Origin of the sequence: Paracoccus alkanivorans (assembly GCF_003697785.1) — a bacterium.
Classification (GTDB): domain Bacteria; phylum Pseudomonadota; class Alphaproteobacteria; order Rhodobacterales; family Rhodobacteraceae; genus Paracoccus; species Paracoccus alkanivorans.
In genome coordinates, this window is sequence record NZ_QOKZ01000009.1 from 57,672 (window position 1) to 153,635 (window position 95,964).

The following is a 95,964-nucleotide window of genomic DNA, read 5'->3' on the forward strand; positions in this document are numbered from 1 at the left end:
TGACGGTCTTGCCCTTGCGGGCATGGGGCAGGGCGGCGGAGCCCTGAATCCAGCCAACCAGATCGACGGGCTGCGGATCGTCGAGCCAGTGCTTAAGATCGATTCCGTGCCCGGGCGCGAAACGCCAATAGGGAATCAGGCGCTCGCCTTCCAGAATCTGTTCCGCATCTTCCAGAACCGCCAGCCAAGCCTGGCCCGCCCCCTTGGGAATGTCGAAGCCGAGCGCTGCCTGCTGCCGGTCATTGGGGATCCATTCGCGGTCATTATCGGTCTCCTCCCCGGCGAGCTTCCAGAATTTACGATTGGCATCGATCATTGCCCGGATATGCTGGGCGGCCTCGCTGATCCTGGCCTTGTCGGGGCGGTTGCGCAGGGTCTGGATCACGACCGCGATCCGATCGATCATGGGGCCGAAATACTCGGCTTCACGCTTCATGCCCGGATCGGACTGCGCATCGGGGGAGGATGTCGAGAATTGCTCGCGCAGCGCCTCTGCCAGTTCGATATTCCGCGCCAGTGCCGGCTCGGGATCGAAGGCAAGGATCAGCGTGGTCGCCGCCTCGATCAGATGCGTGTAGGCGCGCAACCACTCGGTATCGGCGGAATCGAAGCGGATCTCGCCATCCACCCCTTCGGGGAGCGGCATCAGCGCCAGATCCAGCAGCCCCTCTGACGGGCCGCGCCGGCCATCGGCATCGACATCCAGCCACAGATCCGGAAGCCGCAGGACCAGGGCGGCGTCGCCCTCTGGCAGGGTTTCACGGGCCGATTGCATGGAGGCTGACAGATCGGCGGCGAGTCCGTTAACGAAATCCGCGCGCATCGGCTCGGGCGAGGGATTGCCGGGGAGCGAACTGCCCAGGATCGGGGCGGGTATGAGTGGTTCGGTCGCGCCGATACGCCAGCGTGCCTGATAGGCCTGCTCCACGCCGGACAGGAACCTTACCGCCGCCAGCGCCATGTCGCGGTCGGGTGAGGGCGCGGAGGATTCGAGACCCTCCATGGCGGCGCCCAGCCCCTTTTCGGCGATCAGGGTCGAGGTGGTCGTATCATCCGCCAGTGCGGGTGCTGCGCTGATCAGCATGGCGGCGAGGAACTTGCGCATCAAAAAGTCCTGCAAATGAAAAACGGCGCGCCGATGGTGGCGCGCCGTCGCGAAAATCACAAGGCAGGATTTCAGGCCAGGGAGCTGTCGATCCCCTTGCAGGCCTCGACAAGACCTTTCACCGCATCGACGGACTTGTCGAACATCGCCTGCTCGTCCTTGTCCAGCTTGATGTCGATGACTTTCTCGATGCCATTCGCGCCGATCACGGTGGGCACGCCGACATAAAGCCCCTTCAGCCCATAGGCGCCATCCACATGTGCCGCGCAGGGCAGGACACGCTTCTGGTCCTTCAGATAGGCCTCGGCCATCTCGATGGCGCTGGTCGCGGGAGCGTAGAAGGCGCTGCCGGTCTTCAGCAGCCCGACGATCTCGGCGCCGCCGTCGCGGGTGCGCTGCACTATGGCGTCCAGCTTCTCCTGCGTGGTCCAGCCCATCTTGACCAGGTCGGGCAGGGGAATGCCGGCGACGGTCGAATAGCGGGTCAGCGGAACCATGGTGTCGCCGTGACCGCCCAGCACGAAGGCCGACACGTCTTTCATCGAAACGCCGAATTCCAGCGACAGGAAATGCCGGAAGCGGGCCGAGTCCAGCACGCCCGCCATGCCGCAGACCTTGTTGCGGGGCAGGCCGCTGAACTGGCGCAGTGCCCAGACCATCGCGTCCAGCGGGTTGGTGATGCAGATGACGAAGGCGTCCGGGGCATGGGTCTTGATGCCCTCGCCGACCGCTTTCATGACCTTGAGATTGATGCCCAGCAGGTCATCACGGCTCATCCCCGGCTTGCGGGGGACACCCGCCGTCACGATGCAGACATCGGCGCCCGCGATGTCGGCATAATCATTGGTGCCCTTCAGGCTCGCGTCAAAGCCCTCGGCCGGGCCGGATTCGGCGATATCCAGCGCCTTGCCCTGGGGAGTCCCCTCGGCGATATCGAACAGAACGACGTCGCCCAGTTCCTTCATCGCAGCCAGATGTGCCAGCGTGCCGCCGATCTGCCCCGCACCGATCAGTGCGATTTTGGGTCGGGCCATGAGTAACCTCCGATATGGTGGGTGTTTGCAGCCGGGTGGTTAGAACGTTACCGCGCGAATCGCAAGTCCAAGCCGCAACCGTGCTTGACGGAAGGTTAAGCCCGGACTACCGCCCGACACGGTGAAACATCGTGGGAGAAGCGGATGCTGGAGCTTTCCACCGAAGGGTGGCTGCTGGCCATCCTTGCCTCGATGGCGGTCGGGTTGGCCAAGGGAGGGCTGGCCATGGTCGCGATCCTGGCGGTGCCGATCCTGTCGCTGGTGATGTCCCCGGTGCAGGCGGCGGGGCTCATGCTGCCGGTCTATATAGTTTCGGATCTCGGCGGGCTGCTGGCGTTCCGGCGCGATTTCGACCGGCGCGTGCTGAAGACCTCGCTGCCCGGAGCGGCTGTCGGAATCGGAATGGGATGGGCGACGGCGCATATCGTGCCGGACCGGGGCGTGACGCTGATCGTGGGACTGATCGGCCTCGTATTCGCGCTGAATGCCCTGATCCGCCCGGACCTGTCTGCCCGCGCGCGGCAGCCTTCGCCCCTGCGCGGCAGTTTCTGGGGCGCGCTCGCCGGCTACACCAGCTTTGTCAGCCATTCCGGCGCGCCGCCCTATCAGGTCTATGTGCAGCCGCTTCGCCTGCCCTCGGTGATCTTTGCGGGCACCACGACATGGTATTTCGCGGTGGTGAACTGGATCAAGCTGATCCCCTATGCCGCCCTCGGCCAGCTGTCGCCGGCGAACCTGAAAGTGGCGGCGGTCCTGACGCCGGTTGCGCTGGTTTCTGTCTGGGTTGGGCTGCGGCTGGTGAGAATTATTCCGCAAGCGCTGTTCTACAAGCTGATCACATGGGGGCTGCTGGCCGTATCCTCGCGGCTGGTCTGGCAGGCCCTCTCGGGTTGATGCCGCAGCGCAGCAATTTTCCCCTTGCCATTTCTGGCGCTTCAAGGCAGTTTCGCGCAAGAAAATTGCCCGGAGGATTTCATGGCCCGCCCCTACCGTTCCGTTCTCTATATCCCCACGGCCAACACGCGCGCGATGGAAAAGGCGCAGAACCTGGCCGCGGATGCGATCATTTTCGACATGGAGGACGCGGTCGTGCCTGACGAAAAGGCCGCCGCGCGGGAACATCTGACGGCGGCCCTGGCCAATGATTACGGGCGGCGCGCGCTGATCGTTCGGATCAATGCGCTGGCGACGGAATGGGGCGAGGATGACGCGCGACTCTGTGCAGGAGCTTTGGCGGGCAAGATCGACGCGATGCTGATTCCCAAGGTAGAGTGCGCCGCCGATCTGGACCGGGCGGCGGCACTGGTCCCCGATACCCCGCTCTGGGCCATGCTAGAAACGCCCCTGGGCATGCTGAACGCCGCCGAGATTGCTGCGCATCCCCGATTGGAAGGGATGGTCATGGGCACCAATGACCTGGCCAAGGAGCTGAACAGCCGCTTTCGCCCGGATCGCCTGCCGATGCAGGCGGGGCTGGGGCTGTGCCTGCTGGCAGCGAAGGCGCATGGCAAGCTGATCGTCGATGGCGTCTATAATGCCTTCAAGGATGATGACGGGTTGCGCGCCGAATGCGAGCAGGGCCGCGATATGGGTTTTGACGGCAAGACATTGATCCACCCGGCACAACTGGCCGTCACCAACGAGGTCTTCGCCCCGACCGAAGCCGAGGTCGAACTTGCGCGCCGCCAGATCGAGGCATTCGAGGCGGTTTCCGCCACCGGCAAGGGCGTGGCCGTGGTCGATGGGAAGATCGTCGAGAACCTGCATGTCGATACCGCCCGCAAGACGCTGGATCACGCCGAAGCGATTGCGGCCATGGCGGGATGATGGCAAAGTGAATGGGATTCACATCCAGCGAAAGGAAGCGAGATGCTGATCCTGATTCTTGGCGTGGCCCTGTGGTGGGGCGCGCATCTTTTCAAACGCCTGGCCCCCGGGCGCCGCGAGGCGATGGGCGATCGCGGCAAGGGCCTGATGGCTGGGCTGCTGCTCTTGTCGGTCATCCTGATGATCTGGGGCTACAGAATTTCGGATGGGCCATATTGGTGGGGGCGCAGCGGGGCCCTGGTCGGTATCAACAACCTGCTGGTATTGATCGCGTTCTACCTTTTCGCCGCGGCTGGTATGAAAACCCGTGTGACCGCTTACCTGCGCCATCCGCAACTGGTCGGTTTCTCGCTTTGGGCGGTGGCGCATCTGCTGGTCAATGGCGACCTGCCCTCCTTCATCCTGTTCGGCGGATTGCTGATCTGGGCGCTGGCCGAGATCGTCGTCATCAACCGCGACAGCGCATGGACGCCGCCGGCCGGCCCGTTCCCGGCCCGGAAGGAAGTCATGGCGATTGTCGGGGCCATCGTGGTCATGGCTGTCGTCGCAACCTTGCACGGTTGGGTCGGACCCCAGCCATATGGAGGCTGACATGAGTACGATCTACCGTCTGCTGACCGAAGACGACACCTCGGCCTTCTGTCACAAGGTCAGCGATGCGCTGGCAAAGGGCTGGCAGTTGCATGGCAGCCCTTCGATCTCCTTCGATTCCGCGCGCGGTGTGATGCGCTGCGCGCAGGCCGTCACCAAGGAGGTCGAGGCCGATTACCACCCCGAGATGAAACTGGGACAGCAATGACAAAGACCAATCCGGGCCGTTTTTTCGAAGATTATCGCATGGGTCAGGTGATCCGGCACGCGGTTCCCCGCACCGTTTCGGGCGGCGAGCGGGCGCTGTATCACGCACTCTATCCGGCGCGTCACGCTCTGGCCTCGTCGGATGAGTTCGCGCGGGCGTGCGGGCTGAAGGCCGCGCCGCTGGATGACCTGATCGCCTTCCATGTCGTCTTCGGCAAGACGGTCCCGGATATCAGCCTGAACGCCGTCGCCAATCTCGGCTATGCCGAGGGGCGCTGGCTCAGGCCGGTCTGGCCGGGGGATACGATCCGCTCGGAATCCGAGGTGATCGGGCTCAAGCAGAATTCGAACGGCAAGACCGGCGTGGTCTGGGTGCGCACGCGCGGCCTGAACCAGTCGGGCGAGGCGGTCATGGAATATGTCCGTTGGGTGATGGTGCGCAAGCGCGACCCCGAAGCCCCGGCACCCGAGACGGTCGTGCCAAAGCTTGCAGAGGTGGTGGATGCCGCCGGTCTTGTCATTCCGGAAGGCTTGAATTTTTCCAAATACGACTTTGAACTTGCGGGTGAAAGCCACCGGTGGGGTGATTACGCGATCGGCGAGAGGATCGACCATGTCGATGGCGTCACCATCGAGGAGGCCGAGCATATGCTGGCCACGCGCCTGTGGCAGAACACCGCCAAGGTCCATTTCGATGCCACCAATCGCGAGGATGGCAAGCGGCTGATCTATGGCGGGCATGTCATCAGCATGGCGCGCGCGCTCAGTTTCAACGGCTTGGCGAATGCGCAGATGGTGGCGGCACTGAACGCGGGCGCCCACGCCAATCCCTGCTTTTCCGGCGATACGGTGCGGGCATGGTCAGAGGTGCTGGACAAGGCAGAAACCGCCGCGCCGGGCGTGGGAGCGATCCGCTTGCGGCTGGTCGCCACGAAAGGCGACAGCGGCGCTTTCGTGCTGAAGGGCGAGGACGGCAAATATGCGCCGGAGGTGCTGCTTGATCTGGATTGCTGGGCCTTGATGCCGGTCTGAAACCTGCGGTCGATCCAGCGCCTCCCTGTTCCGGGGGGCAGAACCCGACGAATTTTCTTGGTTTGCCGTTTCTTGTGATCACGCATGCGGTATGTGTGATCACAATTGGCGAAATCAGTTAAAATTGCGCCCAAGGACTGGCATAAGCTGGTGACAGATGGCAAGAATGCCGCCAGACACACCGCCAAACGCCAGCCCGAGCGGCCAGCCAAGCGCCTGCGACGGGATCAGTTCGAACCGATAGAGGAGGCCCGTATCATGGCCGATGTGAACCGGGGTAACCGGCCGCTATCTCCCCACCTTCAGGTTTACAAGCTGCCGGTCGCGGCAGTCACGTCGATCCTGACCCGGGTGACCGGCCATGCACTGATTGCCGGCATTCTTTTGCTGGTCTGGTGGCTGGTTGCCGCGGTCAGCGGGCCGGATGCCTTTGCCGCCGCCGATTGGGTGGTGCGGTCCTGGCTGGGCTTTCTGATCCTGACCGGTTCGGTCTGGGCGCTGTGGTATCACCTGCTGGCGGGCATTCGCCACCTGTTCTACGACGCCGGCCACATGCTCGAGATCGAAGAGGCGAGGAAAGCTTCCTGGGCGATCATTATCGGCTCGGTGGTGATGACCCTGCTGACCCTGATCCTGTTCTTCATTTTCTGAGGCGAGGGAAAAGATGCGTTACATAACCCCCCGCAAAGCCGCCACCGGCCTGGGCTCTGCCCGTTCCGGAACCTCCGATCACTGGGCCATGACCGTCAGCGCATGGGCGCTGCTGATCCTGACCCCTTTCTTCATGATCACCGTCGGCTGCGCCATCGGCCTGCCGCGGGAAGCGCTGATCGCCCATTTCGGGCGCCCGTGGCCGGGGATCGTCACCGCGCTGTTCGTGATCGTGGGCATGGTCCATTTCATGAAGGGCACCCGGATCATGATCGACGATTACTTCCAGCACAGTGCGCGCAAGGCCGCGATCATCGTCTCGGTGATCTTTGGCTGGGCCGTTATCGCGGCGGCGGTCTTCGCTTTGGCGAAGATGGCACTTTTCACCATTGCGATCTGAGGGCATCATGGCTGCATACGAAACCCAAACGCATGAATATGATGTGGTCGTGGTGGGTGCGGGCGGCGCCGGTCTGCGCGCTACCCTCGGCATGGCCGAACAGGGACTGCGCACGGCATGCGTGACCAAGGTCTTCCCGACCCGCTCGCATACGGTGGCCGCGCAGGGTGGTATCGCCGCCTCGCTGTCCAACATGGGCCCCGACAACTGGCAGTGGCACATGTATGACACGGTCAAGGGGTCGGACTGGCTGGGCGATACCGACGCGATGGAATACCTGGCGCGCGAGGCGCCCAAGGCCGTTTACGAACTGGATCATTACGGCGTGCCGTTTTCGCGCACCGAAGAGGGCAAGATCTACCAGCGCCCCTTCGGCGGCCACACCACGGAATTCGGCGAGGGTCCCCCTGTGCAGCGCACCTGCGCTGCCGCCGACCGGACCGGTCACGCGATTCTGCACACGCTCTACGGCCAATCGCTCAAGAACAACGCGGAATTCTTCATCGAATATTTCGCGCTGGATCTGATCATCACAGACGGGCGCTGCACCGGCGTGGTCTGCTGGCGGCTGGACGATGGCACGATCCATGTCTTCAACGCCAAGATGGTGGTGCTGGCCACCGGCGGTTATGGCCGGGCCTATTTCAGCGCCACCAGCGCCCATACATGCACCGGCGATGGCGGTGGCATGGTGGCACGCGCGGGGCTGCCGCTGCAGGACATGGAATTCGTCCAGTTCCACCCTACGGGCATCTATGGCTCGGGCTGCCTGATCACCGAGGGCGCGCGGGGAGAGGGTGGCTACCTGACCAATTCCGAGGGCGAGCGCTTCATGGAACGCTATGCTCCGACCTACAAGGATCTGGCCAGCCGCGACGTGGTCAGCCGCTGCATGACCATGGAGATCCGCGAGGGCCGTGGCGTGGGCGAGCACAAGGACCATATCTTTCTGAACCTGATGCATCTGCCGCCCGAAACACTGGCTGAACGTCTGCCGGGGATCAGCGAATCGGCCAAGATCTTTGCCGGGGTCGATGTGACCCGCGCGCCGATCCCGGTGCTGCCGACGGTGCATTACAACATGGGCGGCATCCCCACGAATTACTGGGGCGAGGTGCTGAACCCGACCGGGGATGATCCAGATGCCATATTCCCTGGCCTGATGGCGGTAGGAGAGGCGGGCTGCGCCAGTGTCCACGGTGCCAACCGCCTTGGCTCGAACAGCCTGATCGACCTGGTGGTCTTTGGCCGCGCTGCCGCGATCCGGGCGGGACAGGTGGTGGATCGTGAATCCGCCATCCCCTCGACCAACCCGGAACAGGTGGACAAGGCGCTTGACCGCTTTGACCGTATCCGCAACGCCAGCGGGGGCACGCCGACCGCCGCACTGCGCGACGAGATGCAGCGGACCATGCAGGCCGATGCCGCCGTGTTCCGCACCGACAAGACGCTCGCCGAGGGCGTCGAGAAGATGGAGGCCATCGCCGCCAAGCTGGACGATCTGCATGTCACCGACCGTGGCCTGATCTGGAATACCGACCTGATGGAAACGCTGGAACTGACGAATCTCATGCCCAACGCGCTGGCGACCATCACCGCCGCCGAGGCGCGCAAGGAAAGCCGCGGTGCCCATGCGCATGAGGATTACCCCGAGCGGGATGATGCCAACTGGCGCAAGCATTCGCTTGCAAGGGTCGAGGGAAACAAGGTTAAACTGGATTATCGCCCCGTGCATCTGGAGCCGCTGACAAAGGCCGAGGATGGTGGGATCGACCTGAAGAAGATTGCTCCTAAGAAGAGGGTTTACTGATGCGTTTCATATCTTTCGCCGGAATTGGTGTCGTCGCGCTCGCGCTCGCGGGATGCGCGGTGACCACGCCCCAAACCGGCACGGTGCCGACAGCGCCCACGACGACACCCGCGACCCCCACCACGCTCGACGCCGCCTCGCGCCAGGTTGCGCGTAATGTCATCAATTCCGAGATGGAAAAGCGGCTGCCGGGGGCGAATGTCGCGCCCTATACCGATTGCGTGATGAGCAATGCCACCACGGCCGAGCTGATCGACATCGCCCAGGCCTCCCGCGCTGGAGTGGCGGGAACGGCTGACAGCGTGGCAAGCATCGTGTCACGGCCGGCGACCACGCAATGCATCTCGGGCGCCGCAGGCACGGCCTGATGCGGAAAGGGCATTGCGCATTCGGTTTGCTGTTGCTGCCGCTTCTGGCGGCATGTGGTCCGGTCCCTGTCGACCGGGCCGAGCGAAGCTGTCTGCGCGATGCCGAACTGGCCAGCCGTCCGCGCGGCGAGGTGGCCATCGGCGCGATCGGTGGTGGTGGCGGGGGAACCCGTGCCGCCGGCCGTGTCGAGCTCGAGATTTCTTCTGATTATATTCTCGGGCGGGATCCGTCGGATGTGTTCAACCGCTGCGTCCTGCGCAAATCCGGGCAGTTGCCGACCCGGGTTCTGGCGGATCAGCCCGGCTGGCGTGGATAGGCAAGATGGTTATGGGCCAGCTAAGCAAGCGAGCCTTAAAGGGCAAACGCCGCCTGATCGTGCAAATCGGTGCTCGGAAGGCCGGAAACATGTCGATCCAACGATCTTCCGAGCATGCCGCCACGATGCTGCCGGATGGGGAGGCGATGCCATTACTGAATGATGGCGAAACGAAATTTTCATGGCATTTCGATATCATGGATGCAACTCCTCCTGCACATGCGCAGGAAAGGAACCTGATCTTTCGCACGCAATCCTTGTCCAATCCCGATCACCGGCCCCAAGGCACTCTCTGAAAGGAGCAACCCATGGTCCAGTTCACCCTGCCAAAAAACAGTCAGATCCGCGTCGGCAAGACCTGGCCCAAGCCCGAAGGGGCCAAGAATGTCCGGAAATTCCAGATCTATCGATGGGATCCCGATACCGGGGAAAATCCGCGCTTGGACACCTATTTCGTCGATCTCGACAAATGCGGACCAATGGTTCTGGATGCCCTGATCAAGATCAAGAACGAGATCGATCCGACGCTGTCCTTCCGTCGCTCTTGCCGCGAAGGGATCTGCGGCTCCTGTGCGATGAATATCGGCGGCGGCAACCACCTGGCCTGTATCTATGGTATCGACGAGATCGAGGGCGACATCGCCATCTATCCGCTGCCGCATATGCCGGTGGTCAAGGACCTGATCCCCGACCTGACGCATTTCTATGCCCAGCATGCCAGCGTGAATCCCTATCTGATCACCAAATCCCCCACGCCGGGAAAAGAGTGGAAACAGTCGATCGAGGATCGCAAGAAACTGGACGGGCTGTATGAATGCATCCTCTGCGCGTCATGCTCGACCGCCTGTCCGAGTTATTGGTGGAACGGCGATCGTTACCTCGGCCCTGCCGCTTTGCTGCATGCCTATCGCTGGATCATCGATTCACGCGATGAGGCGACGGGGGAGCGGCTGGACGAGTTGGAGGATCCCTTCAAGCTGTATCGCTGCCACACGATCATGAACTGCACGAATACTTGCCCCAAGGGTCTGAACCCGGCGAAGGCGATTGCCTCGATCAAGCATATGATGGTCGATCGCATGGTCTGATTCGGGGAAAGGGGGCAGCCTGTCCCCATCCCCGTTCCGGGGACTCTCCCGAAGGTATTCTCACAAGGAAGAAGAGGGCGGATCTGCCCATTCGATTGGCTGATGGCCTTGAGCGGTCAGCCAATCATTGATCCGGCTGAAAGGACGGCTGCCAAAGAAACCCCGTCTCGCCGACAGGGGCGAGGGGTGGGCGGTGGCAATCGTCAGGTCCTGCTTTCGGGGAAGCCCGGCGGCGGCCTTTTGCGCATGGCCTCCCCAAAGCAGGAATGCGAGCGGGCCATGGCGCTGCGCCTCGGCGATGGCCTGCTGTGCGAGCTTGTGCCAGCCCCATTTGGCATGGGCGCCGGCAGAGCCGGCGGGGACGGAGAGCGACGTGTTCAACAGTAATACGCCCTGCCGGGCCCAATGCGACAGGTCGCCATTCGCGGGACTGGCGCCGATATCCTCGCGCATCTCGGCATAGATGTTCCGCAGCGACCGGGGCAGCGGGATGTCGGGTGCAACCGAAAAGGCCAGCCCATTGGCGTGGCCCTGCGTCGGGTAGGGGTCCTGGCCCAGGATCACGACGCGCAGCCTGTCCGGCGAGACGGCCTCCAGCGCGGCGAAAATCCGATCGGGACCGGGCAGCCAGCCACGTGTATCGAGCAACCGGTCCCGGATCACAGGCCAGTCCTGATCGAAGAAGGGCAAATGGGCCCAGGCCTCGGGAGGGGTCATGCTTCCGGTGGGCCGGTGACCTCGGCCAGATGGGTCAGCCGGGCCTTGGCCTTGCCACTGTCGATGGACTCGGCGGCTTGTGCTGCGCCTTCCCGCAGATCGCCGGCCCTGCCCATGATCACTAATGCTGCCGCGGCATTCAGCAGGACCGCATCGCGATAGGCCCCGGCCTGCCCATCCAGAAGCGCGCGGAAGGCGCGGGCGTTGTCCGCGGGCTCTCCTCCGATGATCGCCTCGAAAGGATGGCGGGGCAGCCCGGCATCCTCGGGAGTGACTGTGAATTCGCTGACCTCGCCATCCTTGAGCGCGGCGACATGGGTCTCGCCCGCAATGCTGATCTCGTCGGTGCCGTCACTGCCATGAACCAGCCATGCCGCGTCGGAACCCAGATCACGCAGCACTTCGGCCATGGGGCGGAGCCACTGGCTGCTGAACGCGCCGGTCAACTGGCGCCGCACCGAGGCCGGATTGGTCAGCGGCCCCAGCAGGTTGAAGACGGTGCGGGTGCCCAGTTCGGCGCGGGGCGGGCCGACATGGCGCATGGCCGGGTGATGCATCGGCGCCATCATGAAGCAGATACCGGCCCGGTCCAGCGCCTGCTGCGCCATCGCCGGGCCGCCCATCACATTGATCCCCATATGGGTCAGTGCGTCCGCCGCGCCGGATTTCGAGGACAGGTTGCGGTTGCCATGCTTGGCGACCGGCACGCCCGCGCCTGCGACGACGAAGGCCGTTGCGGTCGAGATGTTCAACGTGCCCTTGCCATCACCGCCGGTGCCGACGATATCCATCGCGCCATCGGGGGCCTGCACCCGGTTCATCCGCGCACGCATGGCACGGGCGGCGGCGGCGATTTCGTCCACGGTTTCGCCGCGCACGCGCAGCGCCATCAGCAGCCCGCCGATCTGGGCGGGAGTGGCGGCGCCGTCGAACAGGGCCGAAAAGGCGGCCTCGGCCTCGGGGCCGGTGAGCGGGCGGGTGGCGGCGATGCCGATCAGGGGGCGGATATCGGTCATGCGGCCTGCTTTCCCGGCCGGCAGCGGGCAAGGAAATTGCGGATCATCTCGTGCCCATGCTCGGATGCGATGGATTCGGGATGGAACTGCACGCCTTCGACCGGCAGGTCCGCGTGGATCAATCCCATGATCGTGCCGTCATCTGATCTGGCGGTGATACGCAGGCAGTTGGGCAGGCTCTCTGGCTCGATGGTCAGCGAATGATAGCGCGTCGCCTTCAGCGGCGAGGGTAGACCGGTGAATACCCCGCTGCCGTCATGGCTGATCGCATCGACCTTGCCGTGCAGGATGCGGCTTGCGCGCACCACCTTGCCGCCGAAGGCCTCGCCGATGGCCTGATGGCCAAGGCAGACGCCGAACAGGGGCAGTTCGCGCTCCGCTGCTGCCCGGATCAACTCGACGCAAATCCCGGCCTGTGCGGGGTCGCAAGGGCCAGGAGAGATCACGATGCCGTCAGGTTGCAGCGCCAGCGCCTCTTCGACGGAGAGAGCATCATTGCGTTTCACGACCACCTCTGCCCCGGCTTCGCCCAGATAATGCACGAGGTTCCAGGTGAAGCTGTCGTAATTGTCGATCAGAAGGATCATTGTCTTGCCTTGGTTCCGGGGCGGTTTCCCCCCGCATGCGGGTTCGCTATAGATGGGCCAAAGCGCGCCGGGGGGTCAAGCCCGGCCAGAGGGTGAAGAGGCGGATGGCACGGGGATTCTGGACAGGTTTGCTGCATGGCGCTGTAATCAGCGCCATCGGGCTGGGGGCATTGTCGTTATTGGCGCCGCTGCCGAAGGAAATCGGGGTTGCCGGGTCAGAGGATCGCATGGCTGGTGATGCGCCCGAATCGGTGCCGGAGGCGGAAACCGCGCGGGACGATCCGGGGCCCGATACCGGAGCGGGGACGGCACCGCAGGAGGTGAAGACCGGAACGGATAATACCGCGGCAACGGGTGCCACGGCAGAGTCAGTCATCGAAGAGGGCACGGCAGAGCCCGCCACGGCGGAGGACGAGGACCAGCCGCAGGCGACGGCGATAGACTTGCCCGTCGGTTCCGATTTCGGGCGCGGCGGCGATGCGTCGCCGCAATTGCCGGCGCCCTTGGCCTCTTCGCCATCGGAACGATCCGAACCCTCGGCGGTCAGCGCTCCGGCTTCTGAGCCGGCTCCGGTTGCAGTGACGGGTGCGGAGCTGCCTCCCGAGGCGGTGGTGCCCGGCAGCGAATTGTCGCAATCCGAAACACCCGAAACCGAGGAGGGGCTCGGTTTCGACCTGCCGTCATCGCAATCCGCACCGGCTGCACCGGAGGCGCCCGGCAAGGTTCGGGCCAGCGGGCAGGACAGCCTGCCCGCATCTACCCCGGTCGAGGCGATAGCCGCACAGCCGCCCGAGGAAGAGGTGCGACCGGCCAATTCGTCCGGTCCATCCGTTGCGGAAAGCGAACAGGAAACCACGGTGCCGGATCTGCCTTCCCCGGCGCTCGATCTGTCCACCCCGCCGGATCTGTCCGATCTGCGCGCATTGCAACGGGATTCAGATGCAGCCGGTCAACCCTAATATTGTCGCGACCTTCGCGCCCCCGGTGATGGAGGCGCGGCGCTGGCTGCGAGGCGTGGACTTTCCGCCCGATCGCCCGCTGATCAATGTCAGCCAGGCTGCCCCGGTCGAACCTCCGCCAGAGGGGCTGCGCCGCGCGATTGCCGAGGCGGCCCTGGAGCGGTCTGATGCACATCTTTACGGGCCAGTGCTGGGCAACCCCGATCTGCGCGAGGCGGTCGCGGCAGAGTTCTCCACTGCCTATGGCGGACGCGTCGATCCGGAGCAGGTGGCGATCACGCAGGGCTGCAACCAGGCCTTTTGCGCGGCGATCAGCACGCTTGCGAAGGCGGGGGACGAGGTCATTTTGCCGGTGCCATGGTATTTCAATCACAAGATGTGGCTGGACATGCAGGGCATCAAGGCGCGGCCACTGGCTTGCGGACAGGACATGCTGCCCGATCCCGGAGAGGCCGGAAAGCTGATCGGGCCGCGCAGCCGCGCCATCGTGCTGGTGACGCCGAACAACCCGTCGGGTGCGGAATATCCGGCGGAACTGGTCGCGGGTTTCTTCGAACTCGCGCAACGCCACGGGCTTGCCCTCATTCTCGACGAAACCTACCGCGATTTCGACAGCCGGACGGGGGCTCCGCATGACCTGCTGACCCGGCAAGGCTGGGAAGAGACGGTGATCCAGCTTTACTCCTTTTCCAAGGCCTACCGGCTGACCGGGCATCGGGTTGGGGCGCTGATCGCGTCCCGTGATCGGATGTCCGAGATCGAGAAATTCCTCGACACGGTGGCGATCTCGACCTCGCAACTGGGGCAGATCGGGGCGCTGTGGGGAATGCGGAACCTGCGCGGCTGGCTGGCCGGTGAGCGCGAGGAGATCCTCGCGCGCCGCGCCGCGACTGTCCGGGCGATCTCGGGGCTGCCGGGGTGGCGGTTGAAAACTGCCGGGGCTTATTTCGCTTGGGTCGAACATCCTTTCGGTCTTTCCTCCGCGAAACTGGCGCCGCGCATGGTGGCCGAAATAGGTGTGCTGGCCCTGCCCGGAACGATGTTCCTGCCGCAGGACGACCCTTTGGGGACCGGGCATTTCCGTATCGCCTTCGCCAATGTGGACGCTGCCGGGATTGCCGAACTTGCCGAAAGGCTTGGCAGTTTCGTCGGCTGAAGGCTTGTCGCGGCTGCACACCCGTCCTAAAGACGATCCCGACACGATCGAGAGGAAGCCCGTGGCATGAAGAACCTGCGCACCAAGGGGAAATCGACCATCGTCTGGATCCTGATGGGTCTTCTGGTCCTGGGGCTGGGTGGGTTCGGCGTGACCAGCTTTTCGGGAGGTTCGAGCGAGATCGGATCGGTCGGCGCGACGAAGGTCACCGCCGATGATTATGCCCGCGCGCTGCGCTCGGAACTGAGCGCCTATTCGCAGCAGGCGGGACAGCTATTCACCATGGCACAGGCCAGGGCGATCGGGCTGCCGCAGATGATCCAGGCACAGCTTTTCACCGCCGCCGCGCTGGAAGAGGAGACCCGCCGCATTGGTATCTCGGTCGGCGATCAGCGGGTTGCGCAGACGATCTCGAAGGCGCCGGCCTTTCAGGGCCCGAATGGGCAGTTCGACCGGAGCGCCTATTCCCAGATCCTGCGCCGCGAGGGGCTGAGCGAGGCCGATTTCGAAGAGCAGATTCGGACCGACGAGGCCCGGATGCTGCTGCAGCGCGCCGTAAGCGAGGGGGTCGTCGCGCCGGAAGCCATGGTCGATCAAACTGCGGGCTGGCTGCTTGAAACGCGTGATTTCAGTTGGCACGAGGTGAAGGCGGACGATCTCGAAACTCCTGTCTCGGATCCGGACGAGGAAACGTTGAAGGCCTGGCACGAGGCGAATGCCGACCGTTTCACCGCGCCGGAAAAGCGCAAGCTGAGCTATGTCTGGCTGACCCCGGAGATGCTATCGGACGAGGTCGATCTGGACGAAAATGCCCTGCGGGCGGCCTATGAAGAGCGTATCGACCAGTATCGCCAGCCCGAGCGGCGGATCGTCGGCAGGCTGGTCTTTCCTTCGATGGAAGAAGCCCAGGCCGCCAGGGAACGGCTGGATTCCGGCGATATAACCTTTGACGAACTAGTGGCCGAACGGGGCCTGACAGTGGACGACATTGATCTGGGCGAAGTCACACGCGAGGATCTGGGGCAGGCCGCCGACGCGGTTTTTGCGCTGGAGGCTCCGGGAATCGCCGGTCCGGCTCAGACCGATCTCGGTCCGGCGCTGATTTCGATGAACGCGATTCTGGAGGCGGTGGATATTCCCTTCGAGCAGGCGCGCGAGGATTTGCGTGCCGAGGCCGCGCTGGATCGGGCGAGCCGGATGATCGACGATCGGATGGGGGAATACGAGGATCTTCTGGCCAGTGGCGCGACACTTGAAGAAATGTCGGAAGAGACCCCGATGGAGTTGGGAAAGCTGGACTGGTCGTCGGACATGGAGCCCGGGGAAGGCAGTATCGCCGGTTATCCGGCCTTCCGCGAGCGAGCGGGCGAAATCAGCGAGAATGATTTCCCGCAGATCGAGCGGCTGGATGATGGCGGCATATTCGCGATACGGCTGGACGAGGTGGTTCCGCCCACGCTCCGGCCGTTCGACGAAATTCGCGATGAGGTTGCCGCGGACTGGCGGGCCGCGGAAGTCCATCGGCTCCTGCTTGCCCATGCCGAGGAGGATCGGGTGAACCTGATCTCGGCCGAAACTCCCGATCCCAATGCCGTGGATACGGAAGAGGATGAGGATACCAATGCCACGACCTCCCCTGCTGCGCAGGAGGAACCCGCTGACGGGACGGAGGAGACCGTCGCTGCCGTTGATCCGCATTTGCAGTGGAACACCGAGACGGGGCTGACGCGCGATGGCTGGATCGAGGCCCTGCCGCCCGCGCTCATTACCGAGGTTTTCGATATCGATGCCATGGGCGATATCGAGATCGTGGATGCCGATGACCGGGTTTTCCTGGTGCGGCTGGATGCGGTCCACGCGGCGGATCTTGACAGCGAGGATGCTGTGCAGGTGCAGGACAGGGTCCGGCAACGTCTGGCGCAGTCGCTGCAGGCGGATATCTTCGAGTATTATGCTCGCGCCGCGCAGAGCAAGGCCAAGGTCGAGGTCAACCAATCGGCCATCGATGCCATCAACGCCCAGGTTCAGTGATGGAACTTTCTCCGGATTTTGCCGAGTTCGAGGCGGGTTGGGCCGAAGGGCACAACCAGTTGGTGACGATCCGGCTGGCCGCCGATCTTGATACGCCCGTCAGCCTGATGCTGAAACTGACGGATGCCGCGCCGATGAGCTTCATGCTGGAATCGGTGACAGGCGGGGAGATCCGCGGCCGCTATCAGATCGTCGGGATGAAGCCGGATCTGGTCTGGGAATGCCGTGACGGCAAGGCCCGGATCAATCGTCATGCGCGGTTCTCGGATGAGTTTCAGTCCGATGATCGCCCGGTGCTGGACAGTCTGCGCGCGCTGATCGCCGAAAGCCGGATCGAGCGGATGCCCGAAGGAGTGCCGCCGATGGCGGCGGGGCTGTTCGGCTATCTGGGCTATGACATGATCCGGCTGGTCGAGCATCTGCCGGACGTGAATCCCGATCCGCTTGATCTGCCCGATGCCATGCTGATGCGGCCTTCGGTGGTGGCCGTTCTGGATGGGGTGAAGGGGGAGGTGACGCTCTGCGCTCCGGCCTGGCATGTTGCGGGGGAAAATGCCCGCGCCGCCTATGCCCGCGCCGCCGAGCGGGTGATGGATGCGCTGCGCGCGCTGGACCGTCAGCCCTCCGAGCCCCGCGCATTGGGACATGACGCGGCCATCGGCGAGCCGGTCTCGAATTTTGCCAAGCCGGACTATCTGGCGGCGGTCGAGCGGGCCAAGGAATATATCAGGGCAGGGGACATCTTTCAGGTCGTGCCCTCGCAGCGCTGGCGGATGGATTTCCCGTTGCCGCCTTTCGCGCTTTACCGCAGCCTGCGCCGCACCAATCCCTCGCCATTCATGTTCTTCCTGAACATGGGCGGTTTCCAGATCATCGGCGCCAGTCCCGAGATCCTCGTGCGATTGCGCGATGGCGAAGTTACGATCAGACCGATCGCCGGAACCCGGCCGCGCGGCGGTGACGAGGCCGAGGACCGGGCGCTGGAGGCCGATCTGCTGGCCGACCAGAAAGAGCTGGCCGAGCATCTGATGCTGCTGGACCTGGGCCGCAACGATGTGGGGCGGGTGGCAAAGACCGGCACGGTGCGCCCGACCGAGCAATTCGTGATCGAGCGCTACAGCCACGTCATGCATATCGTTTCGAACGTGGTGGGCGAGTTGCGCGATGGCGAGGATGCGCTCTCTGCCCTTCTGGCCGGGTTGCCTGCCGGGACCGTTTCCGGGGCGCCCAAGGTTCGCGCGATGGAGATCATCGACGAGCTGGAACCCGAAAAACGCGGTGTCTATGGCGGCGCAGTGGGCTATTTCGCCGCCAATGGCGAGATGGACATGTGCATCGCCCTGCGCACCGGATTGGTCAAGGACGGAGCCCTGTATATCCAGGCCGGTGGCGGTATCGTCTATGACAGCGATCCCGAGGCGGAATTCCAGGAGACCGTCAACAAGAGCCGCGCCCTGCAACGGGCCGCCGAAGGGGCGGCGCGTTTCGTGCGCGGGAATGGTTGAGCTCAAGGTCGGGTGAAGCCATGAGTCATTCCGGGGAATGAAAAAGGCGGCCACCCGGGCCGCCTTTTTCATGCGATGGACCTGTTGCGGCCAGCCATCAGTTGCTGACCGGTTCGTTTCCATTCCCGCTTTCGTCCCGGGCCAGTTCGGCGTCACCCGACAAAGCTGCCGTGCCGTCATTGGGTTCGATGACCCCCTCGGTCGAGGCGTTCGGATCCGTGGCTCGGTCGCGGAACACATATGCCGGTGCGACCTCGGCCTCTTCCTTGGTCAGATCGCTCGTGATCTCCTGTGCGTCGGCATTTACCGTCAGTTGCTCCCAGGGCACGGCAATCTGCTTTTCTCCGATTCCAAGGAAGCCGCCGACACCGATGACCGCCGCGATCATCTCGCCGGTTTCTCCATCCAGGATCAGGTCGTTGATACTTCCGATCGCAGAGCCATCCGGCGCCGTCACCATCGCATCGGTGATCCAGTCCAGGCGCAGCTCATTCGTGGCCTGCTCCTGCGCGATCTTGCCGCTTTCCGTGACCTCGGCCTTCAGCGCCTCTTTCGCGCCCGCGGCTGGCTCGCCATGGGCTTCCGCAGCCGGAACCATGGCGGGCGTTCCGGTCGCCGCGTCCTGCGCGAAGGCGGGGACACAAGCGAGGGGCAGCACAAAAGCGGCCGTCATGAAAAGCCTGCGCATTAAAGTCTCCTTTTCAGTATAGGTATCGCACCGGGATATTTGCGTGGTGCAACACCATGAACCAATGCGCCGGTTGGGGTCCGGGTTCCCGCATCGGGGATATCTTGACATATTGTTTACATTGCCCGGAGACGCGGTGGCAAAAAGACAACCCTGCTACGTCCGGGAGGCCGGATCTCAATCCTCGCCGCGATAGGGCTGCACATATTGCAGTGCCATGTCCCAGGGAAAGAAGATCCAGGTATCCTGGCTGACCTCGGTCACATAGGTCTGCACCATCGGCTTGCCCTGGGGCTTGGCATAGACGGTCGCGAAATGCGCCTTGGGGAACATCTCGCGGATCAGTTCAAGCGTGCGGCCGGAATCGACCAGATCGTCCACGACAAGAATCCCGTCGCCATCGCCCATCAGTTCCGGGTCGGGACGTTTCAGCACTTCCAACCCGCCCCGTTCCTGCTTGTGATAGGATTTGATGCTGATCGTGTCGATGGTGCGAATGTCCAGTTCCCGCGCGACAATCATTGCCGGAACCAGTCCACCGCGAGTCACGGCAACGACGGCACGCCAATCGGTCCCGTCCAGCCGCCACGCGAGGGCGCGTGCGTCGCGGTGCAATTGGTCCCAGCTTACGTGGAAACCCTTTTCATGGGGCAGGCGGTCCATTGTCACTCTCCTTGAATGCCGCAAATCCTGATCGGCTCCCATACGCAGCCGGTTTCATGCCGTATAATAGCTTTGCGCCGCGAAAGGCAAAGCCATCCGGTCGCGCAGGCCGCCAAAAACCCGCCATCAATGGCGCGCACGGCTCATGATCTTGGCGACGATGGGGGCAAGCGTGATGACGATGATGATCCGCAGCAGGTGATGACTGACCACATAAGCAAGGTCGGCACCCGCGATGATGGCGATCACGACCATTTCGGCCTGACCTCCGGGCAGAAAGGCCAGCATGGCGTCCAGCGCCGGTGCCAGACCCAGTTGCACGATGATCTCGAAGAAGACCAGGCTGATGCAGGCCAGGATGACCGCATGCACCAACCCCGCCGTCACGTCGATGCGCAGCTCCCGTCCGGTAATGCCGACATATTTCACGCCCACGGTGATGCCGATGAAGAATTGCGCCGCCTGAAGGATCTCGGCCGGGGGGCGGTGCTGGATGACGCCGGAAAGCGACAGGATCGCGGTCAGGATCATCGGCCCGAGGATCGAGGCGCCGAACAGTCCCAGCCTTTCCGCTATCTTCCAGCCGAAGAAACCCGAGGCGACCATCAGCAGGATCTCATAGGGGGCGGTATCGCGGATCGGGGCTCCGGGCGGCTGCGAGAGATCCACGCCCCAATAGGCATGCATGATCATCGGTGCGACGGTGACAAGCACCAGAACCCTGGTCGCATGGATCAGCGACAGGGCGCGGACATCGCCGCCCGCCTCTTCGCCGAAGACCAGCATGTCCTGCAGCCCGCCGGGCATGGTCGCATACCATGCGGTCGGATGGTCGAAGCCGAAAAGCCGTCGGAACATCGGATAGCCGATCAGTGCGATGACCCCGATGAACAGGGGCACGAAGGCCAGCGAAGCGGCAATGCCCGGCAATTGTCCCAGCACCTGCGGCGTGATCGAGGCGCCCACGGCGACGCCCAGGAAGGTCCGCATGAAGACGGCGAATCCGCCCGCTCCCATCAGCGGCGCACCGGCCAGCGCCGCGATCAGGCAGGCAAGCATCGGACCCAGCAGCATCGGCAGGGGCAGACCAAAGAGCAGGAAGATTCCCGCGCCGACGGCGGCCAGCGCCAGGGTCAGGATACGGCGTTTAGTCGAGCTCATATTCTTCCAGCAAAGCGGCATATTGGGCGCCGTGCATGTCGCGGTCGGCGGCGGAACCCTGCACCACCGGGCGCGGGATGCTGAACTTGACGACCCGCAGATCCTCGATGTCGAACCGTTTCAGGAGTTGCTCGGGCACCCGGTACAATTCGGCGACCGCGCGAGTGTGCAGATTGTCCCGGACCTGCCGAAAGATCTCGGGCCGATCGCAGAAGATGTCGATGGTCACCCAGAACGGGCCGGCATTCTTGGAACGCACCTTCAGGACGAGATCGCCAAGCCTCATGCCGGAACCTCCGCGCCGATCTGGCTGAGCCCGATCCGGAACGCCTCCATCGGGTCGTTCAGCCGCATGACATGGTTCAGCGCGAATTCATACAATGGCCCCCGGTCGGTCGTCGCGGGGGAATAGGGAAAGGCGAAGGTCGGCAGTTCCTCGCTGTCGGTCAGCGGGTAGTGCAGGACGAAGGGGTTGATCAGCTTGCCGATCTCGGCAGCCACAGCCTGGGAGGCGGCGGTGATGATGCCCAGCACCCCGATCTCGACCGGATCGCCGGAACGACTTTCAAGATTGCCAAGCGCCCCGTTCACCCCGATCAGCCGGAATTCGAGGCTGTAAGCGCCTTGCCTCAATCCCATCCGGCTCTCGATCTCGCCGGTCAGATAGGCGGTGAGCCGCTCCACCCATAGAGATGCGTTCTTCACGTAATGGGCATTGCGCAGGATGGCGAGGATGGTGGTCTGATATCCGGCGATCCGCGCGCCCTCCAGCTTGACGGTATAGGGGCCGGGCACCCATTCCGAGCCCTCCACCCGCACGCGGCGCTGGTCCAGCGCGGTGTAGCGCGCGCCGGTCACGTCCAGAAAGCCGCCCGGTTCATACAGCCGGAACGGGTCGGAATTCTCGTAAAGCATATGGGCCGAGACTGAATGCGGCGTGCAGGCGGCGCTTTCGGCCATGGGCTCGACCGTGAAGCCGTCCGTGTCGAAATCGACCATGATCACTCCCGAGGTCGGGTTGGTCGAACACAGCGCCCCGCATTCGGCGATCTTGGCGCCGTGCCATGCGCCCCCGGGGGCATCCCCGCGCAAGAGCGGCAGGGCGGCGATGGTGGCGGTGTCGGTGGTGCGGCCGGCGATGACGATATCGGCACCGGTGGCAAGCGCGGCCTGTATCTGCTCGGCCCCCGCCAGGGCGACGATATTGGTCAGATCGTCCAGCCGGATCTCGGGGGCGGGGGGCAGTGGCGTGACATCTTCGGCCTCAAGCGCCCGGGCGATGCGCCCGACCGGCTGGCCGGAATAGAGCCGCGCGATTTTCAGGCTTTGGCCTAGTTCTTCGGCAAGTTCGGTAGTGATGTCATGCATCCAGTCCACCGTGCTGTCGGTGCCGCAAGTACCCGCGGTGCCGATGACCAACGGCACGCCAGCCTCGGCGCGGGCTTGCATCAGGATGCGCCATTCGGATTTGGTCGCGGCGCGGGAATATTTCGACTGCCCGGCGCCAAGGCTGAAGGGCCCACTATCCGTGGACCCTCCGTCAATGCAGATGATGTCGGGCTTCATGGCCACTCCGCGTGCCAGCGCCTTGCGGTCGAAGCCGAGGCCAAGAACGCCCGAAGGCACCAGAACGCGAGTCGGCATGTCAGTCTCCTACCTTGGGTTCGGTTTCCGGCAGCGGCGGCCTCTTCAGGAAGCTGCGCAGGAAGATCGGCGCGATGAAGCCGAGAACCGCCGCGATCCACAGCCCGATTGCGATAGGCGAGCTGAACAGGAAGGTCCAGTCCCCGTCCGACAGCACCATGGCGCGGCGAAGATTGTCCTCCATGGCGTTGCCCAGCAGGATGCCGAGGATCACCGGAACCGTCGGGATTTCAAGCTTGCGCATGATATAGCCCAGCACCCCGAAGCCCACCATCATCAGCATGTCGAAGCTGGAGCCGGTCAGCGAATAGATGCCCACGAAGGCGACCATGGTCACGCCCGGCAGCAGGATCCATGCCGGCACCGACAGGATATGAACAAAGACCTTGACCATCGGCACGTTCATCAGCAGCAGCACGATATTGGCGATCAGCAGCGCCGCGATCAGCGACCAGACCACTTCGGGCCGCTCGGCGAACAGCAGCGGTCCCGGCGTGATGTTGAGCGTCAGCAGCAGCGCCAGCAGCACCGCGGTCGTGCCCGATCCCGGCACGCCGAGTGTCAGCATCGGCACCAGCGCGCCACCGGCGGCGGCGTTGTTGCCGGCCTCGGGCGCTGCGACGCCGCGTGGATTGCCCTTGCCGAATTGCGACTTGTCGCGGGCTACCGATTTCTCGGCCGTGTAGGCCAGGAACGATCCCAGTGAGGCGCCCGCGCCCGGCAGCACCCCTGCGACAAAGCCGATCCCGGTGCCGCGCAGCATCGCCCCGGTGGTTTGCCTCAGCATTCGCCATGGCACGAGGATCTTGCCCAGTTTCACGCCGATGGCACTGTTCTTGCCATGAGTCTCGATGAAGAAAAACACCTCGGCGACCGCGAAAAGCCCGACGATGGCGACAAGAAAATCCACCCCGTCCTGCAGATGCAGCTCGCCAAAGGTAAAGCGTGGCATGCCGGTGGTCTTGTCCAGCCCGATCATGGCGATGCCAAGGCCGATCGCGGCGGCCATCGCCGCCTTGGCCTGGTTATTGGAGCCAATTCCGCCAAGCGTGCAGAAGGCCAGCATGTAAAGTGCGAAATATTCCGCCGGGCCGAACTTGAAGGCAACACGGGCCAGGTAGGGGGCAAAGATCATCAACCCGATGGTGGCGATGAAGGCGCCCACGAAAGAGGCCACGCCGGATACGACCAGCGCCTCGCCCGCCATGCCCTGCTTGGCCATCGGATAGCCGTCCAGCGTCGTCATCATCGCCGGCTCGTCGCCCGGGATGTTCAGCAGGATCGAACTGATCCGGCCGCCATACATCGCTCCGTAATAGACAGAGGTCAGCAGGACGAGAGCCGAGATCGCGTCAAGCCCCATCGAAAAGGAGATCGGGATCAGCAGCGCCACCCCATTGGCGGGACCAAGCCCGGGCAGGGCGCCGATTATGGTGCCGACAAAGCAGCCGATCACCGCCAGCAGCAACGTGTAGGGAGAGATGGCGATGGAAAAACCCATCGCGAGATTGCTTAGAATTTCCATGGTTCAGAACCCCCAGCCCGCAGGCAGGCCCTTCAGCCCCAGTCCAAGGACGACGCGGAACAGCACGAACAGCCCGATACCCAGGCCCGCACCGGCGATTGCCGCGCGTTTCGGATGGCCGCCGATCTGCCAGCTCAGGATGCCTGCGACGATCACCGTCGGCAGGATGAATCCCAATGGTTTGATTGCAAAAGCGTATCCGATCAATGCCGCAAAGGCGATGCCCAGTTGCAGCAGCATCGGTCCGGCGGGCCATTCGGCCTCGGGATCGGGGCGCAGGATCATGCTGACGGCACACAGGATGATTACCCCCGCGATCATGTATGGAAAGGCGCGGGGCCCCACCGGATCGGACATGAAGCTGGTTCCGATGCGACTGGCGGTGAGGATATACCCCAACGCCAGCACGATCATGACCGCTCCGAAGATACGGTCGCCGCGGATCATTGCAGCAACCCGATATCTTTCGAGATCTTCTGGACCTGGGCGATGTTGTCAGCCACGAAGGTTTCGAAGTCCTCGCCATAGATGCTGTAGGGCGCGAGGCCGTTCTCGGTCATGACCTTCTGCCATTCCTCGCTTTCACCGACCTGCTTCAGTGCATCGACCCATTTCTGGTAGTCCTCGTCGCTGATACCCTTGGGCACATAGATGCCGCGCCAGTTCATGGCGACGATGTCGATGCCCTGCTCCTTGGCGGTGGGCACGTCCTCGAAACCTTCCACGCGCTCTTCCGACAGCACCGCGATGGGGCGCACATCGCCGGACTTGATGAAGCCGGTGATTTCCGAAAGGTCGCCGGTCATCGCCTGCGCGAAACCGCCCACGGTTTGGGTAATCGCATCGGCGCCGCCATCGACACCGATATACTTGACCTTGCGGATATCGGTGAAACCGGCCTTGTCCAGCGTCATCAGCACTTTCAGGTGATCGAAGCCACCCACGGCCGAACCGCCCGCAAATGCCACCGAGGAGGGATCGGCCTTGATCGCCTCGACCAGGTCGGTCAGGGTCTTGTATTCACTGTCGGCTGCCACGACGATCACGCCGGGATCGCCGCCGATCGTGCCCACCCAACGCACCTGATCGGGCGTTGCGCCGCCAAAAGCGTTCTGGGCAAGGCGCGTGGTGGTCGCGGATGATGCCGCGATGAAGACATTCGGATCGTCATTGCGCTCGTTCACGACCTGCGAATAGGCCACGCCACCGCCGGCCCCGGCGAGGTTCGTGACCTGCACCAGATCGGGCACCACGCCCAGTTCGGTCATGATTCGGCCAATCTGGCGGCAGGTGAAATCCCAACCGCCGCCCGGATTGGCCGGGGCAATGCATTCCTCGGCGGCCGCGGGAACAGCGATACTCGTGAAAATTGCGGCAACGGCCGCTTTGGTCCAGTTCTTCATGATATCCTCCCATAGGATCATTCGACTCCCGCGCAGGATCACGGGATTGCGATAACTACAATTTGATGAAAAGCTGACATGAACCTGTCACGTGCTGCCCAAAAGTTGAACAAATGCGATTTCTGTTGGTCGAAGACAGTGATGAATTGGCGGCTGCGGTGGCTTCGCGGTTGGCGATGGACGGGCATGGCGTTGATCGGGCCGCGAGTTTGTCCGAGGCTGGAGAGTTTCTTGAATCCGCGCCTTACGATCTGATTTTGCTGGATATTTCATTGCCTGATGGTGATGGAAGGGATTTTCTCCGCCAGGAGAGAAAGGCCGGACGTGATACGCCCGTCATCATGATGACCGCGAGCGCCTCGGTCAGTGACCGTGTCAATACGCTGGATCAGGGCGCGGATGACTATATCACCAAGCCCTTCGATTTCGCCGAACTGCAGGCCCGCTGCCGCGCGGTTCTGCGCCGCCGCCATGCCGGGGTGGCCGATAGCCGGCAGCATTACGCGGGCTTTGTCTTCGATGCCCTTGCCGCGACCCTGACCATCGGTGAGGAGGAGCGCGAATTGCGGGCGCGGGAGTTGCGGTTGCTGGAGATCCTGCTGTCGCGACCCGGCCAGGCCTTTTCCAAGGCCCATCTCATCGACCGGCTGTTTTCATTCGACGAAGAGGTGAGCGACAACGCCATCGAGGTTTACGTGGCTCGGCTGCGGCGCAAGCTGGAGGGTTCCGGGGCGCGGCTCGAAACGCTGCGCGGAGTCGGATACCGGCTGATCCCGGAATGAGACCCCGCACGGCACGTCAGGCCCGCTTTTCGCTGCGCAGGCGGTTGGTCTGGCAGTTCGTGGCGCTGTCCGGGCTGTTGGTCCTGGCGCTGTTCTTCGCCGTCCGTTTCGCGGCCGAGCGCGCTTCCCGCGCCAGTCAGGACGCGATTCTGGAGGCTGCGGTCATATCGATCGGCGACGGGTTACGGGCTGTGGACGAGGGGCTGGAACTCGATCTGCCCTATGCGACATTCTCGATGCTGGGCGCGATGGGGGATGAGCGGGTATTCTACAGCCTGACCACGAAAGAACGGCTGATCACCGGTTATGATAACCTCCCACTGCCGCCCGAGATTCCCGGCGATCTTTCCCCGGTGTTCTGGGATGCGGATTACCGGGGCAACCGGTTGCGCATGGCCGCGATTTCGCGCCGGGTGCTGGTGGATGCGCAGGTCGAGGAAATTACCGTAACTCTCGGACAGACCCGCTATGGACAGGCGGCAATCGCCCGGGAAACGGCCCGCAGTTCAGTATGGATCGGGCTGGGCTTTTTCATGCTGGCCTTGCCGCTGGCGCTCTGGGCGGCGCGCGCGGTGATTCGCCCGGTGGATCGTCTGGCCGAGGCGGTCGCCCGGCGCGGCCCGCATGACCTGCGGCCGGTTCGTCATCCGGCGCCGCGGGAATTGCTGCCGCTGGTAGGTGCCCTGAACGGCTTCATCGCGCGGCTGCGGGGTGCGCTTGCGCTGGCCGAGACCTTTATCTTCGAGGCCGCCCATCGCATCCGCACGCCGCTCTCGCTGGTTCGCACCGAGGCCGAGATCGCACTGGCCGAAACAACGGACGAGGCGACCCGTCAGCGGCTGCGCCGGATGGTCCGCGCGATCGGGGAAAGCAGCCGTTCGGCCAGCCAGATCCTCGATCACGCGATGGTCTTGTATCGCAGCGACCAGTTCTCTGCCGCGCCCGTCGATTTCGCGGCATTGTCCGGCGCGGTGCTGCGCTCGATCCGGCCCGTGGCGGAAATGCGCGAGATCGAGATACATGTCGAGGGGCTCGCTTCGCCTTGTCTCGTTCCGGGTGATGAGCGGATGATCGAGGTCGCCCTGCGTAACATACTCGACAATGCGCTGAAATATTCGCGGGCGGAGGGAGAGGTGCATCTCTCCCTGATCCGGCATGACGGCATGGCCGAACTGTCGGTGCTGGACGAGGGTAGGGGGCTTGGCCCCGGAGACGAGGACCTGACCGCTCGCTTTCGCCGGGGCAGCAATGTCGGTGATATTGTCGGCTCGGGCCTTGGCCTGACCATCGTGAACGAAGTCGCGGTCGCGCATGGCGGCCGCTTTATCCTGAAATCCCGACCAGAGAGGGGCACATGCGCGCGCCTGTCCTTGCCGCTGTCCGATCCGTCATCTTCTTCCTGACGCTGGCATTCCCGGCCGCTGGTTACGAGATCGAGGAAAAGCGTTACTTCGGCCCCGACGGCGGGCGCGAGATTTCCGTGCTGTCCACCACCGACCTGGCCTCTATCGCCCCGGTGCTGGATGATTACGCCGCCAGCCATCCGGGACAGCGGATCCGTTACGAGCAGGCCGCCAGTGTCGAGGTGTTCCGCGCCATTCACGACGAGGGTGCGGTTTTCGATCTGGTCATGTCCTCGGCCATGGATCTGCAGATGAAGCTGGCCAATGACGGCTTTGCAGCTTCGATTTCGCCCGAAACCGGGAGGTTGCCGGACTGGGCGCGCTGGCGCGATCAGCTTTTCGGCGTCGGGCTGGAGCCGGTGGTGACGCTGGCGTCACGGCAGGGGCTTGGCGATCTGCCGGTGCCAAGAACGCGGCGCGACCTGATCGCGATGCTGCGCGAGAATCCGGCGCGTTTCAACGGGCGTATCGCCAGCTACGACCCTCAGGAATCCGGTGTCGGCTATTTCCTGATGTCGCAGGACAGCCAGCAATCCGAAAGTTTCTGGCGTCTGGCCGAGGTCATGGGACGCCTGAACGCCCGGCTGTTCTGCTGTTCGGGCGGGATGATCGACGAATTGCGCGCGGGCCGGGTTGCCGTCGCCTATAATGTCGTGGCCAGCTATGCCGCGCGTTTCGCGCCGGACGATCCCGATATCGTCCGCGTCGCGCTGGAGGATTACACGCTGGCGATCGTTCGCTCGGCACTGGTGCCGTCCAATGCGCGCAACCCGGCGGGCGCCACCGACCTTCTGTCCTACCTGCTGTCGGAGCCGGCGCAACGCAAGATCGCGGCCAGCGCCAATGTCGCGCTGATTCCGGGCACGGGACCGAAACCCTCGATCCATCTGCGCCCTATTCGGCTGGATACCGGGCTGTTGGTCTATGACGACCAGTTGCGAAAGGCGGGGTTGCTGGCCGAATGGAATGCGGCGATGGTTCAGCCCTGACCTCTTGACCGCCAACGGCAGCGGGTCTTGTCCGACTTTTGTCCGGGCTGCGAACAGCGTGATCTCTCTTGGCGAGACCGATTCCATATGCTAAGCGATTCCCGTTCTCAGGGCGGGGTGCAATTCCCCACCGGCGGTGATAGCCCGCGAGCGCCTTCCTTTGGGAAGGGTCAGCAGATCCGGTGAAATTCCGGGGCCGACGGTATAGTCCGGATGGAAGAGAACCGTGGCCGATACCCTTCCCATGGGCCGGTCATGGCTCATGCTCTGGGACCTGACGCAATTGAACGGAAGGTTCCTAAACGATGACCAAGACGACCACCCCCCGCATCGCATTCATCAAGGCCCGCTGGCACGCCGATATCGTCGACCGTGCCCATGAAGGCTTTACCGAAGAGGCTGCCCGGATCATCCCCGGAGCGCGGATCGACGCCTTCGACGTGCCGGGCGCGCTCGAGATGCCGCTCCTGGCCAAGAAACTGGCGAAGACCGGCAAATACGACGCGGTCGTCGCGGCGGCGTTCGTCGTCGATGGCGGCATCTATCGCCATGATTTCGTGGCCGGCGCGGTCGTGACCGGGCTGATGAATGTCGGGCTGGAAACCGAGGTGCCTTGTTTCTCGGTCTCGCTGACGCCGCATAATTACCAGGAGGTCGAGGTGATGACCGCCTTTTTCCGCGACCATTTCGTCAAGAAAGGCCGCGAGGCTGCCGAGGCTGTTCGTCAGGTTCTGGCGCTGGACGCGGAACTGGCCGCAGAGGATCGCGCCGCGGTCGCCTGATCGCGACGGGTCTACACCGGCGGACCGGGATTGGCTATCCGCTTCGGGACGACATCTATCGGAAGGACCCGTACCATGCCGAATCCATTCGCCTTTGCGACCGCGACCGAGATCCTGTTCGGTCGCGGTCAGGCTGCCGCTGCGCCCTTCCGGATCGCTGCCTTGGGTCAAAAGGTGCTGCTTGTTCATGGCAGCAATCCCGCCCGCAGCGAATGGCTGAGACGTGACCTGATGGCGGCAGGCTGCGAGGTGACTGATTTCCGGGTTGCGGCCGAGCCCGACATGGCGATGATCGAGGCGGGCGTCGCGGCGGCCCGCTCGGCCGCTGTGCAGGTCGTTGCCGGGATCGGCGGCGGTGCGGTGATCGATGCGGGCAAGGCCATCGCCGCGCTGGTTCCCGCGACACGGCCGACGCTGGATCATTTGGAGGTCGTGGGGCGGGGTCTGCCGCTGGACCATCCGCCGTTACCCTTCGTGGCCATGCCGACCACGGCGGGCACCGGGGCCGAAGTCACCCGCAACGCGGTGATCGGTGTGCCCGAGCATCGCCGCAAGGTCAGCCTGCGGGACGCGCGGATGCTGCCGCGATTGGCGATCGTCGATCCGGCGCTGACCGATCTATCTCCGCGTGCCGTGACGCTGGCCTCGGGGCTGGACGCGGTGACGCAGGTGATCGAGCCTTATGTCTGCACCCGCGCCAATCCGCTGACCGATGCGCTGTGCCGTGATGCGATTCCGCGCGGGCTGGCGGCGTTGCGCCGCCTGATGGAGACCGAGGATGCGCAGGCGCGCGACGAGATGGCATGGGTCAGTCTCTGTGGTGGTTTGGCGCTGGCGAATGCGGGGCTTGGCGCGGTGCATGGGCTGGCGGGGCCAATTGGCGGGTTGACCGGGGCGGCGCATGGGGCGATTTGCGGAGTGCTTTTGCCGCATGTGCTGGCTGCGAACCGGAACGCCGTGACGGATCGGGCGCATGCTGCGCGGCTGGACGAGGTGGCGGTGTGGATCGGCGATGCTTTCGACCTTCCGGATGCGGGGCCAAGGCAGGCGGCGGATGCATTGGCAGGCTGGTCGCGCGCCAATGGACTTGCCTCGCTGACGGGGCTCGGCGTCGATATTCAGGCGCAGCACGCGGCGGCGGAGGCGGCGGCAAGCTCGTCATCGATGAAGGCCAATCCGGCGGTTCTGTCCGCCGCGACATTGCGCGGGATCATGGAGGCGGCGGAATAAGGGGGTGCGGTTCGCCTGTCTACGCGGAGCCCTTTTCCTGATGCCGGGCAAAGAAGGCGGACATGCGGCGGGCGATATCCTCGGGGATTTCCTCGGCCATGTAATGGCTGGCATCCACCGCCTCACCCTCGACCGTTTCTGCGCGCTGCCGCCACAATGCCAGAGCATCGAAACATTTCCCGATCACCCCGTTCCGTGCCCAGATAACCTGCAGCGGCACGGTCAGCTTGCGGTCCTGATCGGCATCGTCATGCTGCTGGTCGATCGTCGCTGCCGCCCGGTAATCCTCGCAACTGGCATGGATGCAGGCGGGATCCCTGAAGGCGGCAAGATATTCCGCAAGCGCCTCTGCCGCGAAGGGATTTTTGCCGCCGGCCTGGTTGATGCATTTGGCTTTCCAGAATCCTTCCGGGTCCAGCCCGATCTGGTTCTCGGGCAGGGGACAGGGCTGGATCAGGTAGAACCAGTGCCAGTAGGCCGTGGCGAAGGCGGCATCGGTATGGGCATACATTTCGCGCGTCGGCGCAATGTCGAGAAGCAGCATGGAGCGCACGGCCCCGGGCATGTCCAACCCCATCCGATGCGCGACCCGCGCGCCCCGGTCATGCGCGCCGACATGGAAACTGTCATGACCAAGGGTCTGCATGACCTCGACCAGTTCGCGTGCCATCTCACGCTTGGAATAGGCCGCATGATCCGGGTCAGATGGCGGCTTGTGCGACCGGCCATAACCGCGAAGATCGGCGCAGATCACCCGGTGGTCACGGGCCAGGATCGGGGCCACCCGATGCCACATTGCCGAGCTTTGCGGATAACCGTGCAGGAGCAGCACGGGTGGGCCCTCGGGATGGCCTCCGTGACGCAGAAAGATCCGGCCTTCGCCGACCGGCACGTATTCCTCGGTGAAGCCCTCGAACATGCTGTCTCCTCCTGTCGTGCAGTCCTATTTGCCGCGCGGATCGATCAGCCGGGCCAATACCGCGTCGCGGGTGATGCACCCGCCGCCCTCGACCGGGACCGTGCCCTGCGGGGCGTCGGCCAGAAGCCCCATGATCTCGCGGACCGGCATGTCGGCGGGCACGGGTGTGCCCTCGGCCTCGCCCGGTTCCGCGATATCAGAGGCGGTCAGCACGCCGAGCGGGTTCATATGAGCCACGAAATCGGCCACGTAATCATTGACCGGATTGGCGATGATCTCGCGCGCGGTGCCGATCTGGACGATCCGGCCACCCTCCATAAGCGCGATGCGGTTGCCCAGCTTGAAGGCCTCGTCCAGGTCATGGCTGACGAAGATGATCGTGCGCTTTGTCTTGGCCTGCAGTTCCAGAAGCTCGTCCTGCAGGCGGGCGCGGATCAACGGATCGAGCGCGCTGAACGGCTCGTCCATCAGCAGGATCGGGGCTTCGGTCGCGAAGGCGCGGGCAAGTCCGACACGCTGCTGCATGCCGCCTGACAATTCCCCGACCTTGCGCTCTGCCCATTCCGTGAGGCCCACGGTTTCAAGCTGACGGTCCACGCGATCCTGCCGGTCCCGGGCGGATATTCCAGCCAGTTCCAGGCCCAACCCGACATTTTCGCGCACGGTGCGCCATGGCAGCAGGCCGAATTGCTGGAAGACCATCGCCACATGGCGCAAGCGCAGGTCCCGAAGCGAGCGCTTGCCGGCACCGGTGACCGAGATCATCTTGCCGCCGTCCCAGACACGGACCTCGCCCCGGCAAACATCGTTGAGCGCGTTGACCGCGCGCAGCAGGGTGGATTTGCCCGAACCGGACAGGCCCATCAGCACGAGTATCTCGCCCTGCCGGACATTCACGCTGCAATCATGGACACCCAGGACCTGCCCGGTCTCGGCCTTGATCGCGCCGCGTTCCTGGCCCTGGTCCATCAACGGCAGGGCGGTTTCGGGCCTGTTGCCGAAGACGATGCAGACACGGTCGAATTCGACGGCGTTTGGTGATTGCTCGTTCATTTCCGGCCCTCCATCCGCAGCATCCGGTCAAGCATGATCGCCACGATGACGATGACGAAGCCCGATTCGAAACCGAGCGAGGTATTCACGCTGTTCAGCGCCCGCACCACCGGCACGCCAAGGCCCGAGGCCCCGACCAGCGCCGCGATGACCACCATCGACAGCGACAGCATGATCGTCTGGTTCAGCCCGGCCATGATCTGGGGCAGGGCGCTCGGCAATTCCACCTTCCACAAAAGCTGCCGCGGGGTCGCGCCGAAAGCGGTTGCCGCTTCGATCAGTGGTTCGGGGGTCGAACTGATGCCAAGCTGCGTCAGCCGGATCGGCGCGGGCAGCACGAAGATCACCGTGGCCAGCAGGCCCGGCACCATGCCGATGCCGAAGAACACGATGGCCGGGATCAGGTAGACGAAGGTCGGCAGGGTCTGCATCAGGTCGAGCACCGGGCGCATCCACGCGTAAAGCCGGGGGCGGTGGGCGGCGGCAATGCCGATCGGCACCCCGATCGCCATGCAGACGATGCAGGCCGCAAGCACCAGGGTCAGCGATTGCAGCGTCTCTTCCCAGTAGCCCTGGTTGAGCACGAAGAGCAGGCCCAGCCCGATCAGCAGGCAGGTCTTCCAGCTTCTCTGCAGGGCCCATGTCAGTGCCACCGCCAGCGCGATGAACAGGAAGGGATGCGGATATTCCAGTGCCGCGAGGATACGGCCGATCAGCCATTCCATGACGCCCGCCACGGTATTGAACAGCCATGTCGCATTCGCGTTCAGCCAGTCGAAAACCGTTTTTGCGGTGTTTCCTACCGGGATCTTGTTGTCGGTGACCAGGGAGGTCAGCTCTTCCATCGGATGTCCTTTCGCTTGCTTGGACCAGCGCCGCTCCGCCCGGATACGGCGCGCCCGGTCTTGCTATTGCTGCAGGAAAGCGGCGATATCCGCCGCAAGCTTGTCCGGTTGTTCCCAGAACATGTTATGGCCCGCACCCTCATAGGTCAGGCGTGTCGCGTCGGGTAAGGCGTCTTGCAGCCAATCTTGCGTCTCTTTGCCGAACAGCGGGTCCTGATCGCCCCAGAGAACGGCGACCGGCGCTTCGATCCACGGTGCCAGAAGTGTCCAGTCCGTCGCGCTGAGTGATTGCAGGACGCCCATCCAGACGTGATGCGGAACCTTCGCCCCCTCGGTCCGTTCGCGGTCCAGGAATTCTGCCGGCATCGGGTTGGGATTCGAGAACCAGTCGCGCATGAACTGGCTGTCGGGATCGATTTTTTCGGGCAGTCCGGGAACATTGTCCCACAGCCATTGCGTCGGCTCGGCGGGCATCCGTGTCGTGCTGGAGATCAGCACCAGCCGGTTGACCCTTTCGGGTTCCGTCGCCGCCAGGTAGGCGCTGGTGATCGAGCCAAGCGAATGGCCGACGAGATCGGCCTGCCCGATCTCCAGCCCATCCATCGCCTTTGCGACATGATAGGCCAGATCGGCCGGGCCGTAGCAGCAATCGGGAGCCGACGAGATCCCGTGGCCACGCAGATCTATCGCGACGATCCGGCGGCCGGGCAATGCCTCAGCCAAGGCCGGGGCCATCAGCGACCAACTGCGGCTGTTATCGGTATAGCCATGGACCAGGACCACCGGAACACCCTCGGCCTCGGCAGGAGGCGCGCCGAGTTCGACATATCCGGCGACCAGTTCCGGGCCGACGGATACCGTCTTGCGTGCGGCGTCCCAGCCTGCCTGATCCGGTGGCCCGGCCAGGGCCGCGAATGGCAGGGCTGCCGCCGCGACAAGGGCAGCGAATGCCAGCCTCATCCCTCCAGCGCCTCGTTCAAAGCGCCTTGCGGATCGTTGCCATCCGCCGTTGTCACACCATCCAGCCATGGGGTCGCGGCCTCGGGATTGGCCTGCAGCCATTCCTTGGCGGCATCCATGGGATCCTGGCCGTCATTCAGGATCTTGCCCATGACCTCGTTTTCCATTTCCAGCGTGAATTCCAGGTTTTGCAGGAATTTCCCGACATTGGGGCATTCCTCGACATAGCCCGCGCGGGTATTGGTGCGGACTTCGGCGCCGCCAAGGTTGGGGCCGAAGACATCGTCGCCGCCGGTCAGATAGGTCATCTCGAACTGTGCATTCATCGGATGCGGCTCCCAGCCAAGAAAGACCACCGGCTTGTTCGCGTTGTCGGCGCGCGACACCTGCGCCAGCATCCCCTGCTCGCTCGATTCGACGACCTCGAAAGTGCCCAGCCCGAATTTGTCCCCGGCCACCATCTCCAGCAACAGGCGGTTGCCGTCATTGCCGGGTTCGATGCCATAGATCTTGCCGTCGAGTTCGTCCTTGTGCTCGGCGATCTTGCCGAAATCATCGATGCCCAGATCGGCACCCGCCTTGTTGGTGGCCAGCGTGTATTTGGCGCCGGTCAGGTTGGTGCGGACAGTATCGACGGTGCCGTTCTCGGCATAGGGGCCGATATCGGCCTCCATCGTCGGCATCCAGTTGCCGAGGAACACATCGACATCATCGGTGGACAGGGCCGTGTAGGTGACCGGCACCGACAGGATCTTGGTCTCGGTCTGGTAACCGATCGCCTGCAGCACGGTCGTGGCCAGAGCGGTCGTCGCGGTGATATCGGTCCAGCCGACATCCGAGAAGACGATCTCCTGGCACTGCTCGGGTTCCTGGGCGAGGCCGGCAGTGGTGGTGGCGGCTGTCAGCGCCAGAACGGCAGTGAAACGGGTAAGGGTCATTATTTGCTCCCTGTGTTCTTGATTGACCAGTCAATTAAAGATTGGTTAGACTGCAAAAGCAACCGAAAACTCCGACAACGGATATCCAGATGCCGAAACTTGGGGCCGAACCTATCCGAAAAGCCGCCTTAATCAACGCCGCCATTGCCGAAGTGGGGCGGGCGGGATCACTGGACGTGACGGTGGCGCAGATCGCGCGCGCCGCCGGCATGTCTCCCGCATTGGCCCATCACTATTTCGGCTCGAAAGAACAAATTTTCCTGGCGGCGATGCGCCATATCCTTGCAACATATGGAAAATCCGTGCTCGCGGCCTTGCCGGGGCAGGGTGTGCGCGGACGGCTGGACGCTATCGTGACCGCCAGTTTCGCGCCGCAGAATTTCCAGCGCGAAGTGATCAGCGCATGGCTCAATTTTTACGCGCTTTCGCTGCTGAATGAACAGGCGGGCCGCCTGTTGCGGGTCTATCATCGCCGGTTGCGGTCGAATCTGATCGTGGCGCTGCGGCCCCTGACCGATCATCCCGCGAATATCGCCGACACATTGGGAGCGCTGATCGATGGCGTCTATCTGCGGGCGGTGCTGACCCGGGGGCCGACCGATGGCGCGGCTGCGCTGAACATCATCAACGACTATCTTGACGAGGCCCTTGCATGAGTCCGACCGCCCAACCCGCCGCCAGCCTGTTCATCGACGGATGCCCGGTGGAGGGCGAGGGCGCGACGCTGCCGGTTCTCTATCCCTATACCGGCGAAGAGATCGCCAGCCTGCGCGAGGCATCAGATGATCAGGTTGCCCATGCCTGCCGGGTCGCGGCGGCGGCGCAGCCTGCCTGGGCCGCGCTGGCGCCGGTCGAACGAGGCCGGGTGCTGACCCGTGCCGCCGCGATCATCCGCGAACGGAATAAGGAACTGTCGCGGCTGGAAACGCTGGATACCGGCAAGCCGATTCAGGAAACATTGGTGGCCGATTGGGAATCGGGGGCGCAGGCGCTGGAATTCTTTGGCGGGCTGGCAGCGTCGATTACCGGCCAGATGATCCCCCTGGGACAGGACTGGGCCTATACGCGGCGCGAGCCGCTTGGCGTCTGCGCGGGTATCGGGGCCTGGAACTATCCCAGCCAGATCGCCTGCTGGAAGGCCGCTCCGGCCCTGGCCATGGGCAATGCCATGGTCTTCAAGCCCTCCGAGGAAACGCCCCTTGGCGCCTTGAAACTGGCGGAAATCCTCTTGGAGGCGGGGCTTCCCGCAGGGCTCTACAACGTCGTGCAGGGGCGCGGACAGGTCGGCGCGGCGCTGACCACCGATCCCAATGTTGCCAAGGTCTCGCTGACCGGCTCGGTGCCCACCGGACGCCGGGTCTATACCGCCGCCGCCGAGGGGATGCGCCATGTCACCATGGAACTTGGCGGCAAGTCGCCGTTGATCATATTCGACGACGCCAATCTGGAGCATGCGGTCAGCGCGGCGGTGCTGGCGAATTTCTATTCCTCGGGGCAGATCTGCTCGAACGGGACGCGGGTGTTTCTGCAAGACGGTATCCGCGAAGCCTTTCTCGATCGCCTTGCCGAGCGTGTCCGCAATGTCCGCATGGGCGACCCGCTGGATCCCGAGACGCAGCATGGCCCCATCGTCAGCCCCGTGCAGGCCGGGAAAATTCGTGCCGCCATCGCGGCGGGGGAGGCTGAGGGCGCGCGGCTTCTTTGCGGCGGGCCGGGCGAGGGCGCCTTCGTCCCGCCGACGGTTTTCATCGATGCGTCGGACGAGATGACCATTGCCCGCGACGAAATCTTCGGCCCGGTCATGACCACCTTGGTCTTCCATGACGAGGAAGAGGTGATCCGCCGCGCCAATGCGACCGGATTCGGGCTTGCGGCGGGGGTGTTCACGCAGGATCTGAGCCGCGCCCATCGCGTCGTCGGGCGGCTGGAGGCGGGCACCTGCTGGATCAACAGCTACAACCTCACGCCGGTCGAAATGCCCTTCGGCGGCGTCAAGCTGTCGGGACTGGGCCGCGAAAATTCCGCCGCTGCGATCGAGCATTATTCGCAACTTAAATCCGTCTATGTGGGCATGGGTGGCGTTGACGCGCCCTACTGATCTGCCCTGCCGTTCTGGAAAGATGCAGCAATGAGCCAATCCGATTATGTCATCATCGGCGCAGGCAGTGCCGGTTGCGCACTGGCCTATCGGCTGACCGAGGCGGGCCGCAGCGTCACCCTGATCGAGTTCGGGGGCAGCGATATCGGCCCCTTCATCCAGATGCCCGGCGCTCTCAGCTATCCGATGAACATGCCCCGTTATGACTGGGGTTTCTCGTCGCAGCCCGAGCCCCATCTGGGAGGAAGGCGGCTGGTCACGCCACGGGGCAAGGTGCTGGGTGGTTCCTCTTCGATCAACGGTATGGTTTTCGTACGAGGGAACCGCAAGGACTTTGAATACTGGAAGGAATCCGGCGCGACGGGCTGGGGCTATGACGATGTGCTGCCCTATTTCAAGCGCATGGAGACATGGCATGGCGGCGTCTCGGAATGGCGCGGGGACAGCGGCCCGCTGCATATCACCCGTGGCAAACGCAAGAACCCGCTGTTCAACGCCTTCATCGAAGCGGGCACGCAGGCTGGCTGGCCGCGCACGGATGATTACAACGGCGAGCATCAGGAGGGTTTCGGCCCGATGGAGGCGACCATCTGGAAGGGCCGCCGCTGGTCCGCCGCCAATGCCTATCTGCGCCCGGCCCGCAAGAGCGGCCGGTTACAGGTGATCCGCGCCTTTGCCCGCCGTATCCTGCTGGACGGCAACCGCGCCTATGGCGTCGAGGTCGAGCGCAAGGGCCGGATCGAGAGTATCACCGCGGGGCGCGAGGTGATCATCTCGGCCAGTTCGGTCAATACGCCGAAATTGCTGATGCTGTCGGGTATCGGCCCTGCGGATCACCTGCGCGAACATGGCATCACGCCGCTGGCCGACCGGCCGGGTGTCGGGGCCAACCTGCAGGACCATCTTGAAATCTACATGCAATACAAGGCGCTGAAGCCGGTCAGCCTGTATACCTATTACAACCTCTTGGGCAAAAGCCGGGTCGGGATCGAGTGGCTGCTGCAAAAGACCGGCCTTGGCGCGTCGAACCAGTTCGAAAGCTGTGGCTTTATCCGTTCGGGCGAGGATATCGACTATCCGGATATCCAGTATCACTTCCTGCCGCTGGCGGTGCGCTATGACGGCAAGGCGGCGGCCAAGGGGCATGGGTTCCAGGCTCATGTCGGCCCGATGCGGTCGAAATCGCGCGGCACCATCCGGCTGGTCTCAGACGATCCGGTGGATGCGCCGGAAATCCGCTTCAACTACATGTCGCATCCCGATGACTGGAAGGAATTCCGCGCCTGCGTGCGCCTGACTCGTCAGATCTTCGGCCAGAAGGCGTTCGAGGAATATCGTGGTGACGAGATCCAGCCCGGTGCCGATGTGCAAAGCGACGAACAGATCGACGCCTTCATCCGCGAACATGCCGAATCCGCGTTTCATCCCTGCGGCACCGCCAGGATCGGCCAGCCGGATGATCCAATGGCCGTGGTCGATCCCGAGCTTCGCGTTATCGGTGCCGGGAATTTGCGCGTGGCCGACAGCTCGGTCTTTCCGCGCATCACCAATGGCAACCTCAACGGTCCCTCGATCATGATCGGAGAAAAGGCCGCCGATCACATCCTGAAAGGATAGCCCCGCGACCGGGCAGGGGGCCGCGAGATCAAGAAGGCTTCCCCGGTTGCCCGACGGTGACCCCGGTGAACATTGCCGACAGATCCACCGTATCGCTGTTGTTCAGCGCATCGGCATGATCGTTCAGGAAACTGTCGGCGGCCACGCGCCCGGCCTCTTTCATGCGTGCGAGCATCCCAGGCTCCGGCATCATCTTGGAGCGCGCGGACAGGTTGTTCATCAGCGTGTCGTCAAGGATCATGTGGATCAGCGGAACCTTCATCGCCCGGTCACCCAGGCGATCCTCGGCATCCAGTTTCTTGACGAAGTTGATCGCCCGCAGATCGGCCATCAACGCGGAATTGAAGCTGATCTCGTTGACGCGGTCAGCAATCTCCACCGGCGTTCTGGGCACACAGTCGCGGATCATCGGGTTGATATTCACGATGACGATATCGCGTGGCAGATGGGAGCGATAGAGCGGGAACATGGCCGGATTGCCGGTAAAGCCGCCATCCCAGAATGCGTCCGTCTCTCCGGTTTCGGGGTCGCGGATCTCGATCGCGCGGAACAGGCTCGGCAGGCAGGCCGAGGCCATCACCGCATCGGGTGTCACCCTTCGGCCCGTGAATACACGCATGCGTCCCGTGCGCACATTCGTCGCCGCGACGAATAATTCCGGCCCCTCTTCGGTGCTGAAATCCGGATAGGGCAATTCGCGCAGAACCGCCGCCAGCGGGTTCACATAGAAGGGGCCGTAATCATAGGGGCTGAAGATGCGGGTTATGCTGTCCAGCCATGCGGCGGGAGAGAACATCTCGGTCAGGCGGTGAAGCCCGCGCGGCATTGGCATGCGGGAATGCATCCAGCGCACGACATTATTGTCCGAGATTTCCCCGACCTCGCCCCAGAGCTTGTCGAGATTTTCCCGTGCCGCCCGCCGGCCCTTGGCGCCTTGATACCGCGACAGCCCGGCTTTCAGTGCCGCGCCGTTCAATGCGCCTGCGGAGGTGCCGGTGATTGCCGCGATCCTGAGCCAGCTTTCGTCCAGAAGCCGGTCGAGAACCCCCCAGGCAAAGGCACCATGCGCACCGCCGCCCTGCAGGGCCAGGTTGACATGTTTCTCTTTCATCCCCGGTTCCAGTACTGATTACTCAGATGCACCATAATGCCGGGCTGCATCGAACCACAAGGCATTGAAAAGGCAAAGGCTCCGACCGGGTAGCCCGATCGGAGCCAACTTGTGCGGATCGAAAAACGATCAGTTCGACACTTCCGTGCCTGCCTCGACCGATGCGCCCGCTTCGACGTCAGCCTCTGCCGTAGGCAGAACGTTTCCGACGGCCTCAGCCGCGCCTTCCGTGGCCTCGGTAGCCGTCGAGAGGCCGGTTTCTGCGGCACCGGTGACTGCGCTGCCGGCGGTCGCCAGTCCTTCGGTCGCCTCGGTGGTTGCGGTTTCCGCCGCCGTGGCCGCGCTATCGGCTGCGGTGGCTGCGCCCTCGGCCGATGCCGCCGCGGAGCTTGCTGCCATCGCCTCGGCCTCCGCAACGCTGATCATCTGGTCGCCATCGCTGTCATATGCTTCCAGCGTGGCCTCGGCATGAACGCCGAAGCTCGCCTCCAGCTCGGCCGCGTCAAGCTGGCCATCCGCATTCGCATCCAGTTCCGCGAAACCGGCGGCATATGCAGGGGTCAGCACCGCCAGGGCTCCCAGGCCGGTCAGGGCAGAGATGATGCCGGCTTTGATCATTGGTTTCATGTTGAACTCCTTGATGTTCTTTGTCTCGACAAGTTTTTGTCCACGAGCCTAACCGGGCACCACAACCGCATGTTCCCATGTGTCGGGAGAATGGATGATTTGAGCGCAATCTTGCTTGAAGTGCGACGAGTTCTTGGCCGATTTCAGCCAAAGGCACGCTGAGAGATCGCAGGAAAACCGTTATTCACTCTTCCCGCGAATAGGTTAGGTTGCCGCGCAAGGGCAGAGCGCAGAGGAAGGATATCGCAATGAAATCGGCCTTGACCCCCGGCTATCACGACACCCCGCCCGGGACGGTCGCAACCGTGGTAACCTCGTTCGAGATGCGCGGTGCGCCGCCCTCGCGTCCCGAACGCGGGACAGGGGATTGGCGGCTGGAACGATGGCACGACCCGTCACCGGACGAATATCGCGAACTGTTCCGCCGTGTGGGCGAGGACTGGCTGTGGTGTTCGCGGCTGATGATGACGGATGAGGAACTGGTGGCAATCATCCATGATCCCAAGGTCGAGATCCGCAGGCTGACGGCGCCGAAAGGGGCCGGACTGCTGGAGTTGGATTTCCGGGCCGAGGGTGAATGCGAGCTGGCGTTCTTCGGCCTTGCCCCGGAACTCATCGGCAGCGGCGCGGGACGCTGGCTGATGAACCGGGCGCTTGAACTGGCCTGGGCCCGGCCTCTGACCCGGCTATGGGTGCATACCTGCACGATGGATCATCCCGGCGCGGTGGATTTCTACCGTCGCTCCGGTTTCATCCCGATCCGGCGGCAGGTCGAGATCATCCCCGATCCGCGATTGAGCGGCCTGCTGCCGGAACATGTAGCGCCGCATGTTCCCTGCCTGCCGGTGGGATGATCAATCTTCGGATTGCGCCTCGGCCCGGCTCTTGCCCGCGACATCCATCGCCAGGGTGGCCGCCATGAAGGCGTCAAGGTCGCCATCCAGCACACCTTGCGTATCGCTGGTTTCCTCGGATGTGCGCAGGTCCTTCACCATCTGGTAGGGATGCAGCACATAGGACCGGATCTGGTTGCCCCAGCCCGCGTCGCCCTTGGCGTCATGCTGGGCCTGGATGCTTTCGGTGCGCTTTCGCAGCTCCATCTCGTAAAGCCGTGATTTCAGCGCCGCCATCGCGTTGGCGCGGTTCTGGTGCTGCGACTTCTCGGAGCTCGTGACCACGATCCCGGTGGGAATATGGGTGATCCGCACCGCCGAATCGGTGGTGTTCACATGCTGTCCCCCCGCGCCTGAGGAGCGGTAGGTGTCGATGCGGATTTCACTGTCGGGCACGGTGATCTCGATATTCTCATCGACCACCGGATAGACCCAGACCGAACTGAAAGAGGTATGCCGGCGCGCGGAGCTGTCGAAAGGACTGATACGGACCAGCCGGTGCACGCCGCTTTCCGATTTGAGCCAGCCATAGGCGTTATGCCCGCTGATCCGGTAGGCGGCGCTGCGAATCCCGGCCTCTTCCCCGGCGCTTTCGCTCATCAGCTCGACCTCGTAGCCCTTCTTCTCGGCCCAACGCACATACATTCGGGCCAGCATCGCGGCCCAATCGCAGCTTTCCGTGCCGCCCGCGCCGGCGTTGATCTCGAGGAAGGTGTCATTGGCATCCGCCTCGCCATTCAGCAGCGCCTCCAGCTCCTTTTTCGCGGCCATTTCGGCCAGCGCCTTCAGGTTGCCTTCTGCCTCGGCGACCAGTTCTTCGTCACCCTCTGCCTCGGCCAGTTCGACCATCTCGGCGTTGGCCGCCAGATCGTCCCTGATCCGCTTGTAGGTTTCGATGGCATCGACCAGCGCCTGCCGTTCGCGCATCAGCTTCTGCGCGCGCGCCGGGTCGGACCAGAGATCGCCGGCCTCGATCATCGCGTTCATCTCTTCCAGCCGGTGCGGAGCGGTCTGCCAGTCCATCCGTTGCCCCAGCAGGCTCAGCGAGCGTTGGATGGCTTCGATAGTGGATTGCGTCTCGGCACGCATGATCGGCTCCCGGGGCTCTTGGGTCAGATCAGGGGTGATAACGCGCGCGGGGCGACACGACAAGCCCGGGGCAAACAGGATTGATCACGGGCAATTCCATGTAATGCGATCCTAGTCATATCCTCGGTGATCCCGCTCCCCCGATTTTCAAGTGATTTCCTGAATGAAAAGCGCCTGCGCTTGATCGGTGAAACATCAAAAAAAAATGTATATCTGGTGTGTAGTCGACCTACTTCATCTTGAAGGTAAACTATTCGGCCGCGATACGCTCGTCTGGCATCGCACCGGTATCGAATGCCGACAGCCTGCGGACCACATTGGCCAGCCGGCCGGAAAAGCTCTCGAACTCGGGGAGCGGCGTGATGGTGGCCTCGTCCATATACAGGGCCCGGTCGATTTCGACCTGCACGACATGAACGTTCTGTCCCGGGCGTCCATAGGTCGAACAGATATAGGCTCCCGAAAAGGGTGAATTCCTGCGAACGCTCCAGCCCTCGTCCTCGATCACGCCGGCGATCGTGTCCAGAACCCGGGTGGCGGCCGAAAGGCCATAGCGGTTGCCCAATACGAATTCCGGGCGCTGACCGTGCAGATGGGACAGGGCGTCATGCGGCATGGAATGCATGTCGATGAGTATCGCCTGCCCGAAACTCGCCTGCGCCTCGGCGATCAGGGTGCTCAGGGCCAGATGATAGGGACGCCAATAGGCGTCGATCCTGCGGTCGGCCTCGGCGCGGTCGATGGGGCGGTTGTGAATGGTCCGTCCCTGCGCGACGACGCGGGGAATCACCCCCAGCCCCGCGATCGTGCGCTGATTGAGCGGATGACGCGGGATGCCGCGCACGACCAGCGGATCGATTTCGTCGGCCCCCCGGTTCAGGTCGATCAGGCAGCGCGGCATGCGGGCTGACAGGGCCACTGCGCCGTATTCCGGGGCGCAATCGATAAGCCGGTCGACGAAGGCGTCCTCGGACGAGCGCAGGGCATTCATCGGGAGTGACGTGCTTTCAAGGAACCAGTCGGGGTAATCGCTGCCCGAATGGGGCGAGGCGAATATGACGCCGTTCGTCCAATGCGCCGGGCGTTTCAGCGAAAACGGTATGTCAGGCTTTGTCACAAGGCATTCCCCAACGTCCAGAGTGCCCCTACCTTATAGACCAGAGCGTATCTGTTCCAATAGGTCTTGAAACCCGTTGACGGCATATGTATAGACACGCGGACCGAAGGCGGGTTAGCCGGCAATTCTTCGTGAATTGAGGCAGAATCACCGAAGGTATGGGCGGTTAGCTCAGCGGTAGAGCACTACGTTGACATCGTAGTGGCCACTGGTTCGATCCCAGTACCGCCCACCATTTTATCTGAGCACAATGACTTATGGCTGTTTTTCTCCGGTGCGCCGCACAGGTGAGACACAGTCATGCCCATGGCAGCCTATTTAAGCCAATCCCGTCACGGTATATTTTACTTCCGCTGGCCGCTTCCTTCGGTCCTGCATCCGAAGGGCAGGCGAAGCGATATCCGGCTGTCCCTGGGGACGCGCTCCAAGGCTGTTGCGCGGCGGCTGTCGCGATTACTCTCAGCGTTAGGAGAAAATTTACCAATTCCCGCTATGGCGCGGGCCATGCATTACGATGAACTCCGCGAACATGTGCGACAGCATTTCCAGGGGCTGTTGCAGCAATTTCAGGCCGGTATCGCGCAGGACGGTCCTGCCGATGCCGCGCGGCTGGAGGCGTTGCGGACAGGCCGGATGGCTGCCGGGGCGGATACCGACGGTTGGATTGATGTGGCAGACCCGGATGGCGCTTCCGGCATTCTCGGCGCATTCTGCGACCGTCGCGGCATTTCCGAAGAGGACTTGACCGCCGCCAAGCGCAACTGGCTGTTGCGGGCCATTCAGCGCGGTCATGGAGCCTATTGCGCAGCGGCGGAGGATTATGCCGAACGCTTCGATAGCATTGAACTGGGAACGCCGCAGCAAAGCGTATCCGCGCCAGAACCGACCGCAGGGATTGCCCGAATCGGCAACACCGACCTGCTGGAGCGGTACTTCGATGAAGCGCGGCGCACGGCGAGCCTTGCCGCAAAGACAGAGTTCGAGAAGCGCGAGGTACTGAACCTGCTGAACGAAATCGTTGAGCAGAAACCCTTTGCCGCACTCACCAAGGCCGACGCTCAGAAGGTGAAGCAGGCGCTTATGCGATTGCCACGGAACCGGAACAAGCTGAGCGGAACAAGAGGAAAACCGCTGAGTGAGATACTGGAGATGCAGGGGTTTGAAATCATCTCTGCCCGTACCATGAATACCTATATCAGCCATATGCAAACCTTTTATAGCTGGGCGGCCAATAACGGCTACGTGCAGGAGAACATATTTCAGGGCATGCGGGTCAGACTGCCGAAGCGGGTCAAGGAGCAGGGCCGGGAGGCATTCACCGAGGAACAGCTTGGTATCCTGTTCCGACACCTGACCGAAAACCCTGACCGGCTGGTGCGCAAGGACGATCACAGGTGGATTGCGTTGATCGGGATATTCACCGGCATGCGGCTGAACGAGATCGCGCAGCTTGACATTGCCGACATCAAGGAAAGCGACGGCGTCCGGTTCTTCGATGTCAATGCCAGCGGCGCGGGAAACAAGCGGTTGAAAAATTCCGCCTCGCAGCGCCTCGTACCGGTGCATGACCGGCTGCTTGAAGCGGGTGCTGCAATTCGTCGAAGAGCGGCACAGCGGCGGATCACAGCGGCTGTTCCCCGATCAGCCCTGGTGCCCGAAGAACGGCTATGGCCGGAATGCCGGACGATGGTTCAATGAACGTCTGCTGCCCGCATTGGGCATGAAGTCGGAGCAACTGGTGTTTCACAGCCTGCGGCACACGATGGCGACACTGCTGTCGCGCAATGACGTGCCGGATACGCAGGTGAAGGCGATTCTGGGGCATGAGCAGCCGGGAGTAACCTACAGCACCTATTTCCACGGCTTCCGGCCCGCGCAGTTACAGGCGGCGATCAACCGGTTCGGGTTCTGACGGCGCGTTTTGTGTGCCGGTGGCAAAGAGGGCGTTACTGATGCCGACAGTTTTGGAAGAGCAATTCGGACTCACTTGGGATATGATTGCGGGTCTGGAAGACCAGACCGGCGCTTCGCTTGCGTTCGAGCCCTGCCTTGAAACCCGTGACGTGGATATTGACCGGCTGGCTGCAGACCTCACCGGGACGGCTTTCCGGCATTGGGTCGGCGGCTACACCCAGCGAAAACCCAAAGCCTCCATGGTTGCCAATGTAAGATGTTGCCTGCGGCTGATCGTGCTGAACCTGCTTCATGCTGAAAGCGCCGGGGCAGCGGGCCTGCCGGTTGGTATCCCGACGGGGAAGGACAGGCTTTATTCCGAGAAACGCTATCATCCGGCGTTCATGACGGCGACCGCGTTTCTGACGGCTATGAAGGCGCTCATGGAATGCGGACTGATGGAGCGGACGGCGCGGGGCTACCATCTGCCGGAGCATTCGCAGGTCGGGCGCTACCGGCTTGAAGTGGCGGTAAGGCGGGATATTCGTCGCAGCCGGGCGAACAACACCGATTGTTTTCACGTTCACCCCGACAGCGAGACCATAAGGCTGAAAGACGAAAGCAGGCGGCTCACCGACTACCGGGAAACGGCGGAAACCCGGCGGATGCGCGAGAACCTGTCCGTGATCAATTCGGTGCTCGACACTGCCGATATCTCGACCGCAGGACCATTGTGTCGTGGTCGCGACTTCGAGGGCGAGCCGCTGTTGGGGCAACGGTACCTGTACCGGGTTTTCAATAACAACTCCTTCGGTCAGGGCGGCAGGTTCTATGGCGGATGGTGGCAATGCGTCCGCAAGCATATCCGTCCGCTGATACTTATCAACGGACTGCCGACGATTGAGGCCGATTACAGGGGGCTGCATCCCGCGATCCTGTTCGCGGAACGAGGGCTTGAGATACCGGACGATCCGTATTCCCCCGTACCTGTCCCGGCTTCGGCTGCAAAGGGCAGTGCGGCTGTCAAAAAGACATGGCGCGCTGCCGTGAAGGAAACCTTCAACGCGATGCTGAACGCAACGGGATCGACCGTAGCACCGGAAGACTTCGATACAGAGCCGCACGGCATGACCAAAGCCCGGTTCCGCCAGCATGTCAGAGACGCGTTCCCGATGCTGACCGGAGAGTTCGGTTCCGGTGTGGGAATGCGGTTACAGAGGGCAGACAGCGATCTGATGGAGGCCGTCATGATGCATTTTGCCGATCAGGGCATTCCCGTGCTTCCGGTGCATGACAGCGCCATCATTCAGCGTGAGCATACGGATGAACTGGTTGCGGTCATGGCCGGAGAGTTCAGGAAACGATACGGACAAACGCCACCCATCCGGATAGAGTAATACCCGTCCTTCCCCCGTCCATATATTCCCATACTCGGGAAGATAAGCTTTCAGCCGCTGGGAAAGCGGCGATGGATAAAGCACAAACTGGTATCCGGCAAAAGCGATAGATACACGCGACCGTATGAGCGTTGCCGCCAACCGCCACAATCCGGCATGACCCTGGCTCAATCCATAGAATCGCCGCAGACCCGGATTTTTTGGCCGCTTGCAGGCCATTGACGCTATCCCGACCCCAACCTATCCAGAACGAAACGGCGCTCTGCGAGCAAAAACATGGGGTTTGACGAGCGCGACAGGCACAGCAGTAAAACCCGCTTACAGTGACCAGCGTTTCAGAGCCGCGCGGGCCGATACCGGGTCGTTCCTGATCCTCAGCACAGTCTGCCGGGACAGACCAGCCGCTCGGGCAATCTCGCTCGTGCCCGCTCCGGCTGCGGACATGCTCAACACCGTGTCCAGCTTTACACCGTCATAGCTTGGTTTCTTGCCCCGATAGCGGGACCGGTCTTGCCGCGCCGATGCGATTCCGGCCTGCTGAGCCGCTTTGGTTGCCTCGGCCTGCGTCTGCGCGGTTGCAGCCATGAAGGCAATCAGTGCGTCCCTGACAGCCTGCTGAACCGGGTCACGGGTTGCTCCGTCAAAGGTCATGTTATTGATGACTGGGCGTATGACCACGCCCCGGCGCATGAACTCGCGGATGCAGTCGGTCACGTCGCGGTAGTCCCGGCCCAGCCGGTCAACCCAACGGACAACCAGAGTGTCGCCGCAACGCAGTTTGTCGAACAGCCGTCTGCCTTCCGGCCTGTCCGCCAGCATAACCCTGACGCCGGATACACCGTGGTCCGCAACTACCTCGTCAATCCGGAAACCTGCCGCCTCGGCCTGGCTGCGTTGATGGTCAAGCGTCTGTTCGGCTGTGCTGACGCGGGCATAGAGGATCGTTCGGGACATGCTGAAAACCTGTTCGCAAGGGTTGTGTCCGGTTGAACATATGTCCGCTGGATTAAAACAACCCTAACGGACATGATTTTCGTACCCTCTGGGCATGTCCGCAGGGGTATACCCTGTCGGACAGTCAAGCGGGAGCCAGTTCATTCGGCACCCACCTCGCCGGACGGATGGCCGACCGCTCAAGGGCGGGCGAAGAACGGATGTTTGCCACGTTCGGTCACGCCTTTGCGCCATAAGGGGCCATGGGGGAGAATTGGAGCGGGCGGGAATAGAGATGCCCCCTCGCAAAAATTCGCCGGAAAATTAAGACGGACCCCAGAGGGGGCTCGTGTGTTTACCGAAATTTAACCAAATATATCAATTCCCCTTCCGGGAAATGCAAGCCTGTGCCACCATTTCTAAAAATCGCATTGGCGAGGATGCCGGGCATCTAGGGTTGCGAGAGTTGTGCTGTGAAATCAATTCATGCAAGCAAACGCAATTCCAAGCACTTGATGCAGGCTGTGCTGGTGTTGGAAATGCATAACTATCGTTCCAGGAGAACATGATGAATGTAAATGTAAAGAAAAGAAAGGGTAAGACGTTGCGTAGGCTGCTGCTTGTCGTCCCGCCATCAACTCTCATGTTTGGATGCGGCGTTCCGCAGAAGAATATATCCACCGACATGGAGAAGAAAGAGTATAAAGCCGTCTCGAATATCGTAGATCGCCTTAGGAGAAGCCCGTTATCTGATACATCGGATATGCGAAAGTCACTGCTTAAAATAATCCCTCAAGCTTGCATAGAAGATAATGGAAATGTTTCCTGTTCGGCAACAAGGACCAGAGCTATAAGGGGGCGTGAGGGCAAGTATCTGCCTGTTCTGGATATCACTTCCGTGAGCCTGAATGTAGATAACAGTTATTGTTATGCGAAGTCATACTGGCTGTACGCTGTGGAGCAACCTGAAACGGAAAAAAGTCAAGGAAGCGCGGGCGGTGGCAAAGGCGAGTTAGCCGAGTTTTGGTCAATGTAGCCAGTTGGAGTTTAGTAAATGTCGACATCTCTGGGAACGTCTGGGAATGATTCTCTCACCGGGAGCGAGGGAGACGACAGTCTGCTCGGACTGGACGGCGACGATACGCTTGACGGCGGTCACGGTCAGGACACGCTTCGCGGCGGCGCTGGAAATGACTCCCTTTTTGGTGGTGCAAAATCAGACGGCTCTCCCTCACAGATGCTTGATGCTCTGGAAGGTGGCGATGGCAATGACACGCTGGATGGTGGCCTTGGTTCCGATGACCTGTCTGGCGGAGCGGGCGATGACGAACTCCGTGTAAGTGTCGTTTACCGTAACATTCAGGAAACCATAGATGGCGGTACCGGCACCGACACGCTTCAGATCGACGGCACGGACCAGGAGGGTGCGGCATTCACTGTAAATCTTGCGTCGGGAACGGCAGGTACCTTCGGCCTCAGCCAATTTACGCTTAGCAATATCGAAAATGTCGTCGGTGGCGATAAAAGCGACACACTGACCGGCGATGACGGGGCGAACCGCCTGGAGGGGCGCGCCGGGAACGACAGCCTGGCCGGGGGCAAGGGTGCGGATACGCTTGATGGCGGGGATGGCAATGATACGCTGGATGGGGGTAATGGCCCTGACAGCATATCCGGCGGTGCGGGTAATGACCTTATCCTGCAAGGCTTTAATAATACCAGTCAGGTTGCCGAAACGCTCGATGGCGGCAATGGCATCGATACGGTGCAGATCGATGGCACCGCGGTGGAAAGCTACACGTATGATATAAACCTTGCTAAAGGGACGGATAATTACGGCAGAACATATTCCGGCATCGAAAATGTCGTCGGTGGCGATAAAAGCGACACACTGACCGGCGATGACGGGGCGAACCGCCTGGAGGGGCGCGCCGGGAACGACAGCCTGGCCGGGGGCAAGGGTGCGGATACGCTTGATGGCGGGGATGGCAATGATACGCTGGATGGGGGTAATAGCTCTGACAGCATATCCGGCGGTGCGGGTGATGATCAGTTCACGGTCAGTGACGGACACGATGTTATCACCGATTTCACAACCGGTGAATCGGGTGCGGCAAATGATGGGAACAACACCAATAACGACTTTATCGATCTGAGCGGCCACTACAGCCAGGCCAATTATGATCGCGCGGTTGCAAACGGGGCCATTGACCCCAGCGTAATCCGCAATCCGCTGAAATGGATGCAGGCCGACCAGGATGATGACGGCGTCCTGAACGATACAGAAGCAGGGTGGAGCGATACTAACACGCTGACCATCCAGAATGAAGGCGCCGCAGTCGGCGGATCAGACCTGACCTCTGATCGGACGGGTGTTATGTGCTTCGCGCACGGCACATTGATCACCACACCGCATGGCGATGTTCGGATCGAGACGTTAAAGATAGGTGACCTGGTTAAGACAGTTGACAATGGATATAAGAACATTCGTTGGATCGGCCAGCGTAAACTTAGTGCCGCCGAGTTGAAGGCCAATCCGAAACTATGGCCGATCTGTATCCGGGCGGGGGCGCTGGGAGAAAATACGCCTTCGTCGGACCTGCTGGTTTCGCGGCAACATCGCATCTTAATCCGCTCAAAGATTGCACAGCGGATGTTCGGTTCACCAGAGGTTCTGGTTGCGGCCATGCATCTGACGTCGGTTGAAGGGATCGATATCGCGGACGATCTGAATGAGGTTGCGTATTACCATATGCTTTTCGATCAGCATGAGATCGTCATCTCGAATGATGCAGAAACAGAATCGCTATATCCCGGACCGCATGTATTGGAGAGCGTGGGACCGGAAGCAGTCCGGGAAATATACACGCTTTTTCCGGAACTGCGCGAATACGACTACTCCCCGGTTGCGGCGCGACCATTTCCGACCGGATCTAAAACGCGACAGCTTTTGTACCGCCATACCAAAAACGCCGAAAAGCAGCTCTGTTGTAAACTTTTGCGCAGACCGTAGGAAACCCTCTGCTGGAGGTAATTATGCTGCGGCGAGGTGTTGTCGGCGTTGTTGCAGAACTCGGTTTGTGGGGATTCACTTTGCGAATCCATAGCGTTAGACGCGCTGCATGAGAAAACCATCTCCCGCCCGCTATCGCACGACGAACTGGTCCAGCTACAACGCATCGCTGCGGAAACGGGGTTCGCTCCTGATCTGGGTTGACAAGGATATGACCTGGCTCGCGCCGCGTGACGGGTGGCCAGCGGTGTTTTCCGATGCGGCCATCCAGTTCTGCCTCTCGATCAAGGTTCTCTTCAAGCTCCCTCTGCGCCAAACCGCCGGGATGGTGGCGAGCCTGCTGAAGTTGGCGGGACTGGACTGGTCCGTGCCGGACTTCTTGAACCGCCCCGGGTTTACCGGAGAGTAAAACACTCCAAAGGTGAGCCTTATGACAAAGAATCGATATACTCCTGCTTATCCATCCGAACTGCGTGATCGAGGTGTTCGGCTTTTTCGTGACCATCGTGCTGATTACAGCAGCGATTCAGCCGCCTACCGTGCGATTGCGCCGAAGCTTGGTTGTTCTCCGGACAGCCTGCGCGTCTGGTGCCAGCAGGCCGAGCGTGATGCCGGCCAGCGCGGTGGGCTGACCAGTGCTGAGAAGGACAGGATCAGGGAACTGGAGCGCGAGAACCGGGAATTGCGCACAGCCAATGAGATCTTGAAGATAGGTGAACAGGCGAACGCCATGCGTTCGAGAGAGCCTGTGAACGCATATTTCGCGGCGGCGGAGCTCGACCGCCCATTCCGGAAATGATTGCCTTCATTGATGCTCATCGGGAGGGTTTTGGTGTCGGGCCGATCTGCGGGGTTCTGGGGATCGCACCATCGACCTTCTATGTGCATAAGCAGCTTGAAGCCGCGCCTGAGCGGGCTTCGGCCCGGCGCTTCAGCGACCGTGAGTACTGCGCGGAGATTCGGCGTGTTTTTGACGCGAACCGTGGCCTTTATGGGGCGCGGAAAATCTGGCGATCCCTACGCCGCGAAGGGAAGGATATCGCGCGATGCACAGTAGAACGGCTGATGAAATCCATGGGATTGCAAGGCGTTGTTCGGGGAAAGAAGGTCATCACCACCAACCCCGATGCGGCACGTCCTTGCCCGCAGGACAAGGTGAACCGGCAGTTCCGGGCGGACCGTCCAAACCAGCTCTGGCTGTCGGACTTCACCTGTGTGCCCACCTGGCAGGGCATGAGTTACGTCGCCCCTCGCCACGGTCACTCGGACCAGTGGCGTTCCCATGGCTCGATCATCGACGTCTTCGCCCGCAAAATCGTCGGCTGGCGGGTTTCGACATCAATGACGACGGGCTTGGTTCTGGATGCGCTCAATCAGGCGATTTGCCAGCGATGCCCGTCAAAAGCGGACGGCTTGACCCATCATTCCGACCGCGGATCGCAATATCTGTCCATAAAATACACCGAACGGCTGGCCGAGGCCGGCATCGATCCATCCGTGGGCAGCGTCGGCGATTCCTATGAGTTCAAGCCGGTCCGCAGAGCGGATCAAACGGTCCCCCGGACCGTTTTAAGGCGCAGAACGCCATGGCGGAGACCATCATTGGACTCTTCAAAGCCGAGGTCATCAATATCCTCGGACCGTGGAAATCAGTCGGGCAGGTCGAATGGGAGACCCTCAGATGGGTCGACTGGTTCAACACATCCCGCCTGCTGGAACCCATCGGATATATCACCCCAAATGAAGCAGAGGTGAATTTCTATGCAGCCTTGAACCAAACCCAAAATGCCGCGTAATATTTGAGCCAAAACATCTCCGGTAAACCCGGGGCGGTTCACATCGAGGCGAGGATGCGCTGCCTCAAGGCCTTCGGCGAACGCATCATGGCGAGAGACCCGGACCGCCAAGCCGCCGAAATCCACATCCGCGTCGCACTCATCAACCGCTTCAACGCACTCGGCACCCCCGACATCGTCCGCATGGCATGACGTCAGTGGGGCAAGGGGAACTCACGTCTCAGGCCAGAGTAATGCAACAATGCCTTTGCTCACCGACAAGGTTTTTCGGGCTTGCATCTCTCTGACAGGTGTGACACAGGAGTGGTGCACATTCCAACCCGCGCTTGGGACGGGAACAGCTATATCAGATGGTTGTGCGGAGGGTGGTCGTCCCAGTACCGCCCACCATTGTTTCGCCGCCCCCGGCCGATGTCGGGGGCATTTCGTTTTCCTGGCGGCTGCGATGCGCCGCGACGAAGGAGAAGGCCGATGAAGGTTCGCAACTCGCTCCGCTCGCTCAAGAGCCGGCATCGCGATTGCCGTGTCGTGCGCCGCAAGGGCCGCGTTTACGTGATCAACAAGACCAATCGCCGCTTCAAGGCCCGTCAGGGCTGACCGGCGGGATCACCGCGAAGACGAAATGACCCGCCCTTGCCGGCGGGTTTTTTCATGGCCATCAGAAAAGCGCGGAGTCCCAACGGTATCTAGGAAGTCTGTTCCAATGCGCGGGTGAAGAAATCCTCCTCGCCGAAATTTCCGGATTTCAATGCCAAGGCAAGCGAGCCATGATCATCTTCTCCCCGGCACCATGGGACTCCCGGGGCGATTTCGGCGCCGATACGCAAGGCGGTGATGCCAAGCGCGCTGGTGATCGCACCCGAGGTTTCACCGCCCGCGACGACAAGGCGGGCCGCGCCGTGACTGCGGGCGATCCTTGCCGCGCGGGCGAGAGCTTCCTCAACCACGGCACCGGCCTTTTCGACGCCAAGGGCTGATTGCGCGGCGGCGACCTCATCGGGCCCGGCGGTCGCCTGCAGCATGCAGTCCTGGCCGGTGTCCAGACATTCGATGATCCAGTCCTGCATGCCGCCGTCATCGCCCTCGGCCAGCCGCTGTGGATCCAGCCTGAGCGTGGGCGCCATGGCGGCGAAATGCGCCACCTGCTTGCGGGTCATGGCAGAACAGCTGCCAGCCAGCACGACAGCCGGTCCCTTGGGCATGGTTGGCAAGACCTCGTCGCCTTCGGTGGAGGCAAGCAGCTCTGCCGCGCGCCACGCATCGGGCAGGTGACGGGCAAAGGCGCTGCCGCCTGTCAGCAAGGGCAGCGCATGTGCCGCCTGCGCCAGTGCCTCCAGATCGCTGTCATCAAGGGCGTCGCAGACCAGATGGGGGGCGCCCGAGGCAATGGCCCCGGCAACCGCAGCCTGTCCTTGCCTGATCGTCGGCCAGTCCAGCAACCCCACCTTGCCTGCATCATCGCCCAGTTGCGGGGCCAGCACGCGGGTCAGGTCGCTGTCGCGCATCGGATTCAGCGGATGATCCTTCATCGGGCTTTCCGCAAGCGGCTGATCACCCACGAACAGGTTGCCCATGAAAACCCTCCGCCCGTTTTCGGGGAATGACGGCACGTAAACTGTCCTTTCCGTCCCCAACCGATCCATCAATGCCTGTGCCACGGGGCCGATATTGCCGCGCATCGTGCTGTCGAAGGTCGAGCAATATTTCCAGTAGATGTGCCGCGCGCCCGCCGCCAGCAGCCAGTCCAGCGCCGCAAGCGCCTGCGTCACGGCCCGGCCGGGCTCAATCGCGCGGATCTTCAGGGCGATGACTTCGACAGCTTCGGGTGGGCCGGGGGAGGCGGGTTCCGAGGGCAGGCCGATCCGCAGCGAGACCGGCACGCCTGCCCGCACCAGCAGCGCGGCCAGATCGGTGGCACCGGTGAAATCATCGGCGATGCAGCCCAGGATCATGTGCCTTGCTCCCCGTCACCCGGCAGCTTCACCCCTGCCTGCCGCGCGAGGTAAAGGGCCACGGCCGAGTCGTCCCTGCGGCCCAGGCCCGCCGCGGAGGTCTGCCGGAACAGTTCAAGCGCGGTGTGCGACAACGGCGCAGGTGCGCCCGATGCGCCCGCGGTTCTGGTCACGATGCCCAGATCCTTGACGAAGATATCGACGGCAGAGCGGGGTGTGTAGTCGCCCTCGACCACATGCGCGCCGCGATTGGCGAACATCCATGAATTGCCGGCGCAGGACTGGATGACGCGGTGCACTTCGTCCAGATCCATGCCCTGGCTTGCGGCCAGAACCATCGCTTCGGCCATGGCGGCGATATGAACGCCCGCCAGCATCTGGTTGATGACCTTCATCCGCGCACCCGCACCGGACCTCTCGCCAAGCCGGAACACGGTGGCCGAGATCGCCTCCAACGCCGGAGCGGCATGCTGGAACGCCGTTTCGGAGCCGGAGGCCATCATCGAAATCTCTCCCTCCATTGCCTTGGCCGCGCCGCCCGAGACCGGGGCGTCGATGGCCATCATCCCGGCCTGTTCCAATCGCCCGCAGATATCGGCGGCCTCTGCCGGTTCCATGGTCACGCAAATCACGAAGACCGTGCCGGGACGGGCAGCAGGGACGGCGCCGGCATCGCCGAACAGCACTTCGCGAGTCTGCGCCGCATTGACGACATAGATAAGGACCACGTCGGATTCACGGCCCAGTGCCGCTGCATCCGGGGCGAGGGTGCCGCCCGCATCCGCGAAGGCTGCCCGGGCTTCTTCACGCAAATCCAGCCCTTGCGTCGGGATACCCGCGCGCAGTAACGATACCGCAGCGCCCATGCCCATCGAGCCAAGCCCGATCACTCCCGCCGAAATGCTCATGCGATTGCCGCCTTTCTGCGCCTGAGGATGGCGCGGATCAGCGGCAACAGCCAGAAGGCGACCGCCATGATGCCGAGCACCGCGGCGATCGGCCGTTCGAAAAAGGCCAGCAGGTTGCCATCGGCCTTGATCATCGAGGTGATGAAGTTCTTTTCGAGCATCGGCCCGAGGACAAGGCCGAGAATCGCCGGAGCGATGGGGATCTCGCATTCCTCCATGGCAAAGCCGATCACGCCGAAGGCGAGCATGACCCAGACCCCGAAGATCGAGTTGGTGATCGCGAAGGCGCCGATGATGCAGGATAGCATGATCACCGGCATCAGGATGTTCTGCGGCACCGATAGAAGCCGCGCGCCCAGCTTGATCGCCACCCAGCCCAGGGGCAGCATGATGAGGTTCGCCAGCAGAAAGACGATGAACAGCGCATAGATGAGCTGCGGCTGCATCAGGAATACCGTGGGGCCCGGATTCATGCCCTTGATATAGAGCACGCCGATCACGATGGCGGTAATGGAATCGCCCGGGATGCCGAATACCAGCGCCGGAATCCACGCGCCCGAGACGGCGGCGTTGTTCGACGAGCCCGCCTCGACCAGCCCCTCGACATGGCCGGTGCCGAATTTCTGCGGTTCGCGGGAGAAGCGTTTGGAAATGGCATAGCTGATCCAGGCGGCGATATCTGCGCCCGCGCCGGGCAGGGCACCGATAATCGTTCCCAATGCGCTGCCGCGCAGCATCTGTTTCGGATAACGCCGGATATTCCGCCACTGGCGGGCAAAGATATGGCTGGTGTCGGGGCGCTCGGCCCTGACCGCCCGGGAGGGGTGGACGATGGCGCGAAAGACCTCGGCGGCGGCGAACAGGCCGATCATGGCGCAGATCAGCGGAATGCCCGCCATCATGTCCACATTGCCGAAGGTAAAGCGCGGCTGGCCCGCCGGGTTGTCGAAACCGACGCAGGCCGCCGTGAGGCCGACCACCAACGACAGCATGCTTTTCAGCGACGATCCGGGCGAGACGAAGACGGCGCAGGACAGCCCCATCACCACCAGCCAGAAATATTCGAAGGACGAGAATTTCAGCGCCACCTCGGCCAGCGCGGGCGCGGCGACGATCAGCACGATGGTGCCCAGGGTGCCCCCGATGGCCGAGAATACAAGCAGGGCGCCAAGCGCATCTGCGGCGCGACCGCTCCGGGTCATGCGCCATGCATCCTCGGTATAGGCGGCGCTGGCCGGGGTGCCTGGAATGCGCAGCAGCGCGGCGGGCAGGTCGCCCGCGAAGATCGCCATGGCGGCGGCGGTGACGATGGCGGCGATGGCGGGGACCGGCTCCATGAAGAAGGTGATCGGAACCAGCAGCGCGGTTGCCATGGTCGCGGTCAGGCCGGGCATCGCCCCCAGGAACATCCCGAAAGCGCCCGAAGCGATCATGGTCAGGATCACCTGCGGCGTCAATACGAGGTCCAGAGCGTCCGAGATAACCATCCTATCCCCCAAGACCCGGCAGGGACATGCGCGGCAGCGGCACCAGCAGCAGATCGGCGAAGACATAACGCAGCACGAAGGCCGCAACGATACCGAGGATCACGCTGTAAAGCGGCTTGACCCCCATCAGCAGGGCGAGGCCGGCGACGGTGACGAAACCCGCGATGACGAACCCGGTCATCGGCGAGAACAGCGCATAGGCGATGACCAGCGCCAATCCTCCGGCCAGCCGCAACCATGCGTTGATGTTCCGCATCCAGTCCGCACCGCCATCGGCGGCGGGTGCGCTATCCGCTGCAGGTCGCGGCCGCAGGGCCTGGATCAGCATGGCGATGCCGACGCAGATCGAGAACACCGCGATCACGCGAGGCAGGGTGTCGGCGCCGTAATCCTGACCGGGGATCGCGCCAAGTCCGCGCGCGCCGAGGATCAGCGCCACCCCGATCAGGATCGAGATGACGCCCAGCCCGATTTCGCGGGTCCGATGAGGCTGGCTCACTTGGCCAGGCCCGCTTCTTTCATGACGGCGCCGAGATTCGCGTCATCGTCGGCGACCTGTGCCGTGGCCTCTTCGGGGCCAAGCCAGCGCAGGCCGAAGCCGCGTTCCTTCATGAAATCCTGGTAGGTCGGGCTTTCATAGGCTGCCTTGACAGCCTCGGCCAGCTTCGCCCGCACATCATCGGGCAGGCCCTTGGGCACGACGATGGTGCGCCAGACCGACAGTTTCCAATCTGATTGCGTGGCCTCATTCAACGTGGGCACGTCGGGGAACAGTTCCTGGCGTTCGTCGGACATGCTGGCCAGCGGCAGGACCTTGCTTGCCTCGATCAGCGCACGGCCTTCGGCAAGCGAGGAGGGCACCATGTGAACGCCGCCCGCGACCATGTCGGTCAGACCGGCCACCGAGCCCTCGCTCGGCACCCATGTAACGGCATCGACGGGGATGCCCTCGGACATCAGCCAGCCCAGCAGGTTCAGGTGCCAAATGCCTCCCTGACCCGTGCCCGAGGCCTTGAAGGTGCCCGGCTCGCTGGACTTGATCGCATCACGCAGGGCGGCGGCATCTTTCCATTCACTGTCGGCCGAAACCATCAGCCCGCCCGGATCGGCGTTCACCATGCCGAGGATATCGAAATCCTCATGGGTCAGCTCGGTGAGGCCCTGCCAATGCATCATGTCGATCTCGATGGTCATCACGCCCATCGTGTAGCCGTCGGGATTGGCCCTGGCGATGGCGGTATGGCCGACGACGCCCGAGCCGCCGGTGCGGTTCACGACATTGACTGGCTGGCCCAGATTTTCCTGGAGGATCTGCGCGAATATGCGCCCCACGGCATCGGTGCCGCCGCCCGCGCCCCACGGCACGATCATCTCGATCGGCCGCTCTGGAAACTCAGCCAGCGCCTTGCCAGCGCCCATCGGTCCCGGCAGCATCCCCATTGCAGTTGCCGCAACCATCGCGATACCGCTCAGCGCCGCACGGCGGCCGATACGGTTCTTCCCAATGGCTTTCACGATCTTTCCGGTCATCGATGCACTCCCCCCTGTTTCGCATCTCTTTGCGGGCAGTCTTGGTTACAATGTATACGTTGTCAAATGGAACCTGAGCATCGCCGCTTCTTTGCCAATGCACGAGAAACTGCTTGCGCGGTCCGAGGATTGCCGCATAGCATCCCTCAATGGATACCTGTCGGAGGGGGACGGCAATGGCATCGGTCACGATCGAGAACGTAAGAAAATCCTATGGCTCGGTCGAGATATTGCATGGCATCAACATTTCGATAGACGAAGGAGGATTCGTCGTTCTGGTCGGTCCCTCGGGCTGCGGAAAATCGACCTTGCTGCGGATGCTCGCGGGGCTCGAACATATCACGTCGGGGCAAATCCGCATCGGGAATCGCGTCGTCAACGACCTTGCGCCCAAGGAACGCGATATCGCGATGGTCTTTCAGAACTACGCGCTTTACCCGCATCTGACCGTGGCCGAGAACATGGGCTTTTCGCTCAAGCTCGCCGGCGTCTCGCGCGCCGAGATCGCCGAGAAGGTGCGTCCCGCGGCTGAGATCCTGGGACTTGCGCATCTGCTGGAGCGTTATCCGCGAATGCTGTCGGGCGGTCAGCGCCAGCGTGTCGCCATGGGCCGCGCCATCGTCCGCGATCCGCAGGTCTTTCTGTTCGATGAGCCGCTGTCGAACCTCGATGCCAAGCTGCGCGTGACCATGCGCACCGAGATCAAGAACCTGCATCAGCGCCTGAAGACCACGACCGTCTATGTCACCCATGACCAGATCGAGGCGATGACCATGGCCGACAAGATCGTCGTCATGCATGACGGCATAGTCGAGCAGGTCGGCACGCCGCTGGAGCTTTATGACCGGCCGGACAACCTGTTCGTGGCGGGTTTCATCGGCTCGCCCGCGATGAACATGATTGCCGGCACCCTGACCGGGGATGGCCGGTTCGAGGCGAAGGACGGCACGATGCTGCCGGTTGGCGATACCGGCAGCGCCAGGCCGGGACAGCCGCTGGTCTATGGCCTGCGTCCTGAGCTGATGAGCCCCGGCGGAGATATCCCGCTTACCGTCGACGTGATCGAGCCCACCGGCGCCGAGACCCATGTCGTGGGCCGGCTTGGCGGGGCCGAGATCACTGGCGTTTTTCGCGAGCGCGTGGCCGTCGAACCCGGAAGCGCAATGCAGATCGGCGTTACGCCCGCGGGCGTTCATCTGTTCGACGAGGCCAGCGGCCAGCGCGTTTCGGGATGAAACACCAGGCATCGCCCTGCCGCGGCGGAGGAATGCGGCGGGGCGTCATCATCGGGCGACGCAGATCGTCCGCTGCACCAAGGGAGGAAAAGAACCATGACCATTGACCGTAGGAAACTGTTGCAGGGCACGGCCGCGATGGCCGCTGCGGGGGCGCTTGTCGGCCCGTTCCGTCCCGGCCGCGCCCTGGCGCAGGCCGCGCCTTCATTCACCCCGGAAGAGGGGGCATCCTTGCGCCTTCTGCGTTGGGTGCCCTTCGTCGAGGGTGAGGAGGAGGCCTGGAACGCTAACACCAGGGCCTTTACCGAGGCGACCGGCGTCGAAGTCACGATCGACCAGGAAAGCTGGGAGGATGTCCGTCCCAAGGCTGCCGTCGCCGCGAATGTGGGCTCGGGTCCCGATATGGTGATGAGCTGGTTCGACGATCCGTTCCAGTATCCCGACCGGCTTGTCGATGTGACGGATCTCTGCACCGCTCTGGGCGAGGCGCATGGCGGCTGGTATGACGGGCTTGCCGCTTACGGTTCGCAGGACGGGAAATGGATCTCCGTGCCGCTTTGCGCGATCGGCAATGCCATCTGCTACCGCGACAGCCACATCAAGGCCGCGGGCTTCGAGGAATTCCCGTCTGACACCGAGGGGTTCCTGAAACTGTGCCTGGCGCTCAAGGAAAAGGGCACTCCGGCCGGTTTCCCGCATGGCAAGGCGGTGGGCGACGGCAACAACTATGCCCACTGGCTGCTGTGGTCGCATGGCGGCATGACCGTGGACGAGGCGGGGCAGGTCGTCATCAACAGCCCCGAGACGCTTGCCGCCATCGAATATGCCAGGCAGCTTTACGAGACCTTCATCCCCGGCACGGAAAGCTGGCTCGACATCAACAACAACCGCGCCTTCCTTGCAGGTGAGATTTCACTGACCGCCAATGGCGTGTCGCTTTACTACGCGGCGATCAACGACCCGGCGATGAAGGAACTGGCCGAGGATATCCGCACGACCAACCTGCCTATCGGCCCGGTCGGCGAGTCGGTGGAACTACACCAGACCTCGACATTGTCGATCTTCAACCATTGCAAGTTCCCGAATGCGGCCAAGGCCTATATCGAGTTCATGTATCGTTCGGAAAACATGAACAAGTGGATCGAGGCCGCCAGCGCCTATTGCTGCCAGGCGCTGAAGGAATTCGCCGACAATCCGGTCTGGACCTCGAACCCGGTCCACGCGCCCTATGCCAGGGCTTCGGAATCGCTGCGTGTGAACGGCTATGCCGGCCCGCTGGGTCCGGCATCGGCGGGGGCGATGGCCGATTACGTGCTGGTCGACATGTTCGCCGAGGCGGTCACCGGTCAGCGCAGTCCCGAGGACGCCATCGCCAATGCCGAGCGGCGCCTGCAGCGTTACTACCGCTGATCCGCTCAGGTCCGGATGGCGCATTCCACCGCCGTCCGGACCGTCCTTGTCTGACACCGCCCACGGAAAGGACGCGATATGCCCGAGCCCGATCTTGCCGAGAACCCGCGCATGCAGGATGATCCGCCGCCCCGCAAAGGGGGCTGGGCGCGGCTGTCGGAAAGCCGGAACGGTCTGGGCTTTCTGTTCATGCTGCCGGCAGTGGCGTTCCTGCTGTTCTTCCTGACCTATCCACTGGGTCTGGGCGTCTGGCTGGGCTTTACCGACACGCGGATCGGGCGTTCCGGGATTTTCATCGGGCTGGAGAACTATATCTGGCTTTTCGACGACCCGGTCTTCTGGCTCTCGGTTTTCAATACGATGATCTATACGCTGGTGGCCTCGGTCGCGAAATTCGGCCTGGGACTGTGGCTGGCACTGATCCTGAACCGTCACCTGCCGTTCAAGAATTTCTTCCGCGCCATCATCCTGCTGCCCTGGGTGGTGCCGACCGTCCTGTCGGCCATGGCCTTCTGGTGGATCTTCGATTCGCAGTTTTCGATCATCTCGTGGTCGCTGATGCAGCTGGGCCTGATAGACCGGCCGATCAACTTCCTGGGCGAGCCGTGGAATGCGCGCTGGTCGGTGATCGCCGCGAATGTCTGGCGCGGGATTCCCTTTGTGGCGATCTCGCTGCTGGCGGGGTTGCAAACCATCCCGCAATCGCTCAACGAGGCGGCGGCCATCGACGGCGCGACGCCATGGCAGCGCTTCACCAAGGTAACTTTGCCGCTGCTGACGCCGATCATCGCGGTGGTGATGACCTTCTCGGTCCTGTTCACCTTCACCGACTTCCAGTTGATCTACGTCTTGACCCGCGGCGGTCCGGTGAACGCCACACATCTGATGGCCACGCTGTCATTCCAGCGCGCCATTCCCGGCGGCCAGCTGGGCGAGGGCGCCGCAATCGCGGTTGCCATGATCCCCTTCCTGCTGGCTGCGATCCTGTTCAGCTTCTTCGGCCTTCAGCGCCGGAAATGGCAACAGGGTCGGGATTGAGAGGACGCGCATCATGGCCGACAAGACCGAAGATCACTCCGCCCCGCTCGAACAGTTCGAGACGCTGCCGCGCCGCATCCTGGTGGTCTACCTGCCGCTTGCCGTGTTTGTCTTTGTGCTGCTGTTCCCGTTCTACTGGATGACGATCACGGCGGTTAAGCCGGATTCGCAACTGACCGATTACCAGAACCACAGCCCGTTCTGGGTCGTCGGCCCGACGCTGGACCACATGCGTTTTCTGCTGTTCGAGACCTCTTATCCCGCATGGATGTGGAACACGATGATCGTTTCGGTCGCCTCGACGGTGATTGCGCTGTTCACCTCGGTGCTGGCGGCCTACGCGATCGAGCGGCTGCGTTTCACGGGCGCGCGGATCACCGGCCTTCTGATCTTCCTGGCCTATCTTGTGCCGCCCTCGATCCTGTTCATCCCGCTGGCCTATATCGTCTTTCAGGTCGGCATCTTCGATTCACGGCTGGCGCTGATCCTGACCTATCCGACCTTCCTGATTCCGTTCTGCACCTGGCTGCTGATGGGTTACTTCCGCTCGATTCCTTATGAACTGGAGGAATCCGCGCTGGTAGACGGCGCGAGCCGCTGGCAGATCCTGACCAAGGTGGTGCTGCCGCTGGCGGTGCCGGGCCTGATCTCGGCGGGGATATTCGCCTTCACGCTGAGCTGGAACGAGTTCATCTATGCGCTGACATTCATTTCCAGCTCCGAGAACAAGACAGTTCCGGTGGGCGTGCTGACCGAACTGGTGCGTGGCGATATCTATGAATGGGGCGCGTTGATGTCGGGGGCACTGCTGGGATCGCTGCCCGTGGTGATCCTCTATTCCTTCTTCGTGGACTATTACGTGTCGTCCATGACCGGCGCGGTCAAGGAATAGGATTTCATCGCAAGGGCGGGTCCGGTCGATCCGGAACCGCCCTTGACAGTTTCAACCGTCGAAATTGACTTCCTCGATCAGCGTCAGCGCCTCGGGACGCAGTTTGGAGATCTCGCTCAACGGAGTGCTGTCGGGTGTGAACTCACCCCAGCCTTGAACCACTTCCGAGCGCTCGACATGATCCGAGACGGGGAATTCGTAGTTTATCTCGGCATAGATTTTCTGTGCCTCGTCGCTGACCAGAAACTCCATGAATTTCAGGGCAGCCTCCTTGTTCGGCGCGGCTGGAGTCATCGCCACGCCGGAAATGTTCACATGTGTGCCGCCATTCTCGAATGTCGGAAAGACGATACGGACTGAATCGGCCCATGCCTTCTGCTCTTCGTCTTCCAGCATCTTGCCCATGTAATAGGTGTTGCCCAGGCTGATGTCGCATTCCCCGGCCCAGATCGACTTGACCTGATCGCGGTCACCGCCTTCGGGCTTTTTCGCCAGGTTCGCCTTGACGCCTTCAAGCCACGCCTTGGTTTCCTCGGGGCCGTGATACGCCAGGTAGGCAGCAGTCAACGCGACATTGTAATTATGGGTGAAGGGGCGGGTGCAGATGCGGCCCTTCCATTTCGGATCGGCCAGATCCTCATAGGTTGTCACCTCGCCATCCGCCACGCGCTCCTTGCTGGCATAGATGATACGCGCGCGCGTGGTCAGGCCGAACCAATGGCGATCGACATCGCGCAGCGCTTCTGGAACGACATTCAGTGCCTCGCTCTCGACAGCCTGGGTTACGCCGGCATCCTTCACCTCGCCCAAGCGCGCAACATCGACAGTCATGATCAGATCCGCCGGAGAGCGCTCGCCCTCGGCCTTCAGCCGTTCGGCCATGCCCTTTTCGACATAAGCCGCGTTGACGGTGATTCCGGTCGCTTCGGTAAAGGCATCCGTCAGCGGTTTCAGCAATTCGGGTTGGCGGTTGGAATAAACATTCACTTCCTCCGCCAGTGCGGGCAGAGCGGAGGCGCCCATCAGGGAAGCGAGAAGCAGGGAACGCATCGTTGACTCCTTTGGTCAGGTTTCTGCTCGTTTCTCACATCACAGGCATCGCTGCGTCAATAGCCTGAAATTATTATGCAGAATGTGCAAAACTGAAGGGGCCGCAAAGCTGCACCCATATCGCGGCGCATTGACCGCGAGCCCGGCCCGCTATAGGGCGCGGCCATGGCACGCGCACCCTTGTTACAACTGACCGACATCTCGCTGACCTTCGGCGGCGATCCCGTATTCGAAAGCCTGTCCCTGACCGTCCAGCAGGGCGACCGGGTGGCGCTGGTCGGGCGTAACGGCTCGGGCAAATCGACATTGATGAAGGTCATGGCCGGGCTGGTCGAGCCGGACCGGGGCGAGGTCGTGCTGAATGCGGGCAGCCATGTCGGATACATGGAGCAGGACCCCGATCTGACGGGCTTTGCAACGCTTGGCGATTTCGCGCGGGCTGGCCTGCCGGAGGGCGAGGGCTACCGCGTCGAGATGGCTGCGGAAGGGCTGAAATTCGATCCCGACCGCCCGGTCGCCACCGCTTCGGGCGGAGAGCGCCGAAGGGCGGCGCTGGCGCGACTGCTGGCGCAGGCGCCCGAGTTGATGCTGCTGGACGAGCCGACCAACCACCTTGACATCGAGGCGATCGGCTGGCTGGAGGATCACCTTTCGCAGACCCGTGCCGCCTATGTCATCATCAGCCATGACCGCGCCTTCCTGCGCCGCCTGACCCGCGCGACATTGTGGATCGACCGTGGCGAGGTGCGGCGGCAGGAAAGGGGCTTCGAGGGGTTCGAGGATTGGCGCGAGGCGGTCTGGGCCGCCGAGGACGATGCGCGCCACAAGCTCGACCGCAAGATCAAGGCCGAGGCACGTTGGGCGGTCGAGGGCATCAGCGCCCGGCGCAAGCGCAACCAGGGGCGGGTGCGGGCCTTGCAGGCGATGCGGGCCGAGCGGGCCTCGCAGATCCGCCGCCAGGGCACCGCCGCGATGGCGCTGGACACGGGGCCGCAATCGGGCAAGCGGGTGATAGAGGCGCAGGGCATTTCTAAGGCTTTCGGCGAACGGGTGATCCTGAAACCCTTCGACCTGCGCGTGCAGCGGGGCGACCGGGTGGCATTCGTCGGCCCGAACGGGGCGGGCAAGACCACGCTGATCAGGATGCTGACCGGAGAGATCGCGCCGGATCAGGGCGAGGTCAAGCTGGGCACCAACCTGGAAATCGCCGTCTTCGACCAAGCCCGCGCCGCGCTGGACCCCGACCAGAGCCTGTGGGACTCGCTGACCGGCGATCCCGACATGCGCGTTTCCGGCCGGGCCGACCAGGTGATGGTGCGCGGCCAGCCGAAACATGTGGTCGGCTATCTCAAGGATTTCCTCTTTGACGAGGCACAGGCCCGCGCGCCCGTTCGCAGCCTGTCGGGGGGCGAAAAGGCAAGGCTTCTGCTGGCGCGGCTGATGGCGAAGCCCTCGAATCTTCTGGTGCTGGACGAGCCGACCAATGACCTGGACGTCGAGACGCTGGACCTGTTGCAGGACATCCTGGGCGATTATGACGGCACAGTGCTGCTGGTCAGCCACGACCGTGACTTCATCGATCGCGTCGCCGATACGACGGTCGCTATGGAGGGGGACGGCCGCGCCGTTACCTATGCCGGGGGCTGGACGGATTACCGGGCGCAGCGGGGCGAAGATCCGGTCGTTCAGCCTGCGGAAACCGTAAAGCCCGCCTCGGCACCGAAACCGGCTGGAAAGCAGCAACCGGTGAAGGAAGGGTTGAGCTTTACCGAGAAACACCGGCTGGAGGCCTTGCCCGCCGTTATCGAACGTCTTGAGGCCGAGATCGCCAAGTTGTCGGAGTTTCTCTCCGATCCCGAGCTTTACCGGACCGCTCCCGCCAAGTTCGAGAAGGCAACCGAGGCGCTGACCGAGCGGCAGGCGGCATTGGCCGAGGCCGAAGAGGAATGGCTGATGCTGGAAGAGAAGGCCACCGGATAGACCTGCCGGCCGGCCGGCAGAGGTAAATCCCGGGGGAATTGCTTGACTTGCCTGCCCGAATCCGCCATATCCACGCGGACCGGCCGGGCAAATGCCTTTGGCCGGTGCGTTATTTATATGACTCCCCGGTTGAGCCGGGGCGCTGTCCGAAGGCGGGTTAGACCTGCAAACACCGGGACATCCGGGGCCAAAGGACGCGGAAAACGAAGGAAAACAAAGCGATGTTCGCGGTTCTTAAAACGGGCGGCAAGCAATACAAGGTGCAGGCGGGTGACGTGCTGCGCGTTGAGAAGCTGAATGCTGCCGCTGGCGATAAAGTCCAGTTCAACGAGATTCTGATGGTTGGCTCGACCCTGGGCACGCCGCTGGTCGAAGGTGCCTGCGTGCAGGCCGAGGTGATCGACCAGATCAAGGCCGACAAGGTCGTCACCTATGTCAAGCGCCGCCGCAAGCACAGCTCGCAGCGGACCCGCGGCCACCGTCAGCAACTGACCCTGCTGCGTGTGACCGATGTCCTTGAAAAAGGCGCCGGGAAATCCGATGTAAAAGCTGCGGTGGGTGCACGCACCAAGGATGACGTGGTCGCGGCCAAGCCTGCGAAGGCGAAAAAGCCCGCCAAGAAAGACGCTGCTGCCGAGAAACCGGCGGCTGACGCCACTGAAGCGTAAGGAGACTGACCCATGGCACATAAGAAAGCAGGCGGTTCGTCCCGCAACGGTCGCGATTCGGCTGGCCGCCGTCTTGGCGTGAAGCTTTATGGTGGTCAGGCTGCGACCGCTGGTAACATCATCGTGCGTCAGCGCGGCACCAAGTGGTGGCCGGGCGACAATGTCGGCATGGGCAAGGATCATACCCTGTTCGCGCTGACCGATGGCCAGGTGACCTTCAAGAAGGGCCTCAAGGGCCGCACCTTCATTTCGGTAATTCCAGCGCCCCAGGTAGCCGCCGAGTAACCCAAAGGTAACATTCCGATGTTAGAGGGGGGATCGGCGAAAGCCGGTCCCCCAATCAGTTTTCCGGGGGAGGAAAAATGATGATGTCTGCACCAATGCGGGAGGGAACGCGGTTGGATGACCTGAAAGTAGTTGATGCTGCCGCGTTGAACCAGCCCGTGATCGAAACCGACCGTTTCGTGCTTCGCCCGCTGCGTCCTTCCGACGTGGGTATGATCTCGCATTACACCTCCGACCGCCGTGTCGCCGAGGGCACGCGGGCGATCCCGCATCCCCTGCCGCCCGGTGCCTCCGAGGGCTTCGTCGCCCGTGCGCTGTCGCCTGACCGGACCGAGGATGTCTGGGCCATCGACGGCTCGGCCCATCGGCTGGACGAATTGCTGGGCGTGGTCTCGCTGACCCGGATGGAGGGAAACCAGTCCGAACTGGGTTTCTGGATCGGCGCGGGTTTCTGGAATACCGGCTTCGCGACCGAGGCGGTCGAGGCGCTGGTGGCGGCCAATCCGCATGGTTCGCGAACCCTGTTTGCCGAGGCGTTCCAAGATAATCCCGGTTCGGCGCGGGTGCTGACAAATAGCGGTTTCGTCTATCTGGGCGATGCCGAAAGCTGGTCGGTGGCGCGGAATGCCCGGGTCCCGACCTGGACCTATCTGCGCAAGATGGAATGATGACGTTTCGCGGATGAAAGGGGGCGCTCGCGCCCCCTCTCGCGCTGATGCGCAATTCACCCCCGAAGGTATTTCCCGCAAAGAAGAAGGGTGGATTGCAGAATATGCAAATGCCGCTATTGCATTTGATGCCGGGCTACATAACTGCGGGATATGAGCAGCATTCCTTATTCCCTTCTTGATCTTTCGCCGGTGCCGGAAGGCTTCAACGCGGCGGATGCCATTTCCAACACGATCGACCTGGCCCGGCATGCCGAGGGCTGGGGCTATTACCGCTACTGGATGGCCGAGCATCACAACATGCCCGGTATCGCCAGCGCCGCGACGGCGGTGCTGATCGCGCTGGTGGCACAGGCGACGGAACGGATGCGCGTGGGTGCGGGCGGTATCATGCTGCCCAACCACGCGCCGCTGACTGTGGCCGAGGCTTTCGGGACGCTGGCGACGGCCTTTTCCGGCCGGATCGACCTGGGGCTGGGACGGGCTCCGGGCGGCGATGGCGCGGTGATCCGGGCGCTCCGGCGCGATCCGATGGCCGACAGCTTTCCACAGGACGTGGTCGAATTGCTGGATTATTTCGGACCCGAGCGCCCCGGTGCGGCGGTGCGGGCGCTGCCCGGAGAGGGCACCGAGGTGCCCGTCTGGATCCTTGGCAGCAGCCTGTTCGGGGCGCAACTGGCCGCGCATCTGGGATTGCCATATGCCTTTGCCAGCCATTTCGCGCCGGGTGATCTGGAGCAGGCGCTGGCGGTCTATCGCGACCGTTTCCGCCCCTCGCCCTGGAATGAGAGGCCAAGGACGATGCTGGCGATCAATGTCTTTGCCGCAGATGATGCCGAAGAGGCGCATTACCTGCGCACGACGATGCAACTGGCATTCGCGCGGCTGCGCACGGGAATGCCCGGAAAGCTGCCGCGTCCGACCCGAGAGCTGGATGCCGAGATCAGCCCGCAGATGCGGCGCATGGTGGATCAGGCGCTGCGGATCACCGCCGTAGGGAATCTCGGACAGGTGAGGGAGCAACTGGCCGAGCTGATCGAGACGCATCGACCTGACGAGGTGATCCTGACCGGTCAGATCCATGATCACCGGGCGCGGCTGCGCAGTTTCGAGATCGCCGCCGGAGCGATGCAGGAAATCTAGGGCAGCATCACCCGCGCCAATCCGGGAAAAGCGGCGATTACGGCCAGGCCGATGAGGCTGGTCAACAGGAAGGGCAGGGCTCCGCGTGCGACCTTCTCCAGCGGCAGGCGGGTGATATTGGCTGCAACATAGAGATTGATGCCGACCGGGGGCGTGATCAGCCCGATGGCAAGGTTGATCATGATCAGTACGCCGAACCAGATCGGATCCCATTGCAATTCGCGCATCACCGGCAGGAAGATCGGCAGGCAGATGAACATGATCGTCACCGCGTCCATGAACATGCCCGCGATCAGCACCACCAGCATGATCACCGCGAGGATCACCCATTGGTTCTGCGACAGCCCCAGAAGCGCGCCCGAATATTGCCCGATGAGGTCATCCACCGTGACAACCCAACCGAACAGCCCCGCATAGGCCACGACCAACATTACCACCGAGGATCCCGCCGCGCTGTCGGCAAGACATTCGTAAAGGCCGCGGATGCTCAGCGTGCGATAGGCCAGCCCGCCGACCGCCAGCGCATAGACCGAGGCGACGATGGCGGCTTCGGTCGGGGTGAAGATGCCGGAATAGATTCCGCCAAGGATCACCACCGGGGTCATCAGCCCCCAGAAACTGTCAAGGAAACCACGCCATAGCGCGGCGCCATAGGACAGGCCGGGATAGGGGTCCGGGCTTAGCGCCTTCGTAGCGGCGGCGTTCCGCACCCGACCGAAGGGCAGGGCGGCCAGCATCAGTGCGCCGCAAACGAGGCCGGGGATGATCGCGGCGATGAACAGGTCGGCGATCGAGGTTTCGGCCAGCACGCCATAGATGACCAGCCCGATCGAGGGCGGGATGACGATGGACATGGCTGCGCCGGTGCTGACCAGCCCGGCCGCGAAGGCGCGGGAATAGCCGTCCTCCTCCATGGATTTGACGATCATCGGTCCGATGGCGGCGACCGAAGCGGGACCAGAGCCGCTGACCGCGCCCCAGAACAGGCAGACCACGGTGCCGACAAGGCCCATGCCGCCCGGTAGCCCCCCGACCAGCACCCGGAAGAAACGGATCATCCGGTCGGCGATGCCGAGCTTGCCCATCAGGTTGCCGGCGAGGATGAAGAAGGGAATTGCCAGCAGCGAGAATTTCGCGATGCCGGCGGTCAGCAGGTCCCCAACCAGATCGAGGCCGAAACCGAGCTGCCACATTGCGGCCAATGCCGACAGGCCGAGTGCGAAGGCCACCGGCACGCGCAGGACCAGAAACAAGAAGAACAGCCCGACCATCAGGCTGCCCGCGCCGATATCAGCCATCCCGCCCCCTCAATGCCGCCTGCACATAACGGATCAGCACCAGAGCGAAGCCGAAGGGCAGGGCGGCGGAATACCACCAGAGCGGCAGGCCAAGCGCATAGCTGCGCATGCCGTTACCCATCTGGTTGACCAGCAGTTGCCAGCAGAACCAGACCGAGGCGGCCAGCAGCAGCACCGACAGCAAGGTGGCGATCACGATGACCGCCCGCCGCAAGGGGGCGGGCAGCATGTCCGAAATCAGTTCGACGGCCAGATGCTCGCCCCGCCGCGCGGCGATGGCCGCGCCGAAGACCGTCAGCAGGACGAAACCGCCGGTCAGCAGTTCCTCTGTCGCGGCCAGCGAGCGATTGGTGCCGTAGCGGATGACGACATTGGCAAAGCCAAGCAGCGTCATCAGCAAAAGCAGCACCGCGCAGGCGATTTTCTCGAACTGATCCAGCAGCAGGCGCATTTATTCCGCATTCGCTTCGTCGGTGAACAGCTTGACGATATCGGCACCGATCTGCTCGGACCACTTGTCGAAGCTGGGCTTGGTCGCCTCCTTGAAGGCCGCCAGATCCTCGGGCGTGGGCTCATAGACTTCCATGCCCTGTTCCTTCAGGAACTCCAGCCCTTCGGCGGTGGCCTCGCGGCTGATCTCGATCTGGTAAGCCATCGCCTCGTCGGCGGCCTTCTGGAACTGTGCCTTGGTCTCGTCGTCAAGGCTGTCCCATTTCGCCTTGGAAATGCCAAGGAACAGCGGGTCATAGCTGTAATGCCAGGGCGTGATGTATTTCTGCACCTCGTAGACGCGCTGCGGGATGATCACCGCGCCGATGGGGTTTTCCTGCCCGTCCACGACACCCTGCTGCAGCGCCGGGAAGGTCTCGGTCCATTGCATCTGCTGCGGGTTGGCGCCCAGGTCGTTCATCACGTCGATATACATCGGCCCCGCGACGCGCATCTTGAGGCCATTCATGTCCTCGGGCGACTTGATCGGATGTTTGGAGTTGGTAACCTCGCGGAAGCCGTTCTCCCCCCATGCGAGGATATGGATGCCATGGCCCGCCATGATCTCTTCCATCTTGTCACCGGCCTTGCCCGCAGTTGTGCGGTCCACCGCGTCGTAATCGGAATAGAGATAGGGCAGCGAGAAGGCGGCCATTTCAGGCGCGAGCGGGGTGACGTTGATGGCCGAAGTCAGGACCAGATCGATGGCGCCGCGTCCCGTCATCTCGGCCTGTTTCATCTGGTCGCCGCCCGAAAGCTGGGCGTTCGGAAAGACCCGCACCTCGTATTCGCCGCCGGTCTCGGCCGCGAGGAGTTCCGCGAACTTGTCGGCGCCCTGCTGCCAGGTCGTCGTGTCACCCGTATTGTGCGACAGGCGCAGCGTTTCAGCCCCGGCGGGCAGGCACAGGGCAAGCGCGGTGGTCAGGCCAAGGGCCATTCTGGTGAACATGATCATTCCCTCCCGATCGAAATTTCGGGGCATCTTTACGGAATTGGCCGAGCGGCACAATATGTCGCGCATTGAAAAGCCGTCATGCATGGGAGAGATCCCGCCACGGCAACGGAGGAACACATGACCGACCATAGCAATCTGCCGCCCGCCCCCGAAGGGCGAATCATCGGATGGGCCCACAGCCGTTTCGGCAAGTCCGAGGCCCCGGATGTCGAAGCGCTGATGGCCGAGGTCACCGGCGCCGCGCTGGATCACGCCGCCATTCCTGCTGATCAGGTCGAGGGGATTTTCGTCGGCGTCTTCAATGGCGGTTTCCAGAAGCAGGGTTTCGAGGCGGCGCTGGTCGCGCTTGGTGCCGAGGGGCTGGCACATACACCTGCCGTGCGGTTGGAGAATGCCTGCGCCACCGGCTCGGCGGCGATCACGGCGGCGCTGGATTTCATTGGATCAGGCCGAGGGCGCGTGGCGCTGGTGATCGGGGCCGAAAAGATGACCGCCACGCCGGGAACCGAGATCGGCGATATCCTGCTTGGCGCCTCTTATCGCGCCGAGGAAGGCGACATACCGGGCGGTTTCGCGGGTGTCTTTGGCGGCATCGCCAACAGTTATTTCCAGCGCTACGGGGATGCCTCGCGCGAGCTTGCGATGATCGCGGCCAAGAACCATGCCAATGGCGCGCTGAACCCTTACGCGCATATGCAGACGGATTTCGGCTTCGATTTCTGCAATACCGTCAGTGACAGGAACCCCATCGCGGCGGGACCGCTAAGGCGCACCGACTGCTCGCTGGTCTCGGACGGGGCGGCGGCGCTGGTGATCGCGCATCCCGATATCGCCACGGATGCCCCCCGTGCCATCGCATTCCGCGCGCAGCGCCAGGCCAATGACTACCTGCCCTTGTCGCGACGCGATCCGCTGGAGTTTGCAGGGGCAAGGCGGGCATGGGCGCAGGGGCTGGTGCAGGCGGGCGTGTCGCTGGACGATCTGTCGCTGGTCGAGACGCATGATTGCTTCACCGTCGCCGAGCTGCTGGAATACGAGGCCATGGGACTGGCCGAGCGCGGGCAAGGCGGGCGGGTCATTGCCGAGGGCATAACCGCGCGGAGCGGCAGACTGCCGGTGAATCCATCGGGAGGGCTGAAATCGCGCGGCCATCCTATTGGCGCGACCGGCGTTTCGCAGCATGTCATGGCCGCGATGCAACTGGCCGATGAGGCCGGGGCAATGCAGATCCCGGATGCCTTGCTGGCGGGGGTCTTCAATATGGGCGGGGCCGCGGTCGCGAACTATGTCTCGATCCTCGAGAGGGTGAAATGAGCCTGCCCTGTTCCACCCGAACGATGAACCTTGGCCACCTTTTGGACCAGACCGCCCGCCGTCTGCCGGATCATCCGGCGATGATCTGGGGCGAGCGGCGCTGGAGCTGGGCGCAGATGCGCGCCCGCGTGGACGCGATGGCGCGGTTGCTGGCGGCGCGGGGCGTGGGCAAGGGCGACCGGGTGCTGGTGCAGTCGCCGAACAACAACCAGATGTGGGAAAGCCTTTGGGCCTGCCTGAAACTTGGTGCCATCTGGGTGCCCGCGAATTTTCGCGGTGCGCCGGACGATCTGCGCTGGATGGTGGAACTGGCGCAGCCAAAGCTGCTGATCTGTCATGCCGATTACCCGGACCACGCCGATATGGGCTTGCCGGTGCTGGCCATCGGGCAGGCCGGTTTCGGCCCGGATATCGACGAGGCCCTGGCTGCGCAGAGCGATGCCCCGCTGCGTGCGGCGGATGTGGAGCGCGACGATCCGGCCTGGCTGTTCTTTACCTCCGGTTCGACCGGCAAGCCCAAGGCGGCAGTGCTGACCCATGGGCAGATGGGTTTCGTCATCGCCAATCACCTTGCCGACCTGATCCCCGGCACGGGCGAGCGAGACGCCTCGCTGGTCGTTGCTCCTCTCAGCCACGGCGCGGGCATCCACCAGATGCTGCAGGTGGCGCGCGGCGCGGTGACGATCCTGCCGGAAAAGGGCTTCGACCCGGCCGAGATCTGGCGGCTGATTCAAACGCATCGCGTCTCCAACATGTTCACTGTGCCGACCATCGTGAAGCTGCTGACCGAGGATCCGGCGGTCGACCGGTTCGACCATTCCAGCCTGCGCCATGTCATCTATGCCGGTGCGCCGATGTATCGCGCCGACCAGATCCGGGCGCTGGAGAAGCTCGGTCCCGTATTGGTCCAGTATTTCGGATTGGGAGAGGTGACGGGTTGCATCACCGTTCTGCCCGCGCGGCTGCACGAGACTGGCGAGGGATGGGCGCTGGAGGGATCCTGTGGCTATCCCCGCACCGGTATCCAGGTCGAGATCCAGGACGAGGCGGGCAACCCCTTGCCCCCCGGCGAGACGGGTGAGCTTTGCGTCACCGGCGGGGCGGTTTTCGCGGGTTACTGGAACAACCCTGAGGCCAATGCCAAGAGCTTCCGCAACGGCTGGTTCCGCACCGGCGATCTGGGCCATATGGACGAGCGCGGCTTTTTCTACCTGACCGGGCGCGAAAGCGACATGTATATCTCGGGCGGCTCGAACATCCATCCGCGCGAGATCGAAGAGAAATTGCTGCTGCATCCAGATATCGCGGAATGCGCGGTGCTTGGCATGCCGGATCCGAAATGGGGCGAGATCGGCGTGGCGATCTGCGTGACGCGGGGGGGTGCTCGGCCCGATCTGGAGGCATGGCTGGGGCCGAAGATCGCCCGCTACAAGCTGCCCAAAAGGTTCCTGTTCTGGGAGGCGCTGCCGAAATCGGGCTATGGCAAGATCACCAAGAAGCTGGTCCGCGAGGAACTGATCCGCCGCGATGAAGAGGCCGCAAATGGCTGATATGTTGCGCCATCCTGGTCCGGCGGATGGCCCGCGCCTGTTGCTGGCCCCAAGCCGGGCCGAGCGCCGTTCCGTCACGCTGGCAGCCGGAAAGCCGCTGGAGGCCGCCATTGCCGAGGCTCTGGAAGGCGCCGACAGCGCTTGGATCACATTCGCCGATGCACGGGGCGACCTGCGTTTCGTGCTGCCTGACCGGGCGACGGACGGGCTGCATGGCGCGTGGTATTCCGCGCCCCGGGATCTGCCGGATGCGCCGATCCACCGGGCGGGGATTGTCTGGGGCTGGCGCGAAGGCCGGGTGTTCGGTCATTGCCACGGGCTTTGGGGCGGGACGATGGGGCATCTGCTTTTGGACGTTTCGCGGCTGACCCGCCCGGTTCAGGCTGATGTCCTGTTGTTTCCAGATGCGCGTTTCACGGCAGAGGAGGACCTTGAGACCGCCTTCACCCTTTTCAAACCGGCAGGCGGGATTGCCGGAGATGCGAGTTCTGCGCTCTTGCGGATCGCGCCGCATATCGATCTTTGCGCCGGAGTGACGGATGCGGTGAGGGAACTTGGCTGGCCTGGCGCTCGGATCGAAGGCATTGGCAGCCTCAATACGGCACGCTTTGCCGATGGCTGCGTGCTGGACAGCCATGCGAGCGAATTCCTGGTCTCGGAAGGGCGGGTGGCTGACAGCGCGGCCGATATCGCCATCGATATCGTCGGGATCGATGGAATCCGCGCCTCGGGGCGGCTTGAACCTGGACGTAATCCGGTCTGCGTCACGGCGGAACTGATCCTGCTGCGCGACGGATAAGGCTATGGCCGCATTTCAAGCATATCTCCGGCCTTCGCGAAAGACGGTGCTTGGCATGGCTTGGTCGGCGCATTTTACATCGTTTCGGTTTTTCGTTGAAACACCCAAACGATGCAAGTTTTTGTTTTTACGCATTTCCGGACGCGTTGAGGCAGGATCGAAAAACAGTCCGGGGGACTGTTTTTCTGTCGAAACGGTATCCACTTTTGCTGGAAATGCTTTAGCCGGGAAACAGATGGTCCAGCGCCCGTGTCAGCGGTGATGCATCGCGTATCGACAGGCGAACGGGCAGGGCCAGAACCTTTGGACGAAATGCGCGGGGCAGGCGCACTGCGTCCTTTTCGGTGGTGACAAGCTGCGCGCCCAGTATCTTTGCCTCGTTCTCCAGCCGGGTCAGCAGGGCGGGGGTAAAGGGCTGGTGATCGTCCAGTGCCTCGCCCCGCACCAACTCGGCGCCCAGATCCTTCAGCGTGGCAAAGAACTTCTCGGGATGACCGATACCGGCGAAAGCCAGGACCCGGTGCCCCTGCCAGTCAATGCCAGTTTGCAGGGGCGCGAGTTCGCCCCGCAGATGCGGCATGTCACGGGGGGATTGAAATCGCGCCTGCGCCTCGGCATTGCCGATGGACAGTAGCAGATCGGCGCGGGCGAGGCCGCTGGACACGGGCTCGCGCAGCGGGCCGGCCGGCAGGCACAACCCGTTGCCAAAGCCCTTTGCCGCATCGACGACGATCAGCGAAAGGTCATGCGCTAGGGACGGGTCCTGGAAACCGTCATCCAGAATGACCGCCTGAGCCCCCGCCATCGCCGCCGCCTGCGCCCCCTCAGCCCGGTCGTCCGAGACCCAGACCGGCCCGAACGCGGCCATCAGCAGGGGTTCGTCCCCGGTAAGTGCGGCGTCGTGATCGCGCTCGTTCACGCGCAACACGCCCTTGGAACTGCCGCCATAACCGCGCGACACCACATGGACGGCGATCCCGCGCGCCTGCAATTCCTGCTGCAGATGGATCACCGTCGGGGTCTTGCCGGTGCCGCCCGCGTTCAGATTGCCGACACAAATCACCGGAACGCCGGCGCGCCGCCTCGCCCCCTCAGCCAGCCGTCGCGCTGTCGCGCGGGCATAGATTGCTCCAAGCGGCGAAAGCAGCCGGGCCCGCAAGACCGGCGGGCGGATATACCAGAAGGCGGGTGCGCGCCTCATTTCCCGGTCTCCTCCAGCAGGTCCAGAACCGCCGAGGTGATCTGCATCGCCACGCCCGCGCCACCGGTGCTGACCGACCACGCGTTGCTGGCAAGCTCGGCCACGAGATCGGGCTGGGTCAGCTCGGCCACGACCTCGGCCAGGGTCCCGGCGCCCGGCACCAGCCGCGCCGCCTTTCCGCCATCGAGCTGCTGCCATTCGGTCTTGAAGCGTCCGGTGGCGGGGCCGTGAATAACCGCCGATCCAAGGGCGGCCGGTTCGAAAGGATGGCGTGTCAGTTCATCGTCACCACTCAGGGTGCCGCCGATATAGGTGACGGGGGCAAGCCGATACCACAAACCCAGTTCCGCATTCGTATCCGCGATCATCACCTGCACCTCGTCGGTGGGCTCCTCGTCACGGTCGCGGCGGGCGACGATCAGGCCGCATTCCTCGAAACGTCCGGTCAGCGCATCGATTCTACCGGGGTCGGAGGGAACCACAAATAACAGCGAGCGGTGCGACTGGCGCAAGGCGGCAAGATGCGCGGCCAGCACCGCCTCTTCCTCCGCGGGCGGAATGCAGGCTGCCAGCCAGGAATGACGACCTCCGAGAAGTTCGGCGAGGATGGCGCGCTCGGCCTCGTTACAGGGCAGCGGCTCGTGGATCTCCGCCACCGGTCCGGCCATGCTGACCTGCGTGGGAGCAATGCCTATATGCCGAGCGATATGGTGACTGGCCGTGTCGGTGACAAAGATTCGGCTGATGGATGCCAGCAAGTCGCGGCGCATCCCGGCGCGCAGGTTCCAGCGGGTCTCGCGCCCGTCGAAACGGGCTTCGCCCATGATCACCGGAAGGCCCAGATCGCCGGCACTGACCACCAGTGCCGGGGGCAGGTCCGAACCCAGAAGCAGGACGGCGAAGGGCCGTGCGCGCTCAAGCAGATGTCGCATTGCCGTGCGATCGGTTTCCTGATCCGGCATATCTGCTGCGTTCAGGTCAAGAAACCGTAGGCCGGGGCGGTGCTTTTGCAGCATCGCGCGGATCCGCGTTGCTGCCGAACGGCTGGACTGTGAGGCGCTGAGAGCCAGTAACGGCCCCTCCCCGGCAGGGAGCGGCGGAAACGGTCGAGCCGGGTTTTCATGGCGCAGATGCAGCCACAGGCCAAGCCGTCCCAGCCCCGCCGCCATCATCAGTTGCCAAGTTCCTCGGTCGGACCGGCCGGGGTTTCCTCGTCCCGCAGACGATGCAGATGGGCGATGAAATAGCGCGTATGGGCACTGTCCACGGTTCGCTGCGCCTCGGCCTTCCAGGCGCTGTAGGCCTGTTCGTAATTGGGAAATATGCCGACATAATGGATGTCGTTGGTGTCGCGGAACTCGGTTCGCTGCGGATCGACGAGTTCACCGCCGAAAACAAGATGAAGTCGCTGGCTCATGTGATCTCCTTGGGGTTCGGATATTGGCCGAACCTAGCGCGGAGCAAAGCGAAGATGAAGCGGCTTCGGCGGTCGAGGTAAGCGCGGCATTCACCAAGCCGCGGTTTTTCGACCTTGCCTGTGACCTGCCGGGTCAGGCGCTGCGTTCAGGCCGGAATTCTGCCATGCGCGATTGTTCGGCACACCAGACCATGACCCCTTGCACGGCAGCCAGCCACAGGATCGGGATGAGTTCGATAACAACCCTGTGCTCGACGATTCGCCCGACCAGCAGGGCCGATGCGAATAACGGGATGCCAAAGGCAAGCAGGGCGCGCTTCAATACCGGATCGACATGACGGTGCAGCAGCAGGACCACGAGATAGAGTCCGGCGCCGAAGCGCACGAGATAGATCAGCAGATACAGCGGATCGGAAAACAATTCGAGATTCTTCAGGAAATGGTTTTCGTAATTCGTCGCGGGAATCGCCGCGTGAGAATTTTCAAGACCGGGCGCGAACCATTTGACAAGGCCATGAACCGTCGCGAAGACTGCGGCCTGTGCGGCCACGCATAGCACCAGCAGGTTGCGCCCGATCACGCCGAAACACGCGACGAAGAAGGCCGGCAACATGAACAGCGTTGTTTCCCGGTTGACCGTGGCAAGCGCGAACAGCCCCAGATAGGCAAGAAAACGGCTGCTGTCGGGACGGTCGGCGAAACGCTTGAGCAGGATGACGAGGCCAAGAATGAAGACCGCGGCGGGCAGGTCGTAGACATAGCGGAAATAGGGAACCAGCTTCCATTCGCCCAGCCCCAGGTCCCCCCCATTGGTCGAGAGGCTCGAGACGACCTTGAAATCCGGGACGATCAGGTGCATCGCGACGGGCACGACAACAGTCATCGCCAGAAGACGGCGGGGCAAACCGGGCGGGCCTATCCTGAAGGCGCGCAAGCCGCAATGGGCGATGACGATCAGCATCATCCAGGCGGCCACTTCGGCGGCGGCGAAAAGCAGGTGCAGGTCCAGCCAGGGCGCGGCCTTCTGGATCGTTCCCACGATCGCGGGCATCAAGATGCGCTGCTGGAAGGGACTGGCGGCCTGCAACTCGACCATGCGTTCCGGCGCGGCCCATTTCCAGACCGGAGAGGCGGCGTAATGAAAAACGGTCAGGGGGATGGCGAAGGCCAGCAGACAGAGATACCAGCCAAAGCGCAGCGCAAAGCCCTGTGCGTCGGTCCCGTCGCCGCCTGCTGTCTTCTTTACCGGATTTATCGTGCTCACCACAGCTTCTCGTCCCGTTGCTAAAGATCGACGGTTCCAAAACACCTATAAACACGCACTCAACCCGCATACTACTTTGCGGTTCCCCATCGGTGTCTCCATGAGCGGTTCCATGACATGACCGATCTGCCGGCGGCGCAGTGGCTTGAAGATGGTTGGAAATAAAATCATTCTGAATCAGTTTGTTGATCAAGGTTTGGCCGGCATTGGGCAACGCGCAACAATTCGCCGAAGCGGCGTGCAAACCGTGCCGTCCGGCGAAGCGGGACGGATGCCGGCAGGGGTGGCGACCGTCTTGCGTTCGGGCGAGACAATCGATTTGATCGGTTTTCGGGGCTGAATGGAATGGAAGGATGATGGCTTGCATGGAAAGACCCGCGCCAAGCTGGGCCGCGATTGACCATCCGGCGGGTCTCCGCAAAGCGGAACCCTCACGCTCGGCCGCCGCGCCATGACCGGACTCAGGCTTTACAAGTGCCTGCGGAACATGCGCGACGAGGCGATCCGGCGACCGGCCTACAGGGTGGTGTACGCTCATGCGCTGACCGTGGCGCATATGGACGGTCGCCTGATTGCGGACGATCACCCCGCATGGGCCGCGATCCATGCCGCGATCAAGGCCGCACGGGAGGGACAGCCCGGTGCACTGGATACGATCGAACGAGAAATCTCCCGGCTCCGGGACAGGCCTGTAAAGCCGTCGGAGCGATGAGGCATATGTTTTCCCGACTTCCGGACCCGCGAGGCTATCGGCCGAACCGGCCTTTGAGCCGCCTTTCTGTGGCGAAACTCCTGCATCCCGGGGCTTTGAGCACTGCTTTGCAAGCGCAACGAATGCACATGCGCCACTGTCGCGGCCAATGTATTGCATGATTGGGACGAATACCCGAAGCGGGGTATCGCCAAGGCTGGTCCAGCTTTGCGAAACACCTGCTTCGTGGCTGTCCGAAAAGCGAAGCTGCTGGAGGGTGGAACCGAGCATGTATCCCGATCTCTATCTGATGCGCCATGGCCAGACCGAATGGAACCTGTCGGGCCGCATGCAAGGGCGCCTCGATTCGCCGCTGACCCGATTAGGGATCGAGCAGGCGCAGCGGCAGCGGGAACTGACCGGGACACTCGAAGGTCATCGTATTGCCAGCCCACAGGGCCGCGCGCAGCAAACAGCCGGAATTGTGTTCGGCAACGGGCGCTTTGCAACCGACGACAGGTTGCGCGAGATCGATATCGGCGATTTCACCGGCCGCCGGATCGAGCGGTTGCGCGTCGAGCAGCCCGATATATTCGCAGGCGGCAGGCTGGACTGGTATGATCGCGCGCCCGGGGGGGAGCATTTCGCTGCCCTGGCCAGACGTGCAAGCGACTTTCTCGATAGCCTCACGGAGCCTGCGCTTATCGTGACGCATGGCATTACGCTTCGCATGCTGCGGATTCTGGCGATGGGCTGGCCGCTGACCAGACTCGGGGAATTGACTGTCGAGCAAGGGGCGGTGCATGTCGTCCGAAAAGCTGTGCATGAGGTCTGGCGCTAGCAAACGCGACAGGCTAAAAGCGATTCCGGGGGCGGTTAGCTCAGCTGGTAGAGCGCTTCGTTTACACCGAAGATGTCGGGGGTTCGAATCCCTCACCGCCCACCAAAATATTTCATTAAATTCAGCTAGCTAGAACGTGTTTCGTTGCGGTTTTCGAAGCGTGCGCAGGTTCACTGAGCTTTAAGTCGCACGGCGGAGGCGAGCTACAGCGGAATCTGAGCCTGCTTAGGCGGTATGGCTTCTGATTCCGGGGAGAAGGATCAAGCGCCATTCGTCATCCGCGCTACCCGATTTTACCATAGGTTTCACGTCGTGTGGGTCGCGAAATATCGCTACAGGGTCCTGCAGGGCATCATGCGGGAACGCATCAGGGTAATCATCCGGCAGCCAAGCGATGGGATGGAGCGCCTATCATGCGCGGTTCTGGAAGTGATCATGTCCACATGTTCCTGTCGATCCCGCCGAAACTGTCGCTGTCGGAGGCTCTGCAGCGGATCAGGGGGCGGTCGTGGCGTCCAGACGGAGTTCCCTGAACTGCGCAAGCGCTATCGGGAGAGGCGGCAGAGTAGGCGGATCCTTTACTCGCCACCGTTGACCAGATGGTGAATACTACCTAAGCAGACGCGCTGGATACAGGTGGCGAGGCGACAAATGAGCTTTGTGATCTTCGTCAACGGTCTGGCGTTTCTGTTCTTCGCGATACTGATGATCCTGGATGCGGCGATTTTCCCGGCCACTGGTTCCGTTTTCCTGTTTTCGGGAATGCTTTGCGGGATTGCGGGCGGGATGACCGCGGTTGCCGGGGCCTCCGACTGGTCGGGCTTCCGTCGGCTGCACGCGTTTCTTCTGACCTCGACGACTTGGGTTTCCGCAGCTCTGGCCGGAGCCATGCCGCTATGGCTTTGGGGGCTCACCCCCGTAGATGCCGTTTTTGAATCGATGTCGGGGATCACCACCACCGGGTCGACGGTAATGACCGGGCTCGACACGACGCCCAAAGGGGTCCTGTTCTGGCGCGCCCTTTTGCAGGGGATTGGCGGTGTCGGGTTCATCGTAACCGGCATGGCCCTTTTGCCGATGCTGCGGGTCGGCGGCATGCAGTTGTTCCGAACGGAAAGCTCGGACCAGGCCGACAAGGAACTGAAAAGCGCCTCACGCTTCGCATTGGCAACACTGATCGTCTATCTGGGCCTGATTCTGATCTGTGCTGTCATCTATGCTTTGGGCGGAATGACAGCTTTCGACGCGATCACCCATGCGATGACGACCCTGGCCACCGGCGGGTACTCGAATTACGACGCGTCTTTCGGACATTTCGAAAGCCCGTTTCTGCAGTGGTCGGCAACGGTTTTCATGGTGCTGGGGGCCTTGCCCTTTGTCTGGTATATCCGGGTCTACACGCGCAGATCACTACGGAGCGAGCAGATTGGCATGATGATGGCAAGCCTCATCCTGTCCATCCTTGCCATCTCGCTGTGGCTGGCCCTCTTTGGCGATCAGAATTTTTTCGTGGCGATGCGGCTGGTGGCATTCAACGTCGTATCCGTTGTCACCACAACGGGCTACGCGACTACGGATTACACGGCCTGGGGAAGCCTTGCGGTCGCAATCTTCTTCATGCTGACCGCTGTCGGTGGCTGCACCGGCTCGACTGGCGGAGGCATCAAGGCGATGCGCTGGATCGTCATGGCCCGGGTTTTGAAGGCTGAAATCGCCCGAATCTACCAGCCGCATATCGTCAAGGTCATTCGCTATGAAGGGCGCGTGGTCGAGCAAGATGTGCTAAGTGGCGTCATCTCCTTCGTCACGATCTATTTCGCGACCTTCGTGGCCATGTCCTTTGTGCTGAATCTTGTTGGTGTCGATTTCACCAGCGCGGTCAGCGGAACACTTCAAGCTTTGGGCAATGTCGGTCCGGGTGTCGGCCCGATCATCGGCCCCGCAGGCAATTTCTCCACGCTGAGTGACCCGGCAAAGCTGATCCTGTCCCTGGGCATGTATCTTGGGAGGCTTGAAATACTGACGGTGTTTATCGTGTTCATGCCGGGCTACTGGCGGTCATTGCACTGACCCGTGCCTGGTGAAGCCCTAAACCGTTCCTTCAAGCCCCTTCATCATCTGCCGCAAATTTCGCTGCCACGTCCTGCAAGATTTCGCGTCATGCCACATCGAAGACGGCCGGGCATGAACCAACCTTGCTTGCCGGAGAGCCGAAACTGCGAAATGTGCTTGGGTTCAGTGAACCTGTGTGAACCTCGAAACCCCGGGCAAACCCAGAACATCCATTGCTTGAGGAAGCGTTCTATTGGCCAAATACCGATATCCTGGCGGGCGACGGTTTCGTTTATACCGAAGATGCCGGGGCTTCGGGCCCATCACCGCCCTTCATTTTCCATGGCTTAGCCTGTCATTCCCCGCCTGCTTCCAGTATCCGGGCGGGCCTGTTCCCAATTTCCGGAATAGGCGGCAAGGTCCCGCTGTTCATATATTCAACTCCGTGTGGTGGGGATGATACCGTGCCACTTGCCGGAAGAGATGGTCGAGGGTCGTCAGGCCGGGACCTGTGGCGGGCAGGCCGCTCGTCCTGATTGTCCGATGATAACGGTATGGAAACAGGGTTGCCCGTGCTTATTACTCGGCGATGGCATCCGGGTCGCCTTGGCATCGAAGCCCTGGGGCAACTGCTCAGACCAATTCACTGGCTCGAAAACCGAATCTCGGTTGCAGCCACAGATAGATGCCGGACCATGACAGGCACCATGCGGCATAAGCCACGGCCTGTCGCTCCAGGTTGATGCCCAGGTCGATCAGAATCCCGGAGATGCCCGGCCCGAGCGCGGTTGCCGCCACAAGCGCCGCTGTGGCAAGGGACCGCACGGCCCCGATATGCGCGGTGCCGTAAAGTTCGACCCATAGCGCCCCGATGATCGGATTCATGACGCCTTGCGTCAGGCCGAAGCACAGGAAGATGAGCGGGATCGCCCAGACCGGATGCAGAGTTGCCACGAGTATGCAGGCCAAGGTCAGCGGCAGAAGAAATATCGGCATCAGCCGCCATGCCCCGATCCGGTCCACCATGAAACCGGCGGCCAGCGAGGCCGCCGCTACGGTCAGGGACATGACCGGGAAGAACGCGGTATAGGTCTCGATCGGCCAGCCTTTCAGCGCGGCCAGATTCGCCTGGTGAAAGACGAAGAGCGTGCCGATCCCGGGCATGGACATGATGCCCGGCAGGATCAGGAAGAACAGCGGATCGCGCAGGACCCGGGCGCGCGACCAGTTCAGCCCGGTCGGGACGTCGGACAGCGCCGCGTCGGGATTGACCGCTCCTGACTGCCGTGCCCGTTTGCTGTCCGGAGGATCGTGAAGCAGGAAAAGCAGCAGTGGGATCAGCGCCACCACCAGGAAAATTGCCGTCGCGATCCAGACGCTGCGCCAACTGAAGGCGAGGATCGAGATCGTCAGCGTGAATGGTAGCAGCGAATCCCCGATGGTGATACCGAAGGCGGCAAACGAGATCGCCCGGCCTCGAAACCGGTTGAACCAGCGGGCCATGGCGGTCATGGCGATATGCATCAGCATGCCCTGTCCGAAGAATCGCAGGAACACCAAGGCCAGAACCAGAAGCGGCAGGCCGTCGACCTGCGACATCAGGATGGCTGTGACCGCGAGCCCTGCAATCGAGGCGCATGCCAGTTTCAACGGCGCGATCCGGTCAGCCAGCACACCGGCAAAGACCAGCCCGGTGGCGCTGATCAGCGTCGCCAGAGTGTAGATCGCGCCGAATGCCCCATTGCTCAGCCCGAATTCCGCGCGCAGCGCAGCGTTGAACTGGGCGATGAAATTGGTCTGCCCCGGCATCGTCGCCAGCGTCATCACGACCCCGCCCAGAATCCAGCGGACCTGTGGGCGTGTTAGCTCCGAAAGCGGCGGCGACTTCGGCCGTATGTCTTGCATGGGTGCCGTCTTGAAATCTGGATTGCGCCTTGCAGCAGTTCGCCGAACCGCCGGTAACGTTGGCTATGCATATACCTCGGTGATCGGGGTTTCCAGCCCCGCTAACCAGGAGCACTTGTGGACTCGGCATCCCGATGTGCCAGTAGACTCGCGTGACGAACCGCCAAGTGATCGCTTGTTTGCCAGGTATTCCCGCTTGGCCAATCTTTGCCGGTGCCGCCTGGCCAACGGAACCTGAACTTGCTTGCTGCTCCTATACGTGGCCAGTTAAGTCAATTGCGTCATTCACCGGAGAGAAACTTGAAGCTAGCCATATTTGTTGCCGTGCTCGCGGGATTGCCCGCGCCGCTTCTGGCTGACGAGCATTACGGCAGCCTCCCCATGCGGGAATTGCTCGATCAGTGCGAGGCCGCAGTAAAGGAAGATCCGTCAGGCAATGTCGCGAAGGGGGCCGGGGAGGCGCTGCTGGACAGGGAGGGCGTGATTTTCAACCTGCGGGACTCGTCCCGGGGCATGGCTTGCCTGGAGGAGATCTATGGAGAGGAATTTGCCTTCGACCCACCTTCGGGCAGATTCATGAGAATGTCCGAGACGATCCCTGTCGAGGGAGCTCGGCCGGAACGTCCGAATCCCGGCAAGATGTATGAACGGCGCTTGAGAGCCGCCTGCTACGGGAAACTGGCGGAGGACGAATTTGCAGCGCTGACCGAGCCGCTATGTGCGAAAATATTCAAGTCCGAAGGATTATCGGACGAGTAGGGCACACGATTTGTTTCCGCCGGCATCAAGTGCCGCAGACAGGCGCAAGATCCCTGGAAGGGGTGAAAGCCAGCCATCAAGCATACCGCCATTCCTGAAACCTTACCGCCGGTTGCGGGAGCGGGCCGGGCCGTCATATCGATACGCTGCCCGATATTCCTTAGGCGTGCTGCCGGTGTGATTTCGGAACATGCGGGCAAGATGGCTTTGGCTGGCAAAGCCACAGCCGGCGGCGATTTCGGCGATTGGTGTCGGCGTTCGCAGGAGTTCCTTTGCCAATTCGATCCTTCGCGTTGTGATCCAGCCATGCGGCGATATTCCCCGGGACATGCGAAACATCCGGTGGAAATGGAACTCCGACAATCCAGCGATCCGGGCCAGGTCCGCCAGGCGGATCGAGGAGTCCAGATTGGCCTCGATCCATTCATCCACCCGGCGCAGGACATGGGGCGCAAGACCGCCGCGCAGGTTGATCTGGCGGCTCGGAAGATGGGCGATCAGTTCGGCAAGCGCGGTGTCCGCCAGCAGCGTTTCGCCCATATCCGCCGCTCGGGCCAAGTGCCCCAACGGGCCAGACATGGCAGGAATATCGGCAAAAGTATCCTCGCGCATATCGAGCCTGCGAGCGTCGCAATCATGCGTCATGGCATAGGCGGCGCGTAGCTCGGCATCGGGCATATACAGATGCACGAAGCGAAACGAGGTCGTGATCTCCCATTCCGATCTGTGACCTTCCGGCATGACGCAGATGGCGCCGGGCCAGCCGTGAATCGCCCCTGCGTCCAGTCGCCGGGTTCCGGTTCCACCATCCAGGTAATAGCTGAACGTATGCCCCAGGGGCGCATCATACACCATGCGATCGTCATGGTTTTCCCATATCGTCACTGCCCGCCCCGCCCCCAGGTCGAGGCGGGCCAGTGTATGGGCAAAGCGGGAATGCCCGAGGAAATCCTGCACGGTCTGACGCATGAACCAACCATAATCGATGCCTTGGAGGGGCAAAAGCCGGAGGCGGCATTATACCGCAAGATCGTGCAAAACCCGGGCTGCTGACCGGGCTACACAAGCGCAAAAAAAGGATCAGCGCATGAATGCCTTTCTGTTTGCCTCCACCGTCCTGATCTGGGGCACTACCTGGATCGCCATAGCCTTTCAGGTCGGGGATGCACCGGTCATCATATCGGTGTTTTACCGCTTTGCCCTGGCGGCGGTGCTGTTTCTGGCCGCCCTTGCCGTGTTTGGCAGGCTGAAACGGCCTGCGGCATGGCGTTTCGTGGCGCTTCAGGCGCTCTGCCTGTTCTGCCTCAACTTCATCGGGATATATAATGCCACAGCGCTTATTCCTTCCGGCCTCGTGTCGGTGATCTTCTCGCTCGCCTCGATCTTCAACGCGATCAATGCCCGTATCTTCTTTGGTGATCGCATGACCGGGCAAACGATCCTCGCCGGAGCGATCGGTGTCTGCGGATTGGTGCTGCTGTTCTGGCAGGACATTGCGATATCGCTTGATCCGGACACGATACGCGGCATCGGATGGGCGGCCCTGGGCACGATGTTCTTTTCATGGGGCAACATGGCGTCACGCCATAATTCGTCTCTGGGGATTACACCTGTGACGGCGAATGCATGGGGAATGGGGATCGGGGCGGTTGCCTTGCTGATCATCATCTTTGTTTCCGGCCATTCCCTGGTCGTTCCCAGTGGAACCGTCTACTGGATCGCCCTGCTTTACCTCTCCGTGATCGGGTCCGTGATCGGCTTCACGACCTATTTGCTGCTGGTCAGCCGTCTCGGCTCTGCCAGGGCAGGCTATGCGACGGTGCTGTTCCCGGTGGTGGCGCTGCTGGCTTCGACCCTGTTCGAGGGATATCAGTGGACACCGACCGCGATTGCGGGTGTCATTCTGGCAGGGTTTGGCAATCTGGTGATGTTCCGGCGGCGCCGGAGTCCGACGCTTGTAGGCAACCGCCATGCTGACGCATGACCGGCCCTTCAGTTGATCTCTCGAAAATCCGGTCGGACTTTGGCAGGGGGCGCCTGCCGAAGCCGGATCCTTACCAGCGATGACGCAAGGTCGCCGAAATCGACCTGTCCGGATTATGGTAATCGGCTGAATAACGGCCGATAATATGCTGTTTTTCAAGCATATTGTGGATGTTGATCGCCAGTTCCGTGTCCTGCGTCAGGTCGTAGCTATAGGGGCACCCAGCAAAACGGCCGCTTCGCTCTTGCCGTTGTCATCCGCGCCACTGGACCGGCGGCAGATCTGACCCGGTTTCCTCGGAGCTTGTCAGTTTTGACGATTTTATGACATTCTGGTCGCCTATCCAGTATGGCCCGTAACCGGCGCCCATGTTTGTTTTCCCATATTCGGACGAAACGGAGCGACAGGCTTTCGAGAACAGGAACGGAGGGCTCATGTCTCCATCGCGCGGCAGATCATGACAGTTACGCTTGCGAAACAATCATATTTTACCGGTGATCTGCGGCAAAACCTGTTGGAGTCATGCATCGGCAGGCTCAGGATGGCGCCAAGGCAAGAGGTGGTCCATACCGGCTTCTCAGCATATGACACATTCGACGGACAACTGGCCAGGGAGGGGTGGTTGCTGATCGGAACGGGCGACAAGCTTTGCCTGCTGGGAGAGAAGATCGATCCGATCTGGCAAAGGGGCGCATTGCCCGGTTTCACTGCCGATATGGGCGATGGTCCCGTAAGGGAGGTGCTTTTGGGGATCGTTTCGCCGTTGCGGCGGCTGATGCTGATCGGCGAAGGTGATCTGGATTGCCGGTTGCTGGCGCTGCTGGACGACGAGCACAAGACCCGGGTTCGGTGCGAGTGCTGGACATTTATGACCAAGGCAGGCCCAACGATAACGCGCATAGCGTTGCAGGGCGTCCGGGGCTATGACAAGGCCTTCTCAAGACTATGCGCTCGCCTCGGCGGGTTCGAGAATGCCCTGTCCGTGGAAATGGTCGCGGGCAGGCTTTTTCCCGGCACAACCGGCTATGCCGCCAAGCCCGCCATCGATATCGCCCCGGACGGGACCGCCTTTGATACCGCCGGCGATATCATTCGGAACTACATCGCAGTGGCGCGCCAGAACGAGGATGGGGTGATCGAGGATATCGACAGCGAGTTCCTGCATGATTACCGCATCGCGCTGCGCAAGATCCGTTCAGTCTTGTCATTGTTCAGGAATGTCTACGCCGCCGATTTCACCGATGACCTGAAGGCCCGCTTCAACACCCTGATGGCGCGGAGCGGACGGCTGCGCGATCTGGATGTCTATCTGATCCAGCGCGAAACCTATCTGGATCTCGTTCCCCGGGACATGCAGCCGGGACTGAAAATGCTGTTCGAGGAATTCGCCGCAGAGCGCACTATTGAACAAAGGCGTTTTGCAGCGCATCTGCGCAGCGACGGTTACCGTCGCGAGATGCGCGACCTGATCCGGTTGTTCGATACGCCGGACAGCAGCCTGCCAAAGGGACCGAAGGCCGATCAACCCGCATTGGACTATGCCCGCGTGATGATCTGGAAGCGTTACCGCAAGGTCTGCGCGACCGCCGCGATCATCAGCGACGCGACCCCGGATGAGCAGATTCACGAATTGCGCATCCATTGCAAGAAACTGCGCTACCTGATCGAATTTTTCGCGCCATTATTCGCTGCGGACGAGATCAGGATCCTGATCAAGCCTTTGAAAAAACTGCAGGATACGCTTGGCGATTTCAACGACTGCTCGGTTCAGCAGGAGGCTCTAGCGAATATTCTCGATGGGTTGGACGAAACCTATGCCGATCGCAAGCTGGAGATCGCGAAAAGCGTGGGTGCGCTTCTGACGATGCTCGATCAGCGCCAGAAGAGGGCGCGCGGCCAAGTCACCGCATATTTCATGGCCTTCGACAGCCCGGCCACACGGGACGGGTTCGAGAGGCTGTTCAGGACAGGAGGGGGAGCATCATGAAAACCATCGCCTGCTATTCGAACAAGGGCGGGGTCGGCAAGACGGCCACCTCGGTCAATCTCGCCCACTCGCTTGCCTCGGCCGGATACCGGGTGCTGCTTTGCGATCTAGATCCGCAGGGCGCCTCGGGGTTCTACCTGCGGGTGAAGCCGTCGAGGAAACTGAAGGAGGATCGCTTCTTCAGGGATGTGAAACGATTTACCGGCGCCATTCGTGGCAGCGACTACGATAATCTGGACATTCTTCCCGCGAACATGACATTCCGCGAATTCGATATTTTCTTGTCGCGGATGAAGAATTCGCGCTCACGGCTGAAGAAGGCGCTGAAGGCGGGCGGTGGCGATTACGATATCATCCTGCTCGATTGTCCGCCGAATATCTCGATCCTGTCGGAAAACGTGTTCCGCGCCGCGGATCTGGTTCTCGTGCCGGTGATCCCGACCACCCTGTCCGAACGCACATTCGAGCAGCTTCTGGATTTTTTCCGTCAGCGCAATCTGAAGCACAAGAAGGTGATGGGCTTCTTTTCCATGGTGCAGGCGACGAAGAAGCTGCACGGCGATACGATGACGCGGATGCTGGGCGCCTATCCCAAGCGCTTCCTGGCCGCCGCCATCCCATTTGCCGCCGATATCGAGAAGATGGGCATCCATCGCGCCCCGGTCGCGGAATTCACCGGGAAACGTGGCGCCGGAAAAGCGTATGACGCGCTCTGGCGCGAGTTGATGGAGCAGCTATGACAACCGAGGCGATGGAGATCGAACGCAAATTCCTTGTGGCAGCGCTGCCCGATCTGGGCGCGGCCAAACCGGTTGCGGTGCGGCAGGGTTACCTGACCCTGCCCGCGGATTCGGTCGAGATGCGATTGCGGCAGAAGGGAAGCAAGCTGCTGATGACATTGAAATCCGGCGAGGGAATGGCTCGGGAAGAACGCGAAACAACGATTACCCAAGAACAGTTCGACATCTTCTGGCCTGCCACCGGGGGCCGACGGATCGAAAAGACCCGCTGGACCGGGAATCTATCCGACGGCACCGTCTATGAACTTGATATCTTCGAGGGCAGTCACGCACCGTTGCGCCTGGTCGAAGTCGAATTTGACAGCCTGGCCGCTGCCCGATCCTTCACTCCGCCCGACTGGTTCGGCTCCGAGGTCACCGGGGAGCGGGGCTATTCCAACAAGGTCATGGCGCTCGAGGGAGCGCCCGCCTCTCCATGAGTCCCAAGGCCGTGCCGTTACCACGCGGCACCCCACGGTTGGCAAGCCGGGCTTGGCAGCATGCCATGAAGCCTGGAACAATGCCTTAACTGGGCAGTGAACCCGGAGCGATCTGCCCCGAAATTCACCGCCCGGTCCTGTTTCACTCCACAGTAATGGTGATCATCTCGGACGCCACCGGCGGATCATGCGGAATATGGTTCATGTCACCCAGAACCAGTTGCAGCGTGTGCTCTCCCGGCTCAAGCTCCAGCGTCGTCTCGGTTTGACCACCGCCGAAATGAACGTGGTGGTCGTCATCCGGCAGGCTCTCATCCAGTTCCGCCGCCCCGGCCTCGCCCTCGCCAAGCGGCGGACGGTCGACAAGTATATGGTGATGGCCGGTGTTTTCCTTTTCTGTCCCGGCAGGGGCTATGCCCATATTGCTGAGACCGAAGATTACCTTGACCGGAGAGGAGACCACGGCCCCATCCTCGAGATTGACGAAATAGACGCTGGCCCCTTCAGGCGAAGGCGTTTCGCCAGCCGATATGGCTCCGGCGCCTGCTGCCAGGCCTGCCGCGCAGATCATCGTTGCCAGAATGGCTTTCATCGGCCTGCTTCCTCCTTGACGGAAATGTGAAAATCCGGGATGGCCGCTCATGTGTTCCGGCCCAAACCGCCAAGCATCTGGGACAAGTTGCCCAACGCGCCCTCACCGCCAATTTGCGACAGCACCGCCAGAACCTGATCGATCGGAATGCCGGTGGCATTCGCTGCGCTCTCTGCGGTGTCACCATCCTCGCCCTGAAACTGGCCAAGAGCCGAGAGGATTTGCTCGACCTGTTCAGAGTTCAATCCCACCTGAGACGCGATATTTTCAAGGTTCAACCCCTCACTGCCGCCTGCGCCGAGAAGATTCTTAATACTATCAAGGATTCCCATTTCCTATTTCCCTGTAATTCAATCATTTCTAACGGTTGCGTCCCTTTGAAAGCGTGGCGTCGGTTGTGTCCGCTGCCGGAATTGTGTTGCCCGACTGTCGCAGAATCCCGGCTGCGCGTCAAAGCCCAAACAGGACCGGCAGGCAGAGGGCCAGCAGCTATTTGCCTGTCACTTGCGTCACGGTCCGCGCGATTTCCCTGGAACCCGATCTATATATGTGGAAGGAAATCGCGAATTCCCGCCCAGTCAGCAACCCGGGAAAGACCCGTGTTGCCGACATCGGGGTATTGCTGGCCTTCCTGAAGGCGAGGAGGATCGCACCACCGTCGTGCCGACGGGCCCCATGCCGCTTGGTGTGCGAGGCTCGGCAACATCATCTGAGCGTCAGAAGTTCAACGATCGGATTGTGCGCGATCATTTCGTTCTGGAGTTGCTCATGTGCCGCATTCACGGGGTCGATGCCATCCTTGTAGGGGCCGATCGCCAGGCGCGTTGGGCGCGTGCCAAATTCCATGCCAGCAAGTTGGATAACGGCGTCCGCGACGTCCTGGGGATCGAGTTCCGGATCGGGTTCGAGCCCGGCAAGCATGGCTTCGATGTGAGGAGCGTATGTCTCCATCCTTGCCCGGCCGCCAGCATCCAGATTGGCAATCATCTCTTCCCAATGGCGCTTCGCATTGGATTGCAATTCGGTTGGATAGGCGCCGGCGGGCTGAACGACGCTGACCTCGATATCGGAGGCCGCCACCTCGTAACGCAGGGCGTCGGCAGCGGCTTCCACGGCCAACTTCGAGGCACAGTAGCCGCCAAGCATCGGGTCGATGGCACGACCAAGCGCGCTCGACATCTGGATGATGGTGCCGCGCCCTTGTTTCCGCATATGCGGCACGACGGCACGATACATTCGGTGCGCGCCGGTCGCATTGGTCTCGATATTGGCGTTGAAATAAGACGGTGGTTGCAACTCGACGGGGCCGGGCACGACGATCCCGGCATTGCTGACCAGCACGTCGATGCGTCCGGCAATCTCGATGGCCTGAGCTACTCCCGCCGCCACGGAGTCATCGCTCAGCACGTCCATCTCGACGATCTCGAGACGGAGGTCCTCCTGCTTGGCCAATACCCGCAATTCTTCCGCTACCGGGGCATTCCTGCTGCTCGCCTCGCGCATCGTGGCAATCACATGCGCTCCGTCACGGGCGAAACCTTCTGCCATCTGACGGCCGAAGCCTGAACTGGTTCCGGTTATCAATACGACCCGGCCGCTTTCAACCACCCCGGTCTGCGCCCAACCGGGCCGTATGGTCGCGAGGGTGGCAAGGGCGGCGCCTCCGGCAATCACATGGCGACGCGAAGTGCTCGACAGATTGTTTCCGATGCTGTCATTCATTGTCCTGTTTCCTTGAATGAGTTGGATTGATCGATATGCGCAGCGCGCAGAAGAAGGCAGGCACGCCTGGTCGAAATGCGCGGTGCTCGCACCCGGGGGAACAGCATTCGTGTGGCGTGCGGGATGGTGTCATTCACTATCCTCGAACTGATAGACATTGGTGAAACCTCGCTGCATGACCTGACCACCAAACGCTTGGTATGAGGCTCTGCTTCCGGTGGGTATGACGGTCTCGCGGCCGATGACCGGGCTCACAATTGCAGAAGCCGCGAGAGCAAATCTTTCCAACCCGATTGATCATGATGGCCGCCCGACTGCTTGAGGCAGGTGCAGGTTGACACAGGCAAGATTGTCTGAGTAGAGATTACAATTGAAAATAACAGTTACATAAACATCAACAATAAGCCGGGTAACGCGTCCGATCGAATAACCAGCCCCCGATCCGTTGCAATTGCGGCAATCTGTCCCGGCATTGGTGTAGACCGTCATGGATTTGAACCATATTTCGGTATTCGCGCGCGTTGTGGAAACCGGCTCCTTCTCCGCCGCTGCCCGAGCCCTTGGCACACCGAAAGCGACCATAAGCCGGAATGTGGCACAGCTTGAGGCAACGCTCGGTGCGCGGCTGCTTAATCGGACGACCCGTCGTGTCGAGTTGACGGAACTGGGTCGCGCCTTCTACGAGGAGGCGTCCAGTGGCCTGGCAGCGTTCGCGACCGCAAGGCAAAGGATCGATGCGGCACAGGCGGTTCCAAGCGGCACCCTGCGCATCGCGGCCCCGGTCGCGTTCGGGACCCGCAACCTGATGGGTTGGATTGCCGAGTTCCTGGAGAAATACGAACAGGTGCGCATCGAGTTGAGGCTGACGGATGATCCGATTGATCCGGTTACACATCGCGTCGATATTGCCTTCTGGACGAGGCGTCCCGCCAATTCGAGCCTGATCATCCGAACTATCGGCACGACGCGCCTGATACTGGTGGCGAGCCCCGCCTATTTGGAGAGACGCGGGATACCGGCCCGCATACAGGACCTGCAACACCATGACTGTATTGCCTTCGGTCCGTCGCTCGACGCGGAGCGATGGCGCCTGAAGGGGCCAAGGGGGTGGATCGAGATCAACGTGTCGGGCCGCATCGCGGTGGAAGGTTCACATGCCGAGATTCAATCCGCGCTCGCAGGCCTCGGAATTGCGCTTCTGCCGATGGCCCCGATCGCGGATCATCTTCGAAACGGAGAGCTGCAGCAGGTTCTACCCGATTATGGTATCGATGGCGGAACCCTTCGCGTTGTCCATGCCAGCAATCGGCATATGCCAGCGGCCCAACGGGCGTTCCTCGACTTTGTCGCTCGAAAAGCGGAAAAGTAGACTGGGGCACTCGCTGTAGTCGGGGTGGAGAGCTGCCATTTGCACATGGGCTGACGACCTGCCACGCAGTATCCCGGATAAGGAACTTTAAAACATCTCGGGCGCGGTCTGTGCCTGATCAGAACCAGGCCTCATTGATTTTTGGTGCCTGTCGTGATTCAGAGTACTAATGCTTGGCGGTGATCCGGCACCGGTTCCTCTGGACTCTGCCCGTGCTCCACCTGACGCAACACACAGGCAGAAAGGCCACCGATGCTGGCGAGGTAGTCAACTGTTGCGGCTATGACGAAGCAGGTGGAGACGACGCAGAGGGCGAAGCGCATCACGACACCTTGCCAAAGGGAGGAAGAATCGAGAACAAACCTTGCCCGAAACTTGCCGCATGTGCCTGCGTGTTCTTGCACCGTTCTGAGCAATGACAGAGCAAACGCAAGGGTGCTGTCTTGCTCAGGTGCGTTGATCCGTTAGGAGTTTTCTGGTGCTGCGAGAGAGGATTGAACTCTCGACCTCTCCCTTACCAAGTGTCAGCATCCCGCGCAGAATAAGAGATAATCCGCAAAAAAGCGGTTTTTTGAACAGGCATGTTCCCGGTTTGTGCAGAGAATCCGGGTTCACGCAGGTTCATCGAACCCAAAAGCACTCCCCTAGTTTGCGGGAGGGGCGAGCATGACCGATCTGCCCGTTCTGTTCGTCGCCGGACTCGGGCGCTGCGGCACCACGATGGCGATGACCATGCTGGATGCCGGGGGGGGCCGATAACCGGTCCGCGACTATCCTATGAGCTGCCCGAACGGTGGCCCCTTATGCGACCAGATTCGGATTGGATCGCGGCGCAGGGTGGAAACGCAGTGAAATGGATTGACCCCACACGGTTCTGCGCCGTCACCTTCATCGCTCATCGCATGAACATCGGCCAGATGGAGGTAGCATAATGGTTGTGGGATGACCATTGGAAAGCGGTCCCGTCATTTCTGCGCCGTAGGAGGTCGAAGCTGTTGCGCCGATATCGCCATTCTTTCGGTGACACTCCGTTCTGGGATTACCCGGCAGGCTCTCCAAACCGGATCGAAGCCGCGCGCCCGGACAGGATGCTGCGGCAAGTAACCTATTTGGCGCGCTCCCCAGTTGGCGCCGTCAAGGCGTTGAAGTTTCCGTGCCGCCACGCCAATACCAGCCCATGAAAACGACCCAAGACGGGCTTTGTTGCGCAAAGGGTTGACGGGATTCATCTTGTGAATCCAGCGTGATATCTTTGGGCATGAGCAGCTGGACCCCGACGAAATACAAGACCACGAACTGGTCGTTCTATAATTCCGCCCCGAAGCGCCGTGGCTCGCTGA

The 95,964-nt window shown here is 62.3% G+C and carries 95 protein-coding genes, 2 tRNA genes, 5 pseudogenes, 1 riboswitch and 1 other annotated feature (1 of these 104 cut by a window edge); of the genes and pseudogenes, 61 read left to right on the forward strand and 41 right to left on the reverse strand.

Annotation, left to right across the window (positions count from 1 at the left end):
* Positions 1–1,105 carry the 5' portion of a hypothetical protein gene (locus C9E81_RS18580; protein WP_147457630.1) on the reverse strand. 74 nt of this gene lie to the left of the window's left edge, so the window shows 1,105 of its 1,179 coding nt (coding positions 1–1,105); it begins with the start codon at positions 1,103–1,105; its stop codon lies beyond the left edge, outside the window.
* Positions 1,106–1,176: 71 nt separating this feature from the next.
* On the reverse strand, positions 1,177–2,139 hold the full coding sequence (gene mdh / locus C9E81_RS18585) for a malate dehydrogenase (protein WP_122113861.1): 963 nt from the start codon (positions 2,137–2,139) through the stop codon (positions 1,177–1,179).
* A 144-nt stretch (positions 2,140–2,283) separates the two neighbouring features.
* Between mdh and C9E81_RS18590 the strand changes: the two genes are divergently transcribed.
* The 12 genes from C9E81_RS18590 to C9E81_RS18645 all read left to right on the forward strand — a co-directional run bounded on the left by C9E81_RS18590 (position 2,284) and on the right by C9E81_RS18645 (position 10,430).
* Positions 2,284–3,033 carry a sulfite exporter TauE/SafE family protein gene (locus C9E81_RS18590; protein ID WP_122113862.1) on the forward strand — a complete coding sequence of 250 codons (750 nt, stop codon included), beginning with the start codon at positions 2,284–2,286 and terminating at the stop codon, positions 3,031–3,033.
* Positions 3,034–3,114: 81 nt separating this feature from the next.
* Positions 3,115–3,966, forward strand: a complete 852-nt coding sequence (locus tag C9E81_RS18595) for an HpcH/HpaI aldolase/citrate lyase family protein (RefSeq protein WP_122113944.1) — start codon at positions 3,115–3,117, stop codon at positions 3,964–3,966.
* Positions 3,967–4,008: 42 nt separating this feature from the next.
* Positions 4,009–4,557 (forward strand): NnrU family protein, encoded by a 549-nt coding sequence (locus C9E81_RS18600; protein WP_122113863.1) that lies wholly within the window; start codon positions 4,009–4,011, stop codon positions 4,555–4,557.
* 1 nt (position 4,558) lies between these two features.
* The gene (locus C9E81_RS18605; RefSeq protein WP_122113864.1) at positions 4,559–4,765 is read left to right on the forward strand and encodes a DUF1737 domain-containing protein; all 207 of its coding nucleotides are present in this window, start codon (positions 4,559–4,561) and stop codon (positions 4,763–4,765) included.
* Entirely contained in the window at positions 4,762–5,796 is a 1,035-nt protein-coding gene (locus tag C9E81_RS18610) for a MaoC family dehydratase (protein WP_122113865.1), read from the forward strand. The genes C9E81_RS18605 and C9E81_RS18610 overlap by 4 nt, the downstream gene beginning before the upstream one ends.
* A 258-nt stretch (positions 5,797–6,054) precedes the next feature.
* Positions 6,055–6,447, forward strand: coding sequence for a succinate dehydrogenase, cytochrome b556 subunit (sdhC, locus tag C9E81_RS18615; RefSeq protein WP_122113945.1), 393 nt, complete (start codon positions 6,055–6,057; stop codon positions 6,445–6,447).
* Positions 6,448–6,460: 13 nt separating this feature from the next.
* Positions 6,461–6,847 carry a succinate dehydrogenase, hydrophobic membrane anchor protein gene (gene sdhD / locus C9E81_RS18620; protein WP_122113866.1) on the forward strand — a complete coding sequence of 129 codons (387 nt, stop codon included), beginning with the start codon at positions 6,461–6,463 and terminating at the stop codon, positions 6,845–6,847.
* A 7-nt stretch (positions 6,848–6,854) separates the two neighbouring features.
* Positions 6,855–8,657, forward strand: a complete 1,803-nt coding sequence (gene sdhA / locus C9E81_RS18625) for a succinate dehydrogenase flavoprotein subunit (RefSeq protein ID WP_122113867.1) — start codon at positions 6,855–6,857, stop codon at positions 8,655–8,657.
* Complete coding sequence (locus C9E81_RS18630) at positions 8,657–9,025, forward strand: hypothetical protein (protein WP_208021222.1); 369 nt, start codon at positions 8,657–8,659, stop codon at positions 9,023–9,025. Before sdhA ends, C9E81_RS18630 begins: the two co-directional genes overlap by 1 nt.
* Complete coding sequence (locus C9E81_RS18635) at positions 9,025–9,342, forward strand: hypothetical protein (RefSeq protein WP_122113868.1); 318 nt, start codon at positions 9,025–9,027, stop codon at positions 9,340–9,342. Before C9E81_RS18630 ends, C9E81_RS18635 begins: the two co-directional genes overlap by 1 nt.
* Before the next feature lie 89 nt (positions 9,343–9,431).
* Positions 9,432–9,638, forward strand: coding sequence for a hypothetical protein (locus tag C9E81_RS18640; protein ID WP_147457631.1), 207 nt, complete (start codon positions 9,432–9,434; stop codon positions 9,636–9,638).
* A 12-nt stretch (positions 9,639–9,650) separates the two neighbouring features.
* A complete protein-coding gene (locus C9E81_RS18645) occupies positions 9,651–10,430 on the forward strand; it encodes a succinate dehydrogenase iron-sulfur subunit (protein WP_122113870.1) in 780 nt (259 codons plus the stop codon).
* A 60-nt stretch (positions 10,431–10,490) separates the two neighbouring features.
* Here the strand turns inward: C9E81_RS18645 and C9E81_RS18650 are convergent, their stop codons facing one another.
* From C9E81_RS18650 to C9E81_RS18660, 3 genes are read right to left on the reverse strand one after another with little or no spacing between them, the layout of a single operon-like run.
* A complete protein-coding gene (locus C9E81_RS18650) occupies positions 10,491–11,147 on the reverse strand; it encodes a uracil-DNA glycosylase (protein WP_122113871.1) in 657 nt (218 codons plus the stop codon).
* Entirely contained in the window at positions 11,144–12,163 is a 1,020-nt protein-coding gene (trpD, locus tag C9E81_RS18655) for an anthranilate phosphoribosyltransferase (protein ID WP_122113872.1), read from the reverse strand. The genes C9E81_RS18650 and trpD overlap by 4 nt, the downstream gene beginning before the upstream one ends.
* Positions 12,160–12,750, reverse strand: coding sequence for an anthranilate synthase component II (locus tag C9E81_RS18660; RefSeq protein ID WP_122113873.1), 591 nt, complete (start codon positions 12,748–12,750; stop codon positions 12,160–12,162). Before C9E81_RS18660 ends, trpD begins: the two co-directional genes overlap by 4 nt.
* Positions 12,751–12,854: 104 nt before the next feature.
* On the opposite strand from C9E81_RS18660, the gene C9E81_RS18665 reads away from it, so the two are divergent.
* The 4 genes from C9E81_RS18665 to trpE all read left to right on the forward strand — a co-directional run bounded on the left by C9E81_RS18665 (position 12,855) and on the right by trpE (position 18,401).
* Positions 12,855–13,709: a hypothetical protein gene (locus C9E81_RS18665; RefSeq protein WP_122113874.1), complete on the forward strand. Its 855-nt coding sequence runs from the start codon at positions 12,855–12,857 to the stop codon at positions 13,707–13,709.
* Positions 13,690–14,865 (forward strand): aminotransferase, encoded by a 1,176-nt coding sequence (locus tag C9E81_RS18670; protein ID WP_122113875.1) that lies wholly within the window; start codon positions 13,690–13,692, stop codon positions 14,863–14,865. Before C9E81_RS18665 ends, C9E81_RS18670 begins: the two co-directional genes overlap by 20 nt.
* Before the next feature lie 66 nt (positions 14,866–14,931).
* Positions 14,932–16,896: a peptidylprolyl isomerase gene (locus C9E81_RS18675; RefSeq protein WP_243698724.1), complete on the forward strand. Its 1,965-nt coding sequence runs from the start codon at positions 14,932–14,934 to the stop codon at positions 16,894–16,896.
* On the forward strand, positions 16,896–18,401 hold the full coding sequence (trpE, locus tag C9E81_RS18680; RefSeq protein ID WP_122113876.1) for an anthranilate synthase component I: 1,506 nt from the start codon (positions 16,896–16,898) through the stop codon (positions 18,399–18,401). Before C9E81_RS18675 ends, trpE begins: the two co-directional genes overlap by 1 nt.
* A 97-nt stretch (positions 18,402–18,498) precedes the next feature.
* On the opposite strand, the gene C9E81_RS18685 is transcribed toward trpE, so the two are convergent.
* From C9E81_RS18685 to C9E81_RS18720, 8 genes are all read right to left on the reverse strand, one after another.
* Complete coding sequence (locus C9E81_RS18685) at positions 18,499–19,089, reverse strand: PRC-barrel domain-containing protein (protein ID WP_166461975.1); 591 nt, start codon at positions 19,087–19,089, stop codon at positions 18,499–18,501.
* A 177-nt stretch (positions 19,090–19,266) separates the two neighbouring features.
* Entirely contained in the window at positions 19,267–19,752 is a 486-nt protein-coding gene (gene gpt, locus C9E81_RS18690; RefSeq protein WP_122113878.1) for a xanthine phosphoribosyltransferase, read from the reverse strand.
* 126 nt (positions 19,753–19,878) lie between these two features.
* Positions 19,879–20,913 (reverse strand): AbrB family transcriptional regulator, encoded by a 1,035-nt coding sequence (locus C9E81_RS18695; RefSeq protein ID WP_122113879.1) that lies wholly within the window; start codon positions 20,911–20,913, stop codon positions 19,879–19,881.
* Positions 20,900–21,199: a DUF4387 domain-containing protein gene (locus C9E81_RS18700; RefSeq protein WP_122113880.1), complete on the reverse strand. Its 300-nt coding sequence runs from the start codon at positions 21,197–21,199 to the stop codon at positions 20,900–20,902. The genes C9E81_RS18695 and C9E81_RS18700 overlap by 14 nt, the downstream gene beginning before the upstream one ends.
* Positions 21,196–22,557, reverse strand: coding sequence for an acyclic terpene utilization AtuA family protein (locus C9E81_RS18705; protein ID WP_122113881.1), 1,362 nt, complete (start codon positions 22,555–22,557; stop codon positions 21,196–21,198). Before C9E81_RS18705 ends, C9E81_RS18700 begins: the two co-directional genes overlap by 4 nt.
* Before the next feature lies 1 nt (position 22,558).
* Positions 22,559–24,082: a tripartite tricarboxylate transporter permease gene (locus C9E81_RS18710; protein ID WP_122113882.1), complete on the reverse strand. Its 1,524-nt coding sequence runs from the start codon at positions 24,080–24,082 to the stop codon at positions 22,559–22,561.
* A gap of 3 nt (positions 24,083–24,085) precedes the next feature.
* Positions 24,086–24,529, reverse strand: coding sequence for a tripartite tricarboxylate transporter TctB family protein (locus tag C9E81_RS18715; RefSeq protein WP_243698725.1), 444 nt, complete (start codon positions 24,527–24,529; stop codon positions 24,086–24,088).
* The gene (locus tag C9E81_RS18720) at positions 24,526–25,485 is read right to left on the reverse strand and encodes a Bug family tripartite tricarboxylate transporter substrate binding protein (RefSeq protein ID WP_122113948.1); all 960 of its coding nucleotides are present in this window, start codon (positions 25,483–25,485) and stop codon (positions 24,526–24,528) included. The genes C9E81_RS18715 and C9E81_RS18720 overlap by 4 nt, the downstream gene beginning before the upstream one ends.
* A 113-nt stretch (positions 25,486–25,598) precedes the next feature.
* Between C9E81_RS18720 and C9E81_RS18725 the strand changes: the two genes are divergently transcribed.
* The 5 genes from C9E81_RS18725 to C9E81_RS18745 all read left to right on the forward strand — a co-directional run bounded on the left by C9E81_RS18725 (position 25,599) and on the right by C9E81_RS18745 (position 30,671).
* Positions 25,599–26,267 (forward strand): response regulator transcription factor, encoded by a 669-nt coding sequence (locus C9E81_RS18725; RefSeq protein ID WP_122113883.1) that lies wholly within the window; start codon positions 25,599–25,601, stop codon positions 26,265–26,267.
* Positions 26,264–27,670, forward strand: a complete 1,407-nt coding sequence (locus tag C9E81_RS18730) for a sensor histidine kinase (RefSeq protein WP_122113884.1) — start codon at positions 26,264–26,266, stop codon at positions 27,668–27,670. The genes C9E81_RS18725 and C9E81_RS18730 overlap by 4 nt, the downstream gene beginning before the upstream one ends.
* Positions 27,622–28,659, forward strand: a complete 1,038-nt coding sequence (locus C9E81_RS18735; RefSeq protein WP_122113885.1) for an ABC transporter substrate-binding protein — start codon at positions 27,622–27,624, stop codon at positions 28,657–28,659. The genes C9E81_RS18730 and C9E81_RS18735 overlap by 49 nt, the downstream gene beginning before the upstream one ends.
* A gap of 99 nt (positions 28,660–28,758) precedes the next feature.
* Positions 28,759–28,888: riboswitch (FMN riboswitch) on the forward strand.
* Between the two features lie 76 nt (positions 28,889–28,964).
* A complete protein-coding gene (locus C9E81_RS18740) occupies positions 28,965–29,441 on the forward strand; it encodes a 6,7-dimethyl-8-ribityllumazine synthase (RefSeq protein ID WP_122113886.1) in 477 nt (158 codons plus the stop codon).
* A gap of 75 nt (positions 29,442–29,516) precedes the next feature.
* Positions 29,517–30,671, forward strand: coding sequence for an iron-containing alcohol dehydrogenase (locus C9E81_RS18745; RefSeq protein WP_122113887.1), 1,155 nt, complete (start codon positions 29,517–29,519; stop codon positions 30,669–30,671).
* Between the two features lie 19 nt (positions 30,672–30,690).
* Here C9E81_RS18745 and C9E81_RS18750 read toward each other — a convergent pair whose 3' ends face one another.
* The 5 genes from C9E81_RS18750 to choX form a co-directional block, all read right to left on the reverse strand.
* Positions 30,691–31,590 carry an alpha/beta fold hydrolase gene (locus tag C9E81_RS18750; protein WP_122113888.1) on the reverse strand — a complete coding sequence of 300 codons (900 nt, stop codon included), beginning with the start codon at positions 31,588–31,590 and terminating at the stop codon, positions 30,691–30,693.
* 24 nt (positions 31,591–31,614) lie between these two features.
* Positions 31,615–32,643 carry a choline ABC transporter ATP-binding protein gene (gene choV, locus C9E81_RS18755; protein WP_122113889.1) on the reverse strand — a complete coding sequence of 343 codons (1,029 nt, stop codon included), beginning with the start codon at positions 32,641–32,643 and terminating at the stop codon, positions 31,615–31,617.
* Positions 32,640–33,488, reverse strand: a complete 849-nt coding sequence (gene choW, locus C9E81_RS18760) for a choline ABC transporter permease subunit (RefSeq protein WP_122113890.1) — start codon at positions 33,486–33,488, stop codon at positions 32,640–32,642. The genes choV and choW overlap by 4 nt, the downstream gene beginning before the upstream one ends.
* Positions 33,489–33,551: 63 nt before the next feature.
* A complete protein-coding gene (locus tag C9E81_RS18765) occupies positions 33,552–34,448 on the reverse strand; it encodes an alpha/beta fold hydrolase (protein ID WP_166461976.1) in 897 nt (298 codons plus the stop codon).
* Positions 34,445–35,386 (reverse strand): choline ABC transporter substrate-binding protein, encoded by a 942-nt coding sequence (choX, locus tag C9E81_RS18770; RefSeq protein WP_122113892.1) that lies wholly within the window; start codon positions 35,384–35,386, stop codon positions 34,445–34,447. Before choX ends, C9E81_RS18765 begins: the two co-directional genes overlap by 4 nt.
* Positions 35,387–35,475: 89 nt before the next feature.
* Here choX and betI point away from each other — a divergent pair, with 89 nt between their 5' ends.
* The 3 genes from betI to betA are packed head-to-tail and all read left to right on the forward strand — an operon-like array spanning position 35,476 to position 39,101.
* A complete protein-coding gene (gene betI / locus C9E81_RS18775) occupies positions 35,476–36,042 on the forward strand; it encodes a transcriptional regulator BetI (protein ID WP_122113893.1) in 567 nt (188 codons plus the stop codon).
* Complete coding sequence (gene betB, locus C9E81_RS18780; protein ID WP_122113894.1) at positions 36,039–37,484, forward strand: betaine-aldehyde dehydrogenase; 1,446 nt, start codon at positions 36,039–36,041, stop codon at positions 37,482–37,484. Before betI ends, betB begins: the two co-directional genes overlap by 4 nt.
* Positions 37,485–37,514: 30 nt before the next feature.
* Positions 37,515–39,101, forward strand: coding sequence for a choline dehydrogenase (betA, locus tag C9E81_RS18785; protein ID WP_122113895.1), 1,587 nt, complete (start codon positions 37,515–37,517; stop codon positions 39,099–39,101).
* Between the two features lie 28 nt (positions 39,102–39,129).
* Here betA and C9E81_RS18790 read toward each other — a convergent pair whose 3' ends face one another.
* A complete protein-coding gene (locus C9E81_RS18790; RefSeq protein WP_122113896.1) occupies positions 39,130–40,212 on the reverse strand; it encodes a patatin-like phospholipase family protein in 1,083 nt (360 codons plus the stop codon).
* Between the two features lie 129 nt (positions 40,213–40,341).
* Positions 40,342–40,839 (reverse strand): EF-hand domain-containing protein, encoded by a 498-nt coding sequence (locus C9E81_RS18795; protein WP_122113897.1) that lies wholly within the window; start codon positions 40,837–40,839, stop codon positions 40,342–40,344.
* Between the two features lie 248 nt (positions 40,840–41,087).
* Between C9E81_RS18795 and C9E81_RS18800 the strand changes: the two genes are divergently transcribed.
* Entirely contained in the window at positions 41,088–41,693 is a 606-nt protein-coding gene (locus C9E81_RS18800) for a GNAT family N-acetyltransferase (protein WP_122113898.1), read from the forward strand.
* Here C9E81_RS18800 and prfB read toward each other — a convergent pair whose 3' ends face one another.
* Together prfB and C9E81_RS18810 are read right to left on the reverse strand one after the other, a co-directional pair.
* Positions 41,694–42,821: a peptide chain release factor 2 gene (gene prfB, locus C9E81_RS18805; protein WP_122113899.1), complete on the reverse strand. Its 1,128-nt coding sequence runs from the start codon at positions 42,819–42,821 to the stop codon at positions 41,694–41,696.
* 250 nt (positions 42,822–43,071) lie between these two features.
* Positions 43,072–43,938 (reverse strand): N-formylglutamate amidohydrolase, encoded by an 867-nt coding sequence (locus C9E81_RS18810; protein ID WP_122113900.1) that lies wholly within the window; start codon positions 43,936–43,938, stop codon positions 43,072–43,074.
* A 160-nt stretch (positions 43,939–44,098) separates the two neighbouring features.
* Here C9E81_RS18810 and C9E81_RS18815 point away from each other — a divergent pair.
* From C9E81_RS18815 to C9E81_RS18825, 5 genes and pseudogenes are all read left to right on the forward strand, one after another.
* Positions 44,099–44,173 (forward strand) — tRNA-Val (locus C9E81_RS18815).
* Positions 44,174–44,244: 71 nt separating this feature from the next.
* Positions 44,245–44,391, forward strand: a pseudogene (locus C9E81_RS23705) (DUF6538 domain-containing protein); the annotation flags it as partial.
* Between the two features lie 51 nt (positions 44,392–44,442).
* The gene (locus tag C9E81_RS23000) at positions 44,443–45,636 is read left to right on the forward strand and encodes a hypothetical protein (RefSeq protein WP_166461977.1); all 1,194 of its coding nucleotides are present in this window, start codon (positions 44,443–44,445) and stop codon (positions 45,634–45,636) included.
* A 22-nt stretch (positions 45,637–45,658) separates the two neighbouring features.
* A complete protein-coding gene (locus C9E81_RS23585; RefSeq protein ID WP_166461978.1) occupies positions 45,659–45,850 on the forward strand; it encodes a tyrosine-type recombinase/integrase in 192 nt (63 codons plus the stop codon).
* Positions 45,851–45,890: 40 nt separating this feature from the next.
* On the forward strand, positions 45,891–47,228 hold the full coding sequence (locus tag C9E81_RS18825) for a hypothetical protein (protein ID WP_122113902.1): 1,338 nt from the start codon (positions 45,891–45,893) through the stop codon (positions 47,226–47,228).
* A gap of 318 nt (positions 47,229–47,546) precedes the next feature.
* On the opposite strand, the gene C9E81_RS18830 is transcribed toward C9E81_RS18825, so the two are convergent.
* Complete coding sequence (locus tag C9E81_RS18830) at positions 47,547–48,182, reverse strand: recombinase family protein (RefSeq protein ID WP_122113903.1); 636 nt, start codon at positions 48,180–48,182, stop codon at positions 47,547–47,549.
* Between the two features lie 547 nt (positions 48,183–48,729).
* Between C9E81_RS18830 and C9E81_RS22770 the strand changes: the two genes are divergently transcribed.
* The 6 genes and pseudogenes from C9E81_RS22770 to ykgO all read left to right on the forward strand — a co-directional run bounded on the left by C9E81_RS22770 (position 48,730) and on the right by ykgO (position 53,567).
* On the forward strand, positions 48,730–49,197 hold the full coding sequence (locus tag C9E81_RS22770; protein WP_147457633.1) for a hypothetical protein: 468 nt from the start codon (positions 48,730–48,732) through the stop codon (positions 49,195–49,197).
* 18 nt (positions 49,198–49,215) lie between these two features.
* The gene (locus C9E81_RS18835; protein ID WP_122113904.1) at positions 49,216–51,174 is read left to right on the forward strand and encodes a Hint domain-containing protein; all 1,959 of its coding nucleotides are present in this window, start codon (positions 49,216–49,218) and stop codon (positions 51,172–51,174) included.
* Positions 51,175–51,283: 109 nt separating this feature from the next.
* A pseudogene (locus tag C9E81_RS18840) lies at positions 51,284–51,553 on the forward strand (transposase); the annotation flags it as partial.
* A gap of 51 nt (positions 51,554–51,604) precedes the next feature.
* A pseudogene (locus C9E81_RS18845) lies at positions 51,605–52,970 on the forward strand (IS3 family transposase).
* Positions 51,928–52,044 (forward strand) — a sequence feature (AL1L pseudoknot). (Overlaps the previous pseudogene by 117 nt.)
* Before the next feature lie 42 nt (positions 52,971–53,012).
* Positions 53,013–53,162 (forward strand): annotated as a pseudogene (locus C9E81_RS18850) (IS5/IS1182 family transposase); the annotation flags it as partial.
* A gap of 279 nt (positions 53,163–53,441) precedes the next feature.
* Complete coding sequence (gene ykgO / locus C9E81_RS18855; protein WP_076527305.1) at positions 53,442–53,567, forward strand: type B 50S ribosomal protein L36; 126 nt, start codon at positions 53,442–53,444, stop codon at positions 53,565–53,567.
* Positions 53,568–53,656: 89 nt separating this feature from the next.
* Here ykgO and otnK read toward each other — a convergent pair whose 3' ends face one another.
* From otnK to C9E81_RS18880, 5 genes are read right to left on the reverse strand one after another with little or no spacing between them, the layout of a single operon-like run.
* The gene (otnK, locus tag C9E81_RS18860; RefSeq protein WP_122113905.1) at positions 53,657–54,922 is read right to left on the reverse strand and encodes a 3-oxo-tetronate kinase; all 1,266 of its coding nucleotides are present in this window, start codon (positions 54,920–54,922) and stop codon (positions 53,657–53,659) included.
* Positions 54,919–55,830: an L-threonate dehydrogenase gene (ltnD, locus tag C9E81_RS18865; RefSeq protein ID WP_122113906.1), complete on the reverse strand. Its 912-nt coding sequence runs from the start codon at positions 55,828–55,830 to the stop codon at positions 54,919–54,921. Before ltnD ends, otnK begins: the two co-directional genes overlap by 4 nt.
* Positions 55,827–57,317 (reverse strand): tripartite tricarboxylate transporter permease, encoded by a 1,491-nt coding sequence (locus C9E81_RS18870; RefSeq protein ID WP_122113907.1) that lies wholly within the window; start codon positions 57,315–57,317, stop codon positions 55,827–55,829. The genes ltnD and C9E81_RS18870 overlap by 4 nt, the downstream gene beginning before the upstream one ends.
* A 1-nt stretch (position 57,318) precedes the next feature.
* Positions 57,319–57,816, reverse strand: coding sequence for a tripartite tricarboxylate transporter TctB family protein (locus tag C9E81_RS18875; protein WP_122113908.1), 498 nt, complete (start codon positions 57,814–57,816; stop codon positions 57,319–57,321).
* Positions 57,813–58,847, reverse strand: a complete 1,035-nt coding sequence (locus tag C9E81_RS18880; RefSeq protein WP_166461979.1) for a Bug family tripartite tricarboxylate transporter substrate binding protein — start codon at positions 58,845–58,847, stop codon at positions 57,813–57,815. The genes C9E81_RS18875 and C9E81_RS18880 overlap by 4 nt, the downstream gene beginning before the upstream one ends.
* A gap of 176 nt (positions 58,848–59,023) precedes the next feature.
* On the opposite strand from C9E81_RS18880, the gene C9E81_RS18885 reads away from it, so the two are divergent.
* The 4 genes from C9E81_RS18885 (at position 59,024) to C9E81_RS18900 (ending at position 63,422) form a co-directional block, all read left to right on the forward strand.
* Complete coding sequence (locus tag C9E81_RS18885) at positions 59,024–60,082, forward strand: ABC transporter ATP-binding protein (RefSeq protein WP_122113909.1); 1,059 nt, start codon at positions 59,024–59,026, stop codon at positions 60,080–60,082.
* Positions 60,083–60,178: 96 nt separating this feature from the next.
* Entirely contained in the window at positions 60,179–61,492 is a 1,314-nt protein-coding gene (locus C9E81_RS18890) for an ABC transporter substrate-binding protein (RefSeq protein WP_122113910.1), read from the forward strand.
* A 78-nt stretch (positions 61,493–61,570) separates the two neighbouring features.
* On the forward strand, positions 61,571–62,530 hold the full coding sequence (locus tag C9E81_RS18895; protein ID WP_208021223.1) for a carbohydrate ABC transporter permease: 960 nt from the start codon (positions 61,571–61,573) through the stop codon (positions 62,528–62,530).
* 13 nt (positions 62,531–62,543) lie between these two features.
* Positions 62,544–63,422: a carbohydrate ABC transporter permease gene (locus tag C9E81_RS18900; protein ID WP_122113911.1), complete on the forward strand. Its 879-nt coding sequence runs from the start codon at positions 62,544–62,546 to the stop codon at positions 63,420–63,422.
* 51 nt (positions 63,423–63,473) lie between these two features.
* On the opposite strand, the gene C9E81_RS18905 is transcribed toward C9E81_RS18900, so the two are convergent.
* Complete coding sequence (locus C9E81_RS18905) at positions 63,474–64,472, reverse strand: Fe(3+) ABC transporter substrate-binding protein (RefSeq protein ID WP_122113912.1); 999 nt, start codon at positions 64,470–64,472, stop codon at positions 63,474–63,476.
* Positions 64,473–64,637: 165 nt separating this feature from the next.
* Here C9E81_RS18905 and C9E81_RS18910 point away from each other — a divergent pair, with 165 nt between their 5' ends.
* From C9E81_RS18910 to C9E81_RS18930, 5 genes are all read left to right on the forward strand, one after another.
* Positions 64,638–66,452, forward strand: coding sequence for an ABC-F family ATP-binding cassette domain-containing protein (locus C9E81_RS18910; RefSeq protein WP_122113913.1), 1,815 nt, complete (start codon positions 64,638–64,640; stop codon positions 66,450–66,452).
* Positions 66,453–66,673: 221 nt separating this feature from the next.
* Positions 66,674–67,120: a 50S ribosomal protein L21 gene (rplU, locus tag C9E81_RS18915; RefSeq protein WP_122113914.1), complete on the forward strand. Its 447-nt coding sequence runs from the start codon at positions 66,674–66,676 to the stop codon at positions 67,118–67,120.
* A gap of 12 nt (positions 67,121–67,132) precedes the next feature.
* Complete coding sequence (gene rpmA / locus C9E81_RS18920; RefSeq protein WP_122113915.1) at positions 67,133–67,405, forward strand: 50S ribosomal protein L27; 273 nt, start codon at positions 67,133–67,135, stop codon at positions 67,403–67,405.
* A 95-nt stretch (positions 67,406–67,500) separates the two neighbouring features.
* Complete coding sequence (locus C9E81_RS18925) at positions 67,501–68,073, forward strand: GNAT family N-acetyltransferase (RefSeq protein WP_122113916.1); 573 nt, start codon at positions 67,501–67,503, stop codon at positions 68,071–68,073.
* 162 nt (positions 68,074–68,235) lie between these two features.
* Positions 68,236–69,216 (forward strand): LLM class flavin-dependent oxidoreductase, encoded by a 981-nt coding sequence (locus tag C9E81_RS18930; RefSeq protein WP_122113951.1) that lies wholly within the window; start codon positions 68,236–68,238, stop codon positions 69,214–69,216.
* On the opposite strand, the gene C9E81_RS18935 is transcribed toward C9E81_RS18930, so the two are convergent.
* The 3 genes from C9E81_RS18935 to C9E81_RS18945 are packed head-to-tail and all read right to left on the reverse strand — an operon-like array spanning position 69,213 to position 71,952.
* On the reverse strand, positions 69,213–70,514 hold the full coding sequence (locus tag C9E81_RS18935; protein ID WP_122113917.1) for a TRAP transporter large permease: 1,302 nt from the start codon (positions 70,512–70,514) through the stop codon (positions 69,213–69,215). The two genes, C9E81_RS18930 and C9E81_RS18935, sit on opposite strands and share 4 nt — an antisense overlap.
* Complete coding sequence (locus C9E81_RS18940; protein WP_122113918.1) at positions 70,507–70,965, reverse strand: TRAP transporter small permease; 459 nt, start codon at positions 70,963–70,965, stop codon at positions 70,507–70,509. Before C9E81_RS18940 ends, C9E81_RS18935 begins: the two co-directional genes overlap by 8 nt.
* Positions 70,966–71,952, reverse strand: coding sequence for a DctP family TRAP transporter solute-binding subunit (locus C9E81_RS18945; RefSeq protein ID WP_243698726.1), 987 nt, complete (start codon positions 71,950–71,952; stop codon positions 70,966–70,968).
* A 123-nt stretch (positions 71,953–72,075) separates the two neighbouring features.
* On the opposite strand from C9E81_RS18945, the gene C9E81_RS18950 reads away from it, so the two are divergent.
* Genes C9E81_RS18950 through C9E81_RS18960 form a run of 3 tightly spaced genes read left to right on the forward strand, consistent with a single transcriptional unit; the run spans position 72,076 to position 75,621 of the window.
* Positions 72,076–73,272 (forward strand): acetyl-CoA acetyltransferase, encoded by a 1,197-nt coding sequence (locus tag C9E81_RS18950; protein ID WP_122113919.1) that lies wholly within the window; start codon positions 72,076–72,078, stop codon positions 73,270–73,272.
* The gene (locus C9E81_RS18955) at positions 73,269–74,822 is read left to right on the forward strand and encodes an acyl-CoA synthetase (protein WP_122113920.1); all 1,554 of its coding nucleotides are present in this window, start codon (positions 73,269–73,271) and stop codon (positions 74,820–74,822) included. The genes C9E81_RS18950 and C9E81_RS18955 overlap by 4 nt, the downstream gene beginning before the upstream one ends.
* Positions 74,815–75,621 (forward strand): hypothetical protein, encoded by an 807-nt coding sequence (locus C9E81_RS18960; protein ID WP_122113921.1) that lies wholly within the window; start codon positions 74,815–74,817, stop codon positions 75,619–75,621. The genes C9E81_RS18955 and C9E81_RS18960 overlap by 8 nt, the downstream gene beginning before the upstream one ends.
* A 220-nt stretch (positions 75,622–75,841) precedes the next feature.
* On the opposite strand, the gene lpxK is transcribed toward C9E81_RS18960, so the two are convergent.
* The 4 genes from lpxK to C9E81_RS18980 all read right to left on the reverse strand — a co-directional run bounded on the left by lpxK (position 75,842) and on the right by C9E81_RS18980 (position 79,503).
* Positions 75,842–76,822, reverse strand: a complete 981-nt coding sequence (gene lpxK, locus C9E81_RS18965; protein WP_122113922.1) for a tetraacyldisaccharide 4'-kinase — start codon at positions 76,820–76,822, stop codon at positions 75,842–75,844.
* A complete protein-coding gene (locus C9E81_RS18970) occupies positions 76,819–77,994 on the reverse strand; it encodes a 3-deoxy-D-manno-octulosonic acid transferase (protein WP_122113923.1) in 1,176 nt (391 codons plus the stop codon). The genes lpxK and C9E81_RS18970 overlap by 4 nt, the downstream gene beginning before the upstream one ends.
* On the reverse strand, positions 77,994–78,239 hold the full coding sequence (locus tag C9E81_RS18975) for a DUF4170 domain-containing protein (RefSeq protein WP_122113924.1): 246 nt from the start codon (positions 78,237–78,239) through the stop codon (positions 77,994–77,996). Before C9E81_RS18975 ends, C9E81_RS18970 begins: the two co-directional genes overlap by 1 nt.
* Positions 78,240–78,372: 133 nt before the next feature.
* Positions 78,373–79,503: a hypothetical protein gene (locus C9E81_RS18980; protein WP_147457634.1), complete on the reverse strand. Its 1,131-nt coding sequence runs from the start codon at positions 79,501–79,503 to the stop codon at positions 78,373–78,375.
* A 145-nt stretch (positions 79,504–79,648) separates the two neighbouring features.
* Between C9E81_RS18980 and C9E81_RS18985 the strand changes: the two genes are divergently transcribed.
* The 6 genes and pseudogenes from C9E81_RS18985 (at position 79,649) to C9E81_RS19010 (ending at position 83,105) form a co-directional block, all read left to right on the forward strand.
* A complete protein-coding gene (locus C9E81_RS18985) occupies positions 79,649–79,843 on the forward strand; it encodes a hypothetical protein (protein WP_147457635.1) in 195 nt (64 codons plus the stop codon).
* Between the two features lie 111 nt (positions 79,844–79,954).
* On the forward strand, positions 79,955–80,215 hold the full coding sequence (locus C9E81_RS18990; protein ID WP_122113927.1) for a hypothetical protein: 261 nt from the start codon (positions 79,955–79,957) through the stop codon (positions 80,213–80,215).
* A 268-nt stretch (positions 80,216–80,483) separates the two neighbouring features.
* Positions 80,484–81,035, forward strand: a complete 552-nt coding sequence (locus tag C9E81_RS18995) for a histidine phosphatase family protein (RefSeq protein ID WP_122113928.1) — start codon at positions 80,484–80,486, stop codon at positions 81,033–81,035.
* Between the two features lie 29 nt (positions 81,036–81,064).
* A tRNA-Val gene (locus C9E81_RS19000) sits at positions 81,065–81,140 on the forward strand.
* Positions 81,141–81,294: 154 nt separating this feature from the next.
* Positions 81,295–81,641 (forward strand): annotated as a pseudogene (gene tnpA / locus C9E81_RS23710) (IS200/IS605 family transposase).
* 45 nt (positions 81,642–81,686) lie between these two features.
* Entirely contained in the window at positions 81,687–83,105 is a 1,419-nt protein-coding gene (locus C9E81_RS19010) for a TrkH family potassium uptake protein (RefSeq protein ID WP_122113929.1), read from the forward strand.
* A 615-nt stretch (positions 83,106–83,720) separates the two neighbouring features.
* Here C9E81_RS19010 and C9E81_RS19015 read toward each other — a convergent pair.
* A complete protein-coding gene (locus C9E81_RS19015) occupies positions 83,721–84,911 on the reverse strand; it encodes an MFS transporter (RefSeq protein WP_243698727.1) in 1,191 nt (396 codons plus the stop codon).
* A 381-nt stretch (positions 84,912–85,292) separates the two neighbouring features.
* On the opposite strand from C9E81_RS19015, the gene C9E81_RS19020 reads away from it, so the two are divergent.
* Positions 85,293–85,751, forward strand: a complete 459-nt coding sequence (locus C9E81_RS19020) for a hypothetical protein (protein WP_122113931.1) — start codon at positions 85,293–85,295, stop codon at positions 85,749–85,751.
* Positions 85,752–85,853: 102 nt separating this feature from the next.
* On the opposite strand, the gene C9E81_RS19025 is transcribed toward C9E81_RS19020, so the two are convergent.
* Positions 85,854–86,720, reverse strand: coding sequence for a helix-turn-helix transcriptional regulator (locus C9E81_RS19025; protein WP_122113932.1), 867 nt, complete (start codon positions 86,718–86,720; stop codon positions 85,854–85,856).
* A 118-nt stretch (positions 86,721–86,838) separates the two neighbouring features.
* Here C9E81_RS19025 and C9E81_RS19030 point away from each other — a divergent pair, with 118 nt between their 5' ends.
* The 4 genes from C9E81_RS19030 (at position 86,839) to C9E81_RS19045 (ending at position 90,941) form a co-directional block, all read left to right on the forward strand.
* Positions 86,839–87,735: a DMT family transporter gene (locus tag C9E81_RS19030; protein WP_122113933.1), complete on the forward strand. Its 897-nt coding sequence runs from the start codon at positions 86,839–86,841 to the stop codon at positions 87,733–87,735.
* Between the two features lie 541 nt (positions 87,736–88,276).
* The gene (locus C9E81_RS19035; protein ID WP_166461980.1) at positions 88,277–89,722 is read left to right on the forward strand and encodes a CHAD domain-containing protein; all 1,446 of its coding nucleotides are present in this window, start codon (positions 88,277–88,279) and stop codon (positions 89,720–89,722) included.
* Positions 89,719–90,462 (forward strand): ParA family protein, encoded by a 744-nt coding sequence (locus C9E81_RS19040; protein WP_122113935.1) that lies wholly within the window; start codon positions 89,719–89,721, stop codon positions 90,460–90,462. The genes C9E81_RS19035 and C9E81_RS19040 overlap by 4 nt, the downstream gene beginning before the upstream one ends.
* Positions 90,459–90,941 (forward strand): CYTH domain-containing protein, encoded by a 483-nt coding sequence (locus C9E81_RS19045; protein WP_122113936.1) that lies wholly within the window; start codon positions 90,459–90,461, stop codon positions 90,939–90,941. The genes C9E81_RS19040 and C9E81_RS19045 overlap by 4 nt, the downstream gene beginning before the upstream one ends.
* A gap of 142 nt (positions 90,942–91,083) precedes the next feature.
* Here C9E81_RS19045 and C9E81_RS19050 read toward each other — a convergent pair whose 3' ends face one another.
* From C9E81_RS19050 to C9E81_RS19060, 3 genes are all read right to left on the reverse strand, one after another.
* A complete protein-coding gene (locus C9E81_RS19050) occupies positions 91,084–91,533 on the reverse strand; it encodes a DUF4399 domain-containing protein (protein ID WP_122113937.1) in 450 nt (149 codons plus the stop codon).
* Positions 91,534–91,580: 47 nt separating this feature from the next.
* Positions 91,581–91,865 (reverse strand): hypothetical protein, encoded by a 285-nt coding sequence (locus tag C9E81_RS19055; RefSeq protein WP_122113938.1) that lies wholly within the window; start codon positions 91,863–91,865, stop codon positions 91,581–91,583.
* A gap of 373 nt (positions 91,866–92,238) precedes the next feature.
* Positions 92,239–93,255, reverse strand: a complete 1,017-nt coding sequence (locus C9E81_RS19060) for an SDR family oxidoreductase (protein WP_122113939.1) — start codon at positions 93,253–93,255, stop codon at positions 92,239–92,241.
* 487 nt (positions 93,256–93,742) lie between these two features.
* Here C9E81_RS19060 and C9E81_RS19065 point away from each other — a divergent pair, with 487 nt between their 5' ends.
* Positions 93,743–94,624 carry a LysR family transcriptional regulator gene (locus C9E81_RS19065; protein ID WP_122113940.1) on the forward strand — a complete coding sequence of 294 codons (882 nt, stop codon included), beginning with the start codon at positions 93,743–93,745 and terminating at the stop codon, positions 94,622–94,624.
* Between the two features lie 666 nt (positions 94,625–95,290).
* Positions 95,291–95,383, forward strand: a complete 93-nt coding sequence (locus C9E81_RS23405; protein ID WP_243698728.1) for a sulfotransferase — start codon at positions 95,291–95,293, stop codon at positions 95,381–95,383.
* Positions 95,384–95,964 lie beyond the last annotated feature (581 nt).

Coding starts and splice junctions, on each gene's coding strand:
- mdh (WP_122113861.1), bottom strand. CDS start 2,139: ATGGCCCGACCCAAAATCGCACTGATCGGTGCGGGGCAGATCGGCGGC.
- C9E81_RS18590 (WP_122113862.1), top strand. CDS start 2,284: ATGCTGGAGCTTTCCACCGAAGGGTGGCTGCTGGCCATCCTTGCCTCG.
- C9E81_RS18595 (WP_122113944.1), top strand. CDS start 3,115: ATGGCCCGCCCCTACCGTTCCGTTCTCTATATCCCCACGGCCAACACG.
- C9E81_RS18600 (WP_122113863.1), top strand. CDS start 4,009: ATGCTGATCCTGATTCTTGGCGTGGCCCTGTGGTGGGGCGCGCATCTT.
- C9E81_RS18605 (WP_122113864.1), top strand. CDS start 4,559: ATGAGTACGATCTACCGTCTGCTGACCGAAGACGACACCTCGGCCTTC.
- C9E81_RS18610 (WP_122113865.1), top strand. CDS start 4,762: ATGACAAAGACCAATCCGGGCCGTTTTTTCGAAGATTATCGCATGGGT.
- sdhC (WP_122113945.1), top strand. CDS start 6,055: ATGGCCGATGTGAACCGGGGTAACCGGCCGCTATCTCCCCACCTTCAG.
- sdhD (WP_122113866.1), top strand. CDS start 6,461: ATGCGTTACATAACCCCCCGCAAAGCCGCCACCGGCCTGGGCTCTGCC.
- sdhA (WP_122113867.1), top strand. CDS start 6,855: ATGGCTGCATACGAAACCCAAACGCATGAATATGATGTGGTCGTGGTG.
- C9E81_RS18630 (WP_208021222.1), top strand. CDS start 8,657: ATGCGTTTCATATCTTTCGCCGGAATTGGTGTCGTCGCGCTCGCGCTC.
- C9E81_RS18635 (WP_122113868.1), top strand. CDS start 9,025: ATGCGGAAAGGGCATTGCGCATTCGGTTTGCTGTTGCTGCCGCTTCTG.
- C9E81_RS18640 (WP_147457631.1), top strand. CDS start 9,432: ATGTCGATCCAACGATCTTCCGAGCATGCCGCCACGATGCTGCCGGAT.
- C9E81_RS18645 (WP_122113870.1), top strand. CDS start 9,651: ATGGTCCAGTTCACCCTGCCAAAAAACAGTCAGATCCGCGTCGGCAAG.
- C9E81_RS18650 (WP_122113871.1), bottom strand. CDS start 11,147: ATGACCCCTCCCGAGGCCTGGGCCCATTTGCCCTTCTTCGATCAGGAC.
- trpD (WP_122113872.1), bottom strand. CDS start 12,163: ATGACCGATATCCGCCCCCTGATCGGCATCGCCGCCACCCGCCCGCTC.
- C9E81_RS18660 (WP_122113873.1), bottom strand. CDS start 12,750: ATGATCCTTCTGATCGACAATTACGACAGCTTCACCTGGAACCTCGTG.
- C9E81_RS18665 (WP_122113874.1), top strand. CDS start 12,855: ATGGCACGGGGATTCTGGACAGGTTTGCTGCATGGCGCTGTAATCAGC.
- C9E81_RS18670 (WP_122113875.1), top strand. CDS start 13,690: ATGCAGCCGGTCAACCCTAATATTGTCGCGACCTTCGCGCCCCCGGTG.
- C9E81_RS18675 (WP_243698724.1), top strand. CDS start 14,932: ATGAAGAACCTGCGCACCAAGGGGAAATCGACCATCGTCTGGATCCTG.
- trpE (WP_122113876.1), top strand. CDS start 16,896: ATGGAACTTTCTCCGGATTTTGCCGAGTTCGAGGCGGGTTGGGCCGAA.
- C9E81_RS18685 (WP_166461975.1), bottom strand. CDS start 19,089: ATGCGCAGGCTTTTCATGACGGCCGCTTTTGTGCTGCCCCTCGCTTGT.
- gpt (WP_122113878.1), bottom strand. CDS start 19,752: ATGGACCGCCTGCCCCATGAAAAGGGTTTCCACGTAAGCTGGGACCAA.
- C9E81_RS18695 (WP_122113879.1), bottom strand. CDS start 20,913: ATGAGCTCGACTAAACGCCGTATCCTGACCCTGGCGCTGGCCGCCGTC.
- C9E81_RS18700 (WP_122113880.1), bottom strand. CDS start 21,199: ATGAGGCTTGGCGATCTCGTCCTGAAGGTGCGTTCCAAGAATGCCGGC.
- C9E81_RS18705 (WP_122113881.1), bottom strand. CDS start 22,557: ATGCCGACTCGCGTTCTGGTGCCTTCGGGCGTTCTTGGCCTCGGCTTC.
- C9E81_RS18710 (WP_122113882.1), bottom strand. CDS start 24,082: ATGGAAATTCTAAGCAATCTCGCGATGGGTTTTTCCATCGCCATCTCT.
- C9E81_RS18715 (WP_243698725.1), bottom strand. CDS start 24,529: ATGATCCGCGGCGACCGTATCTTCGGAGCGGTCATGATCGTGCTGGCG.
- C9E81_RS18720 (WP_122113948.1), bottom strand. CDS start 25,485: ATGAAGAACTGGACCAAAGCGGCCGTTGCCGCAATTTTCACGAGTATC.
- C9E81_RS18725 (WP_122113883.1), top strand. CDS start 25,599: ATGCGATTTCTGTTGGTCGAAGACAGTGATGAATTGGCGGCTGCGGTG.
- C9E81_RS18730 (WP_122113884.1), top strand. CDS start 26,264: ATGAGACCCCGCACGGCACGTCAGGCCCGCTTTTCGCTGCGCAGGCGG.
- C9E81_RS18735 (WP_122113885.1), top strand. CDS start 27,622: ATGCGCGCGCCTGTCCTTGCCGCTGTCCGATCCGTCATCTTCTTCCTG.
- C9E81_RS18740 (WP_122113886.1), top strand. CDS start 28,965: ATGACCAAGACGACCACCCCCCGCATCGCATTCATCAAGGCCCGCTGG.
- C9E81_RS18745 (WP_122113887.1), top strand. CDS start 29,517: ATGCCGAATCCATTCGCCTTTGCGACCGCGACCGAGATCCTGTTCGGT.
- C9E81_RS18750 (WP_122113888.1), bottom strand. CDS start 31,590: ATGTTCGAGGGCTTCACCGAGGAATACGTGCCGGTCGGCGAAGGCCGG.
- choV (WP_122113889.1), bottom strand. CDS start 32,643: ATGAACGAGCAATCACCAAACGCCGTCGAATTCGACCGTGTCTGCATC.
- choW (WP_122113890.1), bottom strand. CDS start 33,488: ATGGAAGAGCTGACCTCCCTGGTCACCGACAACAAGATCCCGGTAGGA.
- C9E81_RS18765 (WP_166461976.1), bottom strand. CDS start 34,448: ATGAGGCTGGCATTCGCTGCCCTTGTCGCGGCGGCAGCCCTGCCATTC.
- choX (WP_122113892.1), bottom strand. CDS start 35,386: ATGACCCTTACCCGTTTCACTGCCGTTCTGGCGCTGACAGCCGCCACC.
- betI (WP_122113893.1), top strand. CDS start 35,476: ATGCCGAAACTTGGGGCCGAACCTATCCGAAAAGCCGCCTTAATCAAC.
- betB (WP_122113894.1), top strand. CDS start 36,039: ATGAGTCCGACCGCCCAACCCGCCGCCAGCCTGTTCATCGACGGATGC.
- betA (WP_122113895.1), top strand. CDS start 37,515: ATGAGCCAATCCGATTATGTCATCATCGGCGCAGGCAGTGCCGGTTGC.
- C9E81_RS18790 (WP_122113896.1), bottom strand. CDS start 40,212: ATGAAAGAGAAACATGTCAACCTGGCCCTGCAGGGCGGCGGTGCGCAT.
- C9E81_RS18795 (WP_122113897.1), bottom strand. CDS start 40,839: ATGAAACCAATGATCAAAGCCGGCATCATCTCTGCCCTGACCGGCCTG.
- C9E81_RS18800 (WP_122113898.1), top strand. CDS start 41,088: ATGAAATCGGCCTTGACCCCCGGCTATCACGACACCCCGCCCGGGACG.
- prfB (WP_122113899.1), bottom strand. CDS start 42,821: ATGCGTGCCGAGACGCAATCCACTATCGAAGCCATCCAACGCTCGCTG.
- C9E81_RS23000 (WP_166461977.1), top strand. CDS start 44,443: ATGCATTACGATGAACTCCGCGAACATGTGCGACAGCATTTCCAGGGG.
- C9E81_RS23585 (WP_166461978.1), top strand. CDS start 45,659: ATGAAGTCGGAGCAACTGGTGTTTCACAGCCTGCGGCACACGATGGCG.
- C9E81_RS18825 (WP_122113902.1), top strand. CDS start 45,891: ATGCCGACAGTTTTGGAAGAGCAATTCGGACTCACTTGGGATATGATT.
- C9E81_RS18830 (WP_122113903.1), bottom strand. CDS start 48,182: ATGTCCCGAACGATCCTCTATGCCCGCGTCAGCACAGCCGAACAGACG.
- C9E81_RS22770 (WP_147457633.1), top strand. CDS start 48,730: ATGAATGTAAATGTAAAGAAAAGAAAGGGTAAGACGTTGCGTAGGCTG.
- C9E81_RS18835 (WP_122113904.1), top strand. CDS start 49,216: ATGTCGACATCTCTGGGAACGTCTGGGAATGATTCTCTCACCGGGAGC.
- ykgO (WP_076527305.1), top strand. CDS start 53,442: ATGAAGGTTCGCAACTCGCTCCGCTCGCTCAAGAGCCGGCATCGCGAT.
- otnK (WP_122113905.1), bottom strand. CDS start 54,922: ATGATCCTGGGCTGCATCGCCGATGATTTCACCGGTGCCACCGATCTG.
- ltnD (WP_122113906.1), bottom strand. CDS start 55,830: ATGAGCATTTCGGCGGGAGTGATCGGGCTTGGCTCGATGGGCATGGGC.
- C9E81_RS18870 (WP_122113907.1), bottom strand. CDS start 57,317: ATGGTTATCTCGGACGCTCTGGACCTCGTATTGACGCCGCAGGTGATC.
- C9E81_RS18880 (WP_166461979.1), bottom strand. CDS start 58,847: ATGACCGGAAAGATCGTGAAAGCCATTGGGAAGAACCGTATCGGCCGC.
- C9E81_RS18885 (WP_122113909.1), top strand. CDS start 59,024: ATGGCATCGGTCACGATCGAGAACGTAAGAAAATCCTATGGCTCGGTC.
- C9E81_RS18890 (WP_122113910.1), top strand. CDS start 60,179: ATGACCATTGACCGTAGGAAACTGTTGCAGGGCACGGCCGCGATGGCC.
- C9E81_RS18895 (WP_208021223.1), top strand. CDS start 61,571: ATGCCCGAGCCCGATCTTGCCGAGAACCCGCGCATGCAGGATGATCCG.
- C9E81_RS18900 (WP_122113911.1), top strand. CDS start 62,544: ATGGCCGACAAGACCGAAGATCACTCCGCCCCGCTCGAACAGTTCGAG.
- C9E81_RS18905 (WP_122113912.1), bottom strand. CDS start 64,472: ATGCGTTCCCTGCTTCTCGCTTCCCTGATGGGCGCCTCCGCTCTGCCC.
- C9E81_RS18910 (WP_122113913.1), top strand. CDS start 64,638: ATGGCACGCGCACCCTTGTTACAACTGACCGACATCTCGCTGACCTTC.
- rplU (WP_122113914.1), top strand. CDS start 66,674: ATGTTCGCGGTTCTTAAAACGGGCGGCAAGCAATACAAGGTGCAGGCG.
- rpmA (WP_122113915.1), top strand. CDS start 67,133: ATGGCACATAAGAAAGCAGGCGGTTCGTCCCGCAACGGTCGCGATTCG.
- C9E81_RS18925 (WP_122113916.1), top strand. CDS start 67,501: ATGCGGGAGGGAACGCGGTTGGATGACCTGAAAGTAGTTGATGCTGCC.
- C9E81_RS18935 (WP_122113917.1), bottom strand. CDS start 70,514: ATGGCTGATATCGGCGCGGGCAGCCTGATGGTCGGGCTGTTCTTCTTG.
- C9E81_RS18940 (WP_122113918.1), bottom strand. CDS start 70,965: ATGCGCCTGCTGCTGGATCAGTTCGAGAAAATCGCCTGCGCGGTGCTG.
- C9E81_RS18945 (WP_243698726.1), bottom strand. CDS start 71,952: ATGTTCACCAGAATGGCCCTTGGCCTGACCACCGCGCTTGCCCTGTGC.
- C9E81_RS18950 (WP_122113919.1), top strand. CDS start 72,076: ATGACCGACCATAGCAATCTGCCGCCCGCCCCCGAAGGGCGAATCATC.
- C9E81_RS18955 (WP_122113920.1), top strand. CDS start 73,269: ATGAGCCTGCCCTGTTCCACCCGAACGATGAACCTTGGCCACCTTTTG.
- C9E81_RS18960 (WP_122113921.1), top strand. CDS start 74,815: ATGGCTGATATGTTGCGCCATCCTGGTCCGGCGGATGGCCCGCGCCTG.
- lpxK (WP_122113922.1), bottom strand. CDS start 76,822: ATGAGGCGCGCACCCGCCTTCTGGTATATCCGCCCGCCGGTCTTGCGG.
- C9E81_RS18970 (WP_122113923.1), bottom strand. CDS start 77,994: ATGATGGCGGCGGGGCTGGGACGGCTTGGCCTGTGGCTGCATCTGCGC.
- C9E81_RS18975 (WP_122113924.1), bottom strand. CDS start 78,239: ATGAGCCAGCGACTTCATCTTGTTTTCGGCGGTGAACTCGTCGATCCG.
- C9E81_RS18990 (WP_122113927.1), top strand. CDS start 79,955: ATGACCGGACTCAGGCTTTACAAGTGCCTGCGGAACATGCGCGACGAG.
- C9E81_RS18995 (WP_122113928.1), top strand. CDS start 80,484: ATGTATCCCGATCTCTATCTGATGCGCCATGGCCAGACCGAATGGAAC.
- C9E81_RS19010 (WP_122113929.1), top strand. CDS start 81,687: ATGAGCTTTGTGATCTTCGTCAACGGTCTGGCGTTTCTGTTCTTCGCG.
- C9E81_RS19015 (WP_243698727.1), bottom strand. CDS start 84,911: ATGACGCTGGCGACGATGCCGGGGCAGACCAATTTCATCGCCCAGTTC.
- C9E81_RS19025 (WP_122113932.1), bottom strand. CDS start 86,720: ATGCGTCAGACCGTGCAGGATTTCCTCGGGCATTCCCGCTTTGCCCAT.
- C9E81_RS19030 (WP_122113933.1), top strand. CDS start 86,839: ATGAATGCCTTTCTGTTTGCCTCCACCGTCCTGATCTGGGGCACTACC.
- C9E81_RS19035 (WP_166461980.1), top strand. CDS start 88,277: ATGGCGCCAAGGCAAGAGGTGGTCCATACCGGCTTCTCAGCATATGAC.
- C9E81_RS19040 (WP_122113935.1), top strand. CDS start 89,719: ATGAAAACCATCGCCTGCTATTCGAACAAGGGCGGGGTCGGCAAGACG.
- C9E81_RS19045 (WP_122113936.1), top strand. CDS start 90,459: ATGACAACCGAGGCGATGGAGATCGAACGCAAATTCCTTGTGGCAGCG.
- C9E81_RS19050 (WP_122113937.1), bottom strand. CDS start 91,533: ATGAAAGCCATTCTGGCAACGATGATCTGCGCGGCAGGCCTGGCAGCA.
- C9E81_RS19055 (WP_122113938.1), bottom strand. CDS start 91,865: ATGGGAATCCTTGATAGTATTAAGAATCTTCTCGGCGCAGGCGGCAGT.
- C9E81_RS19060 (WP_122113939.1), bottom strand. CDS start 93,255: ATGAATGACAGCATCGGAAACAATCTGTCGAGCACTTCGCGTCGCCAT.
- C9E81_RS19065 (WP_122113940.1), top strand. CDS start 93,743: ATGGATTTGAACCATATTTCGGTATTCGCGCGCGTTGTGGAAACCGGC.
- C9E81_RS23405 (WP_243698728.1), top strand. CDS start 95,291: ATGACCGATCTGCCCGTTCTGTTCGTCGCCGGACTCGGGCGCTGCGGC.